Origin of the sequence: Streptomyces sp. NPDC093544 (genome assembly GCF_040683495.1) — a bacterium.
In the GTDB taxonomy this organism is placed as follows: Bacteria; Actinomycetota; Actinomycetes; order Streptomycetales; family Streptomycetaceae; genus Streptomyces.
The window spans coordinates 186,921-283,480 of the sequence record NZ_JBFBEA010000013.1 but is presented as its reverse complement, the minus strand read 5'-3'; the positions used below and the strand labels follow the sequence as shown (position 1 = coordinate 283,480).

84 protein-coding genes and 1 pseudogene are annotated in these 96,560 nt (G+C 69.9%); 42 read left to right on the top strand and 43 right to left on the bottom strand.

Annotation, left to right across the window (positions count from 1 at the left end; genetic code table 11):
• Nucleotides 1-46: 46 nt before the first annotated feature.
• The 5 genes from AB0N66_RS21905 to AB0N66_RS21885 form a co-directional block, all read right to left on the bottom strand.
• Nucleotides 47-1,720 (bottom strand): DEAD/DEAH box helicase, encoded by a 1,674-nt coding sequence (locus AB0N66_RS21905; RefSeq protein ID WP_365437495.1) that lies wholly within the window; start codon nt 1,718-1,720, stop codon nt 47-49.
• Nucleotides 1,721-1,832: 112 nt separating this feature from the next.
• A complete protein-coding gene (locus AB0N66_RS21900; protein ID WP_266455269.1) occupies nt 1,833-2,036 on the bottom strand; it encodes a cold-shock protein in 204 nt (67 codons plus the stop codon).
• Between the two features lie 257 nt (nt 2,037-2,293).
• Nucleotides 2,294-3,832 (bottom strand): histidine ammonia-lyase, encoded by a 1,539-nt coding sequence (gene hutH / locus AB0N66_RS21895; protein ID WP_365437554.1) that lies wholly within the window; start codon nt 3,830-3,832, stop codon nt 2,294-2,296.
• A 64-nt stretch (nt 3,833-3,896) separates the two neighbouring features.
• The gene (locus AB0N66_RS21890) at nt 3,897-5,066 is read right to left on the bottom strand and encodes a sensor domain-containing diguanylate cyclase (protein ID WP_365437492.1); all 1,170 of its coding nucleotides are present in this window, start codon (nt 5,064-5,066) and stop codon (nt 3,897-3,899) included.
• A gap of 220 nt (nt 5,067-5,286) precedes the next feature.
• The gene (locus AB0N66_RS21885; RefSeq protein WP_365437489.1) at nt 5,287-6,099 is read right to left on the bottom strand and encodes an enoyl-CoA hydratase-related protein; all 813 of its coding nucleotides are present in this window, start codon (nt 6,097-6,099) and stop codon (nt 5,287-5,289) included.
• A 203-nt stretch (nt 6,100-6,302) separates the two neighbouring features.
• Between AB0N66_RS21885 and AB0N66_RS21880 the strand changes: the two genes are divergently transcribed.
• A complete protein-coding gene (locus AB0N66_RS21880; RefSeq protein WP_365437486.1) occupies nt 6,303-6,875 on the top strand; it encodes a hypothetical protein in 573 nt (190 codons plus the stop codon).
• Here the strand turns inward: AB0N66_RS21880 and AB0N66_RS21875 are convergent.
• Nucleotides 6,872-8,056, bottom strand: coding sequence for an adenylate/guanylate cyclase domain-containing protein (locus tag AB0N66_RS21875; protein ID WP_365437483.1), 1,185 nt, complete (start codon nt 8,054-8,056; stop codon nt 6,872-6,874). The genes AB0N66_RS21880 and AB0N66_RS21875 overlap by 4 nt on opposite strands.
• Nucleotides 8,057-8,296: 240 nt before the next feature.
• The gene (locus AB0N66_RS21870) at nt 8,297-9,163 is read right to left on the bottom strand and encodes a biotin--[acetyl-CoA-carboxylase] ligase (protein WP_365437480.1); all 867 of its coding nucleotides are present in this window, start codon (nt 9,161-9,163) and stop codon (nt 8,297-8,299) included.
• A 156-nt stretch (nt 9,164-9,319) separates the two neighbouring features.
• On the opposite strand from AB0N66_RS21870, the gene AB0N66_RS21865 reads away from it, so the two are divergent.
• Complete coding sequence (locus tag AB0N66_RS21865) at nt 9,320-10,912, top strand: acyl-CoA carboxylase subunit beta (RefSeq protein ID WP_365437477.1); 1,593 nt, start codon at nt 9,320-9,322, stop codon at nt 10,910-10,912.
• A gap of 18 nt (nt 10,913-10,930) precedes the next feature.
• On the top strand, nt 10,931-11,140 hold the full coding sequence (locus tag AB0N66_RS21860; RefSeq protein WP_365437474.1) for an acyl-CoA carboxylase epsilon subunit: 210 nt from the start codon (nt 10,931-10,933) through the stop codon (nt 11,138-11,140).
• Nucleotides 11,141-11,170: 30 nt separating this feature from the next.
• Here the strand turns inward: AB0N66_RS21860 and AB0N66_RS21855 are convergent, their stop codons facing one another.
• A complete protein-coding gene (locus AB0N66_RS21855; protein ID WP_365437471.1) occupies nt 11,171-12,301 on the bottom strand; it encodes an SGNH/GDSL hydrolase family protein in 1,131 nt (376 codons plus the stop codon).
• A gap of 164 nt (nt 12,302-12,465) precedes the next feature.
• Between AB0N66_RS21855 and AB0N66_RS21850 the strand changes: the two genes are divergently transcribed.
• Both AB0N66_RS21850 and AB0N66_RS21845 read left to right on the top strand, forming a co-directional pair.
• Nucleotides 12,466-12,594 (top strand): hypothetical protein, encoded by a 129-nt coding sequence (locus AB0N66_RS21850; protein WP_365437468.1) that lies wholly within the window; start codon nt 12,466-12,468, stop codon nt 12,592-12,594.
• Nucleotides 12,595-12,616: 22 nt separating this feature from the next.
• Nucleotides 12,617-13,237 (top strand): nucleoside triphosphate pyrophosphatase, encoded by a 621-nt coding sequence (locus AB0N66_RS21845; RefSeq protein WP_365437465.1) that lies wholly within the window; start codon nt 12,617-12,619, stop codon nt 13,235-13,237.
• On the opposite strand, the gene AB0N66_RS21840 is transcribed toward AB0N66_RS21845, so the two are convergent.
• Complete coding sequence (locus AB0N66_RS21840) at nt 13,238-13,729, bottom strand: hypothetical protein (protein ID WP_365437463.1); 492 nt, start codon at nt 13,727-13,729, stop codon at nt 13,238-13,240. It lies immediately after the preceding gene.
• Between the two features lie 356 nt (nt 13,730-14,085).
• Here AB0N66_RS21840 and AB0N66_RS21835 point away from each other — a divergent pair, with 356 nt between their 5' ends.
• Complete coding sequence (locus tag AB0N66_RS21835) at nt 14,086-15,858, top strand: biotin carboxylase N-terminal domain-containing protein (protein ID WP_365437460.1); 1,773 nt, start codon at nt 14,086-14,088, stop codon at nt 15,856-15,858.
• Between the two features lie 146 nt (nt 15,859-16,004).
• On the opposite strand, the gene AB0N66_RS21830 is transcribed toward AB0N66_RS21835, so the two are convergent.
• Nucleotides 16,005-16,970, bottom strand: coding sequence for a DeoR/GlpR family DNA-binding transcription regulator (locus AB0N66_RS21830; protein ID WP_365437457.1), 966 nt, complete (start codon nt 16,968-16,970; stop codon nt 16,005-16,007).
• Between the two features lie 166 nt (nt 16,971-17,136).
• Entirely contained in the window at nt 17,137-18,585 is a 1,449-nt protein-coding gene (locus AB0N66_RS21825; protein ID WP_365437454.1) for an NAD(P)H-quinone dehydrogenase, read from the bottom strand.
• A gap of 130 nt (nt 18,586-18,715) precedes the next feature.
• Between AB0N66_RS21825 and AB0N66_RS21820 the strand changes: the two genes are divergently transcribed.
• From AB0N66_RS21820 to AB0N66_RS21810, 3 genes are all read left to right on the top strand, one after another.
• Nucleotides 18,716-19,153: a gamma-glutamylcyclotransferase gene (locus tag AB0N66_RS21820; protein WP_266455309.1), complete on the top strand. Its 438-nt coding sequence runs from the start codon at nt 18,716-18,718 to the stop codon at nt 19,151-19,153.
• A gap of 159 nt (nt 19,154-19,312) precedes the next feature.
• Nucleotides 19,313-20,137, top strand: a complete 825-nt coding sequence (locus AB0N66_RS21815; protein ID WP_365437450.1) for a purine-nucleoside phosphorylase — start codon at nt 19,313-19,315, stop codon at nt 20,135-20,137.
• Between the two features lie 215 nt (nt 20,138-20,352).
• Nucleotides 20,353-21,984, top strand: coding sequence for a phospho-sugar mutase (locus AB0N66_RS21810; RefSeq protein ID WP_365437447.1), 1,632 nt, complete (start codon nt 20,353-20,355; stop codon nt 21,982-21,984).
• 110 nt (nt 21,985-22,094) lie between these two features.
• On the opposite strand, the gene AB0N66_RS21805 is transcribed toward AB0N66_RS21810, so the two are convergent.
• Nucleotides 22,095-22,736, bottom strand: a complete 642-nt coding sequence (locus tag AB0N66_RS21805; protein ID WP_365437444.1) for a PH domain-containing protein — start codon at nt 22,734-22,736, stop codon at nt 22,095-22,097.
• An 808-nt stretch (nt 22,737-23,544) separates the two neighbouring features.
• Between AB0N66_RS21805 and deoC the strand changes: the two genes are divergently transcribed.
• Genes deoC through AB0N66_RS21790 form a run of 3 tightly spaced genes read left to right on the top strand, consistent with a single transcriptional unit; the run spans nt 23,545 to nt 26,892 of the window.
• On the top strand, nt 23,545-24,507 hold the full coding sequence (gene deoC / locus AB0N66_RS21800) for a deoxyribose-phosphate aldolase (protein WP_365437441.1): 963 nt from the start codon (nt 23,545-23,547) through the stop codon (nt 24,505-24,507).
• 5 nt (nt 24,508-24,512) lie between these two features.
• On the top strand, nt 24,513-25,964 hold the full coding sequence (locus AB0N66_RS21795) for an aldehyde dehydrogenase family protein (protein WP_365437438.1): 1,452 nt from the start codon (nt 24,513-24,515) through the stop codon (nt 25,962-25,964).
• The gene (locus tag AB0N66_RS21790) at nt 25,957-26,892 is read left to right on the top strand and encodes an aldehyde dehydrogenase family protein (protein WP_365437435.1); all 936 of its coding nucleotides are present in this window, start codon (nt 25,957-25,959) and stop codon (nt 26,890-26,892) included. The genes AB0N66_RS21795 and AB0N66_RS21790 overlap by 8 nt, the downstream gene beginning before the upstream one ends.
• A 222-nt stretch (nt 26,893-27,114) precedes the next feature.
• Here the strand turns inward: AB0N66_RS21790 and AB0N66_RS21785 are convergent, their stop codons facing one another.
• From AB0N66_RS21785 to AB0N66_RS21735, 11 genes are all read right to left on the bottom strand, one after another.
• Nucleotides 27,115-27,522 (bottom strand): hypothetical protein, encoded by a 408-nt coding sequence (locus tag AB0N66_RS21785; protein WP_365437432.1) that lies wholly within the window; start codon nt 27,520-27,522, stop codon nt 27,115-27,117.
• Nucleotides 27,523-27,709: 187 nt separating this feature from the next.
• Nucleotides 27,710-28,579 carry an FAH family protein gene (locus tag AB0N66_RS21780; protein WP_365437429.1) on the bottom strand — a complete coding sequence of 290 codons (870 nt, stop codon included), beginning with the start codon at nt 28,577-28,579 and terminating at the stop codon, nt 27,710-27,712.
• On the bottom strand, nt 28,579-29,766 hold the full coding sequence (locus AB0N66_RS21775; RefSeq protein WP_365437426.1) for an enolase C-terminal domain-like protein: 1,188 nt from the start codon (nt 29,764-29,766) through the stop codon (nt 28,579-28,581). The genes AB0N66_RS21780 and AB0N66_RS21775 overlap by 1 nt, the downstream gene beginning before the upstream one ends.
• Entirely contained in the window at nt 29,759-30,712 is a 954-nt protein-coding gene (locus AB0N66_RS21770; protein ID WP_365437423.1) for an alpha/beta fold hydrolase, read from the bottom strand. Before AB0N66_RS21770 ends, AB0N66_RS21775 begins: the two co-directional genes overlap by 8 nt.
• Nucleotides 30,709-32,457 (bottom strand): GH3 auxin-responsive promoter family protein, encoded by a 1,749-nt coding sequence (locus AB0N66_RS21765; protein ID WP_365437420.1) that lies wholly within the window; start codon nt 32,455-32,457, stop codon nt 30,709-30,711. The genes AB0N66_RS21770 and AB0N66_RS21765 overlap by 4 nt, the downstream gene beginning before the upstream one ends.
• 175 nt (nt 32,458-32,632) lie before the next feature.
• Nucleotides 32,633-33,166, bottom strand: a complete 534-nt coding sequence (locus tag AB0N66_RS21760; RefSeq protein WP_365437417.1) for a flavin reductase family protein — start codon at nt 33,164-33,166, stop codon at nt 32,633-32,635.
• 130 nt (nt 33,167-33,296) lie between these two features.
• Nucleotides 33,297-34,406: an LLM class flavin-dependent oxidoreductase gene (locus AB0N66_RS21755; RefSeq protein WP_365437414.1), complete on the bottom strand. Its 1,110-nt coding sequence runs from the start codon at nt 34,404-34,406 to the stop codon at nt 33,297-33,299.
• 57 nt (nt 34,407-34,463) lie between these two features.
• The gene (locus AB0N66_RS21750) at nt 34,464-35,729 is read right to left on the bottom strand and encodes an ATP-grasp domain-containing protein (RefSeq protein WP_365437411.1); all 1,266 of its coding nucleotides are present in this window, start codon (nt 35,727-35,729) and stop codon (nt 34,464-34,466) included.
• Nucleotides 35,726-37,045: a PLP-dependent aminotransferase family protein gene (locus AB0N66_RS21745; protein ID WP_365437408.1), complete on the bottom strand. Its 1,320-nt coding sequence runs from the start codon at nt 37,043-37,045 to the stop codon at nt 35,726-35,728. The genes AB0N66_RS21750 and AB0N66_RS21745 overlap by 4 nt, the downstream gene beginning before the upstream one ends.
• 2 nt (nt 37,046-37,047) lie before the next feature.
• The gene (locus AB0N66_RS21740; RefSeq protein WP_365437405.1) at nt 37,048-37,395 is read right to left on the bottom strand and encodes a YciI family protein; all 348 of its coding nucleotides are present in this window, start codon (nt 37,393-37,395) and stop codon (nt 37,048-37,050) included.
• Between the two features lie 143 nt (nt 37,396-37,538).
• Nucleotides 37,539-38,285: an SDR family oxidoreductase gene (locus AB0N66_RS21735; protein ID WP_365437402.1), complete on the bottom strand. Its 747-nt coding sequence runs from the start codon at nt 38,283-38,285 to the stop codon at nt 37,539-37,541.
• Between the two features lie 828 nt (nt 38,286-39,113).
• Here AB0N66_RS21735 and AB0N66_RS21730 point away from each other — a divergent pair.
• From AB0N66_RS21730 to AB0N66_RS21700, 7 genes are all read left to right on the top strand, one after another.
• Nucleotides 39,114-40,391 carry an MFS transporter gene (locus tag AB0N66_RS21730; RefSeq protein ID WP_365437399.1) on the top strand — a complete coding sequence of 426 codons (1,278 nt, stop codon included), beginning with the start codon at nt 39,114-39,116 and terminating at the stop codon, nt 40,389-40,391.
• Between the two features lie 306 nt (nt 40,392-40,697).
• Nucleotides 40,698-41,912, top strand: coding sequence for a fatty acid desaturase (locus tag AB0N66_RS21725; protein WP_365437396.1), 1,215 nt, complete (start codon nt 40,698-40,700; stop codon nt 41,910-41,912).
• Nucleotides 41,913-41,951: 39 nt separating this feature from the next.
• A complete protein-coding gene (locus AB0N66_RS21720) occupies nt 41,952-42,425 on the top strand; it encodes a cobalamin-dependent protein (RefSeq protein WP_365437393.1) in 474 nt (157 codons plus the stop codon).
• Entirely contained in the window at nt 42,422-43,795 is a 1,374-nt protein-coding gene (locus AB0N66_RS21715) for a methylaspartate mutase (protein ID WP_365437390.1), read from the top strand. The genes AB0N66_RS21720 and AB0N66_RS21715 overlap by 4 nt, the downstream gene beginning before the upstream one ends.
• A gap of 53 nt (nt 43,796-43,848) precedes the next feature.
• Nucleotides 43,849-44,811, top strand: a complete 963-nt coding sequence (locus AB0N66_RS21710) for a quinone oxidoreductase (RefSeq protein WP_365437387.1) — start codon at nt 43,849-43,851, stop codon at nt 44,809-44,811.
• A 43-nt stretch (nt 44,812-44,854) separates the two neighbouring features.
• Entirely contained in the window at nt 44,855-46,105 is a 1,251-nt protein-coding gene (locus AB0N66_RS21705; RefSeq protein WP_365437384.1) for an ATP-grasp domain-containing protein, read from the top strand.
• 108 nt (nt 46,106-46,213) lie between these two features.
• Nucleotides 46,214-46,852 carry a uridine kinase gene (locus AB0N66_RS21700; RefSeq protein ID WP_365437381.1) on the top strand — a complete coding sequence of 213 codons (639 nt, stop codon included), beginning with the start codon at nt 46,214-46,216 and terminating at the stop codon, nt 46,850-46,852.
• Nucleotides 46,853-47,062: 210 nt separating this feature from the next.
• Here AB0N66_RS21700 and AB0N66_RS21695 read toward each other — a convergent pair whose 3' ends face one another.
• Nucleotides 47,063-47,806 (bottom strand): SigE family RNA polymerase sigma factor, encoded by a 744-nt coding sequence (locus AB0N66_RS21695; RefSeq protein WP_365437378.1) that lies wholly within the window; start codon nt 47,804-47,806, stop codon nt 47,063-47,065.
• Between the two features lie 297 nt (nt 47,807-48,103).
• Between AB0N66_RS21695 and afsQ1 the strand changes: the two genes are divergently transcribed.
• From afsQ1 to AB0N66_RS21670, 5 genes are all read left to right on the top strand, one after another.
• A complete protein-coding gene (afsQ1, locus tag AB0N66_RS21690; protein WP_037625670.1) occupies nt 48,104-48,781 on the top strand; it encodes a two-component system response regulator AfsQ1 in 678 nt (225 codons plus the stop codon).
• Complete coding sequence (locus AB0N66_RS21685) at nt 48,778-50,355, top strand: HAMP domain-containing sensor histidine kinase (protein WP_365437375.1); 1,578 nt, start codon at nt 48,778-48,780, stop codon at nt 50,353-50,355. The genes afsQ1 and AB0N66_RS21685 overlap by 4 nt, the downstream gene beginning before the upstream one ends.
• Entirely contained in the window at nt 50,352-51,050 is a 699-nt protein-coding gene (locus tag AB0N66_RS21680) for a hypothetical protein (RefSeq protein ID WP_365437372.1), read from the top strand. Before AB0N66_RS21685 ends, AB0N66_RS21680 begins: the two co-directional genes overlap by 4 nt.
• 193 nt (nt 51,051-51,243) lie before the next feature.
• Nucleotides 51,244-51,795 (top strand): VanZ family protein, encoded by a 552-nt coding sequence (locus AB0N66_RS21675; protein WP_365437551.1) that lies wholly within the window; start codon nt 51,244-51,246, stop codon nt 51,793-51,795.
• Nucleotides 51,796-51,910: 115 nt separating this feature from the next.
• A complete protein-coding gene (locus AB0N66_RS21670) occupies nt 51,911-52,114 on the top strand; it encodes a PspC domain-containing protein (protein ID WP_365437369.1) in 204 nt (67 codons plus the stop codon).
• 101 nt (nt 52,115-52,215) lie between these two features.
• Here the strand turns inward: AB0N66_RS21670 and AB0N66_RS21665 are convergent, their stop codons facing one another.
• The gene (locus AB0N66_RS21665; protein WP_365437366.1) at nt 52,216-52,569 is read right to left on the bottom strand and encodes an ATP-binding protein; all 354 of its coding nucleotides are present in this window, start codon (nt 52,567-52,569) and stop codon (nt 52,216-52,218) included.
• Nucleotides 52,570-52,711: 142 nt separating this feature from the next.
• On the bottom strand, nt 52,712-53,866 hold the full coding sequence (locus AB0N66_RS21660) for an adenosine deaminase (protein WP_365437363.1): 1,155 nt from the start codon (nt 53,864-53,866) through the stop codon (nt 52,712-52,714).
• Nucleotides 53,867-53,979: 113 nt separating this feature from the next.
• On the opposite strand from AB0N66_RS21660, the gene AB0N66_RS21655 reads away from it, so the two are divergent.
• The 7 genes from AB0N66_RS21655 to AB0N66_RS21625 all read left to right on the top strand — a co-directional run bounded on the left by AB0N66_RS21655 (nt 53,980) and on the right by AB0N66_RS21625 (nt 61,701).
• Nucleotides 53,980-54,741 (top strand): alpha/beta hydrolase, encoded by a 762-nt coding sequence (locus tag AB0N66_RS21655; RefSeq protein ID WP_365437360.1) that lies wholly within the window; start codon nt 53,980-53,982, stop codon nt 54,739-54,741.
• A gap of 173 nt (nt 54,742-54,914) precedes the next feature.
• Nucleotides 54,915-55,565, top strand: coding sequence for a choice-of-anchor M domain-containing protein (locus AB0N66_RS21650; RefSeq protein WP_365437357.1), 651 nt, complete (start codon nt 54,915-54,917; stop codon nt 55,563-55,565).
• Between the two features lie 20 nt (nt 55,566-55,585).
• Entirely contained in the window at nt 55,586-57,205 is a 1,620-nt protein-coding gene (locus AB0N66_RS21645; RefSeq protein ID WP_365437354.1) for a choice-of-anchor M domain-containing protein, read from the top strand.
• Nucleotides 57,206-57,231: 26 nt separating this feature from the next.
• On the top strand, nt 57,232-58,719 hold the full coding sequence (locus AB0N66_RS21640; protein WP_365437351.1) for an anchored repeat ABC transporter, substrate-binding protein: 1,488 nt from the start codon (nt 57,232-57,234) through the stop codon (nt 58,717-58,719).
• Nucleotides 58,719-60,095, top strand: a complete 1,377-nt coding sequence (locus tag AB0N66_RS21635) for a TIGR03773 family transporter-associated surface protein (RefSeq protein WP_365437348.1) — start codon at nt 58,719-58,721, stop codon at nt 60,093-60,095. Before AB0N66_RS21640 ends, AB0N66_RS21635 begins: the two co-directional genes overlap by 1 nt.
• On the top strand, nt 60,092-60,817 hold the full coding sequence (locus tag AB0N66_RS21630; RefSeq protein WP_365437345.1) for an anchored repeat-type ABC transporter ATP-binding subunit: 726 nt from the start codon (nt 60,092-60,094) through the stop codon (nt 60,815-60,817). The genes AB0N66_RS21635 and AB0N66_RS21630 overlap by 4 nt, the downstream gene beginning before the upstream one ends.
• A complete protein-coding gene (locus tag AB0N66_RS21625; protein ID WP_365437342.1) occupies nt 60,814-61,701 on the top strand; it encodes an anchored repeat-type ABC transporter permease subunit in 888 nt (295 codons plus the stop codon). Before AB0N66_RS21630 ends, AB0N66_RS21625 begins: the two co-directional genes overlap by 4 nt.
• Here the strand turns inward: AB0N66_RS21625 and AB0N66_RS21620 are convergent.
• Entirely contained in the window at nt 61,655-62,608 is a 954-nt protein-coding gene (locus AB0N66_RS21620; protein WP_365437339.1) for a LysR substrate-binding domain-containing protein, read from the bottom strand. The two genes, AB0N66_RS21625 and AB0N66_RS21620, sit on opposite strands and share 47 nt — an antisense overlap.
• A 62-nt stretch (nt 62,609-62,670) precedes the next feature.
• Here AB0N66_RS21620 and AB0N66_RS21615 point away from each other — a divergent pair, with 62 nt between their 5' ends.
• Both AB0N66_RS21615 and AB0N66_RS21610 read left to right on the top strand, forming a co-directional pair.
• The gene (locus AB0N66_RS21615; protein ID WP_365437336.1) at nt 62,671-63,981 is read left to right on the top strand and encodes an MFS transporter; all 1,311 of its coding nucleotides are present in this window, start codon (nt 62,671-62,673) and stop codon (nt 63,979-63,981) included.
• 280 nt (nt 63,982-64,261) lie between these two features.
• A complete protein-coding gene (locus tag AB0N66_RS21610) occupies nt 64,262-65,341 on the top strand; it encodes a sigma-70 family RNA polymerase sigma factor (RefSeq protein WP_365437333.1) in 1,080 nt (359 codons plus the stop codon).
• 39 nt (nt 65,342-65,380) lie between these two features.
• Here the strand turns inward: AB0N66_RS21610 and AB0N66_RS21605 are convergent.
• The 9 genes and pseudogenes from AB0N66_RS21605 to AB0N66_RS21565 all read right to left on the bottom strand — a co-directional run.
• Nucleotides 65,381-65,620, bottom strand: a pseudogene (locus tag AB0N66_RS21605) (hypothetical protein); the annotation flags it as partial.
• A gap of 80 nt (nt 65,621-65,700) precedes the next feature.
• Nucleotides 65,701-66,984: a thymidine phosphorylase gene (locus AB0N66_RS21600; protein WP_365437548.1), complete on the bottom strand. Its 1,284-nt coding sequence runs from the start codon at nt 66,982-66,984 to the stop codon at nt 65,701-65,703.
• A gap of 89 nt (nt 66,985-67,073) precedes the next feature.
• Nucleotides 67,074-67,487, bottom strand: a complete 414-nt coding sequence (locus tag AB0N66_RS21595; RefSeq protein ID WP_365437331.1) for a cytidine deaminase — start codon at nt 67,485-67,487, stop codon at nt 67,074-67,076.
• Entirely contained in the window at nt 67,484-68,749 is a 1,266-nt protein-coding gene (locus AB0N66_RS21590; RefSeq protein ID WP_365437328.1) for an ABC transporter permease, read from the bottom strand. The genes AB0N66_RS21595 and AB0N66_RS21590 overlap by 4 nt, the downstream gene beginning before the upstream one ends.
• A complete protein-coding gene (locus AB0N66_RS21585; RefSeq protein WP_365437325.1) occupies nt 68,746-69,876 on the bottom strand; it encodes an ABC transporter permease in 1,131 nt (376 codons plus the stop codon). The genes AB0N66_RS21590 and AB0N66_RS21585 overlap by 4 nt, the downstream gene beginning before the upstream one ends.
• Complete coding sequence (locus AB0N66_RS21580; RefSeq protein ID WP_365437322.1) at nt 69,876-71,561, bottom strand: ABC transporter ATP-binding protein; 1,686 nt, start codon at nt 71,559-71,561, stop codon at nt 69,876-69,878. Before AB0N66_RS21580 ends, AB0N66_RS21585 begins: the two co-directional genes overlap by 1 nt.
• 271 nt (nt 71,562-71,832) lie before the next feature.
• Entirely contained in the window at nt 71,833-72,882 is a 1,050-nt protein-coding gene (locus AB0N66_RS21575; protein WP_365437319.1) for a BMP family ABC transporter substrate-binding protein, read from the bottom strand.
• A 296-nt stretch (nt 72,883-73,178) separates the two neighbouring features.
• A complete protein-coding gene (locus AB0N66_RS21570; protein ID WP_365437316.1) occupies nt 73,179-74,234 on the bottom strand; it encodes a BMP family ABC transporter substrate-binding protein in 1,056 nt (351 codons plus the stop codon).
• Nucleotides 74,235-74,573: 339 nt separating this feature from the next.
• Complete coding sequence (locus AB0N66_RS21565) at nt 74,574-75,842, bottom strand: amidohydrolase (protein ID WP_365437313.1); 1,269 nt, start codon at nt 75,840-75,842, stop codon at nt 74,574-74,576.
• A 360-nt stretch (nt 75,843-76,202) separates the two neighbouring features.
• On the opposite strand from AB0N66_RS21565, the gene AB0N66_RS21560 reads away from it, so the two are divergent.
• Complete coding sequence (locus tag AB0N66_RS21560; protein WP_365437310.1) at nt 76,203-76,745, top strand: SigE family RNA polymerase sigma factor; 543 nt, start codon at nt 76,203-76,205, stop codon at nt 76,743-76,745.
• Nucleotides 76,742-77,812: a hypothetical protein gene (locus AB0N66_RS21555; protein ID WP_365437307.1), complete on the top strand. Its 1,071-nt coding sequence runs from the start codon at nt 76,742-76,744 to the stop codon at nt 77,810-77,812. The genes AB0N66_RS21560 and AB0N66_RS21555 overlap by 4 nt, the downstream gene beginning before the upstream one ends.
• Nucleotides 77,813-77,834: 22 nt before the next feature.
• On the opposite strand, the gene AB0N66_RS21550 is transcribed toward AB0N66_RS21555, so the two are convergent.
• Genes AB0N66_RS21550 through AB0N66_RS21535 form a run of 4 tightly spaced genes read right to left on the bottom strand, consistent with a single transcriptional unit; the run spans nt 77,835 to nt 82,676 of the window.
• Entirely contained in the window at nt 77,835-78,971 is a 1,137-nt protein-coding gene (locus AB0N66_RS21550) for a hypothetical protein (protein WP_365437304.1), read from the bottom strand.
• Between the two features lie 29 nt (nt 78,972-79,000).
• Nucleotides 79,001-79,936: an N-acetylneuraminate synthase family protein gene (locus AB0N66_RS21545; protein ID WP_365437301.1), complete on the bottom strand. Its 936-nt coding sequence runs from the start codon at nt 79,934-79,936 to the stop codon at nt 79,001-79,003.
• Nucleotides 79,937-79,950: 14 nt separating this feature from the next.
• Nucleotides 79,951-81,261, bottom strand: a complete 1,311-nt coding sequence (locus tag AB0N66_RS21540; RefSeq protein ID WP_365437298.1) for an N-acylneuraminate cytidylyltransferase — start codon at nt 81,259-81,261, stop codon at nt 79,951-79,953.
• 41 nt (nt 81,262-81,302) lie between these two features.
• Nucleotides 81,303-82,676 (bottom strand): DUF6716 putative glycosyltransferase, encoded by a 1,374-nt coding sequence (locus AB0N66_RS21535; RefSeq protein WP_365437295.1) that lies wholly within the window; start codon nt 82,674-82,676, stop codon nt 81,303-81,305.
• Between the two features lie 177 nt (nt 82,677-82,853).
• Between AB0N66_RS21535 and AB0N66_RS21530 the strand changes: the two genes are divergently transcribed.
• From AB0N66_RS21530 to AB0N66_RS21510, 5 genes are all read left to right on the top strand, one after another.
• Nucleotides 82,854-83,840: a glycosyltransferase family 2 protein gene (locus tag AB0N66_RS21530; RefSeq protein ID WP_365437292.1), complete on the top strand. Its 987-nt coding sequence runs from the start codon at nt 82,854-82,856 to the stop codon at nt 83,838-83,840.
• Nucleotide 83,841: 1 nt separating this feature from the next.
• The gene (locus AB0N66_RS21525; protein WP_365437289.1) at nt 83,842-85,173 is read left to right on the top strand and encodes an alpha-2,8-polysialyltransferase family protein; all 1,332 of its coding nucleotides are present in this window, start codon (nt 83,842-83,844) and stop codon (nt 85,171-85,173) included.
• Nucleotides 85,174-85,430: 257 nt separating this feature from the next.
• A complete protein-coding gene (locus AB0N66_RS21520; RefSeq protein ID WP_365437287.1) occupies nt 85,431-86,516 on the top strand; it encodes a glycosyltransferase family 2 protein in 1,086 nt (361 codons plus the stop codon).
• A complete protein-coding gene (locus tag AB0N66_RS21515; RefSeq protein ID WP_365437284.1) occupies nt 86,506-86,946 on the top strand; it encodes a GtrA family protein in 441 nt (146 codons plus the stop codon). Before AB0N66_RS21520 ends, AB0N66_RS21515 begins: the two co-directional genes overlap by 11 nt.
• Complete coding sequence (locus AB0N66_RS21510) at nt 86,943-88,211, top strand: NAD(P)/FAD-dependent oxidoreductase (RefSeq protein WP_365437281.1); 1,269 nt, start codon at nt 86,943-86,945, stop codon at nt 88,209-88,211. Before AB0N66_RS21515 ends, AB0N66_RS21510 begins: the two co-directional genes overlap by 4 nt.
• Nucleotides 88,212-88,290: 79 nt before the next feature.
• Here the strand turns inward: AB0N66_RS21510 and AB0N66_RS21505 are convergent, their stop codons facing one another.
• Genes AB0N66_RS21505 through AB0N66_RS21495 form a run of 3 tightly spaced genes read right to left on the bottom strand, consistent with a single transcriptional unit; the run spans nt 88,291 to nt 93,863 of the window.
• A complete protein-coding gene (locus AB0N66_RS21505; RefSeq protein ID WP_365437278.1) occupies nt 88,291-90,048 on the bottom strand; it encodes a hypothetical protein in 1,758 nt (585 codons plus the stop codon).
• Nucleotides 90,049-90,051: 3 nt separating this feature from the next.
• Nucleotides 90,052-92,391: a glycosyltransferase gene (locus tag AB0N66_RS21500; protein WP_365437275.1), complete on the bottom strand. Its 2,340-nt coding sequence runs from the start codon at nt 92,389-92,391 to the stop codon at nt 90,052-90,054.
• Entirely contained in the window at nt 92,388-93,863 is a 1,476-nt protein-coding gene (locus AB0N66_RS21495; RefSeq protein WP_365437272.1) for a glycosyltransferase family 29 protein, read from the bottom strand. The genes AB0N66_RS21500 and AB0N66_RS21495 overlap by 4 nt, the downstream gene beginning before the upstream one ends.
• 256 nt (nt 93,864-94,119) lie before the next feature.
• Here AB0N66_RS21495 and AB0N66_RS21490 point away from each other — a divergent pair, with 256 nt between their 5' ends.
• Entirely contained in the window at nt 94,120-95,232 is a 1,113-nt protein-coding gene (locus AB0N66_RS21490; RefSeq protein WP_365437545.1) for an acyltransferase, read from the top strand.
• Nucleotides 95,233-95,419: 187 nt separating this feature from the next.
• The gene (locus AB0N66_RS21485; protein WP_365437269.1) at nt 95,420-96,403 is read left to right on the top strand and encodes a class I SAM-dependent methyltransferase; all 984 of its coding nucleotides are present in this window, start codon (nt 95,420-95,422) and stop codon (nt 96,401-96,403) included.
• The last annotated feature ends 157 nt before the right edge of the window (nt 96,404-96,560 follow it).

The following is a 96,560-nucleotide window of genomic DNA, read 5'->3' as shown; positions in this document are numbered from 1 at the left end:
GGCCGGTCGGCCCGCACGACACCCCCTCAGCCGTACGCCTGCTTGCTTACGCCGCCCGGCGGCCTCCGCCGCCCTCGCCGCCGCGTTCCGTGCGGCGCTGCGGGGCGCGGCCACGGCCGCCCGTGCGGCTGGCGCCCGCGGCGCCGCCGTTCTCGGTGCGGCGGCCACCGGAGCGCTGGGGCTGACGGCCCTGCGACTCGGCACCGGTACCCGAGCCCCCGCTCTGCGTGCGGGTACCCGAACCCCCGCTCTGCGCGCGCGTACCCGTGCCCTGGGGACGACGGGCTCCGCCGCCCACCCGGGGGCGGGACTTGGGCCGCTTCGGCTGTTCGGCGACCTGGGGCACCTCGACGACCACCGGGACACCGGAGGGCTCACGGGCACCGGTGATACGGGCCAGCTCCTCGTCGCCGGACTTGACCCGGGCGATGCGCGGGTTGATGCCGGCGTCCGCCATCAGGCGGGTCATCTCGCGCTTCTGCTCGGGAAGCACCAGCGTGACGACGCTGCCGGACTCACCGGCACGTGCGGTACGGCCGCCGCGGTGCAGGTAGTCCTTGTGGTCGGCGGGCGGGTCGACGTTGACCACGAGGTCGAGGTCGTCGATGTGGATACCGCGGGCGGCCACGTTCGTGGCGACCAGCACGGTGACCTGGCCGGTCTTGAACTGGTCGAGGGTGCGGTTGCGCTGCGGCTGGCTGCGACCGCCGTGCAGCGCGGACGCCCGGACACCGTTGGCCAGCAGCCGCTTGGTGAACCGGTCGGCGCCCCGCTTGGTGTCCACGAAGAGGATCACCCGGCCCTCGCGCGCCGCGATCCGCATCGCCACGGCCTTCTTGTCGGTCTCGTCGGCGACATGCAGCACGTGGTGCTCCATGGTGGTCACCGTGCCGGCCGACGGGTCCACGGAGTGGACGACGGGGTCGGTGAGGAACATCTTGACCAGTCGGTCGATGTTCTTGTCGAGCGTCGCCGAGAAGAGCAGCCGCTGGCCGCCCGGCTCGACCTGCTTGAGCAGCGCCGTGACCTGCGGCATGAAGCCCATGTCGGCCATCTGGTCGGCCTCGTCGAGGACGGTGATGGCGACCTGGCCGAGCGTGCAGTCGCCCCGCTCGATGAGGTCCTTGAGCCGCCCGGGGGTGGCCACAAGCACCTCGGCACCGCGCCGCAGCGTCCCGGACTGGCGGCCGATCGACATACCGCCGACGGCCGTCGCGATACGGAGGTTCACCGCGGTCGCGTACGGCGTCAGCGCGTCGTTGACCTGCTGCGCGAGCTCACGGGTGGGGACGAGCACCAGCGCGAGCGGCGCCTTGCTCTCGGCCCGGCGGCCCGCGGTGCGCGCCAGCAGGGCGAGACCGAAGGCGAGCGTCTTGCCGGAGCCGGTGCGGCCGCGGCCGAGCACGTCGCGCCCGGCAAGGGCGTTGGGCAGGGTGGCGCCCTGGATCGGGAAGGGCTCGGTGACACCCTGGGCCGTCAGGGTCTTGGTCAGCGCGGCCGGCATGTCCAGTGCGTCGAAGGACTCGACGGCGGGCAGCGCGGGCGTGATGCTCTCGGGCAGCGAGAACTCCTGCGGCGGCGGTGCGGCCTTACGGGCCCCGCCCTTGTTGGCGGTGCCCCGGCCCGCGTTCCTCGCGGGGGCGGAGGCACTGCCACTCTGGGGCTGGGTACCGCGTGCGTTCGCCGGCCTCTTACGGACGGGACGTTCGGATCGAGTCATGCTGGATCTGGATTTCCTTCCTGGGCCACACGGACAGCACACGCGCACAGCGCGAGCCGGGGCCCGCACCCGAAGGTGCGGGGCCCCGGCTCTGGAAAAGCGCTCCCCTGATTTAGGCGGGGACGATGTTCTCCGCCTGCAGGCCCTTCTGGCCCTGCGCGACGTCGAACGAGACCTTCTGGCCCTCCAGCAGCTCACGGAAGCCGGAGCTGGCGATGTTGGAGTAGTGAGCGAAGACGTCGGGGCCGCCGCCGTCCTGCTCGATGAAGCCGAAGCCCTTTTCCGCGTTGAACCACTTCACGGTGCCTGTTGCCATGTTTCTCTCCTGAATAGGTAGGGGCCCCAATCCGGAGATGCACCGGGAAAAGCCGGAGATGCCGGTAAAACAAAACGCGCCTGCGGAAGATTCCGATCAGGCGCACAAAGTAAATGGGTACCAAAAACGTATCAATGTGACAGTAGCACACCTCTGATCACTCCCCGGCCCCGAAAGACCCGGACGTGACGAAGACCACCGTACAGCCGTCGGCGGCCCCCGCCACGTACAACACCCGCGTGACATACGGGTGACTGCTAGGCGAGCGGGCCCGTCACCGGCTCCACGGCCGCGACCACCTGTCCGGCGCGCACGAACGCGTCCGCCGCCGCCAGGTCCGGGGCGAGGAAGCGGTCGGGACCGGGGCCCTGGACGCCGGCCGCGCGGACGGCCTCGATGACCGCCTGCGACGCCGGAGCCGGGGTGAGGCCCTCGCGGAGTTCGATCGCGCGCGTGGCGGCGTACAGCTCGATCGCGACGATGCGGGTGAGGTTGTCCACGGCGGTGCGCAGCTTGCGCGCGGCGGACCAACCCATCGACACGTGGTCCTCCTGCATCGCGGAGGACGGGATGGAGTCCGCGGAGGCCGGTACGGCGAGCCGCTTCATCTCGCTCACCAGCGCCGCCTGCGTGTACTGGGCGATCATCAGGCCCGAGTCGACGCCGGCGTCGTCCGCGAGGAACGGCGGCAGGCCGTGCGAGCGGTTCTTGTCGAGCAGCCGGTCGGTGCGGCGCTCGGCGATGGAGCCGAGGTCGGCGGCGGCGATGGCGAGGAAGTCGAGGACGTACGCGACGGGGGCGCCGTGGAAGTTGCCGTTCGACTCCACGCGGCCGTCGGGGAGTACGACGGGGTTGTCGACGGCGGAGGCCAGCTCGCGCTCGGCGACCGTGCGGGCGTGGGCGAGGGTGTCGCGTCCGGCGCCGGCGACCTGCGGGGCGCAGCGCACGGAGTAGGCGTCCTGGACGCGCGGGGCGCCGTCCTGGTGGTGCCCGGTGAGCTCCGAACCCTTGAGCACGGCCAGCATGTTGGCGGCCGCGGCGCTCTGCCCGGGGTGCGGACGGATGGCGTGCAGCTCGGGGGCGAGGACCTTGTCGGTACCGAGCAGGGCTTCCAGCGACAAGGCGGCCGTCACGTCGGCGGACTTGTACAGGGTCTCCAGGTCGGCGAGGGCCATGACCAGCATGCCGAGCATGCCGTCGGTGCCGTTGAGGAGGGCGAGGCCTTCCTTCTCGCGCAGCTCGACGGGGGTGATGCCGGCCTCGGCGAGCAGCTCGCCCGCGGGCCGTACGGCACCGTCCGGACCCTCCGCGTCACCCTCGCCCATGAGGGTCAGGGCGCAGTGGGACAGCGGGGCCAGGTCGCCGGAGCAGCCGAGCGAGCCGTACTCGTGGACGACCGGGGTGATACCGGCGTTCAGGATGTCGGCCATGGTCTGCGCGACCTCGGGCCGCACCCCCGTGTGCCCCGAGCAGACGGTCTTGAGCCGCAGGAACATCAGCGCCCTGACGACCTCGCGCTCGACGCGCGGGCCCATCCCGGCGGCGTGCGAGCGGACGATGTTGCGCTGCAGCTGGGCGCGGAGTTCCGGGCTGATGTGCCGGCTCGCGAGGGCACCGAAACCGGTGGAGACGCCGTAGACGGGCTCCGGCTTGGCGGCCAGCGCCTCCACGATCTTGCGGGCCGCGGCGAGGGCCGCCACCGCCTCGCCGGAGAGCTCGATCCGGGCGCCGGCACGCGCCACGGCGAGAACGTCGGACGCGGTCACCCCGGACGTCCCCACCACCACAGTGTGCATATCCATATTCAGGAGCGTACGCAGTGAATTCGATGATGTCACTAGTGGGTGGCGGGTCGACCCCTTACTTGGACCCGGCGCTTCGCGGCCCCGGGCGCCCCCGGAATCGGCGGCGCTCCCCAGCCCCCTCCTGGGGCGGCGCGTCGGCCAGGCGTACGACCGGGTCGTCGGGGCCCTCGCGCCCGGCGACCACGGGTCTCGCGGCGCGTACGGCCTTCGCGCGGTACTGGGCGGCGTCGGCCAGCCGGAACAGCCGCCGGGCCGAGCGCACCGGCCCGATCGGATCGGCGGTCGAGGCAACTCCGCAGGCCACACCCTCGCCGAGCTCCAGCTCGGCGGCGCGGCGGCAGAGTTCGTCGGCTACGCGGACGACCTCGTCGGCGGCCGGGCCGACCGCGAGCAGGCAGAACTCGTCGCCGCCGAGCCGGGCCGTGAGGGTGCCCGGGAGCATCGCGCCGCACAGGGAGAGCACGGACCCGAACCGTTCGAGGAGCCGGTCGCCGACCGCGTGCCCCCGGGTGTCGTTGACCCGCTTGAGCCCGTTGAGATCACAGACGACGAGGCTGACCACGACCGACTCGTCCTCCTTGTGACGGTCGATGGCCTCGTCGAGCCGTACGTCGACGGCGCGGCGGTTGGCGAGACCGGTGAGGGCGTCCGTGAACGCCAGCCGCCTGGCCTCCTCCAGCCGCTCGGTCTGTGCGATCCCGGCCGCGACGACCGAGGCCAGTACGGTCGCGAAGTCGGCGTCGGCCCGGTCGAAGACCGGGGCTCCCGCCGGGCGGGCCACATACAGCTCGCCCCAGGCTCGGCCGTGCAGCACGATCGGGGCGACGACGCAGCAGCCTCGGCCTCGGCGGCGCAGGGCGGCGACGCGCTGGTGGCAGTAACCGGCGTGGCCCCCGGCCGGGCCCTCCGCGGTCTCGACCCAGGCGTCGGGCTCGCCGCCGCCGGCCCACCGCTCGTGCAGGAACTCGGTGATCTCCGGGAACTGGTGCACCGGATAGGCCTCCTCGTCCGGGAACTCCTCCTCGCCCTCCGCCCGCTCCCCCACGTTCACCAGAACCCGCAGCCGGCCGAGCTCCCTCTCCCATACCGAGAGCGCCGCGAAGCTCCCGGAGAGCGCGTGACAGACCCCGACGGCCGCCGCCCGCCAGGACTCGCTCGGGGTGTGCGCCGCCGCCATCCCCTGCGCCAGCTCCACCACGGCCCTCAGCCGTCTGTCCTCACCCATCACTCCAGGCTAGGTAAAATCACATCATTTAGGGACATTGATGCGGCGAACAGGGGGCCGAGGGGGGTGGGGGCCGGAGGGGGCGAATCCCTCACCGGCCGACGCTAGAGATTTTCAGCCCGTCCGGCGTTTGAGGACGAGGCCGTCCAGGCCGAAAGCGGGGGTCTGGGGGCGGCAGCCCCCAGGAACGGGACGGGTAGGGGCGGAGGGGGCGTGAAAACTACTCCCCGGGCCACTCCGGCGCGCGCTTCTCGTTGAACGCCGCCACACCCTCAGCACGGTCCCCCGAGAACGCGACGGACCGCCACGCGGCGTCCTCGACCTCCAGCCCGGCCCGGAGATCGAGCCCGTGGCCGACACGAAGCGCCCGCTTGGCCGCCCGCAACCCCACGGGAGAGTTCGCCGCGATACGAGACGCCAGAGCGAGGGCCTCCTCGCGATCCCGGCCCGCGTCGACCAGCACGTCGACAAGCCCCAACTCCCGCGCCTCCCCCGCCTCCACCCGCCGCGCCGAGAAGATCAGCTCGGCCGCGCGAGCGGAACCCACCCGGCGCGGCAGCAACTGCGTGCCGCCCCCACCGGGAATCACCCCGACCGACACCTCGGGCAGCCCGACGACCGCCGTACGGTCGGCCACGATCAGGTCGCAGGACAGCGCCAGCTCGAACCCGCCGCCCAGCGCGAACCCGTGCACAGCGGCAACGGTCGGCATCGGCAGCTCAAGGACCCCGGTGTACGCGGCCCGCGCGACCGGCCGCTGGCGCACCAGCTCGGCGTCGGTGAGCGAGTTCCGTTCCTTCAGGTCGGCGCCGACGCAGAAGGCCCGCTCATGGGTCGAGGTCAGCACGGTCACCCGTACGTCCCGGTCCGCGGCGAGCGCCTCGCAGGCGGCGGCGATGGAACGGGCCATGTCCGTGGACACCGCGTTCATGGCCTTCGGCCGGTCGAGGACGAGCTCCGCGACGTACCCGTGCCGCCGTACGACGACGAAGTCCCCGAACCGCCGCTCGTCCCCATGCTCCAGCTCCGCCATGACACCCTCCCGGTTAACGTGGGTTAACTACTGACCCCCCGATCATCGCAGCAGCCACCGTCCACCGGAACACGCCCCCTCACCCACCACCTCCCCGTTCGAGTGACACCTGTCCGAACGCCCCGCCTCGCCCTCACCCGCCGCATAACGTGCGCACCGCCGCGGCGCATCGGGGAGCGCGGGCACCTTGGGGAGGGATGAGCATGACGAACCGGGAGACGGCACGTGGGCGGCATCGCAGGCCGCGACCGCGGCGGGTGTTGGTCGCCGCGGGAGGACTGGCCCTGGCGGCAGGGGCGTTGAGCCTCGTACGGCTGGCGCCGGAGTCGGTGATCTGGGGCATGGGGGTCCCGGACGGCGAGCCGACGAAGGGCACTGTCACCGACACGGCCGGCAATGCCGCCGCGACCGTCGAGGCCGTGCCCTCGGCGCGTCCGGTGGCCGCCACGACGCCCGCCGTGATGGGCGGGGAGAAGGTGCTGCCGACGCCTGGCGTGAGCGTCGCGCCCACACCGGCACCGACGCCGACACGATTCGTTGCGGCCCCGTCGACACCTGTCACCGTCCCCGTGGGCCGTACGCCGGACACGACCGGCATTCCCACCGGTCAGGCTCCCGCTCCCGTGGCACCGCAGCCACCGGCCGCGACCACCGCCGCGCCCGTCCCGAGCGCGACGACACCCACGGCGCACCCGAAACCCAAGCCTCCCGGCCTGTGCGTACCGATCATCGGGCTCTGTGTGAACGGTCTGAAGCAGCCGCTCGGCGGGCGTTAGGAGTCGGTTTCGCGGCGGGCGAGCAGCCATGGCTCGACCACGCCGAGGCCGCGCACCGGACGCTGCCACATCGGCTGGAGGGCGAAGCGGTAGGAGGGCGGTTCCTCGCCCTCCTTCTCCGCGGCGGCCGCGGCCTCGGCGGCGTCCGCCTCGGAGGCGGGCGCGTCGGCGGTACGGATCAGTTCCTCCGCCAAGGCCCCGTCCACCAGGACGGCGTCCCGTGGCGCTATCGAGGTGAGGCGGCTCGCGAGGTTCACCGTCGTACCGAACACGTCACCCATGCGGGTCGTCACCGTGCCGAAGGCGATGCCGACGCGGAGTTCCGGCATGGTCTCGTCGTTCGCCATCGTCTCGATGAGGCGCAGCGCGATCTCGGCGGCGACCCCGGCGTCGTCGGCCGCGTACAGGACCTCGTCGCCCAGCGTCTTGATGAGCCGGCCACCGTGCGCGGCCACCAGGTCCGCGGCCGTGGTCTCGAAGGCCTCGACCAGTTCGCCGAGTTCCTCCTCCTCCATGCGGCGCGTCAGCCGGGTGAAGCCGACGAGGTCCGCGAAACCGACGGCGAGACGGCGGTCGACCATCTCCTCGTCGTCCGCCGCCTGCACGACCCGGCCTGTCGCGGCCGCGAGTTGGCGGCGCCAGACGTAGACGATGAACTCCTCCAGCTCGGGCAGGAGCAGCTCGATCAGGGGGTACGTCACCTCGGTGCGGGTCATCCCGGGTTCCGGGGGCTCGGTCAGGCCCTCCAGGAACGAGTCGATCTGCCACTCGGCGAGGCGGGCGGTGGTCTGGCCGGTGGAACGGGCCACCTGGACCGCCATCGCCTCGCTCAGCAGGCCCGCCTCGACGAGGCCCGCGAGGCGGCGCAGGGCGAGGACGTCGGCTTCCGTGAGCGCCTTGGCCTGGCCGATGTCGGCGAAGCCCATGGCTCGCCAGAAACGGGAGGCCAGTTCCATGGAGACGCCCGCGCTGCGGGCCGCCTGGAAGGGGGTGTAGCGGCGCTCGGCGCCGAGGATCAGCTGCTCCAGGCGTAGCGCCAGTGGGTCCTCGCCGGAGTCATGGTCGTCCGGTGCGTCCACCCGTGCGGAGGACGTGTGGCTGACCGACCCGGCGGTACGGCCCGGCTCGGCGTCGGGGGCGGGGTCTGCACCCGTACCGGAACCGGTGTCGTCGACGGTCACGCCTGCTGCCCTTCCGATCTGCCACGGTCAGGTATCGACCGCGCTCAACTCTACGACAGGTGTGGGCTGGCTCACTCCTGACCACGGCGGCCACATGGGGCTGGGAGTGGGGGTTTTCGCCCCCTCCGCCCCTTCCCGTCCCGTATCTGGGGGCTGCCGCCCCCAGACCCCCGCTTTCGGCCTGGACGGCCTCGTCCTCAAACGCCGGACGGGCTGAAGCGGGCGTAGCCAAACCCGACCTCACCCCGCCCGCAGATGCACGATGTCCCCCGCCCCCACCGGCTCCTGCACCCCGTCCTCCGTAGCCAGTACCAACCGCCCGTCCCCGTCCACGGCCACCGCCTCCCCGCTGATCGACCGCCCTCCGGGCAGTTCGGCCCGCACCACCCGGCCGAGCGTCGCGCACCCGGCGGCGTACGTCTCCTGGAGCCCGGAGGCGACGGGGTCGCCGCCCGCCCCGCTCCAGCGCTCGTACCACTGCTCCAGGGACCGCAGGACGGCGCGCAGTACGGTGTCACGGTCCGTGGTCGTCGCGCCCGCGAGAGCGAGGGAGCCCGCTCCGGGCACGGGCAGCTCGTCCTCGCGCAGGGTGACGTTGATACCGATGCCGACGACGACCGCGTCCGCCCCGGCGCGCTCGGCGAGGATGCCGCCGGTCTTGCGTTCCGCGCCGTCCACAGTCACCAGCAGGTCATTGGGCCACTTGAGTGCCGTATCGACGCCGGCGGCCCGCGACAGTCCCGTCGCCACCGCGACCCCGGTGAGCAGCGGCAGCCATCCCCAGCGTTCGACGGGGATCCCGGCGGGCTTCAGCAGGACGGAGAAGAAGAGGCCGGAGCGGGCCGGTGCCGTCCACTGCCGGTCCAGGCGTCCGCGCCCGGCGTTCTGCTCCTCGGCGACGAGCACCGTGCCTTCGGCGGCCTTCCCCTCGGTGGCGAGGGCGACGAGGTCGGAGTTGGTCGACCCGGTGCGGGCGACCACCTCGATCCCGGACCAGAGGCTGCCGTCCCGCACCAGCGCCTTGCGCAGGGCAGTCGCGTTGAGCGGCGGACGGTCCAGGTCGGACCACCGGTTGTCGTTGGCGTCTGATGCATCTCGCGGCGTCATGCAACCCACCCTAGATGTGGTAAACGCCGCACTGCCGAACCGTATCGGCGCCACTACCCTACGACTCAGTAGCAAACCCCTGAGCAGCACACCTGAGCAGCACCCTTGAGCACGTACCCCGCACGTCCCACTGAGCAGGCAGGGAGCCGCATCCCGATGTCCGAGCCGGAAGAGCTGCAACACCCCGACATCCACACCACCGCCGGCAAAATCGCGGACCTGCAGCGCCGCATCGAGGAGGCGACGCACGCCGGCTCGGCCCGCGCCGTCGAAAAGCAGCACGCCAAGGGCAAGTTGACGGCCCGTGAGCGGATCGAGCTGCTCCTCGACGAGACCTCCTTCGTCGAGTTCGACGAGTTCGCGCAGCATCGGTCCACGGACTTCGGCCTGGCGAACAACCGCCCCTACGGCGACGGTGTCGTCACCGGGTACGGCACGGTCGACGGCCGCCCCGTCGCCGTGTTCTCGCAGGACTTCACCGTCTTCGGCGGCGCCCTCGGCGAGGTTTTCGGCCAGAAGATCATGAAGGTGATGGACTTCGCGCTGAAGACCGGCTGTCCGGTCATCGGTATCAACGACTCGGGCGGCGCCCGCATCCAGGAGGGTGTCAGCGCGCTGGGCATGTACGGCGAGATCTTCCGCCGGAACACCCACGCGTCCGGGGTCATTCCGCAGATCTCGCTCGTCGTCGGCCCCTGCGCGGGCGGCGCGGTCTACTCCCCGGCGATCACCGACTTCACGATCATGGTCGACCAGACCTCGCACATGTTCATCACAGGGCCCGATGTCATCAAGACGGTGACAGGCGAGGACGTCGGTTTCGAGGAACTGGGCGGCGCCCGGACTCACAACTCGGTGTCAGGCGTGGCCCACCACATGGCGGGCGACGAGAAGGACGCCATCGAGTACGTCAAGCAACTGCTGTCGTACCTGCCGTCGAACAACCTCAGCGAGCCCCCGGTCTTCCCGGAGGAGGCGGACCTCACCGTCACCGACGAGGACCGCGAGCTGGACGTACTCGTGCCGGACAGCGCCAACCAGCCGTACGACATGCACACGGTGATCGAACACATCCTGGACGACGCGGAGTTCTTCGAGACGCAGCCGCTGTTCGCGCCGAACATCCTCACCGGGTTCGGGCGGGTGGAGGGCCGCCCCGTCGGCATCGTCGCCAACCAGCCGATGCAGTTCGCGGGTTGCCTCGACATCGACGCGAGCGAGAAGGCCGCGCGGTTCGTCCGGACGTGCGACGCGTTCAACGTTCCCGTCATCACCTTCGTGGACGTGCCCGGCTTCCTCCCCGGCGTCGACCAGGAGCACACCGGCATCATCCGCCGCGGCGCCAAGCTGATCTACGCCTACGCCGAGGCGACCGTCCCGCTCATCACGGTCATCACCCGCAAGGCCTTCGGCGGCGCGTACGACGTCATGGGCTCCAAGCACCTGGGCGCCGACCTCAACCTCGCCTGGCCCACCGCCCAGATCGCGGTGATGGGCGCGCAGGGCGCGGTCAACATCCTGCACAAGCGCACCATCGCGGCCGCCGAAGACCAAGAGGCGACCCGGGCCCGGCTGATCCAGGAGTACGAGGACACGCTCCTCAACCCCTACACGGCGGCCGAGCGCGGCTACATCGACGGCGTGATCATGCCGTCGGACACCCGCGCCCACGTCGTACGAGGGCTGCGTCAGCTGCGTACGAAGCGGGCATCACTGCCTCCGAAGAAGCACGGCAACATCCCCCTCTAGGCCCCCCTGGGAGCGGTTATGACGATCAAGGTCGTACGGGGCAATCCGACCCCGGAGGAGCTGGCTGCCGCACTGGCGGTGGTCCGGGTGCGCGCCGCGGCGGCGGCTTCGGCCCCGTCCGGCGCGACCGGGGCCGGTGACGCGTGGGCCGACCCGGCCCGTATCGCCACGCGCCGACTGCCCCAGCCGGGCCCGACGGCGTGGGGCCGCACGTACTGGCCCGGTTAGAACTGGAACGGCCCCGCTAAAACGGTTCCGCTAGAGCAGTTCCGCGAGAGCTTCGGCCATCACCGCGTACCCCTTGTCGTTGGGGTGCAGGTGGTCGCCGAAGTCGTACGCCGGGTGCAGCCGGTCCGGGGCGCCGGGATCGGCCAGTACGCGGTTCAGGTCCAGCGCCGCGTCCCACTCGCCCGCGCCGCGGATCCACTCGTTCACCTCGCGGCTCACCTTCGCCGCGTGCTCGCCCCAGTGGTCGGAGCCGCCGAAGGGGAGCAGGGTGGAGCCGATCACCCGTAGCCCCCTCGCGCGCGCCTGTCGTATCAACTCCCGGTAGCCGTCGATGAGTTCGTCCACCTCGACGATCGGCGCGGGCTTGTACGTGGGCTGTTCGTCGGTCTCGCTGAAGCCGATGTCGTTGAGCCCCTGGAGCACGACGAGGGTGTCCACGCCCTGGTGGTCCAGGACGTCGCGGCCGAGCCGGTGGACGCCCTTCTCGCCGTACCAGGCCGAGTCGTTGAGCAGCAGGTTTCCGCCGATGCCCGCGTTGAGGACGGGTCGCCCGGTGCGTTCGGCGAGCGCGTCGGACCAGCGGCGGTTCGCGCCCGGGGTCGAGCCGAAGCCGTCCGTGATGGAGTCCCCGAAGAGCGCGACGGCGTTCCTGCGGCCGGAGTCGACCTCGACGGCCGACAGGAAGTACCAGGACTCGGAAGAGGTGTCGAAGGCCTTGCCTCGCACGTCCTCCAGACGGTCGCCGGCGGCCCGGTGACTGGTCGCGAAGGCCTGTGCGTGGAAGGTCGCGGGGCCGGTGACGGCATCGAGGTGGAGGGTGATGGTCACTGATTCCAGTGATTCCAGGGTGAGTTCGGCCGGGTCGCTGACGGCGAGGCCGTGCGCCGGGATCTCGGCCGAGGTGGCGCCGCCGAAGGTGAGCCGCCGTACCGAACCGGGCTCGACGGCGGCCCCTTCGCCCGCGCGGGCCACCGTGGCGCCCGCGATCCGCAGCGGCGAGGTGCCGTACGCGTTGGAGAGCCGGATACGGACCCGGGCGCCGCCGGCGGTGAGGCGGACGGCCTGGCGCAGCGACTGGCGCCAGAAGCCCTCCTGCGACCAGTTGGGGGTGAAGCCCTCGGCGGGGAGCTGGGGCGACGCGGTCCAGGCGGTGGTGAACACGGCAGCTGCCTCCATTAAATGGGACCATGGTTCCTTTAGTGAACCTCATGACCGTAACAGGCGATGGCGCACTAAAGAAACCCCAGACCCATTTGCGCGAGCCGGGTACAAGTTGAGTACGCATACTCAGGCGCCCGGCCCTCCGCCGTCGCACGATCGAAGACATGCTGTGGTCCGACCCCGAGAACGAGCCACCCAAGGAACTCCGCGACACTCAGGCCATGTTGCGGCGCCTGGGGGTTCTGATGGCGTTGGCCATGGTGCTCGCGATGGTGGTGCTCGGCATCATGTGAGGCGCGCCGATACCCTGATCACATGACTGATCAGCCGCGCCGCCGTCTCGTGCTCGCCTCGCAGTCCCCCGCCCGGCTCAATCTGCTGCGGCAGGCCGGACTCGACCCCGAGGTGATCGTGAGCGGGTTCGACGAGGACGCCCTCAGCGCACCGACCCCCGCCGAACTCGCCCTCGCACTGGCCGAGGCGAAGGCCTCCGTCGTGTCGGCGAAGCCCGAGGTGCAGGGCGCCCTGGTGATCGGCTGCGACTCGGTCCTCGACCTGGACGGCGAGGCGTACGGCAAGCCCGCCGACGCCGAGGAGGCCACCGCTCGCTGGAAGTCGATGCGCGGCCGCGCCGGGACCCTCCAGACCGGCCACTGCGTCTACGACACGGCGGCCAAGCGCTACGTATCGGCGACCGCGTCCACGGTGGTCCACTTCGGCGATCCGAGCGACGCCGAGATCGCCGCGTACGTCGCCTCGGGTGAACCCCTCTATGTGGCCGGGGCGTTCACCCTCGACGGCCGCTCGGCACCGTTCATCGACCGCATCGACGGCAACCACGGCAACGTGATCGGGATCTCGCTGCCGCTGGTGCGCCGCCTGCTGGCCGAACTGGGCGTCGGCATCACTCAGTTGTGGACGCCGCGGGAGAAGTGATCAGGAGGCCGAGGGGACCGGAGGGGCCGCGGGGCCCGTCACCGGCGCTCCTCCGTTGTCGCCGTTCCCGCTCGCCCCGGGCACGGCGTCGGACGGACCCTCCTGGCGGTCGAACGCCAGGAGCGTGAACACGATCAGCGCGAGCCCCACCATCAGGAAGGCGAACGCGCTCCAGCCCACCAGACCCACCGTGAGCGCACCCAGCAGGCCGTGCACCACCGCGGCACTGATGAGCAGGATGCGCCCGAAGAGGCCGGGGGCCCGGGCCCGCACGCCGACGAGCAGGGCAATGAGGCCGCACAGCGCGAAGTAGAGGCCGAAGACCACACCCCCGACCTTCGACGAGAGGGACATCATGTCCGAGTCGAGCCCGGCCAGGGACATGTCCTGGTTGTCGACGACCGTGCCGAGCAACCAGTTCAACAGCGCGATGCCGATCGCCTCCACGAAGAGCACGATCGCCGCCACCCACGCCACCGGTCTGCGCACCACCGGTCCCCACCCGCTTCCGTGTGCTGTTACCCCTAGTACGTTCGAGTACATCCTGAACGCTACTAACGGGTAAACCTCGGGACAAGGGTTCTGTCGAGGGCAAAGAATCATTGGGCCATTCGTAGGGTCTCGACAAAGAAACCCTGTGGCACGCAGCACTGACGCACAGAGACCTTGACCACAGAGGAGGGCTAGGGTTCAGACAAGGGATCCCGTGTGCCGTGGCGCGACAAGGGATTTCGCGGGTCGAGCGCGCCTCGAATCACGCTCCGTGTGGGCAAGCTCACCATTGGGGACGGGTCGAAAGGTCGTGTCGGCAGTCCCTAAACTCGGCTTGTTTCAAGGAGGGAGCCATCGTGCGCAAGGTGCTCATCGCCAACCGTGGCGAAATCGCTGTCCGCGTGGCCCGAGCGTGCCGGGATGCCGGCATCGCGAGCGTTGCCGTCTATGCGGAACCGGACCGGGACGCTTCGCATGTCCGTGCGGCGGACGAAGCGTTCGCATTGGGCGGTGACACCCCGGCCACCAGCTACCTGGACGTCGCCAAGGTGCTCCAGGCCGCCAAGGATTCGGGGGCGGACGCCATCCACCCCGGTTACGGCTTCCTTTCCGAGAACGCGGAATTCGCGCAGGCGGTGCTCGACGCCGGCCTGGTGTGGATCGGCCCGCCGCCGCAGGCGATCCGCGATCTTGGTGACAAGGTCGCCGCCCGTCACATCGCGCAGCGCGCCGGGGCGCCTCTGGTGGCCGGCACCCCTGACCCGGTGTCCGGCTCCGACGAGGTCGTCGCGTTCGCCGAGGAGCACGGACTGCCGATCGCGATCAAGGCCGCCTTCGGTGGCGGCGGTCGCGGTCTGAAGGTCGCCCGCACCCTCGAAGAGGTGCCCGAGCTGTACGACTCCGCCGTACGTGAGGCGGTCGCCGCCTTCGGACGCGGCGAGTGCTTCGTGGAGCGCTACCTGGACAAGCCCCGGCACGTGGAGACGCAGTGCCTGGCCGACTCCCACGGCAACGTGGTCGTCGTGTCGACGCGTGACTGCTCCCTCCAGCGCCGCCACCAGAAGCTGGTCGAGGAGGCCCCCGCGCCCTTCCTTTCCGACGCCCAGGTCGAGGAGCTGTACGCCTCCTCCAAGGCGATCCTGAAGGAAGCCGGCTATGTCGGCGCGGGCACCGTGGAGTTCCTGGTCGGCACGGACGGCACGATCTCCTTCCTGGAGGTCAACACCCGTCTCCAGGTCGAGCACCCGGTCACCGAAGAAGTCGCCGGCATCGACCTGGTACGCGAGATGTTCCGCATCGCCGACGGCGAGGAACTGGGCTACGGCGACCCCGAACTGCGCGGCCACTCCTTCGAGTTCCGCATCAACGGCGAGGACCCGGGGCGAGGCTTCCTCCCGGCCCCCGGCACGGTCACCGTGTTCGACCCGCCGTCCGGCCCGGGCGTCCGCCTGGACGCCGGCGTCGAGTCCGGCAGCGTCATCGGCCCCGCCTGGGACTCCCTCCTGGCCAAGCTGATCGTCACCGGCGCCACCCGCGAGCAGGCGCTCCAGCGCGCCGCGCGCGCCCTCGGGGAGTTCACCGTCGAGGGCATGGCCACCGCCATCCCCTTCCACCGCGCGGTCGTCAAGGACCCGGCGTTCGCCCCCGAACTGACCGGGTCCACCGAGCCGTTCACGGTCCACACCCGGTGGATCGAGACCGAGTTCGTCAACGAGATCCCCGCCTTCACCGCCTCCGCCGACACCGAGACCGAGGACGAGGCGGACCGCGAGACGATCGTCGTCGAGGTCGGCGGCAAGCGTCTTGAGGTCTCGCTGCCCTACTCGCTCGGCATGTCGCTGGCCCGCACCGGTCTCGCGGCGGGCGCCAAGCCCAAGCGCCGGGCGGCCAAGAAGTCCGGGCCGGTGGCCTCGGGCGACACCCTCGCCTCCCCCATGCAGGGCACCATCGTCAAAGTGGCCGTCGAGGAGGGCCAGGAGGTCAAGGAAGGCGACCTCATCGTCGTCCTGGAGGCCATGAAGATGGAGCAGCCCCTCAACGCCCACCGCTCCGGCACCATCAAGGGCCTCAGCGCCGAGGTCGGCGCCTCCCTCACCTCCGGCGCCGCGATCTGCGAGATCAAGGACTGACGGCCCTTAAGGTCCCACCCGTACGAGACGGTCGTACGACATCCCGAAGCGCCTGTCGGACTGGAGCAGTCAGTCCGCCGGGCGCTTCGGCTTTCCCCGTCCGGCGTCCACGGCTCGGTACTCCGCTTGCGCCCCGCCGGAGACGGTCAGCGGCGGCGCAGGTCCGCCACCCTCGCTCGCTCCCCGGGGGGCTGCTCGCCGAGGACCGTGGCCGAGCGCAACTGGGGCGCCGTGCCGGGGACCTGGCCGCGGCGCGGTCCCGGGAGCGGCATGTCCCGGCGTGGCGGGCGCCCCGCCGGGACGGGATCACCTCCCGCGCCGCCGCCCGCTGATGACCCGGCGACCGCGATCTGTACGCCCTGGTCGGCCAGGGCCTGCAGTTCGGTGAGGGCGCGGTCGTCGTGGGCGGGGGGCTCGTCGGTGACCAGGCGGGTGATCAGATCGGTCGGGACCGTCTGGAACATCGTGTCCGTACCGAGCTTGGTGTGGTCGGCGAGGACGACGACCTCCGCTGCGGCCTGGACGAGCGCCCGGTCGACCGAGGCCGACAGCATGTTGGACGTGGACAGGCCGCGCTCGGCGGTCAGTCCGCTTCCGGAGAGGAAGGCCCGGGAGACCCGCAGCCCCTGGAGGGACTGCTCGGCCCCTGACCCGACCAGGGCGTAGTTGGAACCGCGCAGGGTGCCGCCGGTCATCACGACTTCCACCCGGTTGGCGTGGGCCAACGCCTGGGCCACCAGCAGGGAGTTGGTGACGACGGTCAGCCCGGGTACCCGCGCGAGCCGGCGAGCCAGCTCCTGCGTGGTGGTCCCCGCGCCCACCACGATGGCCTCGCCCTCTTCGACAAGACCTGCGGCGAGATCGGCGATGGCCGTCTTCTCGGCGGTCGCGAGATGTGATTTCTGCGGAAAGCCGGATTCTCGCGTGAACCCGCCCGGCAATACCGCACCGCCATGCCGGCGGTCGAGGAGTCCTTCTGCCTCCAGTGCGCGCACGTCCCGCCGTACGGTCACTTCGGAGGTCTGGACGACGCGGGCGAGCTCACGGAGCGACACGGCCCCGTTCGCTCGCACCATTTCGAGGATCAATTGGCGACGTTCTGCAGCGAACACGAAACTGACAGTAACCCCAACGACCGTCTGCTTTCAGCAGTTTGCGCCGAATAACAGAAGTTGTTCGCATGGCAGGGCGCGGAGTGGTATACGCGCCTACTCGCGCCGCCTATGCCGTACGAATGGGCGACAACTCCCCGTGACCAGCGGAGAGTCGCCGTAGGCCTCAGCTGCCGCCCTCGGTCTTCCGCGTGTGCAACTGCCGTGCCACTTCGGCGATGGAGCCCGACAGTGACGGATACACGGTGAACGCGTTCGCGATCTGTTCGACCGTCAGATTGTTGTCGACCGCGATCGAGATGGGGTGGATCAGTTCCGAGGCGTGCGGGGACACGACCACGCCGCCCACCACGATTCCGGTACCCGGGCGGCAGAAGATCTTGACGAAGCCGTCCCGGATGCCCTGCATCTTGGCGCGCGGGTTGCGCAGGAGCGGCAGCTTGACGACGCGGGCGTCGATCTTGCCCCCGTCGACGTCGGCCTGCGAGTAGCCGACGGTGGCGATCTCCGGGTCGGTGAAGACGTTCGAGGAGACGGTCTTCAGGTTCAGCGGGGCCACCGCGTCGCCGAGGAAGTGGTACATGGCGATGCGGCCCTGCATGGCGGCGACGGACGCGAGGGCGAAGACGCCGGTCACGTCACCGGCGGCGTACACACCGGGAGCGGAGGTCCGTGAGACCTTGTCGGTCCAGATGTGCCCGGAGTCCCTGACCCTGACGCCGGCCTCCTCCAGGCCCATCCCGCTGCTGTTCGGGATGGCGCCGACGGCCATCAGGCAGTGCGAGCCGCTGATGACCCGGCCGTCGGAGAGGGTGACCTCGACCCGGTCGCCGACCCGCTTGGCGGACTCGGCGCGGGAGCGCGCCATGACGTTCATGCCACGGCGGCGGAAGACGTCCTCCAGGACGGCGGCGGCGTCCGGGTCCTCGCCGGGCAGCACGCGGTCGCGGCTGGATACCAGCGTGACGCGTGAGCCGAGTGCCTGGTAGGCGCCGGCGAACTCGGCGCCGGTGACACCGGAGCCGACCACGATGAGCTCGTCCGGGAGTTCGTCGAGGTCGTACACCTGGGTCCAGTTCAGGATCCGCTCGCCGTCGGGCTGTGCGTCGGGCAGCTCGCGCGGGTGTGCGCCGGTGGCGATGAGCACGGCGTCGGCGGTGAGGGTCTCCTCGGTGCCGTCCGCGGACCGCACGATCACCTTGCGCGAGCCGTCCAGTGACTGCATGCCCGCGAGGCGTCCGCGACCGCGCAGGACACGGGCGCCGGCCCGCGTCACGGAGGCCGTGATGTCGTGCGACTGCGCGAGCGCCAGGCGCTTCACCCGGCGGTTGACCTTGCCGAGGTCGACGCCGACGACCCGCGCGGGTGCGTCGATGGGTGGAGTGTCGTCGGCGACGATGATGCCGAGTTCCTCGTACGACGAGTCGAAGGTGGTCATCACCTCGGCCGTCGCGATGAGGGTCTTCGACGGGACGCAGTCGGTGAGCACCGACGCCCCGCCCAGACCGTCGCAGTCGACGACGGTCACCTCCGCGCCGAGCTGGGCGGCCACGAGGGCCGCCTCGTATCCGCCGGGTCCGCCACCAATGATCACGATCCGAGTCACGTACTCCATTGTCCCGCACGCCTCAAGGTGCTTCCGCCGCGGGGCCCGGGGTCTGCGTCATTCGAGCTCCTTCTGTTACGCGGGAGCCCCCGGCTGTTACGCGAGAGACCCACGTGATTGCTGCCGTACTCTCGACCCCATGTCGCTCTACGCCGCATACGCCGGCAATCTCGACCCGCGGCTCATGACGCGCCGCGCACCGCACTCGCCGCTGCGCGCCACCGGCTGGCTGAACGACTGGCGGCTGACGTTCGGGGGCGAGCACATGGGCTGGGAAGGCGCGCTGGCGACGATCGTCGAGGCACCGCGGTCCCAGGTCTTCGTGACGCTGTACGACATCGCGCCCCTGGACGAGGACTCCATGGACCGGTGGGAGGGCGTGGGGCTCGACATCTACCGCCGGATGCGGGTACGGGTGCACACGCTGGAGGGCGAGGAAGCCGCGTGGGTGTACGTACTCAACGGATACGAGGGGGGACTCCCCTCGGCGCGGTACCTGGGAGAGCTCGCCGACGCCGCCGAATCGGCCGGGGCACCCCATGACTACGTGATGGAGCTGCGCAAACGCCCCTGCTGAGCCGGGCACGAACCCCACCCGGCCCCTTATCTGCCTATTTATCCGCCCCTTTGTGGGAAACGCTCCTGCGGCGCTTGTTGGAAACGACAAGACAACGATCGCAAGACCGTGAGCTCTGTCATCTACGCGCGTAGGCCTGGACCAGCTACCCTCATGCGCGTGAACGCATCTCTCCTTCCGGACGACATCCAGGGCGACCCCCACGCCGCCGCCGACGCCGCCGCCACGCGCCTGCGTGAGCTCACGGGCGCCGAGACCCACGACGTCGCCCTCGTGATGGGCTCCGGCTGGGCGCCGGCCGTGGACGCGCTCGGCACACCCGAGGCCGAGTTCCCGGTCACCGCGCTGCCCGGGTTCCCCCCGCCGGCTGTCGAGGGCCACGGCGGCCAGGTCCGCTCGTACAAGATCGGCGACAAGAGGGCGCTGGTCTTCCTGGGCCGCACCCACTACTACGAAGGCCGCGGTGTCGCCGCCGTCGCGCACGGCGTCCGTACCGCCGTCGCCGCCGGCTGCAAGACCATCGTGCTCACCAACGGCTGCGGCGGGCTGCGCGAGGGCATGCGCCCCGGACAGCCGGTCCTGATCAGCGACCACATCAACCTGACGGCCACCTCGCCGATCATCGGCGCGAACTTCGTCGACCTCACCGATCTGTACTCGCCCCGGCTGCGCGCCCTGTGCAAGGAGATCGACGCCAGCCTGGAGGAGGGCGTGTACGCGCAGTTCCCCGGGCCGCACTACGAGACGCCGGCCGAGATCCGGATGGCCCGGGTGATCGGAGCCGACCTGGTGGGCATGTCGACGACGCTGGAGGCCATCGCCGCCCGCGAGGCCGGCGCCGAGGTGCTCGGCATCTCGCTCGTCACCAACCTCGCCGCCGGGATGACGGGCGAGCCGTTGAACCACGAGGAGGTTCTCCAGGCGGGGCGCGACTCGGCGACCCGCATGGGGGAGCTTCTCACCAAGGTGCTGGACCGGCTGTAGTTCGCTCGCCCCGTCCGCCCCTACCCGTCCCGTACCTGGGGGCTCCGCCCCCAGACCCCCGTATCGCGCTGAACGCGCTCGTCCACAAACGCCGGACGGGCTGAAACGGGGCGTAGCCCCGGAAGTACGGGACAGGTAGGGGCGGAGGGGGCGAAAAAACCGGGTACACAGCAGCAACGTACATACGTACGAACGAACAGAGAGGCGCACCCCACGTGCAGGACGAACTCATCGCGCGGGCCAAGGCGTGGCTGGCGGAGGACCCCGACGCGGAGACCCGTGAGGAGCTCGCGAAGCTCATCGACACCGGGGACACGGCGGAGCTCACCGCACGGTTCAGCGGCACTCTCCAGTTCGGCACGGCGGGCCTGCGCGGCGAACTCGGCGCGGGCCCGATGCGAATGAACCGCGCCGTGGTGATCCGGGCGGCCGCCGGCCTCGCGGCGTACCTCAAGGGCAAGGGACAGACCGACGGCCTGGTCGTCATCGGCTACGACGCCCGCCACAAGTCCGAGGACTTCGCCCGGGACACGGCCGCCGTCATGACGGGCGCGGGCCTCCGCGCCGCCGTACTCCCCCACCCCCTCCCCACCCCCGTCCTCGCGTACGCCATAAGGCACCTCGGCGCGGTGGCGGGCGTGGAGGTCACCGCCAGCCACAACCCGCCCCGCGACAACGGCTACAAGGTGTACCTGGGCGACGGTTCGCAGATCGTCCCGCCGGCCGACGCCGAGATCGCCGCCGAGATCGACGCGGTCCACGCGCTCGCCGACGTCCCCCGCCCGCACAGCGGCTGGGAAATCCTCGACGACGGTGTCCTGGAGGCCTACCTGGCCCGCACGGACGCCGTACTCGCCGCGGGCTCCCCCCGCACGGCCCGCACCGTCTATACGGCGATGCACGGCGTCGGCAAGGACACCCTCCTCGCGGCGTTCGCGCGGGCCGGCTTCCCGGAGCCCGTCCTCGTCGCCGAACAGGCGGAACCGGACCCGGACTTCCCGACGGTCGCGTTCCCGAACCCGGAAGAGCCCGGCGCGATGGACCTCGCCTTCGCCAAGGCCCGCGAGACCGAGCCGGATCTGATCATCGCGAACGACCCGGACGCGGACCGCTGCGCCGTGGCCGTCAGGGACGGCGCCGGCTGGCGGATGCTGCGTGGTGACGAGGTGGGCGCGCTGCTCGCCCAGCACCTGGTGAAGCGCGGGGCACAGGGCACGTTCGCCGAGTCGATCGTCTCCTCCTCACTCCTGGGCCGGATCGCCGAGAAGGCGGGGCTGCCGTACGAGGAGACCCTCACCGGCTTCAAGTGGATCGCCCGCGTCGACGGCCTTCGGTACGGGTACGAGGAGGCGCTCGGCTACTGCGTCGACCCCGACGGCGTACGCGACAAGGACGGCATCACGGCGGCCCTGCTGATCACGGAACTCGCCTCCGAACTCAAGTCCCAGAACCGCACGCTCCTCGACCTCCTCGACGACATCGCCGTCGAGTACGGCCTGCACGCCACCGACCAGCTCTCGGTCCGCGTCGAGGACCTCTCGCTGATCACGAACGCCATGCGGCGCCTGCGCGAGCAGCCGCCCACGCGGCTCGCGGGCCTGGCGATCACCAAGGCCGAGGACCTGACGAAGGGCACGGACACCCTCCCGCCCACGGACGGGCTGCGCTACACCCTGGAGGGCGCACGCGTCATCGTCCGGCCCAGCGGGACCGAGCCGAAACTGAAGTGCTACTTGGAGGTCGTGGTGCCGGTGGGCACCCGGGACAAGCTCCCGTCCGCCCACGCCAAGGCACGGGATCTGCTGACGAAGATCAAGCAGGACCTGTCTGCCGCGGCAGGCATCTGACGACGAACGCGGGCCCACCGCACAGGTGGGCCTTCCGCGTCCCTGTCACTCACTCAAACCTCAGTGCTGTCCTGACCCGTTAGGACGCGACGAGGGTCAGGCCCGCCCGGTCAGCCCATAGCCAGCAGCACCGCGAGCAGCACCGCTCCGGCGACCACGGGCGCGATCACCTCGTACGCCCACCGCACGCTCACCTCGCCCTGCGAGCCCTCGGCGGCACCCCTGGCCCGGGCCAGTTCGCGCAGGTCGCCCATGATCTGGTCGGTCTGCGCGGGGGTGGGCTCCTGCACGGCGGTGTGCGTACGGCCTCTGCCGCCCGGGGCGGTGGACCGCGCCTGCTGCCTTGCCACCTTCTTGCGGCCGCGCAGCGAGACGGGCACCGCCCACAGCTGGTACTTGGCGCCGGTCGTGTCGACGGCCTCGTTCGAGTATCCCGACTTCAGGGAGGCGACCTTGGCCCAGGGCAGCACGATGACGCGCCACGGGTTGCGGATGCGCAGCCGGTCCTCGTTCGCGTAGACCGCGGGGCGCAGGGTGAAGGCGCTCACCAGCGGGATGATCAGGATCATCCCGGCGAGCGCCAGCCATGGGACGCGGTCGTTCCCCGACACCAGCGCGTCGATGCCGAGCCAGCCCACGAGGGCCAGCACCAGGGCGCCGCCCGCCATGCCGGCGGGCGACCGGTAGATCCGGTCCTTCGACTCGGGTCGCGAGGCGTCCGGCGTGGGTGACTGGTGATCCGGGGTCGTCATGCCCCCGATTCTGCCCGACGCGTCTTCCGTCCCCCTGCCGGGTGCCTCTCCCCTCCCTTCCCCGGCCCTACTCCCCCGGGCACCCGGCGCGGGTGTGCGAGCAGAACGCTTCTTTTCGCCCCCTCCGCCCCTACCCGTCCCGTACCTGGGGGCTCCGCCCCCAGACCCCCCGTTCGCCCGAAGGGCTCGTCCTCAAACGCCGGACGGGCTGAAACTTCCTGGCCAGGGCTGGAGAGTGCAGCCCCCACGGGTGGGTGGGGAACGCGGGCGGGTCGACCGCGGGTGGGTGGGCCGCGGGTCGGCGGTGGGCGGGTCAGCGGTGGGCGGGTCACAGGTGGATGGGTCCCGGGTGGGCGCGTCACGGGTGGGTGGGTCGGGGATCGGTGCGTCGGGGATCGGGACGGCACCACCCCACCCTCAAACGCCGCACAGGCCGCGCAGGCCGGGGCCGGGGCCGGGGCCGGGGCTGGGGCTGGGGCTGGGGCTGGGGCTGGGGCTGGGGCTGGGGCTGGGGCTGGAAAGCGTTGATGCCACCCGCACCCGATTGACCACGGAAGGGGCCGGGGGCCGGTACATCACATGCCCGTCGCTTACGTTCGCGTCACCGGACCCCTCGCCTCCCGCCCAACGCCTGATCCGGCGGCGACGGGCGGATGTACCGGCCCCCGGCCCCGACCCACCCACCGGACCCCAGGCACCCGACCCCAGGCACCCACCCGCAGGCACCCACCCAGCGCACCCACCCAGCGTCAGACAACCCCCAGGGCTGTACAGCCGCTACGCGCGTAGATATGCTCGGCTAGTGACCATGCCCACCACTGCACCCGCTGCTGCACACGCACTCGGCGACGTAACCGCGTCCGACAGCACGCTGCGCCGCTTCCTCCACGGGCTCCCCGGCGTAGACGCGGTCGGCCTGGAGGCGCGCGCCGCCTCGCTCGGCACCCGTTCCATCAAGACCACGGCCAAGGCGTACGCCATCGACCTCGCCATCTCGATGGTCGACCTGACGACGCTGGAAGGCGCGGACACCCCGGGCAAGGTCCGGGCGCTCGGCGCCAAGGCGGTCCGCCCGGACCCGACCGACCGTACGGCCCCCGCCGCGGCCGCGGTCTGCGTCTATCCCGACATGGTGGCCACCGCCAAGGAAGCCGTCGCCGGCTCCGGCGTGAAGGTCGCCTCCGTCGCCACCGCCTTCCCCGCCGGCCGAGCCGCCCTCGACGTCAAGCTGGCCGACGTACGGGACGCCATCGCCGCGGGCGCCGACGAGATCGACATGGTCATCGACCGCGGAGCGTTCCTCGCGGGCAAGTACCTGAAGGTGTACGACGAGATCACCGCCGTGAAGGAGACCTGCGGGACCAGCGCCCGCCTCAAGGTCATCTTCGAGACGGGCGAGCTGTCGACGTACGACAACATCCGCCGCGCCAGCTGGCTCGGCATGCTGGCCGGCGCCGACTTCATCAAGACCTCCACCGGCAAGGTGGCCGTGAACGCAACCCCGGCGAACACGCTGCTCATGCTGGAAGCCGTACGCGACTTCCGCGCCCAGACCGGCGTCCAGATCGGCGTGAAGCCGGCCGGCGGCATCCGTACGACCAAGGACGCGATCAAGTTCCTCGTCCTGGTCAACGAGACCGCGGGCGAGGACTGGCTGGACAACCACTGGTTCCGCTTCGGCGCGTCCTCGCTCCTGAACGACCTGCTGATGCAGCGTCAGAAGCTGGCCACCGGCCGCTACTCCGGCCCCGACTACGTGACGGTGGACTGATCACCATGACCATGGACAAGCGGTCATCCGCATTCGAGTACGCACCCGCGCCCGAGTCCCGCTCCGTCGTCGACATCGCGCCCTCGTACGGCCTGTTCATCGACGGCGAGTTCACCGAGGCCGCCGACGGCAAGGTCTTCAAGACGGTCAGCCCGTCCACCGAAGAGGTCCTCGCCGAGATCGCCCAGGCGGGCGAGGCGGACGTCGACCGCGCCGTCAAGGCGGCCCGCAGGGCGTTCGAGAAGTGGTCGGCACTGCCCGGCTCCGAGCGCGCCAAGTACCTGTTCCGCATCGCCCGGATCATCCAGGAGCGCTCCCGCGAGCTCGCCGTCCTCGAAACCCTCGACAACGGCAAGCCCATCAAGGAGACGAGGGACGCCGACCTCCCCCTCGTAGCCGCGCACTTCTTCTACTACGCGGGCTGGGCCGACAAGCTCGACCACGCGGGCTTCGGCGCGAACCCGCGACCCCTCGGCGTCGCGGGCCAGGTCATCCCCTGGAACTTCCCCCTCCTGATGCTGGCGTGGAAGATCGCCCCCGCGCTCGCCACCGGCAACACCGTGGTCCTCAAGCCAGCCGAGACAACCCCCCTCTCCGCCCTCTTCTTCGCGGACATCTGCCGCCAGGCGGGCCTGCCCAAGGGCGTCGTCAACATCCTTCCGGGATACGGCGACACGGGCGCCGCACTCGTCGCGCACCCCGACGTGAACAAGGTGGCCTTCACCGGCTCCACCGCCGTCGGCAAGGCGATCGCCCGCCAGGTGGCCGGCACGACCAAGAAGGTCACGCTCGAACTCGGCGGCAAGGGCGCGAACATCGTCTTCGACGACGCCCCCATCGACCAGGCCGTCGAGGGCATCGTCACCGGCATCTTCTTCAACCAGGGCCAGGTCTGCTGCGCGGGCAGCCGCCTCCTCGTACAGGAGTCGATCCAGGACGAGTTGCTGGACTCTCTCAAGCGCCGCCTCGCAACTCTCCGCCTCGGCGACCCCCTCGACAAGAACACGGACATCGGCGCGATCAACTCCGCCGAGCAGCTGTCCCGCATCACCACGCTCGTCGAGCAGGGCGAGGCGGAGGGCGCCGAGCGCTGGTCCGCGCCCTGCGAACTCCCCTCGTCCGGCTACTGGTTCGCCCCGACGCTCTTCACGAACGTCACCCAGGCGCACACCGTCGCCCGCGACGAGATCTTCGGCCCGGTCCTGTCCGTCCTCAGCTTCCGCACCCCGGACGAGGCTGTGGCCAAGGCCAACAACTCCCAGTACGGCCTCTCCGCCGGCATCTGGACGGAGAAGGGCTCCCGGATTCTCGCGGTCGCGGGCAAGCTCCGCGCGGGCGTCATCTGGTCCAACACGTTCAACAAGTTCGACCCCACCTCGCCGTTCGGCGGTTACAAGGAGTCGGGCTTCGGCCGCGAGGGCGGTCGCCACGGCCTGGAGGCGTACCTCGATGTCTGAAAAGCCCGAGAAGACTGTGAAGCCCGAGAAGCCCGAGAAGTCGGAACAGACCCGTCTGAGCGTCTTCAAGACCTACAAGCTGTACGTCGGGGGCAAGTTCCCTCGCAGCGAGAGCGGCCGGGTGTACGAGGTGACCGACTCCAAAGGCAAGTGGCTGGCCAACGCCCCCCTCTCGTCCCGCAAGGACGCCCGCGACGCGGTGGTGGCCGCCCGCAAGGCGTTCGGCGGCTGGTCCGGGGCCACGGCGTACAACCGCGGCCAGATCCTCTACCGCATCGCGGAGATGCTGGAGGGCCGCAAGGACCAGTTCGTAGGTGAGGTCGCGGACGCGGAGGGGCTATCGAAGTCCAAGGCCGCGGCTGTCGTCGACGCGGCCATCGACCGCTGGGTCTGGTACGCGGGCTGGACCGACAAGATCGCCCAGGTGGTCGGCGGCGCCAACCCGGTCGCGGGCCCGTACTTCAACCTCTCCACCCCGGAGCCGACAGGCGTGGTCACCGTCCTGGCCCCCCAGGAGTCCTCGTTCCTGGGCCTGATCTCGGTGATCGCCCCGGTGATCGCGACCGGCAACACGGTGATCGTGATCGCGAGCGAGAAGTCCCCGCTGCCGGCGCTGTCGCTGGGCGAGGTCCTGGCGACCTCCGACCTCCCCGGCGGTGTCGTCAACGTCCTCTCCGGCAGGACGGCGGAGATCGCGGCCCCGCTGGCCGCGCACCAGGACGTCAACGCGATCGACCTGACCGGCGCCGACGCCGTACTCGCGAAGGAACTGGAGATCGCGGCGGCGGACAACCTGAAGCGAGTCCTCCGTCCACAGGCTGTGGATTACTCCGAGACGCCGGGCACCGAGCGCCTCACCGCCTTCCTGGAAACGAAGACGGTCTGGCACCCGACGGGCGCACTGGGCGCCTCCGGATCGTCGTACTGAGCCCAGGGGCCCGCGTCCCGAGTCCCAGACCCGAGACCCGAGACCTGAGTCCCAGGACCCGAAGCCCGGGACCCCGATCCGTGTCCCCGGGGTCCCGTTCACGAGAGAGCCGCGCTTCCCTCCGTCCAGGGAAAGCGCGGCTCTCTTGTGTTCCGGCGCCACATGCCCGGCGCCACATGCCCGGCGCCGCACACTCAGCGCAGCTCGCCCGGCACCGCACACTCAGCGCAACAGCCCCGCGACCTGCCCGACCACCGGAATGCTCCCCACCGAGGGCGCCTGCGCCAGCGGCCGCGTCAGGGCCTGCGACGACAGCGGCTTGAAGTCGGCCAGCTGGGTGGCGACTCCGTTGTCGAGGGGGTCGACCCCGGTGCCCGCCAGCGGGTTGGGCTTCAGGCCCGCGACGGGACCGGTGACGTACCCCACCGTGCCGGTCAGGACCGCAAGACCCGCCTGCGGGTCGATCTTGCCGAGCGAGGTCGGCCGGGTGCGCACGACGTCCACGACGGGGTCCGTGTCAGCGACGGCCGGGGCGGCGCCGGCCGCACCGGCAGCGACCACGCCGACCGCGGCGGCGATGCGCGCGGTCGTGCGGGCCAGGTTGGTCTGCTGGGCTGCGTGTCGCACCATCAGGTTTCCTCTTCGGGAGCGGAGAGCAACTGTATTTGCACGCAGAGTAGTTGACCCGATGGCTCCTGTGGGCGGCCGGGACAAGGGATTCCCCTGTGCGGCCCAACAGGCATATCACCGCCAGTCAGTCCATCCACCGCGCCAGCACCGGTCCATCCACCACCTCAGCGCCGCTCCGCCCCGCGCGTCAGCGCCAGTCCACCGTGTGCGTCAGCGTCACCCCGTGCGTGGCGAAGTGGATCTCGATCCGGTCCTGGTCGGCGATGGTGAACCCGTCGTGGAAGCTGGCGCGGTCGGCGCCGATGTAGACGTAGTGCACCCGGCCGGGGTGGCTGAGACCCTCGTACGAGAACAGCTCGGACATCATGTCCCGCAGGCCGTAGTGAAGGGCTTTCGTCCCGGTGGTGAAGGTGCCGCGCCAGACCTCCTCCGCACCCCGCTCGATGGCGACCTGCCCGGTCACCTGGCTCGGCGGCGTGCCCAGGAAGAGCCACGGCGCCACGCCCGCGTCGCACAGCTTCGCGTACGAGAGGTGCCCGGCGTGGCGCTTGAAGCGGCCGATGTCGGTGAGGTCGTTGCCGAAGGTGTAGCCGGCGTACTGCGGGGTGCCACCCTCGTCGGTGACGTACACGAGGACGATCTCCGCCTCCTCCGTCAGTGCCACGGCGCCACGCGGTGCGCGCAGCCGCTCGCCGGAGAGCTTGAGGGTGTCGCCGAGTCCCTTGAAGAACCAGTTGGGCTGGGACTGGGTGGATGCGTCGACCTTGACGTTGTGGGTCTGCATGAAGCCGCTGACCAGCGCGTCGCCGATGGCGTCCGGCAGCAGCGGGGGGCGGAAGGAGACCTCGTCCGCCGGTATGCTGCGCGGCTCGCGGCCCGCCGCCAGGGCCGCCGTCAGCGCGGCACTGTCGCCGTCCGCGGCCAGGACCTCGGCCCGCAGATCGAGGTCACCCAGCGGATACAGCGTGAGCGTGGCGCCCTCGGCCGTGGCGTCCTCGGGCGTGCCGAAGCCGACGTACCGCTCGCCGTCGTGGGTTCCTTCGTACAGAACCGTCATCAGGGAGTCTCCTCGGGGGTCGTGGGGTGCCAGTCGGCATGCGTCCAGCTGAGAAAGGCCCAGCGCTCCGCCGCGTCGTTGAGGCGCAGGGCGAAGCCGGGTCCCTCGGCCGGTGCGATGGTGTTGGCCGTGCGGTCGACGGCCGGGCGGGGCGAGACGATCGTCTCGGCCTCGGGGAAGAAGCGGTCGGACTGGCCGCCCTCGACGGCCAGGGCGTCCGGGGCGCGCAGGGCGAGCGCCCGGCTCGCGTTGATCAGCGGGCCGGTCTCGGCGACCTGGACGCCGATCTGGAAGCCGATCCCTGCCGAGCGTGCGTACTCGATCAGCCGTGCCGAGCGCAGCAGGCCGCCGTTCTTGGCGACCCGGACGTTCACGGCGTCGCACGCCTCGTGGGCGACGGCGGCGCGGGCGTCGTCGAGCGTGCAGACCGACTCGTCGAGGAGGACGCGGATTCCGGTCGCGCGGCGCAGGGTGCGCAGGTCCTCCCAGGAGCGGCGGGGCAGCGGTTCCTCGACCAGCGTCACCCCGGCGGCGTGGAGTCTCCGCGCGTAGGTCACGGCGGTGGCGGGTGTCCAGCTCATGTTGGCGTCCACCATCACGGGCACCGCGGGCCCGAGCCGTTCCCGGATCGCGGTCACCGTGCGGACATCCCGGTCGATGTCGTCGGACGCCTTGACCTTCACGAAGTGGAAGGGCCCGCGCGTGTCCAGGAACTCATCGGTTCCGATACTCAGGTCCAGCACCTGGGAGATGGCGACCTTGTCGGCCACGGGCGTTCCCGGCCACGCCGACTCGCCTGCGGACAGGCCGAGCTGATGTCCGATCAGGTCGAGTACGGCCGTCTCCAGGAGGCAGATGAGATTGTTGCCGCCGCTCACGCCGAAGGTCGACTCGAAGCCTTCCTCGCGTAGTTGATCGAGGAGTTGCCGGGCCGGCGTGGTGCGCAGTTGGGCGAACACCTTGTCGAGAGGGACGTGCCGCAGGGCCTCGGTCACGCTGCCGCTCGTCTCGCCGGTGACGTACGCCCGGGGTGCGCACTCCCCGATGCCCGTCACGCCGTCGAGCGTGAGGCGGAGCACCAGGCTGTCGCTGGTGGTGCGGCGGGCCGCCGGGTGGTCGAAGCCGACACTCATCGGCAGCGCCACCCGGTAAAGCCGCGCCGCGGATCCCGTGGCGGGGTCAGGCATCGCGGTTCACGCCCTGGAGCAGCGTGTAGGTCGAGGCCCAGTCGACGACCTCGTCGCGGACGTCGGTGTAGAAGAGGTAGTGCCGGTCGGTGGGGAACTGGACGGCCACGCCCCGGCAGGGGACCAGCTCATGGAAGACCTGGCGGGTGGCGTCCAGGTCGACGATGGGGTCGGTGAGGCCGGACACGAACGCGGCGGGCACGTCGGGGAGTTGGCGCCCCGGGTCGAGGTAGAGGCGTTCGAGGGCGAGCAGGGTGGCTCGGGAGCGACGCGTCAACTGCCGTACGGCCAGGTCGTCGTGGTCGATGAAGTGCTGGTAGGCGGGGTCGGAGGTGAAGTCCGTGGCTTTCAGGCCTGCGTCCCACGGCTCCTGGCTGCGCTCGGCCGCCAGCGCCGTCCGCTCCTCCTCTCCCAGCACGGCGTGCAGCCGGCCCAGCCATGTCGAGCAGAAGATCGCGGCGTCGTAGCGGACGGTGAAGCTGGGGTGGTGCATGAGCGCCGCCAGGAAGGAGCCGCCCAGGCAGTGCCCGAAGAGGGAGAGCGGGGCGTCGTCGCCGAGCCAGTTCCGTACGTACTCAAGGGCGTTGACGTAGTCCGCGATGATCGTCTCGACGTCGGGGATGTCACTGCGCTCGCCGCCGCTGATGCCGCTGCCGCGCCGGTCGAGGACGAAGAAGGCGATGTCGTTGTCGGCGAACCGGGGGCCCACCTCCCACAGCCAGCCGGCATGACTCTGCAGGCCGTGGAAGTAGAAGACGGCGCCCTTGCTCTCGCCGCGCGGCCGCCACAGGTGCAGCGCCAGGTCGGTGCCTCCGCCGCTCTCGGTGCCTCCGCCGGTCCCGGTGCCGCCGCCGGTCCCGGTGCCGCCGCCGGTCCCGGTGTCGCCGGAGGAGAGGGTGATGATCTCGCGGCGGATGTTCTGTGGCGGCCTCTTGGTCTCGATCATCGGTGGGCTCCCGCCGTTTCGGTCGTCGGTGTGCTCCCGGACCGACCGCCGACCAGGTCGGCGACGAAGTCGGTGTCCTGCTGGAAGGGTTTGTACTTGTACTGGGTGGCGTTGCCCTGCTGGCGCCGGCCCTCCGCGTAGGCCGCGATGGAGTCGTGCGGGACGGTGTGGACTTCGAGCGGGCCAAGGCGTCCGCTGTCCCGCTTGGAGGCGTACTCGATGTTGATGGTCTTCAGCTCGCGGTCGATGGCTTCGGCGAGGGACCGGTCCAACTCACCTCCCGGCTCCGGCACTTCACTCACCACCACGTAGTGCGGCGGCTCACCCCACTGCGGTCCGCACAGATACAGACCACCCGCCAGGCCACCCTCCGCCATGGCCTGGCCGATGGCCTGGGTGACCTGGGCCTCGGTGATCTTCTCGCCGGTGAAGGAGTGGAAGATGCCGTCCCGGTGGACGAAGTGCACCCACGGGGTGCCGTCCACGATCCGGTCGACGTGGTAGATGTCGCCGCTCCACAGCCGGTAGAGGCCGTTGCCCTGGGTCATGATCAGGTGGTAGTCCCGGCCCGGCTCGATCTCGTCGAGCAGCAGGGTGTCGACCCGCTCGCCCGCGTCGACGAGCGCGCCCAGCTCCACCTCGGCCGGCACGAACTCGAAGTACGCCTGGTTGACCGCGAGCGGCTGGCTGTCCAGGGAGCCGTCGACCGGGATGGTCGTCACGCCCTCGGTACCGCAGCTCATGAACGGCATGGCGCGCACGCCGGGCAGCAGCGCGTCCAGCTTGGACTGGTAGAGCCCCGCGGAGGAGGAGAGCCAGCAGCTGTAGAGGGTGAGCGAGGGCCAGACGTCCTTGAGGCTGAACTCCCCCTGGTCCAGCACGGATTGCAGGTGCGCTGCGGCCGCCGGGTCCGGATCGCCGTACGGCTTGCCTTCGAGCGTGCCGGCGCGCAGGTCCCCTACGAGTTCCGGGCCGTGTTCGGCGATGAGATCCCGCAGTGAGACGAGCGTGCTCGGGTTGATCGCCGAGACGAAGTGCAGCCGCTCGCCCACGAGATGGCGGATGCGGTGGTACATGCGACCGGCGTGCGAGGAGGGCGCCTCGGTGCCGAACCAGGGAGCGGCGGACCACGGCGGGTTCCAGTCGCGGCTGTTGATCCGCGGGTGGCGGTTGCTGATCGCCTGGTACTGGACGCCGTTGAGGTAGTCGTCGACGCGCTCGTGGACGGTCTGGGTGTCGAGGGTGGCGTGTGGGTGGGCGAGGATCTCCGGGTGGTGTTCGACGTACGTTCCCCACATGGCCTGCATCGCGGGGATCCGGTAGGTCAGCAGCCAGTGCAGCGTGTACGGGACCCGCTTGGGCGTGCCCGTGGTGCCGCTCGTCTTGAGCCAGCGCAGGACCGGACTGCAGGACAGGACACCGCCCTTGGTGCGGGTCTCCCGGTCGATCTCGGCGGCGAAGTCGGTGTAGCGCATGACGGGCAGGACGGACCGGAAGAGGCCGCCCGGGTCCGCCGTCACGGCGTCGTAGCCGCGCTCCTTCCAGTGCAGCGAGTCGGCGCACAGGGCGACGATGTCCTCAAGTACCCGTTCCTGGGCGGACTGTGGGTCCTTGAGGTCGGCCAGCAGCGCCGTACGGGCACGTTGGCACTCCTGCTCGAAGGGGATCCGGCGGGCGTTCCAGTGCGCCTGCCACTGCTCTTGCCAGAGCTCGGGCGAGTGCTCGGTCAAGTGCTGCTCGGTCAAGTGCTCAGGCAAATGCTCTTGCGTGTCCGGGTGCTCGTGCGGGTGCGTAGTGCCCACGGCTTCAGCTTCTCCCTAGCTTTTTCGCTGCCTGTGGCGCCAAGGCGGATGACGGCGTTCGCAAGGCGGATTTCGTTGACCGGCGCGACTGCGCGGTGCGGGTGCGGGGCCGGCGCATTCAGGCCGCCAGCCCGCGGAAGCGCCCGGCGTGGAAGACGAGGGGGTCCACCGTGTCCGTCAAGGCACCCTCGTCGGCCGAGGCGATGACCAGTTCGTGGTCGCCCGCCGGATGGATCACGGAGATCCGACACTCAAGCCAGGCGAGGCCGTCCGCCGGGAGCGGGTGCCCCGACGTGCTCCGCGCCCAGTCGCGACCGGCGAAACGATCCGCCCCGTGCTCACTGAACAGGCGGCACAGATCGGCGTGTTGGCCACCGAGGATGGTGACCGCGAAGCTGCCCGTGGCGCGGATGGCGGGCCAGGTCGTGGAGGTGTGAGCGGCGCAGAGAGCGACCAGCGGGGGGTCGAGCGATACGGAGGTGAAGGAGTTGACGGCCATTCCGGCGGGGCCGCCGGGGGTCTGGGCGGTGACGAGGACGACGCCGGTGGCGTAGCGCCCGAGGATGCCTCTCAACTCGCGCTGGTTCAGGGTGCGTCGGTGCAGCGCCTGACTGTCCGGCACGTCTTGGTGCAGCAGTTGCGGTGCTTCCACTCGGATCTCCGAAAGGGAAGGGCGGCGACCGTCCGGGGTCACCGGACGGCCGACGCGGCTGCTCCCGGGGTCGCCGGGCGTTGGATGACAGGGCCTGCCCGGGTTCTCCGGGCCGCCTGTCCCGCGGGAGTTACTGGCCCCGGGCGGCGATCGCCCAGTCGACGGCCTCCTGTGGGCGGGCGGCGGAGCCGGTGATCCTCGGGGCGACCTGGCGGGCAAGGAGTTCCAGGCTGCGGTTGGTGTTCTCGTACGAGGTCCAGTCGGCGACGTACACCAGGAGCGTGCCGAAGCCGCCGGTCGCCTCCTGGAGGCGGAGGATGCCGGAGACCACCTCGTCGACCGAGCCGACGAGCGCGCCGCCGGCCTCCACGCGGGCCTCCAGCGCACGTTCCCGGGACGCTCCGGGCGCCAGGACGTTACGGCCCGCCGCCTTCTTGAAGTACTCGAAGAGCCACCGGTCGTAGCCGTCGCGGACCTCGGCGAAGGCCTGCTCGCTGGTCTCGGCGACATGGACCGGGAGGGCGATGCGCCAGGCGTCGCGGCTGATGGTCTGCCCGTACTCGGCGGCCGCCTCCTCCGCGTGCTTCCACTGCTGGGCCAGACCGATGTGCTCCTGGGCGCCCGGGGTGAGCAGCGCGAAGGGCAGCGCGAACGACGTCATGCTCAGCCCGTACCGGCCGATCAGCCGGGGGCTGGTCACCGAGGTGCCGGAGGTGGCCACGGCGACCTCGATCGGGCGGGGCCCGAAGCGCGGCAACTGGAGCTTGGCGTCGTTGAGTTCGTACCAGTCGGTCTTCTGGGTGACCCGCTCGTCGCCGTTGACCAGTTCGAGGACGGTCGGCAGCGCCTCGTCCAGCCGTTTGCGCTGCTCCTTGCCGTCCAATCCGAACAGCCCGGCTTCGAACGGCACTCCAGGGCCGACGCCCAGGATGTACCGGCCCCGGCTGAGGTGGTCCAGGTGGACCGCCCGGCTCGCCACATGAAAGGGGTGATGCCCGGAGAGCGGCACCACACCGTGGGCGAGGCGGATCTGCCGGGTGCGCTGGGACGCCGCGGCGATCAGCGTCTCCGGTGCGCCGACAAGTCCCCAGCCCAGCGTGTGATGTTCCCCGAACCACGCCTCGTCGAAGTTGAGGCGGTCGGCGTACTCCACCAGATCGAGATTCCGGTGGATGGCCAGATGCGGGTCCTGGCCCGTCTCGTGAACGGGCGAGAGAAAGAGGCCGATACGGCTGTGCACGGGTGTCCTCCAGCAAGACGGTTCAGGCGAAAGGGAGTTCGGTGCTCTGATCGCTTTTCAGTGCGCGGACTCCTCCAGCCGGTACACCCCGTCCTTGAGCCTGCGCGCCTCCTCGTAATCGGCGGCGAGAACCTCGTCGTCGGCGGAGGTCAGATAGATCCGCACAGCCGCCGACAGCAGATCAGTGGTCGGCCGGATCCGGGCCCCCGGCCGGTACTTGACGCTGGTGAGGAAGACGCTCGGCAGCGCGTTGATCGCCGAGACGACCTCCTCGTCCACCGCCTCCACGACCCCGTCGAGCGTGGTCGGGGTGTTGTAGCTGTACGCGGACCGCAGCTTGCGGTAGACGCGCCCGCCGTACGAGCGGGCGAAGCCGTCCGGATCCGTGTACGCCCGCGCGGTCAGCCCTGCCTGGTCGTGACCGAGGCACAGCTCCTGGAAGCCGGGGTTCAGCTGTCCGTTGAGCCGGGTGGCGATCTCCACCAGGACCGGTCCCCGGTCGGTGACGATCACCTCGGCGTGCGCCGGACCCCACCGCACCTCAAGGGCGTCGAGCACCTCACGCACGTAGGGGATGAGCGCCGGCACGGGCTCCTCGTCCGGTGAGATGAGGATGTCCCGGTTGTAGATGTTCTGGCCCGACGGCAGCAGCGTCTTCTCGTACACCCACACGCCGCTCGCGAACCGGAGCCCGTCACTGCTGACCGTGTCGACGACGTACTCGGTGCCCTTGAGGTACTCCTGTACGAGCACCTCCGCATTGGCCCTGCCGAAGATGTCGCGGGAGGCGAGCACCCGCTCGGCGGCGTCGCGCACCTGGTCGGCGGCGTCGCAGATGAACACGCCGTCCGAGGCCGCCGAACTCAGCGGCTTGACGACGACCGGCCAACTCCCGCGGTCCTCGGCCCACTTGACGACCGCCGCGGCGTCGTCGCTCTTGAACTGGTCCGCGCAGCGCACCCCGGCACGGCGCAGCGCCTCGATCATCTCGTACTTGTCGCGGCGGGCCGCCGACAGCGCGGTCCCGTTGGACTTCACGCCGAGCGCCTCGCTGAGCCGGTCCGCGAGCTGGACGGCGGACTCCTGGCCGGGGATGACAGCGACGGGGTCGTACGGGCGCAGCAGCTCGACGAGTTCGGCCTCGTCGGCGCTGATGATGTTCTCCGCGTACGCCGTGAGGTCGGGCGCGAGCATCGTGGGGATCAGTTCCGGGGTGCTCTGTACGTGGATGACGCGGGCGCCGGCCGCGGTGAAGGCGGCGGGGTAGAAGTTTCCGGCCGAGTAGCCGTCCACGACGACGGCGGTGGGTGTGGGGGTGCTCATGCCTGTCCTTCGGATACGTCAGGTATGTCCTGGGAGGTCGCCTTGATGAAGCGGGCGAGGCGGGCGATCCCCTCACGGATCGCCTCGGGCGCGAGGTTGCTGAAGCCGAGCCGGATCTCCCGGTCGCCGCCGCCTTCGAGGTAGAACATGCTCATCGGCGCCCAGCTGACCCCGTACTCCCGCGCGGACCGCTCCATCGCGGCGAGGTCGGCGGTGAAGGGGACGCTCAGGGTGAGGAAGAAGCCGCCGCGCGGGGTGTTCCAGGTGACGCCGTGGTCCGATCCGGCTGGGAAGTGCTCGCCGAGCGCGGCCAGCGTCGCGGCCAGGCGCTCCTGATAAACGGTGGCCAACTCCCGTGTGGCGGACCGCAGATCGTGGTCGTGCTCGACGAGATAGCCGCCGATCACCGCCTGCGAGAGGGTGGAGGAGCCGACCGTGAACATCGCCTTGGCCTTGGAGAGGGTCTGGGCGAGCGTGCGGACGGTGCCCGCGGCGTCGGTGACCTCCTGTTCGGCGACCAGATAGCCGAGACGGGCGCCGGGGAAGGCGGACTTGGCGAACGAGCCGAGATAGACGACCCGGCCCCCGGTGTCCAGGGCCTTCAGGGTGGGCTGCGACTCGCCGTCGCGGGCGAAGAGCCCGTACGGGTTGTCCTCCAGGATCACGAAGTCCTCCTCGGCGGCGACTTCGAGAAGCCGTTCGCGGGCCGCGCGGGGCAGCACCGTCCCGGAGGGGTTGTTGAAGTCGGGCACCAGGTACAGCGCCGCCGGCCGCCTTCCCTCGGCCTTCACCGCGCGCGCCGCCTGCGCCACGGCCTCCGGGTCGAGGCCGTCCGGGCCTTCCAGGATTCCGCGTACGGGGATGTCGAGCATGCGGGCCGCGCCGCGGATGCCGACGTAGGCGGGCGAGACCGCGAGGAGCACGTCGTCGGGTGAGGCGAACAGGCCGCGCAGGGCGATCAGCGCCGCCTCCTGGAACCCGTGCGTGATCATGATGGCCTCGGCCGGGACGTCGATCTCCTCGTCCCGCTTCAGCATCAGGGCGACCTCGTCCTGGATGAGGCCGTTGACGGGTCCGTACTGGAAGAGCAGCCGGGTGATGCGCTGTTCGGGGACGCCCCGGTCGCGCAGATGCTTGATGTAGCGGTCTATGTAGAAGGTGAGTACGGAAAGGTCGTGGTTCCCGTCGTACGGGGCCCCCGACGAGAAGGACAGGGCGTCCGGGAACCGCAGTGCCGTCTCGCTGAGGATCCGCATGGAATCCATCTCGGGATCGTCAATTCCCGCGTGCAACGAGGCCTGTTCGAACGAGAGCATATTCAGTGGGCTCCTTCCGTGCCGGTACCGGCTGCGGTGCTGGAGAGTTCCGGCGAACCACTGTTCAGCGCGGTCACCCAACTCCCCTTTCCTGGATTCCATTCCTGGATCCGGGTACGGGCGACGACTCCGCCCGTGACATAGGGCTCCTCGTCCAGAATCCGCTGGAGTTCCGCACGGCTTTCCGCCTCGTAGACAAGCAGCCCGGCATTCTCGCCGACGAGGGGGCCGCCCAGCAGCAGTACGCCGCTGTCGGCGAGCCGGTAGAGATTCTCCGCGTGCGCCGGGTGCAGGCCCTGGCGGCCGGCCCGGTCGACGTTGTACTCGAATTCGACGACAAACTTCGCCACACCAAGCTCCTTGTGCTGTGTCTTCCCGGCGCCCGGCGCCACGCCGTCCGGAGACGGGGCCCGGGGACGGGCGTCGGGGAATTGCGCGCACCACGGACCGGCCGCACCGCCTTTCGGCTTCACGCGGCGGGGTCGGGCGTGGATCACATGTAGAGGCCGCCGTTGATGTCGATGACGGAGCCCGTGGAGTAGCCGGCGCTCTCGGAACACAGGTGCAGCACACTGCCGACGGCCTCGGCGACCGTGCCGTAACGACCCATCGGCAGCGCGCCGAGCACGGCCTTCTTCGCCGCCTCGTCGCGACGCTCGAAGGCGCCCGCCACCCGGGCGGTCGCGATGGGTCCGTGGGCGACCACATTGGCCACCACTCCGGTGCCGGCGAGCTCGTGGCCCAGTTGCTTGGTCATGCCGATGACGGCCGCCTTCGCGCCGACGTACGCGGCGTTGTTGAAGTGGCTGTACGTGCGGCCACCTGCGGAGGCGAAGTTGACGATGCGCCCGTAGCCGTCCTCCACCATGCGCGGCGCACAGACCTTGACCGCGATCCAGGTGCTGATCACGTTCTCCAGATGGGTCTGCTCGAAGTGGTCCCGGGTGAGGTCCGCGTACCCGATGACCCGGGTGTCCCCGCCGACACCGTTGACCAGAACGGAGGGCGCGTGGCGCTCGACGATGTCCGTCAGCTGCCGCTCGGCGGCGGGGATGTCGGTGATGTCTCCGACGACGGACTCGACCTTGGTCAGCTCGGCGAGTTCGTCCGCGAGACGGGAGACCGTCTCCTCGTTCCTGTCGAAGAGGACGAGCGGGTGCCCCTCCTCCGCGAGCTTTCGGGCCACCTCCGAGAGAATTCCACCGGCGGCACCGATCAAGAGCGCAGTACGTGCGGTCACTTTGCTATTCCTTGGCTTTTCCGGTTTGGTGACCCTGAACGAGCAGGGCCCTTGTGGGGGTAGCTCGGTAAAGCGACATGCCAAAATAAGCCGACTGGTTTTCGGCCACGACGCAACAGGAGTGGTTCACACGTAAGAGGAATGATCCCCCACAAGAGGAATGGCTCTCTCGCAAGAGGAATCCTTCCCTCGACTTCTCCCGTACGCCGAAAACGCACCAAGGGGAGAGTCTGGCACCCCCCGGCTCCACCTAGACGATCACGCAACTCTTGGCCCGTGTCAACGAGTTACGGACAACCGTTCGTCCGTTGTTCGCAATCGCGCCGGAGCGACACGCCCTCGGTCCGCATCACTTGCCTAACTGCCCGGATATCGTTGATCCTTGCCGACGGACGTATCCGGCCGGGATCGATAACCGGCCGATCCGGCCATCGGCAGTATGGGACACCGTCCGCCGAAGCAGTGTGAACACGGCATGAAATGACTCCGGACCACCTGGTCCGAAGTCACCGCTATTCTGGAGAATTGGACATCTCGGGCGACGCCCGAGGCCTGGAGCAGGGGGAGGAAACACCGGTGGTCGACTCAATGCCGGATAACATTCCGGCCAGTATGTCGCCGGAATCGGCCATTCTCGCCGACGGACTCTGTCGCCTGCCGTCCTCCCTCGCCGCGCGCACCGCGGCAGTGCCCGCAGACCGGTAACAGCCTGCATCGACGCAGGTCTCCGCGCCCGAAGGGTCCACCGACCCTGCCCGGCCGCGGCTCCCCCACCCCACTGGCCGCCACACAACGGCGCCCGCGGACCGACGACCGGATGAACGGACCATGCAGCCCAACTCCCCTTGGCGGATACCCGACTTCCGCACCCTGTTCACCGCCTCCGCCCTCAGTCAGCTCGGCGCCAACATCAGCTATGTCGCCATCCCGCTCGTCGCCGTCACCGCACTGGACGCCAGTCCCGGCCAGGTCGGCGCGCTCGCCACGCTGAGCACGATCGCCTTCCTGGTCATCGGCCTGCCGGCCGGTGCCTGGGTGGACCGGCTGAGCCACCGCCGGGTGCTGATCGTCGCCGACCTGGTCCGCGCCTTGCTCCAGCTGACCGTGCCGGTGGCCTGGTGGCTGGACTCCCTCACGCTCGGCCAGCTGTACGCGGTCGTCCTGCTGAACGGCTGTGCCACGGTGTTCTTCGACGTGGGTTCGCAGAGCGTGCTGCCCCAACTGGTCGGCCGGGACAGTCTTGTTCGGGCCAACGCCGACATCAACACACTGATCGCCGCCGGGAACGTGGGCGGGCGCAGCGCGGGCGGCGGGCTTGTCTCGCTGCTCACGGCGCCCGCGGCCGTGCTCTTCAGCGCGGGCACGCATCTGGCCTCCGGCCTCACGCTGATCTTCCTGCGGCACACCCCGGCTCCGGTCGCGCCGCCCGCCGGCAAAGGCCCCCGGCTGCGGGCACAGATCGCGGAGGGGGTGCGGCATGTCCTGGGCAACAAGGAACTGCGGGCCCTCGCGCTCACCGCAGCCCTCGGCAATCTCGGCTCGTCCGTGATCAACACCATGCTGCCGATCTGGTTCGTGCGTGAACTGGGGCTTTCGGGCGGCGCGTTGGGCCTGTTCTGGGCGGCCGGCGGGGCCGGTCTGCTGATCGGCGCCCGCAGCGCCCGGCCGGTCGCCGCCCGCCTGGGCTACGGCCGCACCCTCGGCATCGCCGGGCTGTGTCTGGCGCCCTCGGGGCTGCTGGTGCCGATGGTGGACCGGGGGTTCTGGCTGGTGATCGCCGGGGCCGGCTGGTTCCTCGCCATGTTCAAGGTGGGCATGGACAACGTGCTCGGCGTCAGCCTGCGCCAGCGGATGACCGCCGACTCACTGCTCGGTCGTATGAACGCCACCTTCCGGTTCCTGCTCACCGGGGCGCTCGCCATCGGCGCCGCGATCTCCGGTGTGCTGGGCGAGTTGATCGGCGTACACGCCACGCTCTGGGTGGGCGGGGTGTTCATCTCGACGGCCTTCATCCCGGTGTTCCTCTCCCCGGTGCGCACCCGGCGCGAACTGCCGGAGCAGCAGCGGACGGTCGGCGCCGAGAAGGCCCCCGCGTCGGAGTCCTGAACACACCTGATCAGTACTGCCTTGCACAACAGATCGCCCGCGACCAACCCACCGACAAACCAACAGTCCGAGTCCGGCAGGACATGAGCCTCTTCGGCATGCCCTTCGACATGCCTTTCGGAACGCTCAATACCGTTTATCCCGAAGCGATTTCACGTGGATTTCACAGTTCCCCGGACGCAATGATGAACGCGTTCAGTTCACGATTGAAAAAGGTTGACCTTACCGGCGAGTGCCTGCCAGGATCATCGGCGCACCCATACCGATCTCAGGCACTCACAAAACTCCCTGACCTCAAGGAGTGCGATGGCAGCCATCGACAGTGGCTTCCGGACCGAAGGCATTGCGGATTACTTGGATCCTCGCGAAACGATGCGCGCTCTGCCCCGGTTCACCCAGTACCCTCTCACCCTCTTTACCGGAAAGGCTCTCGCCGAGCAGAAACCGCTGTCCTGGTGGACACCCGGATTTCATCTCGCGACGGCTGTCGTCTCCATGGCTCTCGGTGTCGCGATCAGCTGCACCGCGCTGATCCTCGGCACCTTCTGGCTGCTGCTTCTGCTGCCGGGCTGGGCCGTCACCCTGCACGGCATGCGGAACCTGCGCATGATGATCTACCACCAGTGCTCGCACCGGAACATGTACCGCAAGCGGCGCCTGGACACGGTGGTCGGCCGGGCCACCTCAAGCCTGCTGATCATCCAGAACTTCGCCCGCTACAGCCGAGAGCACGTCAGCGACCACCACGCCGCCCACCACATGACGCTCCGCGACCCCACGGTGCAGGCGTTCCTGGTCAGCCTGAACCTGCACCCCGGGATGACCCGCCGGCAGATGTGGCGCCGGGTCCTGGGCAAGCTGGTCTCGCCGTGGTTCCACCTCAACTTCACGGTGGCGCGCGCCCGTTCGTTCTGGCACGGGTCGGCTCCCGCGGAGAAGACGATCAGCCTCACGTTGTACGGGGGCGTGGTGGCCGCCACCGTGGCCACCGGCACCTGGCAGGCGCTGCTGATCGTCTGGTTCGTCCCGCTGCTCGTGCTGTTCCAGGTGAGCAACACCCTGCGGCTGTGTGTGAAGCACACCTTCCCCGAGCCGCATCTCGAAGTGCGTCGCGGCAAGGAGTATTTCGGCAGTCTCACCAACGCGATATTCATCGGCGAGCCGGCGCCTTCTCCTGATCTGCCGGTCCTGAAGCGCACGGCGGCCTGGTTCGGCTGGACCACGCGCATGCTTTTCGTGCACGCGCCCGCACGTTATCTGGTTCTCACCGGGGACACCGTCGTCCACGACTTCCACCACCGTTATCCGTCCACTCCGAAATGGGCGAACTACATCTTCGAGCGGCAGGCGGACGCAGACAAGGGAAGTCCGGGATGGGGTCCGTACAAGCATGCCTGGGGTCTTGTCCCCGCGATCAATCTGGTCTTCGACTCCCTCTCCGCCGCGGACCCCGAAGAATTCGACATCGCACGTCTGCGTGAGGTCAGCAAGCGGGAATTGTTCGCGGCATTCGACGACTAGTCACTGCGCCATCCGCCCATAGTCCACCGGGGGTTATCCATGCGGCACGAAGACGCACCACTGACTGAAGACGCACCACTGGCAACCGAGACCCGCACCGTCATCCTCGGCGTCGCCGCCAGCGACAGCCACGTCGTGGCCAATCACCTCATCGCCCACGGCCTGCGCGCCCAGGGCTTCCACGTCGTCAACCTCGGCACCTGCACCCCGGTCGCCGAGTTCGCCGCGGCCCTCGTCGAACACCCCGAGGCCGAGGCCGTGATCATCGGCAGCCTCAACGGGCATGCGTACGAGGATCTCCAGGAACTGCCCGAGGCCCGCGCCCAGGGCCTGCTGGACTGCCCCGTCATCCTCGGCGGCAACCTCTCCGTGGGCAGCCACAAGGAGAGCGCCGACACCGAGCGGCTGCGGCAGCTCGGTGTCGATGTCATCCTGTCCGACCCCGAGCTGCTGTCGGCCACCCTGGACGAGCTGCGCGCACGCGCCCTGGTCCGCCCCAGCGTCGCCTCATGACCGACCCCGTCGTCCCGCCCGAACCCCCTGAGCTGCCCACCCTGGACGAATCTCTCGCATACGTACGGGAGTTGGGAAAGCCGACCGCCGCCGAGGTGCTGCGCACCGCACGCGCCGAGGGGCGCGTCGCGCTGCAACCGCGCTGCGGTGTCGGCTCGCACGTCCAGATGACGACGCTGCTCCAGGACCTGGAGCGGCATGCCGCGCCGGACATCCTCACGCTCACCATCGACTCCCACACCCGGCTGAAGCGGTTCGACAACGCCAGGGCCGCGCTGCTGCGCAACCCCGCGGACCTCAACGGCTACCCCCTGGTCACCCACGGGTGGGTCAGGGGGCGCCAGTTGAACGAGGCGGTGCGGGCGCCGCTGGAAGTCCGGCACGGCTCGCCCGACGCGCGGCTGCTGTTCCGCACCTCGGTGGCGTCCGGGATCACCTCGTTCGAGGGCGGCGGGATCTCGTACAACCTGCCCTACTCCAAGGCCGTCCCGCTGAGCGAGTCGCTGGCCGCCTGGCAGGAGGTCGACGCGCTCTGCGGGGAGCTCGCGGAGCGCGGACTCGTCGTCGACCGGGAGCTGTTCGGCACCCTGACCGCGGTCCTGGTGCCACCGTCGATCTCCCTCGCCATCAGCGTCCTGGAGGCGGTGGCGGCGGCCCGCGAGGGCGTGAAGTGCATCTCGGTGGCCTATCCGCAGGGCGGGCACTTCGAGCAGGACGTCGCCGCGCTGCGAGCGGTCTCCGCGCTCGCGGCCCGCTATCTGCCCGAGGACGTCGAAGTCCACGCCGTGCTGCACGAGTTCATGGGGGTCTTCCCCCGCGAGCGGTCCCACGCCGAGGACCTCATCCTGTACGGCGCCCTGGTCGCCCGGCTCGGCGGCGCCACCAAGCTGATCACCAAGACGTATCTGGAGGCGTACGGGATCCCCGACACCCGCGCCAACATCGACGGACTACTGCTCGCCTCCCGCGCCAACTCCCGGCTCCTGGACTTCATCCAGCTGGACGAGGAACGAATAGAGCGGGAAAGAGAGTTGATCCTGCGCGAGGTGGCCGAGATCGTGGAACCCGTACTCGCGGCCGGCGACCTCTACAAGTCCATCGCCACCGCCTTCGAGGAGGGACGGCTCGACATCCCGTTCAGCGCCAGCCGCTATGCGCGCTCCGAGGTCATTCCGCGCCGGGCACCCGACGGTGCCATACGCTATTTCGCCAGTGGATCACTGCCGTTCTCCGGCCACACCCGTCGCCTCAACGAGCGGAGCCTCGAAGCGGGTGACGGAAAGCGGATCGGCGACATGGTGAAGGGCCTGACCTCGGACATCAACCACTTCCTGAACGTCTTCGGCGAAAGTCCGACCGTCCCGACCTGAGCCTCCACAGAACATCACAGCACCCGCGCACAACCCAGGAGTTGGCAGAGAACATGCAGTCCATTCGCGTGACCAAGCCCGGCGACGCCTCCGAACTCCGCTCGGAGGAAGTCGAGTTGCCCGTGCCCGGCAGCGGCCAGGTGCTGGTCCGCAACACGGCCGCCGGTGTCAACTTCATCGACGTCTACTACCGCAACGGCACCTATCCCGCCGAGGCCCCCTTCACCCCGGGCCAGGAGGGCGCCGGAGTGGTCGAGTCCGTGGGCGAGGGCGTGACGGCTTTCGCCCCGGGCGCCCGTGTCGCGTACGCCACCCAACTGGGCGCGTACGCCGAGTACACCGTGGTCCCCGAGGACAAGCTGATCCCCGTACCCGACGGCGTCGCCCTTGCCGACGCCGCCGCCGTCACCCTCCAGGGGATCGCCGCGTACTACCTGACCCACCAGACGCACCCCGTCGCCGAGGGCGAGACCGTGGTGGTGCTGGCCGCGGCTGGCGGCCTCGGCCGACTCCTGGTCCAGCTGGCCGCGGCCCACGGAGCGACCGTCATCGCCGTCACCTCCAGCCCCGAGAAGGAGCGGATCGCCCGCGAGGCAGGTGCCCAGCACACCGTCGGCTACGAGAAGTTCGACGAGGCCGTGCGCGAACTGACCGGCGGGAAGGGCGCCCAGGTCGTCTACGACTCGGTGGGCGCCGCCACCTACCTCACCAGCCTGCGCAGCCTCGGCCGCCGGGGCACGCTCGCGCTCTGCGGCCTGTCCAGCGGTGCGGTGCCGCCGCTGGACGTCGAACTGCTGCGCGGCGGCGGCTCCTTGTTCCTGACCCGGCCGACCATGAAGGACCACGTCTACGACGTCGAGACCCTGCGCGCGGCGGGCGGCGCCGTCTTCGCGTACGTCGCCGACGGCGTCCTCAAGCCCCACATCCACGCCTCCCTCCCGCTGGGCGAGGCCGCCGAGGCCCACCGCCTCCTGGAGAGCCGCGCCACCACCGGCAAGCTGCTGCTGACGCCCTGACCCCATCCCCCAGACTTCTCAACTCACCACCACAGGAGCCCAGATGGCCGAGCCGACCAGCCCACACCTTCTCTTCGTCGGCGGTGCGGGGGACGCCACCCTCGCCGTGGACGTCGTGACGGACGCCCTCACCCAGGCACGCGAGCGCGGCCTGCGTATCCACGTGACCAACCAGGAAGCCACCCTCGCCGCCACCCCCACCATCACCGCGCTGGCCGACGCGGTGTCCGCCGTTGACTTCGCGGAGCGCGGCGCCAGTGCCGCCTGGGCGCGGGAACAGGTCGCGGCCGGGGAGAAGTTCGACATCGTCTTCGGCGTACGCGAGATGGCGCAGGAAGCGGTCGCCGAGGTCGCCGACGCGCTCGGCGTCACCGGCAACGCACCGGAAGCGGTCCACCGGATCCGTACCAAGGACGAGGCCCGCGCGGCCCTGTCCGCCGCCGGATTCCGTCAGCCTCAGTTCCGGGTCTGCGCGGACCAGGCCCAGGCGGCCGACTTCCTCACGCACTCCACCGGGCCATGGGTGGTCAAACCGCGTGACGCGATGGGCAGCGAGGGTGTGACCCGCGTCGACAGCGCGGCCGAGCTGCCGGCCGCGCTCGACTTCCTGACGGACAAGGCCTCCTTCATCGTCGAGGAGTTCATCGAGGGCCCCGAGTACAGCGCCGAAGGCCTCTTCATCGACGGGGTGCCGCACACCCTCGCCGTCACCTCGAAGGAGCTGCTGCCGCCGCCGAACTTCTTCGAGATCGAGTACGTCATCCCGGCGATCGTGCCGGACGCGCAGCGCGTGGAGATCGAACAGCAGGTCTCCGCCGCCCTCACCACCCTGGAACTGCGCTACGGCCAGTTCCACGTCGAGCTGTGGTGGACCGAGAACGGCGTCGTCCTCGGCGAGATCCACATCCGCAACGCCGGTGGCTGGATCCACCGCATGCTGACCCATGTCATCCCCGGCCTGGAGTGGTTCGGCCTCGTCTACGACGACGTACTGGGCCGTCCCATCGACAGGAGCGCCCTCAAGCCGGTGCGCGGCTCGGCGATCCGCTTCCTGACCCCGCCCCCGGGACGCCTCACCGCGATCGAGGGCTGGGACGAGGTCGTCGCGCATCCCTCCGTGATCCACTCCGAGCTGGCGGTCGCCGTGGGCGACGTCATCGAGCCGCACCGCTCGGTCGGCAACCGCGTGGCCCTGATCGCGGTCGGCGCGGACACGCCCGAGGAGGCGCAGGCACTGGCCCGGAAGCTGGACGCTTCGGTGCGTTTCGTGACGGAGCCCGCCTCCGGGTCGTGACGGAGACCTCGTCGCACTGACCGGAGCGGGGGTCCCGGGGCAGGGATAATGTCCAGGACGTTGCCGGCAGGCAGCGAGGCCAGGTCGAGTCACAGAAGGTACGGAGAATTGGGTTCCCATCCCCCGATACCCACCCGCGTGGTGCTGCTCTGCGGCCCCTCCGGCTCAGGAAAGTCCCTTCTCGCGGCCGACTCCGGCCTCCCCGTGCTCCGCCTCGACGACTTCTACAAGGAGGGCACGGATCCGACGCTGCCCCAGGTGGAGGGCAGCGCGGACATCGACTGGGACCACCCGCTGTCCTGGGACGCGAGCGCCGCGGTCACCGCGATCGAGGAGCTGTGCCGCACGGGTCGTACGACCATCCCCGTGTACGACATCTCGCTGAGCGCCCGTACCGGCACGGAGGCGCTGCACATCGAGCGGACTCCGCTGTTCATCGCGGAGGGCATCTTCGCCGCCGAGATCGTCGGGCGCTGCCGGGAACTGGGTGTGCTGGCAGACGCGCTGTGCCTGTCCCGCGGCCCGGTGACGACGTTCCGCCGCCGCTTCCTGCGGGACCTCAAGGAGGGCCGCAAGTCGGTCCCCTTCCTGCTGCGCCGCGGCTGGCGGCTGATGCGCGCCGAGCGCTCCATCGTGGCCCGCCAGACCGCCCTGGGCGCGCACCCCTGCGACAAGGACGAGGCGCTGGGCCGGCTGACCGCGGCGGCTGCCGGCCGCTGCGCGACCCCGCGCCCGGCGACGGCGTAAGCCGAACGGAAGCAAAAGACAGCAGAGGACAGCAGAAGACACACGAAAAGAGGCCCAGGCGGACCCCCCAGTCCGCCTGGACCTTTCTCGTTTCCCCCGTGCTACCACGTGGTCCCCTGACCCCGTGGTTCCCCGCCCCCATTGGTTCCCCCCGGAACCGCTCCCCCGTACTACCCCCTCTTACCTTTTTCCTTGCTTCCCCCCAGACCTTCAGGCGACAAGCTCGCCGAAGGACTCCTCCTCGTCACGTCCGAAGCTGAGGACCTCGTCCTCACGCATCCGGCGGAGCGACCGCCAGATGCTGGACTTCACCGTGCCGACACTGATGTCGAGGATCTCCGCGATCTCCGGGTCCGTGCGGCCCTCGTAGTAACGAAGGACCAGCATGGTGCGCTGGAGTTCGGGCAGCCGGGCGAGCGCCTGCCACAGCACGGCGCGCAGCTCGGTGCCGCGCATCGCGTCCGTGTCACCGGCGGTCTCCGGCAGTTCCTCGGTCGGGTACTCGTTCAGCTTGCGGCGGCGCCACGCGCTGATGTGCAGATTGGTCATGGTGCGGCGGAGGTAGCCCCCGACCGCGGCCTTGTCACTGATGCGGTCCCAGGCCCGGTACGTCGAGAACAGCGCGCTCTGCAGCAGGTCCTCGGCCTCGAAGCGGTCACCGGTCAGGTGGTAGGCGGTTGCGTAGAGGGAGGCGCGGCGCTCCTGGACGTAAGCGGTGAACTCCGCTTCCGACACCGAGCGCCGCTCCCCCGTGCCCTCCCCGTACGCGGCTCCCCCGTGAGCCTGTCCCCCCGCGTCAACCACCGTCATGTACGACCCGGTGTGCTGACGCCCGGCGCCGCGAGCGCACCCCCGCCCGCTCACGGCGCCGGACTTCTCCGTGTTCCGGGCAACAGTGACGTCGTGCAGACGCGTGACAACTGCGCTAGTGCTGGTGCTGTGCAGCGTGTTCATCTCGCGCCCCCCGTCGTGGAGTCCCGGTTCTTCGGTTCGTTCCGCCGTGCTTTCTTGCTTGTGTCGAGAAGCTTGCCCGGGCCACTTCATGGCGGTGTCCGCCGACTGTCACAGACCTGTCACAGGGGCCGCCCGCAGGCGCGTCACGGTGAGGACACAGCACGATCACAGAGAAGAGCGGTAGCACTACGCAGATGACCGATCCGGGGCCTGCTCGAGGACTCCCTGTGTGCAGGAGATGGATGGGAGCGCTCCAACGGTCGATACACCACCGCCCGATGGGCCAGAATGACGTCCGTGCCTTCCCTGTTGCTGATCGAAGACGACGACGCCATTCGCACGGCCCTGGAGCTGTCGCTGACGCGCCAGGGGCACCGTGTGGCCACGGCTGCCACCGGCGAGGACGGGCTGAAGCTGCTGCGTGAGCAACGGCCGGATCTGATCGTGCTGGATGTGATGCTGCCCGGCATCGACGGATTCGAGGTGTGCCGGCGCATCCGGCGCACCGACCAGCTGCCGATCATCCTGCTGACCGCGCGCAGCGACGACATCGACGTCGTGGTGGGCCTGGAGTCCGGCGCCGACGACTATGTCGTCAAGCCCGTGCAGGGCCGGGTGCTCGACGCCCGGATCCGTGCCGTGCTGCGGCGCGGTGAGCGCGAGGCGAACGACTCCGCGTCCTTCGGCTCCCTCGTCATCGACCGTGCCGCCATGACAGTCACCAAGAACGGCGAGGATCTGCAGCTGACGCCCACCGAGCTGCGGCTGCTCCTTGAGCTGAGCCGCAGGCCCGGACAGGCGCTGTCCCGCCAGCAGTTGCTGCGCCTGGTCTGGGAGCACGACTACCTCGGCGACTCGCGTCTCGTCGACGCGTGCGTCCAGCGGCTGCGCGCCAAGGTCGAGGACGTGCCCTCCTCCCCCACGCTCATCCGTACCGTCCGGGGAGTCGGCTACCGGCTGGACAATCCTCAGTGACCAAACCGCAGGACAAGCTCCGCGGCTGGGCCGCGGCGCGCAAGGCGATCCTGTCCGGGCTGCGCTTCACCAGTCTGCGGCTGCGGCTGGTGGTGGTGTTCGGACTCGTCGCGCTCACGGCCGCCGTATCGGCGTCGGGTATCGCGTACTGGCTCAACCGCGAGTCCGTCCTGACGCGCACGCAGGACGCGGTGCTGCGCGACTTCCAGCAGGAGATGAACAACCGCGCGAGCATTCTGCCGGTGAACCCGGCGCAGGACGAACTCCAGCGTACGGCGGGCCAGATGTCGGCCAGCAGCCAGCGCTTCAGCGTGCTCCTGGTCGCCGAGGCCACGGACGGCAAGCAGATCACCGGCAACTCCGCGCTGGACACCTTCACGCTGGAGGACGTACCCAAGTCCCTCCAGAACGCGGTGAACAAGGAGCAGCGGCTCTCCTCGAACAACAAGTCCGCCTACCACCTGTACTGGCAGCGCATCTCCGACGACGACACGCCGTATCTCATCGGCGGCGCGAAGGTGATCGGCGGCACCACGACCGGCTACATGCTCAAGTCCCTCGAACCCGAGGCGAAGGATCTCAACTCCCTCGCCTGGTCCCTGGGTATCGCGACCGGCCTGGCCCTGATCGGCTCGGCGCTGCTGGCCCAGGCCGCCGCCACGACGGTCCTCAAGCCGGTCCACCGGCTGGGCATCGCGGCCCGCCGCCTGGGCGAGGGCAAACTCGACACCCGCCTGCGGGTCTCCGGCACGGACGAACTCGCCGACCTCTCCCGCACGTTCAACCACACGGCGCAGGCCCTGGAGAAACGCGTCGCCGACATGAGCGCCCGCGACGAGGCCTCCCGCCGCTTCGTGGCGGACATGTCCCATGAACTCCGTACGCCCCTCACCGCGATCACCGCCGTGACGGAGATCCTGGAAGAGGAACTGGACGCGGAGACCGGCAGCGTCGACCCGATGATCGAACCGGCCGTACGGCTCGTCGTCAGTGAGACCCGCCGGCTGAACGACCTCGTCGAGAACCTCATGGAGGTCACCCGCTTCGACGCGGGCACGGCCCGGCTGGTCCTGGACGACGTGGACATCGCCGACCAGATCACCGCGTGCATCGACGCGCGCGCCTGGCTGGACGCGGTGGACCTGGACGCCGAGCGGGGCGTCATGGTGCGCCTGGACCCGCGCCGCCTGGACGTGATCCTGGCGAACCTGATCGGCAACGCGCTCAAGCACGGCGGCTCGCCGGTACGGGTCTCGGTGCGCAAGGAGGCCGACGCCCTGCTGATCGAGGTCCGGGACCACGGTCCGGGCATCCCCGAGGACGTACTCCCGCACGTCTTCGACCGCTTCTACAAGGCGAGCGCGTCCCGCCCCCGCTCGGAGGGCAGCGGCCTTGGCCTGTCCATCGCTCTGGAGAACGCGCACATCCACGGCGGCGACATCACCGCGGCGAACACGCCCAAGGGCGGCGCGGTCTTCACGCTCCGCCTCCCGCAGGACGCGCCGGTGCTGCTCGCCGACGACCCACGCGACGAGGACGAGACCGGGAACGGCACGGAGGCGACCACCGGATGACGACCGTACGACGCCGGTCCGCTCGCCCCTGGGCGATCCTCGGCCTGCCGGCCGCGCTGCTCCACGGAAGCGAGCGCCGGACGACCACCCCACGACGCAGGTCCGTCCGCCCCTGGGCGATCCTCGGCCTGCTGACCGCGCTGCTCACCGGCTGCGGCATCCGCTCCACCCAGGTGCCCACGGACTTCGGCCCCGCGCCCTCCCGGGCCCCCTGTGCCCTGTCGGGCGACATCTCCACGCAGACCTCCGGGGGCGTCCCGGTCCAGGTCTTCCTGCTCTGCTCCGCGCAGCTCGTCACCGTCGACCGGTCCGTCAGCATCCCCGCCGACACGACGGAGAGCGCGCGGCGCGTCCTGGTCGCCCAGGGGCTGCTCGACGAACTCGCCGAGACCCCGTCCACGGCGGAGCGGCAGGCCGGCTACGCCACGGACGTACGCGGCGGCATGATGGTGAGCGGTCCCCAGGACAAGGACCCCGAGGACACCCTCCGTCTGAGCACCGCACCGGACGACCTCACCCGCTTCTCCCTCGCCCAGATCGTCTGCACCTTCGCCAACTCCGCAGCCGCCGAGGACGACGGCTCAGTGATCCTCGGCGGCCCGAACACCGACCCCCTCAACCGCTACGAATGCACCCCCGAGGTCCGCGCCAGCCCGGGCACGGAGACCCCGCCTTCGACGAGCGCTGGTTCTTAGCCCGTCCGGCGTTTGAGGACGAGGCCGTTCAGGCCGAAGCGTGTTCCTGGGGGCGGCAGCCCCCAGGAACAAGGGACGGGAAGGGGCGGAGGGGGCGAAAAAACCGCCCCAGCCACACATGTGGCGTACGCCTCAGCCCCAACCTCCCCACCAACCCGGAACCGATCGCGCCGAACCCCGCGTCTTGGCCAACGTGCAGCGTGAAGGCTCAGGCGGCGGCAGTGCCGCGATCCGCATCCGTGTGGCAGGAGGTGTCCTCCTCCTCGCGCACCTCGCCCTCGTCGCCTGGATCACCCTGCGCCCCCTGGACGTCCCCTGGGTGAGCGCCGCGAATCTGCGGCCCTTCGCCGGAATCAGGGCGGATCTCGCGCTGGGCCCCCGGGAAGCGGCCCGCCGCATCGGCGAGGGCCTGATCCTGCTGGCCCCGCTGGGCGTCCTGCTCCCGACAGCGGGCGGCAAGCTCGCCGTCTCCCCGCTCGGCTCCCTCGTCCGTACGATCGCCGCCGGCGCCCTGCTCTCCCTGGGCATCGAACTCCTGCAGACCGGCGTCCCGGGCCAGGTGGTGGACGTCGACTCCCTGCTGCTTAACACGGTCGGTGTCGCCCTGGCGCACCTCGCGATCGTGCCCGCCGCCCGGTCCGGGCTACGCCGCCGGGCGGAGAAACAACGACGCGCGGCCCTTCGGCGGGAGGACACGGCTCAGGGTCGGACCCCGACGATTCCCAGGGTCGGGATCGCACCGTAGAGCGACGCTTCGCCCGCTTGGTCTCCGTAGCTTTGAAGGCACAGAGTCGCTGAGACACAGCCACCACCGGCACGGCGAACAAGTCGCCCGACCCACGGTTCGCGAAGGAGCCCCGATGAGCGCCATTGCCCGCCCCACCAACGGCCGCATGATCGGCGGAGTGTGCGCAGCGCTGGCACAGCGCTTCGGCACCTCCGCGACCACCATGCGCGTGATCTTCGTCCTGTCGTGCCTGCTCCCGGGCCCGCAGTTCCTGCTCTACATAGTGCTGTGGTTCCTGTTCCCCTCGGAGAACAAGGCCCGCGCCACGAGCTGGTAGACAGCCGCCAAGAGCTGTTGGACAGCCGCCGCATCACGAAACGCCGGTGGGGCGCACCCGATCAAGGTGCGCCCCACCGGCGTTTCGTCCGTCAAGCAACCTCAGCCGAGCGGCAGCCCGTTCACCGGCAGCCCGTGCGTGGGCAGGCCCTGCACCGGCAGACCGCCGAGCAGCCCGGCCACCGGCGCGGTCGGCCCGTCGGCGAGGACGCGCGCGACGGCCGGCTGCGCGGCGGCCACACCCGCACCGAGCGCGCCCTGCCCCTGGGCGATCGCCTCGCCCGCACCGGGGAGCGCCTTGGACGCGCTCTCCGCGGGCAGCGTCGAGGTGACGGTGTCCAGCGCCGAGGAGACGTCCGGCACAGCGGGCGCGGCATTCGCGGCACCGGCGCCCGCGGCGGCGAAGGCGGCACCGAGAGCGGCGACACCGAGGGTCTTGGCAGCAGACTGCTTCATTTTGAATGCGTCCTTGGATCCGTGAGACGGGGATGTGAGCGGTCCAAGACCGTAAACACCTCAAGCGGCCTTCCGCAAACATCGAAAAGCGGCCGAGTCATGGAGAAAAAGTGAAGACCCGGCCGCTTACCACCTCGTCCGATCAGCCCTCATCCTCCACAGAACCGCTGGTGGAAGCGGTCTGCTGGAACAGCCAGGCGGACTTCAGCTCGGCGTAACCAGGCTTGATCACGTCATTGATCATGGCCAGTCGTTCATCGAAAGGAATGAATGCTGACTTCATAGCATTGACGGAGAACCATTGCATGTCGTCGAGCGAATAACCGAACGCCTCGACAAGGTGCTCGAATTCCAGGCTCATACTGGTACCGGACATGAGCCGATTATCAGTATTCACCGTGGCACGGAAATGCAGCCGCCGCAGCAGCCCGATCGGATGGGCGGCGTACGAGTCGGCGGCACCGGTCTGGAGATTGGAGCTGGGGCACAGCTCGAGGGGGATGCGCTTGTCGCGTACGTACGAGGCGAGCCGTCCGAGCTGTACGGAGCCGTCCTCGTGGACCTTGATGTCGTCGATGATCCGCACCCCGTGCCCGAGCCGGTCGGCGCCGCACCACTGCAGTGCCTGCCAGATCGAGGGCAGCCCGAAGGCCTCGCCGGCGTGGATGGTGAAGTGGTTGTTCTCGCGCTTGAGGTACTCGAAGGCGTCGAGGTGCCGGGTGGGCGGGAATCCGGCCTCGGCGCCGGCGATGTCGAAGCCGACGACACCCAGGTCGCGGTACCGGTTGGCGAGTTCGGCGATCTCCAGGGCGCGCGCGGCGTGCCGCATGGCGGTGAGGAGGGCGCCGACGCGGATGCGGTGGCCGTTCTCGCGGGCCAGCCGCTCGCCCTCCCTGAAGCCCTCGTTGACCGCCTCGACGACCTCTTCGAGGCTGAGCCCGCCCTCCAGGTGCTGCTCGGGTGCGTAACGCACCTCGGCGTACACGACGCCGTCCTCGGCGAGGTCCTCGGCGCACTCGGCCGCGACCCGGACGAGCGCCTCACGGGTCTGCATGACGGCGCAGGTATGGGCGAAGGTCTCCAGGTACCGCTCCAGGGAACCGGAGTCGGCGGCCTCGCGGAACCAGATGCCGAGCTTGTCGGGGTCGGTCTCGGGCAGACCTGAATAGCCCGAATCACGGGCGAGTTCGACGATCGTCCCGGGGCGCAGGCCCCCGTCGAGATGATCGTGCAGCAGGACCTTGGGCGCCCGGCGGATCTGCTCCGAGCTCGGGGTGTTCCGGATCTGGCTCGTCATTACCGCACTCTAGCCCCTACGCGCGTAGATCTCCTGCCGGGCGGATCCGTCGATACGTAACGGTGACCCCGCGGACGGGTGGCGTACACCGTCGCTTCTGAGACTGTTCTGTCATGGCACACCAAGCGACGCCGGTTCGTATGGCCCGGCTGGGGAGGGCGCTCGGCTCGGAGCCGACGTCGGTCAGCGGGGTCGTCCTGCTGCTCCCGGGCGGCGAGGAGACCTCCGCCCGCAGACCGTCCTCGATGCTGGCGACCGCCTCCGTCCACACACTGGGGCGCCGTCTGACGCGCGCGGGACGAACGGAGGGCCTGGTCACGCATGTCGTGCACTACCGGGTCCGGGGCTGGAACGGCAGCGAGGCGGAGCTGGCGGCCGACGCGTCCTGGGCCGCCGACGAGGTCGTACGCCGGTACGGAGATGTCCCGGTGTGCCTCGTCGGCGTCGACATGGGCGGCCGGGCGGCACTGCACGCGGGCGGCCACACCGCCGTCAACTCCGTGCTCGCGCTGGCCCCTTGGCTGCCCGAGGAGGATGTGGCGGCACCACCCGAACCGGTGAAACAGCTCGCCGGACGGCGCGTGCTGATCGTGCACGGCACGAACGACGAGCGCACCGACCCGGAGTTGTCCTTCCGTCTCGCGGCACGCGCGAAGAAGGCCAACCGTGACATCTGCCGCTTCGAGGTCCACTCCGACGGGCACGCGCTGCAACAGCACCGGACCGAAGTCCTGGCCCTGGCAGAGGACTTCGTCCTGGGCGCACTCTTCGGCCGCTCTTTCTCCCGACCGGTCGAGGACGCCTTCGCCGCACCACCTCCACTGGGTCTGCGGATGCCGCTCGCGGCGGGCTTCGGACAGTCGCTGCGCCGATAACGGCCCACGCAGGGCACGCAGAGCACGTGCTCCACGTGGGGCACGTACAAGACACACCACGCGCGAAGACCGCGGCACCCCCGTCACAGGACCCCCTTGCGCATCTTTACTGAAAATGATTATCGTCTTTATGTGCCCATGGAGGGCATGTACATGACTCAGGGGGGTCCATTTTGCGTACCCGCAAGCGCCTGCTGACCGTTTCCGGCATCGCCGCCGCCGCTCTCGCCGCAGCCGGTCTCAACACGTCCGCCTTCGCCGCGACAACGCTGTCGTCCGGGCACGTCGACGTACTCGACTCGGAGTGGGACGGCAGCGCGCTGCACCTGCACGTGCACGACGAGGTGACCGACACCGAGTACGAGCCGGCCGATGTGACCCTGGCCGTGCCAGCGGGGGCGAAGGTCACCAACCCGGGCTACGGCTTCCTCGGCACCGGCAGCCAGGTGTGGCTGCTGCCCGACACGGAGGCCGAGGCCACCGCGGTCGGCGTGCTCTTCGCCGGCGTCTCCACCGAGCACCTCACCACCGGCACCTTCACCGGCAACACCGTCACCTACACGCTGGTGGACGCGACCCGCAACGGCGCGACCACCGAGGACTTCAGCGTCTACAGCGACGCCTCCGGCTCGGTGAATCGCTACTTCGACAGCGGCAGCAGCGCAAACAGCTCCGAGTCGTTCACCGTCGGCGCCCACAACCACCCCAACTGGGCCTTCGAGGAAGCGGGCACCTACCAGGTCACCTTCACCGTGAGCGGCACGGTCGACGGCGGCACGGTCACTTCCGAGCGGGAAACCCTCACCTTCGTCGTGTCGGGCTGATTCGGGCTGCTGAGTAGCTGATGAGTACAAGACACACCTACGCCGCCGCGGTGATCACCGCGGCGGCGGTACTCACCGGCGCGGTGGGTCTCGTGGCGGGCGGCAGCCCGCCCGCCCGGGCCGCGTCCGGCGCCGTCGTACTCGACGAGGGAGCGGTCGACCTCACGCCCCGGCTGGTCGACGGCGAGCTCCAGCTCCAGGTCGACGACCGGACGACGGGCACCGAGGTGGTCCGTGAGCCCTCAGAGGTCGTCTGGCACGTCGTACCCGAGGCGAAGTCGTTCGTCGAAGGCCCGCTCCAGGGGCCGTTGGGCAGCCTGCTGGACGCCTGGTACCTCAACGGCTGGGAGGCGGACCAGATCTTCGCCCTCGAACCCGGCTGGAACGGCACGGAGGCCGGTGCCGACACCGAGGTGACGCTCTCCGGCTTCGAGGGCCCGGGCGGCTTCGCCCTCTACGACTGGCTGGAGGACGACTCCTACAACGACATCCCGCCGGACGTCCACCTCGCCTCCGATCCCGCCGCGAACACCTCCTACACACTGGGCAAGGACACCGAACACGCCGTCCCCACCTGGGGGTTCGGCGCCGAAGGTGTCTACCGGCTCACCCTCAGGGCAAGCACGACCCTCGCCGACGGCACCGTCTCCAGCGACACCGAGACCCTCGCGGTCGCGGTCGGGAACGCGGACCCGACGGCCGTACTGCCCGGCGACGGATCGACGCCGACAACCAGCCCCAGCCCTGCGGAGACCGTCACACCCACCGGCTCCGGCGCCCACGTCATCGACGACGGGCACCTGGACCTCGCCGCCCGGCCCGTCGACGGCGGGTTGCGGTTCCAGATCAAGGAGGGCACGGCGTACGACTACGAGTGGTACGAGCCCGACGAGGTCGTGCTGCACGTCGTCCCGGCGGCGAAGAAGAAGATCACGAGCGACACGGCCTTCCTCGGCGCCGAGGGCGACCCGGTCTGGTGGCTGCCGCTCGCCCAGGTCTCGGGCATCCTGTGGCCCGGCTGGAACACCGAGGAGTGGGAACCGGCCGCGCTCGACGGCAAGGTCACCTACCAGGTGGACTCGTTGCAGGGCCCGGGCACCATGGCCATCTTCTCGGGCGGCTCGCTCAGCGGCTGGGACCTCTGGATCAACAGCGGCGACGGCCTGCCCGACAGCTTCCACCACAGCGTCGACGCACACTCCCACTCGTACTGGGCCTTCACCCAAGAGGGCGTCTACCGCACGAAGTTCACCGTGAGCGCGACCCTCGCCGACGGGACGAAGGTCAGCGACACGGAGACCATCGCCTGGGTCGTGGGCGGTGACGTCGACCCGTCGACGGTCAAGCCCGGGGCGGGGGAAGAGGCCACGGCGACACCGACGGCCAGTGCGTCGGGCTCCACGTCGCCGTCAGAGACCGCGAGTACGAGCCCGAGTGCGGAGGCGTCCGCGTCCGCGTCACCGTCAGAGTCCGCGTCCACCCCGGCAGCCGACCCGAACGGCGGCACGCCCACCACGGCCACCGGCGCTCTCGCCTCCACCGGCTCCGGTGTCCTCGCACCGCTCGGCGCGTCCGTCGCCGCGCTGATCGTCGGAGGCTGCGCCGTGTGGGCCGTACGGAGAAAGCGAGCTCAGCAGTGAGAAGGCATACGCAAGGCGCCACCGGGATGGCTCTCGCGGCGGCGCTCCTGGCCGGATGCGCCGGGGCCACATCAGGCTCGGACAACGGCGAGTTGAAGGTGTCGACGACCACCGCGATCATCGCCGACCTGGTACGCCAGGTAGGCGGTGACCGCGTCGACGTCACCTCGATCGTGCCGCAGCACGGCGACCCGCACTCCTACGAACCGAGCCCCGGCGACGCGGCTACGGTCTCGCGGGCCGACCTGGTCCTCAGCAACGGCCTGCTGCTCGAAGAGCCCGGGATCACCAAGATGGTCCACAGCAACGCCCGCGAGGACGCGCCCAAGGTCGAGATCAGCGAGAAGCTGGAGGAGTACGGCGGCACGGTCATCAAGCTGGAGGAGGACCTCGGGCTCGACGTGCTGTGGCTGGGGTGGGCCGTCGAAGGGGACCTCGGCGGCGCCGGCGCCCAAATGCGGATCACCGCAACGGACTTGGAGGGTCCGGGAGACCTGCACGTCTATCTCACCGACACCCTCGGCAACCCCCAGAGCTACGTCGACTCCACGGACGGCTTCGACGAGGACGACTCCTTCGAGTTGCCCGCCGAGGCGCACACCCACGTCAACTGGGCCTTCACCGAGCCGGGTACGTACCGACTGACCGTCGAGGGCTCCGGCGCCGGGAGCGGCACGCTGACCTTCTCGGTCGGCGGCGCGGCCTCCAAGGGCGGTGGTGCGGTGCTCGACGACGGTGGTGCGGTACTTGACGGCGGACACGCGGACGTCGCCTTCGACGCGGAACATCACCAGGTGTCCGTACGTTCCGACGATCCTGCCACCGGGAAGCGGACCTACCACTCCGCCGACGACGTCACACTCAACGTGCCGGACCGGGCGAAGGAGGAAGTGCCCGAGGAGGGCGCGTACGGCTTCATGGGCGCACCCGGCGCCGACCTGTGGGTGTTGCCGCAGGCCGTCATCGGCAAGCACGTGCACGGCGACCTGGACCCGCACGCGTGGGAGGACGTCGCCAACGCGGAGGCGTATGTGCGGCGTATCGAGGCCGAGTTGATCGCAGCGGATCCGGCCGGGAAGGCGGCGTACGAGAAGAACGCCTCCGCCTACCTCAAAACGCTCGGCGCACTCGACCAGGAGGTCGCGGACACCCTCGCGACGATCCCGGAGGAGAACCGCAGGCTCATCACCACGCACGACGCGTTCGGTTATCTCGCGAAGGCGTACGGCATGGAGGTCGCGGGCTTCGTCGTACCCGTGCCGAACCAGGAGCCGAGCGCCGCCGAGGTCGAGGAGCTCGGCAGCACCATCCGGGAGAAGAACGTCCCGGCGGTCTTCCTCGAACCGAACCTCGCCGCCCGCGCAGACGTGCTGCGCCGGGTCGCCGAGGACGAGGACGTGCGCGTCTGCACGATCTACGGCGACTCGTTCGACGACAAGGTCCACGACTACGTGGCGATGATGCGGCACAACGCGACTGAGCTCGCGAAATGCCTTGAGGGACGGGCCAGTTGATGCGCAGCAGGGTTTGTACGGTGGTGGCGCTGGCCGCCTCGTTGACGGTGGGCGGGAGCGTCGCCTTCGCGGCGGACGGCAAGGCGGACAGCAACGCGGTGCCGGTGGTGAAGGTGGACGACACCCATCGAGTGGTCGTGCCCCGGGGTGGCGAGGACTTCGCGGGCTCGCGGCTGTGGGAGGTGACGGCGGACGAGACAGGCTGGGGCCGGGACGGGTGGTCGCTGAGCGGGGCCGACGGGCCGGGGGCGGTCGCCTTCGAGGGCCAAGAGGGCGACGCCCGTTGGGTGTTCGCGACCGCGGGGGCGTACGAGCTGCTCTTCCGTACGGGCGAGGCGACCGAGGCGCGGTATCAGGTGCTCGTCGGGGACACGGCCATCGCGGAGGCGGAGGAGAAGGCCGAGGAGGAAGAGCCGGATACAGCGGCTTCGCTCGCACCTCCGGCAGCCGCCGGGGCTCCCGTCACCAAGGGGACCGAGGCGCCCACCGTCTCGGCCTTCGTCGCCCAGAACGCCCGGAAGGTCACCGAACTCGCCGCCGAGGAAAGCCAGTCCGCCGCCGAGGACGACGTGACCGTCGTCTCCACCAGGACAACCCTCGACGAGGGGCACATCGACATCGCCGCCCGCGTCGTGGACGGCCGGATGCAGATCCACGTCAAGGACGGAACCGTCGCCGGGAAGACCACCTGGCGCGAGCCCTCGTCCCTCGTACTGCACGTCAAGCCGGGCGCCAAGAAGACCATCCCGGACAACGACGACTTCGCGTTTCTCGGCAAGGCGGGCGACCCGGTGTTCCTGCTCGACCAGATACAGCAGGACGGGCTGCTGTGGCCCGGCTGGTCGACCGAGAACATCGCGTCGGGGGCGGCCAAGGGCGAGGTGAAGTTCTCGCTCGACAAGGCTGACGGGCCGGGCGACTTCGCGCTCTACACGTACGACGGACTGTCGGGCGCCGACGTCCTCTTCAACAGCGCGGACGGCGTGCCGGACTCCTTCGATGTCGCCCAGAACACCCACGCGCACGGCGGCTGGGCCTTCCGGAAGGAGGGGACGTACCGGCTGACGTTCACCATGTCGGGGCAGTTGGCGGACGGGACGAAGGTGAGCGACACCGAGACGCTGGCCTTCGTGGTCGGGGACGACACCGATCCGTCGCAGGTGAGCGGCGGGGAGGGCACGTCGGAGACCGCCAAAGACTCCGGGAATCCGAAGACGTCCGACAGCTCCACCGCGATTGCCGCCCCTTCCGGTTCCATGGCCCACACCGGCGCGGACAACCCCGTCCTCCTCGGGTCCGTGGCCGCCGGTCTCGCGGTGGCCGGCACGGGTGCCGTCTGGGCCGTACGACGCCGCCGTACAGGTGACGCGGCATGAGCGGCACTCTGCTCACGGTCGACTCGACGTCCGTCGTCCTGGGCGGGCGCCCGGCCCTGCGGGAGGCGTCGCTGAGCGTCGACAGGGGCGAGCTGGTGGGGCTCATCGGGCCCAACGGGGCGGGAAAGACGACCCTGTTGAGGGCGGTCCTCGGCCTTGTCCCGCTCGCCTCGGGGACGGTGCGCACCGAGTCGTCGCCCATCGGGTACGTGCCCCAACGCCACGAGTTCGCCTGGGACTTCCCCATCGACATCGCGGGGGCCGTACTGACGGGCCGTACCCGGTCCATCGGCTGGCTGCGGGTGCCGCGCGCCGCCGACCGGGCGGCTGTCGACCGGGCCCTGGAACTCACCGGACTCACCGCGCTCCGCCGCCGGCCCATCGGAGAGCTGTCGGGCGGGCAACGGCAGCGCGTGCTCGTGGCGCGCGCTCTCGCCGCTGAGCCCGAACTCCTGCTGCTGGACGAGCCGTTCACCGGAGTCGACGTACCCACGCAGCACCTGCTCAACGACCTCTTCGGACAACTCACCCGCGAACAGGGCAAGGCACTGCTGATGACGACCCACGACCTGGCGGCCGCCGCCCGCACCTGCGACCGGGTGGTGCTGATCAACGGGACGGTCGTCGCGGAGGGCGGCCCGGAACTGCTCGCGGACCCGGAACAGATGCTGCGGGCGTTCGGCCTCGACCGCGCGATGGGACCGACAGGGGCTTCGGCATGATCGACTTTCTACTCGACCCCTGGGAACTGCCCTTCATGCAGCGGGCGTTCACCGTCGCGGCCGTCGTCGGACTCGTCTGCGGAGTCGTCGGGGTGTACGTCGTACTGCGCGGGATGGCGTTCATCGGGGACGCGGTGGCGCACTCGGCGTTCCCCGGCGTGGCGCTGGCCTACACCCTCGAGGGGAACCTGCTGATCGGCGGGGCGGCCGCCGGAATCACCACCGCCGTACTGATCGCGTTCGTGTCGCAGAACCGGCGGTTGAAGGAGGACACCGTCATCGGGGTGTTCTTCGCCTTCGCGTTCGGGCTCGGGATCGTCCTCGTATCGACGCGCGACAGCTGGACGACCGACCTGTCGTCGTTCCTGTTCGGGCAGGTGCTCGCCGTGTCGGCGTCCGACGTATGGACGGTGGCCGGGATCGGGACGGTGCTGGTCACCGTCGTCCTCGCGCTCCGCAAGGAACTGGTGGCCGTCAGCCTGGACCGGGAGACCGCCCGCGCGGCCGGGCTGCCGGTCTTCCGCCTCGATCTGACGCTGTACGTCGTCGTCACCGCGACGATCGTGATGTCACTGGAGGCCGTCGGCAACATCCTCGTCCTGGCACTGCTCATCACGCCCGCGGCGACGGCCCGCATGCTGACGGACCGGTTGTGGGCGATGACCGCGCTCGCGTCCGGCATCGGGTGCGCGGGCAGTGTGGCCGGGCTCTATGTGTCGTACGCATACGACCTCGCCGCCGGTGGTTCGGTGGTCGTCGTACTGACCGGCGTCTTCATCATCACCTGGTGTCTGGCGCCGCGGCACGGGCTGCTGACGCGGGCCCCGCGGCAGCGAGTCACTCCGGCAGCAAGTGCCCCCGCCGTAACAGCAGGAACTTCTTGAAGGCCGCTACGGGCGGGGTGTCCGGGTGACCGTCGAGCCAGGCGACGCCGATCTCGCGCACCGCGCGCGGGGCGGTGACCGTCAGCTCGACAACTCCCGGGCGGGCGAAGGCCGGTGGCGGGAGCAGGGCCACCCCGAGACCGGCGGCGACGAGACCTCGTAGCGTCTCCGCCTCCTCACCCTCGAAGGCGACCCTCGGCTTGAAGCCCGCCTCCCGGCAGACGGCGTCGGTGATACGGCGCAGGCCGTAGCCGGGTTCCAGGGTCACGAAGGTCTCGTCGGCGGCCTCGGCGAGGCGGATGCGTTTGCGGCCGGCCAGCCGGTGGTCGGCGGGGACGACGAGCCGGAGCTTCTGCTCGTCGAGGCGGCGGGCCACCAGGTCGGGCGCGTCCGGCACGGGCGAGGTGAGGCACAGGTCCAGCTCTCCGGAGCGCAGCCGTTCCAGCATCGCCTCGCCGTAGGTCTGGACGAGGCTGAAGCGGACGCGGGGGTGGTCGGCGCGGAAGGCACGGATGAGCCCGGGGACCGTTTCCGACCCCATGGTGTGCAGAAAACCGAAGGCGACCTTGCCGGTGGCCGGGTCGGCGTCCGCGCGCACCTCCTCGGCGGCGCGCTCGATCTCCGCCAGGGCCCTTTCGACGGAACCGAGGAACGTACGGCCTGCCGGGGTGAGCGAGACCGTCCGTCCCCTTCTCGCGAACAGGTCGACGCCCAGGTCCTGTTCGAGCCGGACCATGGCCCGCGACAGGGTCGACTGCGGCACCCCCATCTCCTGGGCGGCCCGCGTGACGTGCTCGGTGCGGGCCACTCCCGCGAAGTGGGCGAGGCGCGGGGCGAGGATGGCGACGATGTCTTGTGTGTCACTGGACGGTGACAGGTGCGCTTCTGACCTCTGCTCATGCATCACAGGAACGATTATGGCGTTTCCGTGCATTGGACGGATGAGCGGCGGGTCTTTAGCTTCGAAGCATGCCTTCTGCCAGTACCGGGGCGTCCACAACCGTGGACGCCGCGACCACCGCCACCACTGCCACCGCCTCCGCCTCAGCTCCTGCCGTCCCAACCGACTCCCGTATGGCCCCGGGCGGGCCCGGTTACCGCCGGATGAGCCTCGCCCTCTTCCTCGCGGGCGTCGCGACCTTCGCGCTCCTCTACTCCACTCAGGCGCTCCTCCCTCTCATCTCGCACGACTTCGCTGTCAGCGCGAGTGACGCGAGCTGGACGGTGTCGGCCGCGACGGGCGCGCTGGCGCTGTTCGTCCTCCCCATGAGTGCGCTGTCGGAGCGGTTCGGGCGGCGTACGTTGATGACGGCGTCGCTGGTGGTGGCTGTGACCGTCGGCCTGCTGGTCCCGTTCGCCCCGTCGATCGGCGCCCTGATCGCGCTGCGGGCCGTGCAGGGCGCGGCGCTCGCGGGGCTGCCGGCGTCGGCGACCGCGTATCTGGCCGAGGAGGTCCGGCCGAAGGCGCTGATCACCGCGATCGGTCTGTTCGTCGCGGGCAACAGCGTCGGTGGCATGAGCGGGCGGGTCATCACCGGCTGGGTCGCGCAGGAGTGGGGCTGGCGGGTCGCCGTCGGCGTGATCGGCCTGATCGCGGTGGCGTGCGCGGTGGCGTTCCGGATGCTGATTCCCGCCCCTCAGCACTTCGTGGCCGGGTCGCTGCGGCCGCGTGTGCTGGTCCGCACGGTCCGTGACCACCTCTCGAACCCGCTGCTGTGCCGGCTGTACGCGATCGGTGCGCTGTTCATGACGGTGTTCGGCGGGGTGTACACGGTGATCGGCTACCGCCTCACCGAGGCGCCCTTCTCGCTCCCTCAGGGCATCATCGGCTCGATCTTCCTGGTGTATCTGGTGGGTACGGTGTCGGCGTCGACGGCGGGGAAGCTGGTCGCCCGCCTGGGTCGGCGGGGCTCCCTGTATCTGGCGGGCGGCACGACGACCGCGGGTCTGTTGGTATCCCTGGCCGACTCGCTACCGCTCATCCTGCTCGGGCTGGTGCTGATCACCGCGGGGTTCTTCGCGGGGCACGCGGTGGCGTCGTCGTCGGTGAGTCACACGGCGACGCGGGGGCGGGCGCAGGCGTCCGCGCTCTATCAGTCCGCGTACTACGTCGGGTCCAGCGTCGGCAGCACGCTCGGGGCCGTCGCGTTCCACTCGGGTGGCTGGGCGGGGACGGTCTCCCTCGGCCTCCTCGCCGTGCTCGGCGTCGTCGCCATCACGGTGTTCGGGTCCCACGCGGCGCGGGTGGAGGCCCGGCGGAGGCCGGTTCTGGCGCACTGAAGTTTTTCGCCCCCTCCGCCCCTACCCGTCCCTTGCTCCTGGGGGCTGCCGCCCCCAGACCCCCGCTGTCGCGCTGAACGCGCTCGTCCTCAAACGCCGGACTGGCTGAAACGGGGCGGAGCCCCGGAGGTACGGGACGGGAAGGGGCGGCGGGGGCGAGAAACCAACCACCCCTGACCTGCGGCTTTCCCCACTCCCCAGGCCATTGTCAGTGGGCTGCGGTAGCTTCCGAAGTACGTCGCGAAGGCGCGGCGGAAACGGCCACAGGGGTGGGTTGGCTATGAGCGACGGCACGGCGACGACGACAGACCTGGACGTCCGGCTGGAGAAACACCGGGTCGAGCTGACCGGGTACTGCTACCGGATGCTCGGCTCCTCCTTCGAGGCCGAGGACGCGGTGCAGGACACGATGGTCCGCGCCTGGCGCAGTTACGACAAGTTCGAGGGCCGCTCCTCGATGCGTTCCTGGCTGTACCGGATCGCGACGAACGTATGCCTGGACATGTTGAACGCGGGCAACAAGAGGGCGCGTCCGATGGATCTGACGGCACCCTCACCGCTGGCCCAGGCAGCACTGAACCCACGTCCGGACCACACCTGGCTGGAGCCGATGCCCACCGCCCGCGTCCTGCCCGAGGTCACCGACCCGGCCGAGGCCGCGGTGGCGAAGGAGTCGGTGCGCCTCGCCTTCATGGCCGCCCTGCAGCAGCTGCCGCCCAAGCAGCGCGCGGTGCTGATCCTGCGCGAGGTCCTCGCGTGGAAGGCCTCCGAAGTCGCCGAACTGCTCGGCACGACGGTCGCGTCGGTCAACAGCGCGCTCCAGCGAGCCCGCTCGACCCTCGCGGAGAGCGAGGGAGCCGGTGCGGACGCCGCCACCTCCGACCCGCTCGACGAGGAGCAGCAGAAGCTTCTGGAGCGCTATGTCGCCGCCTTCGAGGGGTACGACATGACGGCGCTGACGGCGCTGCTCCACGAGGACGCGATCATGACGATGCCGCCGTTCGACCTGTGGCTGGTCGGCACGGAGGACATCACCGGCTTCATGACGACGCTGGGCGCGGGCTGCGCGAACTCGCGCCTGGTGCCGGTCGAGGTCAATGGCCTGCCGGGCTTCGCCCACTACAAGCCGGATCCGGAGGAGGGCGGCTTCTCGCCCTGGGCCGTACAGGTGCTGGAGATCTCAAAGGGCCGGATCACCGGGTTCCACTGCTTCCTGGACACCGCCCGCTGGTTCCCGCTCTTCGGACTGCCCCTCCGGCTCGAAGGTCCCGACGGGGTCCGAGGAGCCGAAGGAGTCCGCGCCGTCGAAAGGGTCGAAGGCATCCACGGCATCGAAGCGGAGTCCGACCAGGTCGAGTAGGGCGCGCAGGGCCGGGGACGGGTTCCGCAGGCGTATCCGTCCCCCCGCCCGCCGCGCGGCGAGCTCCAGCCTGGCGAGCAGGTCGACGGTGCCGAGCCCGGGCGGCCCGAGCCCCGCGACATCGCACACCACGACCCCGCTGCCGGTTGTCTCCAGCCTCGCCCGCACGTCGTCACAGAGCCGGGGCACCTCGTCCTTGGCGACGGGCCCTGGCAGCACGAGTACGGCGGGTGTCGTGGCATCCACACCCAGTAGACCGACGGGGAGCGGAGAACTCATCGCGGCGCCCGAAGTCTTCACCGGACGGGCGGTACCCCCGCAGGAGGTACCGCCCGCCGCCGGAGCGATGAAATACCAGGTCAGGCGATACGCTCCAGCACCACAGGGGCAGCCTTGAAGTCGGTGCCCGCGGCAGCGATGTCGTACGAGCCCTCGACCGACTGAAGGGCGTACTCGAAGCGCTCCGGGGTGTCCGTGTGGAGGGTGAGCAGGGGCTGGCCCGCGGTCACCGTGTCGCCGGGCTTTGCGTGCAGCTCGACGCCCGCTCCCGCCTGCACCGGGTCCTCCTTGCGGGCGCGTCCGGCGCCCAGCCGCCAGGCGGCGATGCCGATGTCGTACGCGTCGAGGCGGGTGAGCACGCCCGACTCGGGCGCCGTGACGACATGCTGCTCGCGCGCGACGGGCAGCGGGGCGTCCGGATCGCCGCCCTGCGCGGCGATCATGCGACGCCAGACGTCCATCGCGGAGCCGTCGGCGAGCGCCCTCGCCGGGTCGGCGCTCTTCACACCGGCCGCGTCGAGCATCTCGCGGGCCAGGGCGATGGTGAGGTCGACGACGTCCGAGGGGCCGCCGCCCGCGAGAACCTCCACCGACTCGCGGACCTCAAGGGCGTTGCCCGCCGTCAGACCCAGCGGCGTCGACATGTCCGTGAGGAGCGCGACCGTCTTCACCCCGTGGTCCGTGCCCAACCCGACCATCGTGGAGGCGAGTTCACGCGCGTCCTCGATGGTCTTCATGAAGGCGCCGGTGCCGACCTTCACGTCCAGGACCAGCGAGCCCGTCCCCTCGGCGATCTTCTTCGACATGATGGACGAGGCGATCAGCGGGATCGCCTCCACCGTGCCGGTGACGTCGCGAAGCGCGTACAGCTTCTTGTCCGCGGGGGCGAGACCGTCGCCCGCCGCGCAGATCACCGCGCCGACGCCGTCCAGTACGGAGAGCATCTCCTCGTTCGACAGCAGCGCGCGCCAGCCGGGGATCGACTCCAGCTTGTCGAGGGTGCCGCCGGTGTGGCCGAGGCCTCGGCCGGACAGCTGCGGGACGGCCGCGCCGCAGGCCGCCACCAGGGGCGCCAGCGGAAGCGTGATCTTGTCGCCCACGCCGCCCGTGGAGTGCTTGTCGGCGGTCGGGCGGGACAGCGACGAGAAGTCCATGCGCTCGCCGGAGGCGATCATCGCGGCGGTCCAGCGGGCGATCTCCCGGCGGTCCATGCCGTTGAGCAGGATCGCCATGTTGAGGGCGGCCATCTGGTAGTCGGCGACCTCGCCGCGGGTGTACGCGTCGATGACCCAGTCGATCTGCTCGTCACTGAGCTCACCGCGGTCCCGCTTGGTGCGGATGACAGAGACGGCATCCATCGACAACACAGCCATGGCTTTCCTTCCAAAAGGTGAGCGGCCCCCACATGACCGGTCGATCGGTCGATCGCTCGATCAGGAGGGGCCGCACGGAATTACTTGTTGAGATACTCCGGCCCGAAGGCCTGCGGCAGCATCTCGGAGAGCGGCAGGATCCCGGCCGGGGTCTCCAGGATCAGCCCCGGCCCGCCGAACTCATGCAGCAGCTGGCGGCAGCGCCCGCACGGGACGAGGACCTCGCCCCGCCCGTCGACGCAGGTGAAGTGCGTCAGCCGGCCGCCCCCGGTGTTCTGCAGCTCGGAGACCAGACCGCACTCGGCGCACAGCCCGACCCCGTAGGAGGCGTTCTCGACGTTGCAGCCGGAGATGGTCCGGCCGTCGTCGACGAGGGCGGCGACACCGACCGGGTAGCCCGAGTACGGGGCGTACGCACGGGACATGGCCGCGCGGGCCACCTCCCGCAGCGCGTCCCAGTCCACGGCAGCGGGACCCTCGTCGGCGGAGGTCACTTGCCCTGCCCCTTCCGGTACGGCAGACCGTCCGCCTTCGGCATCCGCAGTCGCTGCGCCGACAGCGCGAGGACGAGCAGCGTGATGACGTACGGCGTGGCGGAGACGACCTGGTTCGGGACCTCGTTGGTGGTGGCGTACCAGAGGAACACCAGCACGCCGATGACCAGGGTGATCCCTGCGGGCACGTACCTCTTCCTGATCACCAGCCAGACCGCGCCGATGAGCAGCAGGATGGCGGCGAGGAGGAGCAGCGCGTGGACGTTCTCGGAGCCGCCGCGCAGGTTGAGGCTGTCGGTGTAGCCGAACAGGCCCGCGCCGATGGCGAGTCCGCCCGGCATCCAGTTGCCGAAGATCATCGCGGCGAGACCGATGTAGCCGCGTCCGCTGGTCTGGCCCTCCAGATAGAAGGGGTTGGCCACGATGGAGAGGAAGACGCCGCCGAGGCCGGCCAGACCGCCGGAGATGATCACGGCGATGTACTTGTACTTGTAGACGTTGACGCCGAGCGACTCGGCCGCGATCGGGTTCTCGCCGCAGGACCGCAGGCGCAGGCCGAAGGGGGTGCGCCAGAGGATCCACCAGGTGGCGGGGATCAGCGCGATGGCGATCAGGGTCAGCCAGGACACATCGGTGACGAGCCCGCCGAGCAGGCCCGCGATGTCCGAGATAAAGAACCAGCCCTTCTCGTTGAGCGTGCTGAGCCCGTCGGAGAGTCCTGGCACCGTGAAGCTGCCGAGCGAGTCGACCGGCGGGGACTGCTTGGCCGAGCCGCCCTGGACGCCCTCGAAGGCGAGCGGGGCGAGGTAGCGGGTGGCGCCGAGGGCCAGGATGTTGATGGCCACACCGGAGACGATGTGGTTGACGTTGAAGGTGATCGTGACGATCGCGTGCAGCAGACCGCCGATGCAGCCGCCGATGATGCCGACGAGGACGCCGGTCCACGGGCCCCACTGGTAGCCGGCCCAGGCACCGAACCAGGTGCCGAGGATCATCATGCCTTCGAGGCCGATGTTGACGACGCCCGCCCGCTCGGCCCACAGACCGCCGAGACCGGCGAGGCCGATCGGGACGGCGAGCTGGAGCGCGGTGGACATCTGGCTGACGTTGGTGATGCCGTCGGCGCCGGTGATGATGCGGACGATCGAGGTCAGCGCCAGGCCGCCCGCGATGACCAGCAGAAGGACGGGGAGCGACAGCCGGCGGCCGGCGGGGGCCTCGGTCTTCAGCGAGGGCTGGTTGACGTCGGTTGCGGTGGTCATCGGCCCGCCACCTCCTTCTGGGTGTTGTTGTCGGAGGAGGCGCCGAGGACGTGGCCCGCGGCAAGCTCCGCGCCGACGCGACGCTGCTGGCGGCGCAGACCCCACTCACGTACGGCCTCGTAGCTGACGACGACGGAGAGCACGATCAGGCCCTGCATGATGACCGCGATCTCCTTGTCGTAGCCGTTGTAGTCGAGCTCGGGCGAGGCCTTGTCCAGCCAGGCCCACAGCAGGGCCGCGAAGGCGATGCCGGTGGGGCTGTTGCGACCGAGGAGGGCGATGCCGATGCCCAGGAAGCCGATGCCGGTCGGGAAGTTCAGGCTGTACGTGTGTGAGTCGCCGAGCAGGATCGGCAGGCCCGCGAGGCCGGCCAGACCGCCGGAGACGAGCATGGCGGTGAGCACCATGCGCTTGGGGTTCACACCGCTGGCCGCGGCGGCGGTCTCCGAGGCGCCCGAGGCGCGCAGGTCGAAGCCGAAGCGGGTCCGGTTGAGCACGACCCAGTAGCCGATGCCGAGCAGCGCCGCGAGGACGACGAGGCCGTAGATCTCGCCGGCGTCACCCATGTTGAACCCGGGCACCCAGCCGGACTTGTGCATCTCGCCGGTGGTGTTGTTGTTGCCGACCTTGACGCCGAAGACGCTGGGCAGCCACAGGTAGGCGATGACGGAGGTCGCGATCGCGTTCAGCATGATCGTCGCGACGACCTCGCTGACCCCGCGGGTGACTTTGAGGACACCCGCGATGCCGGACCAGAACGCGCCGGTACAGACCGCGGTCAGGATCAGCAGCGGGACCTGGAGGACGGCCGGCAGCGCGACATGTGCGCCGACGACCGCGGCCATCATGGCGGCGAGCTGGTACTGCCCGTCGACGCCGATGTTGAACAGGTTCATCCGGAAGCCGATGGCCACCGCGAGGGCCGCGATGTAGTACATCGAGGCCTGGTTGATGATCAGGACCTGGATGTCGGAGTACCCGGCCTGCTCGAACATGAGCGTGTACGGCTCGATCGGGTTCTTCCCCGAGGCGATCAGCACGACCGAGGTCAGCGCCACGGCCACGACGAGCGCGATGACCGGTCCGGCCACCGCGAGGAGCAGGCGCTCCTTGTCGAACTTCTTCATCAGCGGGCCTCGTCTTCCGGGGCGTCCGGGGTGTCTGCCGTGGTCTCGGCTTGTTCGGGCTCGGCCTGTTCCGGCTCAGCCTGTTCGGCTTGGTCAGCGGCTTGCTCTTCGAGCTCCACCTGTTCGGCTTGGTCAGCGGCTTGCTCTTCGAGCTCCACCTGTTCGGCGAGCTCCTCGTTCTCCAGGTGTCCGGTGGCGGCGCCGGTCATGGCCGTGCCGAGCTCCTCCGGGGTGATGGTGGCGGGATTGGCGTCCGCGACCAGCTTGCCGTTGTAGATCACCCGGAGGGTGTCGGAAAGACCGATCAACTCGTCCAGGTCCGCGGAGATCAGCAGTACGGCGAGACCCTCGCGGCGGGCCTCCCTGATCTGGTCCCAGATCTGGGCCTGCGCGCCGACGTCCACACCGCGGGTGGGATGGGCGGCGATCAGGAAGCGCGGCTTGGCGCTCATCTCACGGCCGACGATCAGCTTCTGCTGGTTGCCACCGGAGAGGGAGGCCGCGGTGACGTCGATGCCGGGCGTGCGGACGTCGTACTCCTCGACGATCCGGCGGGTGTCTGCCTGGGCGCCCTTGATGTCCAGCCAGACGCCCTTCGCGTTGGGCTTCTCGGTGACGTGGCCGAGGATGCGGTTCTCCCAGAGGGGGGCCTCCAGGAGCAGGCCGTGACGGTGGCGGTCCTCGGGGATGTAGCCGATGCCCTGCTCGCGGCGCTTGCGGGTGGCCCAGGAGGTGATCTCCTCCTCGGCCAGCGTGATGATGCCGGAGTCGGCACCCTTGAGGCCGATCAACGCGTCGATCAGCTCGGTCTGGCCGTTGCCCTCAACGCCGGCGAGGCCGAGCACCTCACCGGCGTGGATCGTGAAGGTGATGTCGTCGAGCAGGGCCTTGCCGCCGGGGGCGACCAGACGCAGGTCGGTGACGGTCAGGACCGGCCGGTCGGTGACCGTGGACTCGGCGGTCTCCGGAGTCGGCAGCTCGCTGCCCACCATCAGTTCGGCGAGCTGACGCGAGGTGGTCTCGGAGGGGACGGCGGTACCGACCGTGGTCCCGCGGCGGATGACCGTGATGTCGTCGGCGACGGAGAGGACCTCTCCCAGCTTGTGCGAGATGAAGATGACCGACAGGCCCTCGGACTTGAGCTCGCGCAGGTTGGCGAAGAGCCCCTCGACCTCCTGCGGGACGAGGACCGCTGTGGGCTCGTCCAGGATCAGGATGCGGGCACCGCGGTAGAGGACCTTGAGGATCTCCACGCGCTGCCGCTCGGCGACACCGAGCTCCTCGACCAGGACGTCGGGGCGCACACCGAGGCCGTACCGCTTGGAGAGGTCCAGGATCTTGCGGCGGGCCTTGGCTCCGATGCCGTAGAGCTTCTCGCTGCCCAGGACGACGTTCTCCAGGACGGTGAAGTTGTCGGCGAGCATGAAGTGCTGGTGGACCATGCCGATGCCGCGCGCGATGGCGTCGGCGGGCGACGAGAAGGTGACCTGCTCGCCTTCGACGGCGATGGTGCCCTCGTCCGGCTTCTGCATGCCGTAGAGGATCTTCATCAGCGTCGACTTGCCGGCGCCGTTCTCACCGACGAGGGCGTGGACCGTGCCCTTGCGGACGCTGAGGTGAATGTCGTGGTTGGCCACGACGCCCGGGAATCGCTTGGTGATCCCGGCGAGTTCGACTGCGGTCACCTGGCCGTTGACCGCGCCGGCCGGAGGGCTGCTGGACGCGTTGATGGCGCATCTCCTGAGGGAAAGGGGGTCGTCTACGCGCGTAGCGCCCCTACGGCAACTTAAGGGGCGGCGCGCCGCGAGAACGGGATACGGAGAGCCAGACTCCCCGCATCCCGTTGAGCGGACGTAACCCCGCGGTTACCAAGCGGCTCCGGGGAAGAGCGGGCGGCCCGAGAGAGCCTTCCTGAACTTCCCCGGAGCCGCTCGGCTGCTCCTGAGATCTTGCTCGTCAGCTGGTCTTGACCTTGATCTCGCCGCTGATGATCTTCTCCTTGGCTGCCGCTACGGCGTCCTGGATAGCGGTGTCGTCCTTGAAAACCGGGTTGGAGTCGGCGAGGCCGACCTCACCGGACTTCAGGTCGCCCCGAACGATACCGGTCTCCGGCTTACCGTCCTCGACCGACTTCGCGAGGTTGTAGACCGCCTTGGCGACGTCCTTGGTCGCGGACGTCAGGATGGACGCCTTGTACTTGCTCAGCGCTTCCTGCTTGTACTGGTCGGAGTCGACACCGATCGCCCACACCTTGTTGGCGGAGGCGGCCTCGATGACACCCTGACCGGACAGACCGGCCGCCGCGTAGACGACGTCGGCCTTCTTCTCGATCTGGCCCTCGGCGGCCGTCTTGCCCTTGTCGGGGCTGGAGAAGCCACCCTCCTCGGCGGTCTGTGTCAGGTACTGCGACAGGACGGTGACCTTGGGGTTCGTGTCCTTGACGCCCTGCTCGAAGCCCGCGCCGAACTTGTGGATCAGCGGCACGTCCACGCCGCCCACGAAGCCGACGGTGTTGGTCTTGGTGGCCTTGGCGGCGGCCACACCGGCGAGGTAGGAGGCCTCCTGCTCGGAGAAGACCAGGTCCGCGACGTTCGCCGTCTCGACCGTGGAGTCGTCGACGATGCCGAAGGTGGTGTCGGGGTACTTCGCCGCGGCTTCCTTGATGGCCGGCGCGTAGGCGTAGCCGATGCCGATGACGGGGTTGTAGCCCTGCTTGGCCAGCGAGACCAGGCGCTGCGTCTTGTCGGCGTCCGTCTCTCCGTCGGTGGGCTCGACGTCGGCGGTCTTGTAGCCGAACTCCTTCTGCGCCTCCTCCAGGCCCGCGTACGCGGCGTCGTTGAAGGACTGGTCACCCTTGCCGCCGACGTCGTACGCGATGGCGAGACCGAGGTCGCCCTTCGACTCCGACGAGCTGGACGAGGTCGAGGTGCCGCCACAGGCGGACAGAACGAGGGCGAGAGACGCGGTCGCGGCGCCTGCGATGGCGATGCGGGGAACCCGGCGCATGAGTTGTGCTCCTGTCGTACAAGCGCCTGACGGAACGACTTCGGCGCTGGCTTCGCCGCAGATTAACGCGCGTAGACCAACTAGAAAACCCCTTCTGTCCACCTTGTTATCCGGCTGTGCCCGACGGCGCTCATTTGTGGGGGCAAGCCTTGCCGACCGCAAAGGGGTGGTGGCGGTGAGTGACCTGCGGTGCGGCACGGCAGCGGGCGCGGTGCGGATACGGCGGCGGGCGGGCACCTTTCGGCGCCCGCCCGCTTTTTGTGACTTTGTTCGCGTTCGCCCGTACAGGCGGGTCGCTACTCGGTCTTGACCTTGATCGTGCCGTCGATGATGCCCGCCTTGGCCTTGGCCACGGCGTCGGTGAGACCGGAGATCTCCGCCATCTTCGGGTTGCTGTCGGCGAGGCCGACGCCGTCCACCTTCAGGTCGAAGGTCTGCGTACCGGTCAGCGGCTTGCCGTCCTTGACCGACTTGGCGAGCGAGTACACCGCGCCACCGACGTCCTTGAGCGCGGAGGTCAGGATGTAGTCCTTGTACGTGGCGAGGGCCGCCTGGTTGTACTGGTCGGAGTCAACGCCGATCGCCCACTTCTTCTCCTTGGCGGCGGCCTCGATCACACCCTGGCCGGAGAGGCCGGCGGCCTGGTAGATGACGTCCGCGTTCTTCTCCAGCTGACCCTCGGCGGCCGCCTTGCCCTTGTCGGGGCTGGAGAAGCCACCCTCCTCGGCGGTCTGCGTCAGGTACTGCGACAGGACGGTGACCTTGGGGTTGGTGTCCTCGACGCCCTGCTTGTAGCCCGCCTCGAACTTGTGGATGAGCGGGATGTCCACACCGCCCACGAAGCCGACGGTGTTGGTCTTGGTGGCCTTGGCGGCGGCGACACCGGCGAGGTAGGAGGACTCCTGCTCGGCGAAGACGAGGGACGCCACGTTGGCACCCTCGACGACCGAGTCCACGATGCCGAAGGTGGTGTCCGGGTACTTGCTCGCGACAGCCGTCAACGCGGGGCCGTAGGCGAACCCGATGCCGATGACCGGGTTGTAGCCCTGCTTGGCCAGCGAGGCGAGCCGCTGCTCCTTGTCGGCGTCGGTCTCACCGTCGGTGGGCTCGATGTCCTGGGTGTCGTACTTGAACTCGGCCTTCGCCTTCTCCAGGCCCGCGTACGCCGCGTCGTTGAAGGACTGGTCGCCCTTGCCACCGATGTCGTAGGCGATGGCGAGACCCTTGCCACCGCTGCTCTCGCTACTGCTGCTGTCGCCTGCATCATTGCTGGTGCCGCCACAGGCCGTGGCCGCGAGTGCGAGCGACGCGACCCCCACCGCGACACGGGTCAGGCTGGATATCCGACGCATCTGAAGGTTCCCCATTCTCCAAAGCCCCGCAGTGGGTGCTGAGTTCGGCGCACATTAACGCGCGTAGACAGTTCAGGGAACGGTGTTTCGCCTGGCCGTTATCCATTCGTGCCGATGGCCGGTTACGTCCCTGTGAACTATGGGGTCGAAAGGTGCACTTGGGGACAGAGCACCTGCTGTGCCGGTGACGATCCGTGTGCGGGTTGCGCGGCATGTGTGACTGGGCAAGCGGTTGCGCTTGTGCGGTCACCACGCTACGACGGAGGGGTTCGGGGCGCTACCGGAAGCGACCGGAACAGGGGCACGACCCTGGAGGCGAACAGGGGTCGCGCCCCTCCCTCACACCCCGGTGTCGAGGAGGAGCCCCACCTCGAGCAGGGGCTCCCCGTCGAGCAGGGCCGCCGCGGTGAAGAGCTCCACGCCCACCGTGATCGCCGACTCGTCGGCGTCGAAGTCACCCTGGTGCAGATCGCGGGGGACGCGCTCGCCGGGCGTGCGCACACCGAGCCGGGCCATCGCGCCGGGCACGTGCTCCAGGTACCAGGAGAAGTCCTCGCCGCCCAGGCTCTGCTCGGTGTCCTCGATGGAGTGCACACCCCGCCGGGCGGTCATGGCGGCACGCAGCAGGTCGGTGACGGCCGGGTCGTTGACGACCGGCGGAACACCTCGGATGTAGTTGATCTCGGACTTCGCCCGGTAGAGGTTCGCGATCTCGTCGATCGCCGCGTGCACCAGGTCGGGCGCGGCCCGCCAGGCGGCAAGGTCAAGGCAGCGCACGGTCCCGGAGAGCTCGGCGTGGTTCGGGATCACATTGCAGGCGTGCCCGGATTCGATACGCCCCCAGGTCACGGCGAGCCCGCTGCGTGCGTCGGTGCGGCGGGCGACCAGGGTGGGGACGTCGGTGGCGACGCGTGCGGCGGCGGTGACGAGGTCGGTGGTGAGGTGGGGGCGCGCGGTGTGACCGCCGGCGCCGTCGAGTGCGACCTCGAGCCGGTCGCACGCGGAGGTGATGGCGCCGTGCCGCAGCCCGATGCGCCCCGCGTCGACCCTGGGGTCGCAGTGCACGCCGATGATCCGCCCGACGCCTTCGAGGACGCCCGACTCGATCGCGTCCGGGGCGCCGCCGGGCAGCACCTCCTCGGCGGGCTGGAAGATCAGCCGCACCGGCCGCGGCAGCCGCCCCTCCCGGTGCAGCTCCGCGAGTACGAGACCGGCGCCGAGCACGACGGACGTGTGCACGTCGTGTCCGCAGGCATGGGCGCGATCGGGCACGGTCGACCGGTAGGCGCAGTCGGCCTTCGTGTCCGGGATGGGCAGCGCGTCGATGTCGGCACGCAGGGCGAGCATGGGGCGTACGCCGTCCCAGTCGCCGATGTCACAGATGAGTCCGGTACCGGTGTCGAGCACGCGCGGTTCAAGACCCGCCAGCTCCAGGCGCGCCTTGAGCGCCGCGGTGGTGCGGAACTCCTGGTTGCCGAGCTCGGGGTGCATGTGCAAGTCGCGGCGGAACGCGACAAGTTCGGCGCGCAGTGCCTCGGGCAGCGCGCCGGGTAGCACGGCTTCCCCGGGGAGATCGGCCTCGGACTCTCGGGACGTCACTTGGTTCACCCTCTGAAGGGTAGGGCGATCGGGCGGCCAACTGACCCACGATCAACAAAAGTTCAACCTGTTAGGGGAAGAAAATCTGGCCGCACGCCGCATAGGTATTGGTGAGGATGGGTAAACTCGCCCGGCTTTCCGAACGATTGGATCTTGAGCCGCCCGCCGGGGATAACCCGCGGACTTCCCCAGCGGAAACGCCCGAGATACCCGAGCCCATTCCCGTACTCCTTCCCCACGGTCTCACAGCCGGCCCGGTGATCCCGGAACCGTTACCGCCACGCGGCGGTACCGACACGGACCGTGACTGCCGGTGTCCGGGCAACCAAATTCCCCGAAGCGGTGGTCTGGGAGGCGAGGGGGTGCTGAATGCATGCCGATGAAGATGCCCAGTTTCAGGGCTTCGTGAGAGCACGGTGGGCCCATCTGGTGCGGACCGCGTATCTGTTGACAGGTGATCGGCACGACGCCGAGGACCTGACCCAGACCGCGTTGGCCAAGGCGTACCGGTCGTGGCGGAGGGTGCGGCGCGCGGACAGTCCGGAGGCGTACGTGCGGCGCATGTTGGTCAGCTGCAACAGCGACCGCTTCCGCAAGCGTCGGGTCGCCGAGCGGCTCACCGCGGCGCCGCCGGAGGTGGCGGGAGGGGACGACGCCGTCTCGCGCGCCGACGAGCGGAGTGTGCTGATGGCCGCGCTGGCGGGGCTGCCGCCGCGGCAGCGGGCGGTGGTCGTCATGCGGTACTGGGAGGACCTCTCCGAGGCGGAGACCGCCGAGGTTCTGGGCTGTTCGCCGGGCACCGTCAAGAGCCAGGCATCCAAGGGTCTGGCGAAGTTGCGTGAGTATCCGGGGCTGGCGCAGGTCATGGACGCGCCCGGCCCCATGTCGTTCGAGCGGGGAGGCAGCCGGTGAACCGGGACGAGAATGAGAGCGGGAACGAGCGCGGGCGCGAGGTCGCGTACGAGGGCCTGGACCCTTCCTGGGGGTCCTCGAAGGGCTCGAAGCCGGGCGGTGGAACACCCTCCGGGCCCGGTTTCGGCTCCGGCTCCGGCTCCCACACCGACCCCGTGCCGGGCAGCTTCGAGGCGCAGCTACGGGAGTTGCTCGCCGAGGACGCCTACGCCATCGCGCCATCGCCCGCGCCCTGCGCCACCATCCAGCGCCAGGCACTCGCGAGCACGCGGCGCCGTGCCGCGGCCACCGGGGTGGTTCTGGTGACCCTGGCCGCGGTACCCGCCGGGGCGTACGTCTTCGGGCGGGCGGACGGTTCGCGGCCCGCGGAAACGGTGGTGGGGACGGCCACCTCCCCGCCCAGCGCCCTCCCCGCGCCGGCGGCGCTGTCCCCGTCCGCTTCCGCTTCGCTGATCGCTCCCGCCGGCCCCTTCACCCCCGGCCAGCTCGCCGACGGCATCACCCTGCCCCAGGCCGCGAACGGACTGGCCGCGTGCCTCGCCGACGACGCCGGCCGGGGCTCGGGGGCGGATCTGGGTGTCGTGGCCGACTACCGCATCCTGCTCGCCATGAACAGCACGGGGGACGACAACGCCCCCGGCGACGGCATCTTCGTCGTGGCGGTCAAGGAGAAGCCGAAGCAGACCCGGATCATCTGCAACGTGAAGGACGGCCAGGCGAGCGGCATCAACACCAGCGTCGGCTCGGACGCCTACCCGGGCGCCGGGCTCGTCATCCCCGACATGAACGGCGGCAAGCTCTACCAGCAGTCGATCATCAACAGCAGCGGCTGGAAGCTGCCGTTCCGCTGGGGCAGCATCGGCACCGTCGACTCCTCGGTGGCCAAGGTGACGGTCACCTTCGGCGCCGCCACGAGCGAGGCCGCCCTGGACCACGGCTGGTTCGCCGCCACCGGAATCCTCGAACAGCAGGTCACCGCGGCCCCTCGCATCAAGGGATACGACACCGACGGCAAGCTCGTCTACGACTCCGACCAGGACAATTCGTACGAGAAGACGCTGCCGTAGGAACCGTAAAGCCGGGACCGGCTCAGACCGGTGTCACGGTCACCGCCGACAACCGGGTCACGTCCCTCGCCGTCCCCGTCACCCCCGACAGGAACCCGTGCGCTCGGGGCGACGCGCTCTCCGTGAGCCACGCCGGGTCGATGTCGCACACCGCGACCCGCACCTCGGTGCCGGCCAGCGCCAGCGGCAGGGTGTGCACGACCGTCGACGGGAAGCTGAGGATCGTACGGCCGATGGGGCCCCTGCGGGCGATCAGTTCGAGGGGGAGGTCCGGGCGGACCACTTCGAGGCCCGTCTCGACGGCCAGACGATGCAGCTTCTCCGTGCTTTCGCGGCGGTGGGCGAAGTAGCGGGTGGCGCCGTGGGCCTTGGTGAGGGTGCGGACCGCTTCCAGGTAGTGCTCCTGGTCGACCACCCCGGTTTCGACCAGGGACGTACCGACCAGGTCGGCGCCCTTGGTGATACGGGGCGGGCCGAAGCGGGCGCGGGTCCAGGAGAAGTCGTTCGAGGTGAGGAGGACGCCCTCCGGGGCCGAGTCGATCGGCATCGAGGAGAAGACCTCCACCGAGCGTCTCTCGGTCGGGGTGAGGCGGCGGCGGGCCGAGGACGAGACCGGCGCGAAGAGCAGGTCCCGCGGGCCGGGACGGCCGCCGCGCCGGTGCCAGCGCACCAGGCGTTCACCGCGGGCCAGTTGGGCGACGAACTCCATCGTCGCCGTACCGTCGTCCACCACCACCAGATCGCGGGCCCGGGTGATGGTCAGCAGGAGTTGTACATAGCGGGAGAACGGATCTCCCATGACGATGCGGCGGGCCTTGCGCAGCAGCGGGGCGAGGCCGCCGATCGTCTGGAAAGGGGCCGCGGTGCCGCTGCGTGCCTCCTCCCAGCGGACCTCGTAGCCCTCGTCACGGGCCAGGTCCGCCATGCGGCGCAGCTGGCCGCGGGTCATCGGATCGTTCGGCGAGAGGACGACGAGGGTGAGCCCCGCGCCGGGCGGACCGGCAACTCCCCCGGCCGGCGCCCTACCGGGCGCCGGGACACGGGCCCGTTCGGGCCGAAGGGCGTGGGTATGCGCCCACTCCAGCACATTCAGGAGCTGTACCGGACTCTCGACGAAGGCGAGAGTGTGGGGGCCGGCGGATCCGGCGCGGGGGCTCATCGACGTACGACCGTCCCGTCTTAAGGAGTTCAGACCGAGACCGGCTCACCGGCGGCGTCGGCGATCTCCGCCTCCGCGACGACGCCTGTGACGCGGCGCAGCTTCTTCATCGGGCCGAGCTCCGACTCGTAGACCTTCTTGACGCCGTCACCGAGGGAGGCCTCGATGGTGCGGATGTCGCGGACAAGGCGGACAAGGCCCTGCGGTTCGACGGAGGCGGCCTGGTCGGAGCCCCACATCGCGCGGTCCAGGGTGATGTGGCGCTCGACGAAGGTAGCACCAAGGGCGACCGCCGCGAGGGTGGTCTGCAGGCCCGTCTCGTGACCGGAGTAACCGATCGGGACGTTCGGGAACTCGGCCTGGAGGGTGTTGATGACGCGGAGGTTGAGCTCCTCGGCCTTCGCCGGGTACGTCGACGTGGCGTGGCAGAGCAGGATGTTGTCCGAGCCGAGGACCTCCACCGCGTGGCGGATCTGCTTCGGGGTGGACATGCCGGTGGACAGGATGACCGTGCGGCCGGTGGTGCGGAGCGAGCGGAGCAGCTCGTCGTCCGTGAGGGAGGCCGAGGCGACCTTGTGGGCGGGTACGTCGAACTTCTCCAGGAAGGCGACGGCCTCGGTGTCCCACGGGGAGGCGAACCAGTCGATTTCGCGGCTCTTGGCGTACGCGTCGATCTGGCGGTAGTCGTCCTCGCCGAACTCCACCCGGTGGCGGTAGTCGATGTAGGTCATGCGACCCCAGGGGGTGTCACGCTCGATGTCCCACTGGTCGCGCGGGGTGCAGATCTCCGGGGTGCGCTTCTGGAACTTGACGGCGTCACAGCCGGCCTCGGCAGCGGCGTCGATCAGCTTGAACGCGTTCTCCAGCTCGCCGTTGTGGTTGATGCCGATTTCGCCGACGACGTAGACCGGGTGGCCGGGTCCTGCGGTCTTCGAACCGAAGCTGCGCAGACGGGAGTTGCTCATGGGGGTGTGGTTCCTTACTTGTCGAGGGAGTCGAGAGAGGGGCCGAGGATCCAGCTGGCGATCTCTCGGATCGCGCCGTCACCGCCGGGAACGGTGGTGACCGCGCGTGCGGCGCCGCGCACGACGTCATGGGCGCTCGCGACCGCCACGGGCCAGCCCACGAGGGCGAAGCACGGGAGGTCGTTGACGTCGTTGCCGACGTAGAGCACGCGCTCCGGCGCGATGCCCTGCTCCTCGCACCACTGCTTCAGTGCGAGGTCTTTCCGGTCGATGCCGTGGAGCACCGGAATCTGCAGTTTCCGGGCCCGGGCGGCGACGACCGGGTTCTGTTCCGTGGACAGGATCAGCATCGAGAGCCCGCTCTTGCGGAGGGCCGCGATGCCGAGGCCGTCGCCGCGGTGCACGGAGACGACCTCCCGTCCGTCGGAATCGATCAGCACCCTGTCATCGGTCTGGGTGCCGTCGAAGTCGAGGACGACCGCGTCGATGTCGGAGGCGGTCGGGAGTGTGCCGGGGCGGTTGGCGTCGAAGAGGGGCGCCAACGCCCGTGCGCGGGCGAGGTCGTGCGGGTCGTCGATCTCCAGCACCCGCGCGGGGTCGGTGCGGACGAGCTCCGTACGCCCGAAGAAGCGGTGCTGGTGCTCGCGGAAGCCGGTCGCGTCCATCGCGTACGCGGCGCCGGTCTCCAGGAGGTCCTGGGGGCGGTCCTGGCGGCGCGGGCGGAAGGCCTTGTCGTGGTTGACGCCGTAACCGCCACTCGTCGCCGTCCTGGTGGCGACGGTCACCGACGATCCGCCCACGGACGCGGCGGACGTGGTGTCGACGGCCGTGGCCTCGTCGTCGGCGTCGCGCCAGATGAAGCCGTGGAAGGCGGCCACGGTCACGGCGGTGTCCGCGCCGTTCTCCACGACGGCGGCCGAGACCCCGTCGATGTCCTCGCGGATGATGAACGGGCTGGTGGCCTGGACGAGCAGGACCACGTCGACCGGCGAGCCGTGCAGGGCCTCGTGGGCGTCCATGGCGTGCAGGACGGCGGCCTCCGAGGTGGCGGTGTCACCGGCGATGGCGGCGGGGCGCAGGACCACCTCGGCGCCGGCCTGGCGGGCGGCGGCGGCGATCGCCTGGTCGTCGGTGGAGACGACGACGTCCGTGACGAGGCGCGCGGCGCGGCACTCGCGCACGGCGCGGGCCACCAGCGGCACACCTCCGACCGGGAGGAGGTTCTTCGCGGGGACGCCCTTGGAGCCGCCGCGCGCGGGAATCACCGCGAGTACGCGGCGCACCGGCGACGCCTGGCCCGCTTGACCGGCTTCCGAGTTGGACATTCGCTGTTCTCCTTGACGAGGGACGCGTGGGATGTGGGCGCTCACAGCTCACCCATCCGCCGGATGACCGGCGCCACGCGCTGGACACCGTGGCGGTAGGCGCCACGGGCGGCTCGGCGGACTATCTGCCGTACGGGACTGGGTTCCCGGTCCGCCGCGGGGGCGCCGGGCAGCGGGGTGCCGTCCGGGCCGAGGTGGTGGCGGGCGAGGATGCCGGGGAGGTAGCCGGGGGCGGTGACGGGCGTGTAGTACGGGGCGAGGGGCGGAAGTTCGGCGGCTTCCAGCAGCTCGGTGATGCGGAACCGGGCGACGTCGAAGGCCGTTTCGTACGAGCCGTCGGCGGCGACGCCCTGCCGGGACACCCAGGCCGCGTCGGGCGAGGGCTGGTACCCGTCGTCGAGCTGGTCCCAGGATGCCAGGCATCCCGAGCCCACGAAGTGGTGGTTGCCGAGCGCCTCGCGCACCCCGAGGTCGCTGAGGACGACGGTGGGGATACGGCGGTGCAGGGACTCCAGGGCGGCCGTGGAGCTGATGGTGATCAGCAGGTCGGTGCGGTCTAGGACCTCGCCCATGTGCCCGTAGACGAGACGGAAGTTGGCCGGCGGGTCCAGCTTCTCGACCAGCTTCTGGTAGGGCAACTCCTCGATGTGTGTGGTGTGTTCGCCCGGCTTGGAGCGCAGCTTGAGCAGCACCTCGCGGTCCGGGTGCAGCTTTGCGTGCTGGATCAGCCGGTTGAGCAGGTAGGTACGGTCCTTGCGGTTCTCCGGTACGGAGGGCTGGGCGGCGAAAACGACCGTGTACGGGTCGTTCCCCTTCTGGTAGGTGGCTCCGCCGAGGAAGGGCAGCGCGACCTCGGTGACCGCCGAGGCGTCGGCGCCTACTCCCTCGTACACAGCTCGGAAACGGTCCGCGTCCTGGCGGGAGTTGGCGAGGACGAGGTCCGCACCGTGCCGCAGCAGCAGTCCGTCGGCGAGCTTCTCGTACACGACGCCGACGTAGCCGGTGACGATCACGGGCCGCTCGGCCCGCCCGTCCCAGATCCGCCGCAGGCCGTGCAGCATCGCCTGAACGGCGCCGCCGACCAGGGCGAGGACGACGACGTCGTACGACTCCTGCTCCATGGTGCGCAGGAACTCTACGGCGGTGACCTCCCGGATGGAATCGGCGCGGACCCCCACCTCCGCCAGCTGGCGCGGGGTGGGCGTGGCCCGGCCGCGCAGCAGGAATCCGCTCAGGGCAGGACCGACTTGCGCGTCGGCGCGCGGTCCCGCTTCCATGGACGGACCCGGAGCGATGCGGTCCGCGGTCAGCGCACCCCATTTCCAGCGGGTGTCGGAGTCCGCGAGTACCGCGATCCGTAGGGACTTCGTTGTACTCGTTGCACTAGGTGGCACACCTACGACGCTAGGAACCATTTCTTAGGTATAACCCAACCTCAACTCAACAAAGAGTTAACAGAACACTTCCGAGAGCCCAACTGGCCCGCTGATGACCGGGAAGTACACGGAATGCACAGTCCCGCCACATCGAGTTCACCGACCGTACCCGTAACGGAAAGATCCGCATCCGGGCAGCCTCGTAGGCTTCCTGGCGTGCCAAAGCTCTCCGTCATCGTGCCGTTCTACAACGTCCAGCAGTACGCCCCGGACACACTCAGAAGCCTTCGCCTGAACGCCCGGGAAGACTTCGAGTTCGTGCTGGTGGACGACCATTCGAAGGATGAAACCCCGGCAATCCTGGAACGGGCGGCCGAAGAACTCTCAGATGTCGCCCAAGTCCGTTATGTCCGGCATGAGAAGAACGGCGGGCTCGCCACCGCCCGCAACACCGGCCTCGACGCCTCGCACGGCGAGTACCTGACCTTCCTGGACGGGGACGACTGGCTCGCACCGGGCTACCTCGGTGAACTCGTCTCGGCCATCGAGGGCCTGGGCTGCGACTTCATCCGCACCGACCACGTACAGGCCACCAACCGCGGCCGTACGGTGCACCGGGTCCCGCACGGGCGGCGCGACGAGGTGATGAACCCGCGCAAGGCGATCCTTCCCGTGGACCGGACGACCTCGGTGGACTACGCGTACGCCTGGGCCGGCGCCTACCACCGCCGGCTGCTCGACCAGGGGGTGCTGCACTTCACGGACGGGCTGCGCACGGCGGAGGACCGGCCGTGGATCTGGAAGCTGCACCGCGAGGCGGAATCGTTCGCCGTGGTGAGTCTGCTGGGCGTCTTCTACCGGCGCGGAGTCGCCTCCTCACTCACTCAAATCGGTGACGTTCGTCAACTCGACTTCATCCGGGCCTTCGACCAGGTGATCGAGGAGACCGCCGCCGATCCGGACGCCGACCGACTGCTGCCCAAGGCGATGCGGACGTACTGCGCGATCATCGCCCACCACCTCTCGGAGATCGAGAAGTTCGAGCCGGCCGTCGCCAAGCAGCTGCGGTCGATGAGCGCGGCGGCCATAAAGCGGATGCCCCAGGACGCGCTCGGCGACGTGCTCGACACCATGGACCTGAGCCGTTCCTCGAAACTGCGGCGGCTGCGGCGCCGGATCACGACTGCTAAGGCGGCCGCCTGACATGCCCCGTACCACCCAGATCTTCTGTGCCTCGACGCTGTACGGCGCCGCCACCCTGGCCGCCGCGATCGAGTCCGACCAGTTCACGGCGGCCGACCGCCGCCTGCTTCTGGTGTTCAACAACTCCGCGACGCCGGAGACCACCCCCGCCGTCGACGAGATGCCGGGGTTCGCGTCGCTGAGTGACCACTTCGACGGCGTGCTGTCCTGGAACGAGGCCATCCGGCCGTTCCACCCCGGGGCGTGGTCGCCGCGGCCCGACGACATCCCGCTGTTCGAGCGCTATCTGCGGCTGCTGTGGGACCTGGGCGAGGACCGGGTGGAGCTGGTCCTGGAGTCCATCCAGGTCAGCCCGGCCTTCACGGTGGCACAGTTGTTCACCGGGGCACCCATCGACGTCTACGCCGACGGTCTGATGAGCTACGGCCCCACTCGCAACAAGCTCGACCCGCTGGTCGGCACCCGGGTGCGGCGGCTGCTGCACCTGGACCTGGTGCCCGGCCTGACGCCGCTGCTGCTGACCGAGTTCGACGTGCCCGCGGAGGTCGTACCGGCGGACGCGTTCCTGAAGGTGCTGAGCGGGCTCGGCGGCGCCGTACCGGAGCTGCCCGCGCTGCCCGACAACGCGGCGCTGCTGCTCGGCCAGTACCTGTCCGCGCTGAACATCCTCACTCCGCAGGAGGAGGAGGACCTGCACGTGCGGATGATGCGCGGCGCCGTCGACCGCGGGCACCGCACCATCGTCTTCAAGCCGCACCCGACCGCGCCGGCCCGCTACAGCCGCGCCCTGGAGACCGAGGCCGCCAAGCTCGGCGTCGAGCTCACCGTCCTGGACACGCCGGTGCTCGCCGAGGTGCTGTTCGAGAAGACCCGGCCCGGACTCGTCGTCGGCTGCTTCTCGACCGCGCTGTTCACGGCCTCCGCGTTCTACGACCTGCCGGTCGCCCGGATCGGTACCGCCCCGATACTGGATCGCCTCACGCCCTACCAGAACAGCAACCGCGTGCCCGTCGCACTGGCCGACGCACTGCTGCCGGACCTGGAGGGCAAGAAGGGGAACGACACCATCCCCGCCGACGAGCTGAACGGTCTCGTCATCGCACTCGGGTTCACCATGCAGCCGCAGATCCACCCGAGCCTGCGCCCGGCCACCGAACGCTATCTGTCCCAGCACTTCGGCCCACGCACCCAGCGCTACTTCAAGCGCCGCCGGCTCACCTCGCTCGGCCTCCCCGGCGGCATCCCGGAGCGCCTGGCGTTCGTACCCCGCAACTCCACCGCACGCCGAGTGGTGCGGCAGGCCCGCGCACTGCGCAAGGCGGTACGCCGCTGAGGGCGGACGCCTGAGTTCAGTGCACGGAGGGCGGGCGGATCACGACGATCCGCCCGCCCTCCGTGCGTGGCCTGCTTCCCTCAACGCGTTCAAGCGGTCGGCCCGGCCCGCAAGGGGCGAAGAGGGACGAAGGGAGACAGGGAAGACAACTTCCGGACCCAGTGTGTTCATTCGGGCTTAATCAAGCCTCCATAGCTTCCTCCAATGCAGCAAACAGCTTTCTCCATAAGCCTGTTCGAGCTTGCGGGCAGGCGGAGATGACTCAGCAGGACATACGTCCGTCCGCCCCCGCTCCGGCCCCCGTCGCGCTCACGCCGGTGGAGCCGGCCCCGGAGCCGGCCAAGAGGCCGCTGATCTCCTACGTCCTGCCGGTCTACAACGAGCAGGACGGCATCGCCGCCTTCCACACCGAGCTGATCGCCGTGATCGAAGGCCGCCCGGAGCTCGACTTCGAGCTGCTGTACGTCAACGACGGTTCCTCGGACCGCTCGCTGGCCATCCTCAAGGCCCTCTCGAAGAACGACGGGCGCGTCCAGGTGGTCGACTTCGCACGCAACTTCGGGCACCAGGTCGCCATCACCGCGGGACTCGACCTCGCTCAGGGCGACGCGGTGATCGTCATGGACACCGACCTCCAGGACCCGCCGCGGGTCAGCCTCGAACTGGTCGACGCCTGGCGCGAGGGCGCCGAGATCGTGCACGCGCGCCGTCGCAGCCGTCAGGACACCGCCTTCAAGCGGGCCACCGCACACCTGTACTACCGCGTCCTGCGCTCCAGCACCGAGGTGGACATCCCCTTGGACACCGGCGACTTCCGGCTGCTCGACCGGCGGGTCGCCGACGAGCTGCGCCGGTACCGAGAGCGCAGCCGCTTCGTGCGCGGCATCGTCGCCTCGATGGGCTACCGGCAGACCACGGTGGCCTTCGACCGCGACGAGCGGTTCGCGGGCGAGACGAAGTACCCGCTGCGCAAGATGGCCCGCCTGGCGGTCGACGGGATGACCAGCTTCTCCACGACACCGCTGAAGATGATCACCCGCCTTGGCTTTGTGGTGCTCGTGCTGTCACTGATCGGCATCCTCTACACGCTGGCCATGAAGTTCTTCCGGCCCGAGATCACCGTCTCCGGCTGGACGATGCTGATGGTCGTCGTGCTGTTCCTGGGCGGCACCCAGATGCTGTCCCTGGGCGTGCTGGGCAGCTATATAGGGCGTATCTACAGCGAGGCCCAGGGACGGCCGCTGTACCTGGTGCGCGAGGTGATCGGGGGGCGTACGGAGGAGCGGGACGGTCCCTGTGCCTGTGGCCGCGCCGACGAGCGGGACGGTCGCCGTGGCCTCTGACACCACCTCCACGGCCACGCCCCAGGCGACCGTGAACGAGGCCCCCCGAGGTCGCGCGGCCACCCTGCGCCAGCTGCTGCGCTACACCCTCATCGGCGGCAGCGGCCTCACGCTCGACCTCGTGGTCTTCATGCTGCTGCACAACCTCGCGGGGATGGACGAGCAGTTCGCCAACGCGATCAGCACCACCCTCGGCATCGCCAACAACTTCGTCCTCAACGCGCTGTTCACCTTCGAGCGGCGCGACCGGATCGTCCTGCGCTTCCTGCGCTTCTACGCCGTCGGGCTGACCGGGATCGCCCTGACGAACCTGCTCTTCCTCGTCTTCACCGACGCACTGGGGATCGACGCCAACCTCGTCAAGGTCGGATCGCTCCCGCTGGTCCTGGCGCTTCAGTTCGCGCTCAACAAAAAGTGGAGCTTCGCATGAACCTCGGCATCATCGGCGCGGGTGCCAGCGGCCTCACCGCCGCCTGGGACGCCGTACGCGCCGGCCACCAGGTCACCGTCCTGGAATCGGCCGGTGAAATCGGCGGTCTCGCCGCGTCGTTGGAGGTGGGCGGCGTCCCGCTGGAGCGGTACTACCACCACATCTTCCGTAGCGACAAGGCCATGATCGCCCTGATCGAGGAGCTGGGCCTCGGTGAGGCGCTGCGCTTCCACAAGCCGACCACGGCCATCTTCCGCGGCGGCAGGCTGATCAACTTCACCAGCCCGGTCGACATGCTGCGCTTCCCGGAGTTCTCCCCGCTGGACGCGGTACGGTTCGCCGCTTCGTCGGCGCTGCTGAAGGCGGTGCGCGGCGGTGAGCGGTTCAACGACCTGACCGCGCTGGCCTGGCTGCGCCGCTGGGCGGGCCGCAGGGCGACCGCGTCGATCTGGGAACCGCTGCTGCGCGGCAAGTTCGGCGACCGCGCCGAGCAGGTGTCGATGGCCTGGCTGTGGGCCCGTATCCACTGCCGTACCTTCGAACTGGGTTATGTGGACGGCGGGTTCGAGCGTGTCTACGCGGCGCTGCGGGACGGCGTCGAGGAGCGCGGCGGCAAGGTCGAGTTCGGCAAGGCGGTCGAGACGATCCGGCAGGACGGCCACGACGCACCCGCGGTGGTGACGTGCGCGGATGGTTCGACGTACGAGTTCGAGCAGCTGATCGTCACCACTCCGCAGCCCGTGTTCGCGAAGGCGGCCGGACTGCCCGCCGACGACGCCCTTTGGAAGAACCAGTACCTCGGCGCGACCTGCTTCGTCCTTGAGCTGGACCGCAGTGTGATCCCGTACTACTGGCTCAACATCAACGAGCCGGACTTCCCGTTCCTGGCGGTGGTCGAGCACACCCGGATGATCGACCCGTCGGTCTACGGCGGCCGGCACATCCTCTACGTGGGCAACTACGTGGAGCGCGAGGACTGGCGGTTCACGACGGAGCCGGGCGAGTTGCTGAAGGCGTTCCTGCCCCATCTGCGGCGAATCAACCCGGACTTCGACGAGTCCTGGATCAAGGACTGGCACTTCTCGAAGGCCGGGTTCGCCCAGCCGGTGGTGACTCCCGAGTACCGCTCACTGATCCCGTCGCACGACACGCCGATGAGCCGGGTCAAGCTGGTGACGATGGCTCAGATATACCCGCAGGACCGGGGACAGAGCTACTCGGTTGAGCTGACCCGCAAGGTCACGGCCTCGCTCGGACTGCGCTGAGCGGACGCGCCCGCCAGGAACTGACGGGGCCCCGGCCGGAATTCCGGCCGGGGCCCCGCTCCATGTGCCTGACGTCCCGTCATGTGCCGTTCCTGCGTGGGCACAGAACAAGTTGCGCGTCGCCGCTCTCCTTCAGGGTCGGGCAGTCGTACACGGCGGAGATGCGCCGCGCCAGGGCCGGGTCGACCTTGCCCGGCCTGAACCAGCCCCGGTCCAGGACCGCGTACGGGGCGGGGTCGTGATCGACGCAGTCGGCGTTCTCCTGGAACGACTTCAGCTCGGTGACATCCGCGATGAAGCGGGTGCGCTGGAGGAAGGTGGCGATCGGGTAGCGGCACTGGGCAGGGTGGTCGACGAAATACGCCGCGTCGCCGAAGGCGAGGTAGAGCACCGGGGTGTCGGCGGGCAGCTCGGCCCGGATCCGGTCCGCCGCCTCCTCGGAAGCCTCCAGGGACTTCAGGTACCCGGTGTTCGTCATCAGGACCTTGCCGTACTGCACCAAGTGCGGTGAGCCTGGCCAGCTGCTCGCGGCCAGGCACACCACGCCGGCCAGGGCGGCCAGCACGGCCGGCCACAACCCGCGCGCGACCCTCGGCCGTGCCGTGCGCCCGGCCGCCAACCGCGCACGGGCCTCCAGCCAGGCGTCCAAACCGGCCGCGAGCAGGGCGACCAAGCCCGCCGCCCAGAGGACGCAGGGCCGTTGGAAGCCTCTCGGCAAGTCGGCGTACAGCACCGGCAGCGCGCCGTACAGCAGCGATACGGCGCCGAAGAACCAGGGCGGGGAGCGACGGGCGCCGCCCACGGCGAGGCCCCACATCGCGGCGGCGATCACGGGCATCTGGGCCCCGTGGTACATGAACCAGTTGCCCTGCACGGCCACGACCGCCTGGGCGCCGAAGCCGATGGTCACGGCCACCAGGATCAGTTCGGTACGGCGGCGGCGCCCGCGTACCCGGCACAGCACCAGCAGCAGCGCCCCGGGCAGGAGCAGCAGCACCGGGCTCTCCACGGCGCGGTCGGCGAGGAAGTCCACGGAGCGTTCGAGGATGAACCGCGGGTGGATGCCGGTGCGGCCGATCGCCGACTGGTTGAGCTGCGGCATGTCCTCGGTCCACTGCCACTCGTGGGATCCGGCGAGGACACTCAGCGCGAAGAGGGCCACCGCGCCGGGCACCGCGACCAGGGCGAGCCGTACGGCCCGGCCCCGGTCGACGGCGTACACGAAGAGCACGCCGATCGCGGCCGAGGCGGCGGTGGAGTACTTCATCATCACCGCGAGCGCCAGGGGCAGCGCGGCGAGCAGCGCCGCCGACCACGGTTTCGCGGGGCCCACCCCCGCGGCGACGGCCAGCACGGTCAGCACGACCGCCGCCCACTCCGGCTGAAGGAAGTCGTTACGGGGGGCCAGGGTCAGCGCGAGGCCGATGGCACCCGCTGTGAGGGCGGCCTCCCGGCCGGTGAGGTGGCGCAGGAGCGCCACGTACAGGGCGTAGGCGGCCGCGGCCGCGAGCAGTGCGCCCGCGGCGCCCATCAGCGCCTCGCGCACCATCGTGCTGCCGAAGGCGAGCTTGTCGAGGACCGCGATGAACCACCGGTAGAAGTACGGCCGGTGGGTGAAGATCTCCGACGGCGAGTAGCCGGCCTTCTCGCCGGTCCGCAGAGCGCCGAGCACGTACTCCAGGTCACCGGTCAGCCGCCGGGTCACCACAACGTACGCCACGGCCACCGCGGCCGGCAGCGCGACCACCGGCCACCACAGAGGTGACCGGCGGACGCGCTGCTGCGGCTGTGCTGCTGGTGGGGCGCCGTCGAGGTTGTCGGCCAGGGCGGTCGCCACCGGTCAGCCGCCCAGGATGACGCGCAGGTCCGCGGCGTTCGCCTCGGTGATCTTCCACAGTTCCTGCTGGCGGCCGTGGACGTCGGCGACGGTCGCGGCGTGGTCGGCGAGCAGGTCCTGGGAGCGCTCCACGAGCTTGGCGGCGAGCTGCCTGTCGTGCACGGACACGCCCCACTCGGGACGCTCGATGTCGCTCAGGAAGTACGCCATCTTCGGATGCGAGATCAGGCTGATGATGGGCGTGCCGCAGCCGAACGGGATCATGCCCGCGTGCCCGCGCATGCCGATGACCAGCTTGGTGCGGGCGTACAGGTCGCGGATCTCGTCGTTCTCGAAGTTGTACATCGGGATGACGGGCATCGAGATGCCGTGCTCGCGGCGCAGGTCGAAGGCGATCTTCTCGTCGTCCAACGAGTGGGCGGCGCACTGGACTTCGGCAAGCTTGCCGAGGCCCCGTACCGCTTCGGCCATCTGTGCGAGGAAGTACGCGTAGTCGTGCCCGAAGCGCAGTCCCGCACGGTCGTAGGCCGCGTTGATGAGGATGGTGTCCTCGCGCTTGGCCGGGTCCTGCCAGCCTGCGACGAGCTGGCGCGTGACCGTGGTGGGACAGGGCTGGAAACGCACCTTGTCGTGCAGGTGGTCGGGGAGCATGGCCCGCACCTTCGCGATGGAGCCGTGGTTGCGCAGCCCGAAGAAGGAGGAACGCTCGACGAGTTGGCGCAGCGAGGAGCGGAACCGTCCGGCGCGGTAGGACTGTCCGTCGAAGGCGTTGAAGCCCACGGCGAAGACCGCGATCGGCACGTCGATCCGGTTGAGGAGGTCGTCCGGGACGTTCCACTGCCAGGCGCTGTTGCCGTTCGGCATGGTGTCCGGGATGAACAGGCCACCGCCGCCGATGACCAGGCCGCGGCGGGCGTTGACGCGCTCCAGGGCCGCCTCGTCGAACAGCCGGTGGGCGTGCACGGGGTGCCAGCGGCGGGAGCCGGTGTCGGGCCCGAAGGCGAGCCGGACGCTCTCGGGAAGCAGCTTGTCGCCCGCGTTGCCCTGACGGTCCATGTAGAAGGCGACGTGCGCCAGTTGGTCCTCGGCGGTGCCGAGCTCCTGGGTGGGCACGGTGGCCGCGCGGGTGACCCACATGCGGCTGGCGCGGTGGGTGGGGTCGACGCTGATGCCGGCCGTGGCGTACTTCAGGGCCCCGGCGTTGTCACCGTGCACCCAGGCCATCTGGGCGAGGCGGGAGTAGGCGGTGGCGGCCCGGTTGGGGGCGGCGGTGGCGAGCAGCAGTTCCGCCTTGGCCTCCTCGTAGCGGGAGACGCTCATCAGGGCGTGGCCGAGCGTCTCGTGCGCCCAGGCCTCGTCGAGCGGGACACGCACGCTGTCGAGCACGTCGACGGCGTTCTGGTAGTCGCCGGCGGCGATGTGGGCCGCGGCGAGCTTGCGGGCGAGTTCCGGGTCCCCGGTGCGGGCGACGTGCGGGGTGCCGAAGTGGACCAGCAGATCGTGGTGGAGACCGCCGGAGCTCTCCAGGTAGGCGGTGTGGAACTCGGCGTCGGACAGCTCGAACTCGCGCCAGCGCGCCTCCGCCTGGCTGTACCCGGACTCGCCGCCCTGCCAGGGCTTGTGACGCCCGGTGAAGTGCAGGATGGAGACGTCCTCGGGCACCGGCAGGTCGCCGGACAGCCGCCGCTTGACGTAGTTGTAGCGGGCGTCGAGGTGGACGAAGTCGCCGTCGAGAACGGCGTTGAGGATGCCCTGGTCGTGCTTGTCGAGCTCGTAGTCGCCGGAGCGGCCGGTGGCGTCGATCTTCGCGCAGAACTCGTCGCTCAGGTACTCGCGCTGGATGACAAGCAGCCCGGAGTTGAGCTTGTGCTGCCCGTAGAAGAACTGCGGCACGGCCGCGAGTCCCTCGCGCAGCTTCAGCAGTTCGCCCAGGTCACCGAGGACGACCATGTCGGTGTCGAGCGTGATGATCGTGTCGTACTCGCGCAGCCGGAAGATGTCGAGGATGAAGTACGCCTTGCGGACCAGGTAGTTGTCCTGGTCACCCTTGGCGTACGAGTCGTAGTGCTCGGCGTTGACGCGGCGCAGCACGATGCGCGGGTGCAGGTCGCGGATCTTGGCGATCGAGCCGGGGCGCAGGTCGTCGTACAGGACGACGAAGTCCTCGCACACGCTCGGGTTCGACAGGGCGAGGCTGCGGAGCAGGACGAGGAAGCCCGGCAGGTAGTTCTCGTCGACGAAGCTCGCGAACGCGATGCGGCGCTTGCCGGTGATGTCACTCGCCGAAGCGGTGGCGGCCGGGACCGCGGCTGCGGCGGTGCCGGTCAGGGAGGTCGTGGTCATCGCAGGGATATCCTCATGTCGGTCACGCTCTGAGCCCGCTGCATGACCCATTCCTTCTCGCTGGTGTATTCGTGCACGGATGTGATGGCCAGCTTCATGGCTTCCGGGACGCGGTAGGCGCCGCTCTCGTAGAAGTCGAAGCCGATCAGGTCGAGGGTCGGGCTGACGTCCAGGAAGTCCAGCAGCCACAGCATGTTGAAGCCGGTCGTCGGAATGCCCGACCACCGGTCGGCGCCGATCTGGCCGATGTTCCGCAGGGGCCAGCGCAGTGTCTCGTCGCCGAGGTACTGCTGTGCCCCGGGCACCAGACGGTTGCGCAGCGAGTACTTCCAGTCGCCGGAGATGCCGCCGAAGACGAGCCGGGTCGTCACCGGCTTGTCCCAGTTGAAGCCGTGCTTGTGGATCGTGGTGTGGATGTCGGTGCGGCTGCCGGTGTTCTTCGCGTCGATCTTGTACGAGTTGAAGCGCACCACCAGGTCGTACGCGTCGATCTCGGCGCCCATCGAACTCGCGCCGACCCGGCCTGAGTTGGCGATCAGACAGATGGACTTGCCGGCGATCTGGTTGCGGAACTCACCCAGGGTGAGCCACTGCACGCCGCCGATGGTGGGGTCGACGACCGGGCCGCGCGCCCGGATCCGGCGCTGTTCGGCGTAGAGCGCGAGCACTTCGGTGAGCGCGGGGAGTGCGGCGAGGTCTCCGTGGGAGACGCCGGTGCGCAGGTCCAGGTACTGGCTGAGCAGATCCTGCCGGTCGCCCACCGGGGCGTCGTCGGCGGCCAGCGTGAGCAGTGCGCCGACCAGTCTCGGCTCGGCACCGGCCCAGTCGCCGGCCGCGTGCCGGGCGAGGCCCTCGGCCCATACCTCGGTGACGGGGCCCCGGGCGAACTCCTGGGCGCGCGGGACCTGGCGCTTGAGGAGCTCGAGGAGTTCCCCCTCGCGCCGGGCCGCGGCCTTCATTCCGCCGATGCGGGCGGCCACGCCGAAGCCGTCGTCGGTGGTGAGCGAGAGGTAGCGCTCGTACGCCTCCAGCGCCTCGGTCTCCTCGCCGAGGGCCTCGAGGAGCCGGGCGCGCAGCCGCCAGCCGGCGCGCGAGTTCTTGCGCTCGGCGAGGACGGTGTCGCTGATCACCAGGGCAAGGTTCAGCTCGTCGTCGTAGCCGCACTCCATCGCCTTGTTCGCGACCGCGAGCAGGGCGTCGAGGAGGGCGTTGTCGATCCCCGTGGAAGGGGTCGCCGCGCCCTTGACGGCACGCTTGAGCAGGGCGGTGGCGCCGCCCGCCGGGGCGGGCGCGGGGGCGCTGGTGGCGGACATTCCCCATGCCACGAGCAGCTTCCTCAGCTGCTCGGCAAGCTCGACACGGCGGCGGTCGATGCTGCCGACGAGTTTCCCGCTGTGCGCCGCGCAGGCGCGCAGGCAGTCGTCCAGCTCCCCTCCGCGCGCACGTGCCCGTCTGTTCTGGACCCTCGTCATGGCACTCCTGATTTTTTGCAAAGCAAATGCTGTGTTCACTGCTGCCCACCGGCCGGTGGCACGATCCTGCACACGTTTACATGCGCGTGGGGTGATGATGAGAAAAATTAGAAAGCTAAAACGACTTCCAGGTGAACTCATCGGAACTGACAGGAAAATCGTTAGCCTGTCAACCAGGCCAAGTCTGTGATTCGGACTAACGTGCTGGGACAACCCACCCGACAGGACCACCCGCGAGGGGATTTTCGTGACCAGCATGACCGTCCGGCCGGTGACCGACACACCCAGGCCGCCGGAGCGGGCGAGGCCCCGGGAAACTCGGCTGCGTGCCCTGGACGGACTGCGACTGGTCGCCGCCCTGATGGTAGCCGCGTACCACTACGGCGGTCGGGGCGGTGATGTCACCAAGGCCTGGGGGAGTTCCGCACAGCGGCAGTTCCCCACCCTTCACGAGTACTTCGCGTACGGCTGCCTCGGCGTCCAGGTCTTCTTCGTGATCAGCGGGTTCGTCATCTGCATGAGCGGCTGGGGCCGGCCCCTGAAGTCGTTCTTCGCGTCCCGCGCCTCGCGACTGCTGCCGGCCTATTGGGCGGCGGTCGTGCTCGTGACGCTGGTGTTCGCGCTGCCGGTGGTCACCTACCACGCGGTGTCGCCGAGCGACGCACTTGTCAACATGACGATGCTTCAGCAACCCCTGGGTGTGGACCGGGTGTTGGGCGTCTGCTGGACCCTGTGGGCGGAGATCCGGTTCTACGCGCTGTTCGCACTGTTCGTGGTGCTGCCCGGGGCCACCAGGCAGCGGGTGATCTTCTTCTGCGCGGGCTGGACGCTGGCGTACGCGATCGCGCAGGGCGCGCAGATGCCCCTGCTGGACATCGTGCTGATGCCCGAGTACGCGCCGTTCTTCATCGGCGGCGTCGGCCTCTACCTCGTCCACCGCGACCGGAGTGACGTCTACGCCTGGGGCATCGTGGTCGTCAGCTTCCTGATCGGACAGCACTACGCGGTGCGCTCGCTGTGGAACGCGGCGGACCCGAACGCCTTCGCCCACCGCACCACGTTCGGCATCGTCCTCGTCGTCGCCTTCGGCTTCGTGGCGGTCGCGGCGATCGCGCTCGGCTGGCTGAACTGGGCGAACTGGCGCTGGCTGACGGTCGCCGGCGCCCTGACGTACCCGTTCTACCTGGTCCACGAGCACCTGGGCTGGGTGGCCATCAAGGCCTACCACCAGACCCTGCACATCCCGTCGTACGGCACCTTCCTGCTCACGGTCGCGACCATGCTGCTGCTGGCCTGGCTGATGAACCGGTACGTGGAGAAGCAGTTGACGCCACGTCTGCGCTCCGCGCTGGCCGAGCCGCGGCCCTGACGGCTCCGCTGGGCGACAAAACCCGACAGGGCCTGACAGAGCCCGACAGGGCCCATATTGACCGCAGGTTTACCTTTCCACGAGTTTGGTTTTCTCTCTCCGGGCAGGCGCCGAGACAGTTCTCGCCCGACCCATAGGCTTCTCACAAGTTGCCGGGACTGCCGCACAAGGGAGTGCTTCTCTCCTCATGACTGCCACACAAGGCGCCATCCGCCCGCCGCACCGGCTCGACGACGTTCCCGGCTGGTTCCCCGTGCTCGACCAGATGCTCTTCGACTGGTACCTGGACCGGCAGGAGAGCGCAGGGCTGCGGGGCGACCTGCTCGAAGTCGGTGTGTACATGGGCAAGAGCGCGATCTTCCTGGGACGCCACCTCCAGGAGGGCGAGCGGTACACGGTCTGCGACCTCTTCGAGGGAGACGCCCCGGACAACGCCAATCAGGCGGAGTCGACGAAGTCGTACGCCGCGCTCACCCGGCGGGCCTTCGAGGAGAACTACCTCTCCTTCCACGACGAACTGCCCCGCGTCCTACAGGGCCCCAGCTCGCTGGTGCCGACCGAAGTCCGGCCCCGCTCCTGCCGGTTCGTCCACATCGATGCCTCGCACCTGTACGAGCATGTGTACGGGGACATCGAAGCGGCCCGCGAAGCGCTGCTGCCCGGCGGCATGGTCGTGCTGGACGACTTCCGCTCGGAGCACACGCCTGGCGTCGCCGTGGCCGTCTGGGAGGCCGTGCTCAGCAGGGGCCTGCACCCGGTCTGTCTGAGCGGCCAGAAGCTGTACGGGACCTGGGACGACCCCGAGTCCGTCCAGGAGGAGCTGCTCGCCATGGCCCGGGAGCGGACGGACTGCCACCTCAGCGTTCAGCAGGCCGCCGGACACCGCATCATCCGCCTCAAGTCCAAGGGCATGCGGGCCCCGGCCTTCCCGCCCTCCCGGCACCACGTCGAGAGCCCCGAACCGGTCGCCGCCGAGATCCCGGCGCAACCGGGACCCGCGGCGGCGAGCCCGGCCGCCGCCGCCCAGCCGTCCCGCCAGGCCTCGCAGGGCCGCCGCACACCTGCCCCGGTTCGCAGCGGCGCCCGCGGCATCGCCCTGGACCTGCTGCCGCCGATCGTCACCCGGGCGATCCGCCGGGCCCGCGCCGCCAGACGGTCGGCGGGGCGCTGACGGACCGGCTTTCCGCGCCGCCAGGCGCTCGGCAAGGGCGCTGACCGACCAGCTGTCCCCACCGCCAGGCGCTCGGCAAGGGCGCTGACCGACCAGCTGTCCCCACCGCCAGGCGCTCGGCAAGGGCGCTGACCGACCGGCTGTCCCCACCGCCAGG

Bases quoted from the DNA above. Each gene is read 5' to 3' on its own strand.
- AB0N66_RS21660 (WP_365437363.1), bottom strand. From the start codon at position 53,866: ATGACGAGCCAGATCCGGAACACCCCGAGCTCGGAGCAGATCCGCCGG.
- AB0N66_RS21890 (WP_365437492.1), bottom strand. From the start codon at position 5,066: ATGGGTGAGGACAGACGGCTGAGGGCCGTGGTGGAGCTGGCGCAGGGG.
- AB0N66_RS21540 (WP_365437298.1), bottom strand. From the start codon at position 81,261: ATGTCCAACTCGGAAGCCGGTCAAGCGGGCCAGGCGTCGCCGGTGCGC.
- AB0N66_RS21785 (WP_365437432.1), bottom strand. From the start codon at position 27,522: ATGGTGCGACACGCAGCCCAGCAGACCAACCTGGCCCGCACGACCGCG.
- AB0N66_RS21665 (WP_365437366.1), bottom strand. From the start codon at position 52,569: ATGAAGCAGTCTGCTGCCAAGACCCTCGGTGTCGCCGCTCTCGGTGCC.
- AB0N66_RS21880 (WP_365437486.1), top strand. From the start codon at position 6,303: ATGACGAACCGGGAGACGGCACGTGGGCGGCATCGCAGGCCGCGACCG.
- AB0N66_RS21695 (WP_365437378.1), bottom strand. From the start codon at position 47,806: ATGAACACGCTGCACAGCACCAGCACTAGCGCAGTTGTCACGCGTCTG.
- AB0N66_RS21780 (WP_365437429.1), bottom strand. From the start codon at position 28,579: ATGACGGTTCTGTACGAAGGAACCCACGACGGCGAGCGGTACGTCGGC.
- AB0N66_RS21905 (WP_365437495.1), bottom strand. From the start codon at position 1,720: ATGACTCGATCCGAACGTCCCGTCCGTAAGAGGCCGGCGAACGCACGC.
- AB0N66_RS21820 (WP_266455309.1), top strand. From the start codon at position 18,716: ATGTCGCTCTACGCCGCATACGCCGGCAATCTCGACCCGCGGCTCATG.
- AB0N66_RS21550 (WP_365437304.1), bottom strand. From the start codon at position 78,971: ATGAGCCCCCGCGCCGGATCCGCCGGCCCCCACACTCTCGCCTTCGTC.
- AB0N66_RS21680 (WP_365437372.1), top strand. From the start codon at position 50,352: ATGACGACCGTACGACGCCGGTCCGCTCGCCCCTGGGCGATCCTCGGC.
- AB0N66_RS21825 (WP_365437454.1), bottom strand. From the start codon at position 18,585: ATGGAGTACGTGACTCGGATCGTGATCATTGGTGGCGGACCCGGCGGA.
- deoC (WP_365437441.1), top strand. From the start codon at position 23,545: ATGCCCACCACTGCACCCGCTGCTGCACACGCACTCGGCGACGTAACC.
- AB0N66_RS21500 (WP_365437275.1), bottom strand. From the start codon at position 92,391: ATGACCACGACCTCCCTGACCGGCACCGCCGCAGCCGCGGTCCCGGCC.
- AB0N66_RS21655 (WP_365437360.1), top strand. From the start codon at position 53,980: ATGGCACACCAAGCGACGCCGGTTCGTATGGCCCGGCTGGGGAGGGCG.
- AB0N66_RS21610 (WP_365437333.1), top strand. From the start codon at position 64,262: ATGAGCGACGGCACGGCGACGACGACAGACCTGGACGTCCGGCTGGAG.
- AB0N66_RS21725 (WP_365437396.1), top strand. From the start codon at position 40,698: ATGGCAGCCATCGACAGTGGCTTCCGGACCGAAGGCATTGCGGATTAC.
- AB0N66_RS21560 (WP_365437310.1), top strand. From the start codon at position 76,203: ATGCATGCCGATGAAGATGCCCAGTTTCAGGGCTTCGTGAGAGCACGG.
- AB0N66_RS21870 (WP_365437480.1), bottom strand. From the start codon at position 9,163: ATGACGCCGCGAGATGCATCAGACGCCAACGACAACCGGTGGTCCGAC.
- AB0N66_RS21900 (WP_266455269.1), bottom strand. From the start codon at position 2,036: ATGGCAACAGGCACCGTGAAGTGGTTCAACGCGGAAAAGGGCTTCGGC.
- AB0N66_RS21750 (WP_365437411.1), bottom strand. From the start codon at position 35,729: ATGAGCACCCCCACACCCACCGCCGTCGTCGTGGACGGCTACTCGGCC.
- AB0N66_RS21495 (WP_365437272.1), bottom strand. From the start codon at position 93,863: ATGACGAGGGTCCAGAACAGACGGGCACGTGCGCGCGGAGGGGAGCTG.
- AB0N66_RS21590 (WP_365437328.1), bottom strand. From the start codon at position 68,749: ATGACCACCGCAACCGACGTCAACCAGCCCTCGCTGAAGACCGAGGCC.
- AB0N66_RS21805 (WP_365437444.1), bottom strand. From the start codon at position 22,736: ATGACGACCCCGGATCACCAGTCACCCACGCCGGACGCCTCGCGACCC.
- AB0N66_RS21575 (WP_365437319.1), bottom strand. From the start codon at position 72,882: ATGCGCCGGGTTCCCCGCATCGCCATCGCAGGCGCCGCGACCGCGTCT.
- AB0N66_RS21705 (WP_365437384.1), top strand. From the start codon at position 44,855: ATGGCCGAGCCGACCAGCCCACACCTTCTCTTCGTCGGCGGTGCGGGG.
- AB0N66_RS21535 (WP_365437295.1), bottom strand. From the start codon at position 82,676: ATGGTTCCTAGCGTCGTAGGTGTGCCACCTAGTGCAACGAGTACAACG.
- AB0N66_RS21710 (WP_365437387.1), top strand. From the start codon at position 43,849: ATGCAGTCCATTCGCGTGACCAAGCCCGGCGACGCCTCCGAACTCCGC.
- AB0N66_RS21635 (WP_365437348.1), top strand. From the start codon at position 58,719: ATGCGCAGCAGGGTTTGTACGGTGGTGGCGCTGGCCGCCTCGTTGACG.
- AB0N66_RS21485 (WP_365437269.1), top strand. From the start codon at position 95,420: ATGACTGCCACACAAGGCGCCATCCGCCCGCCGCACCGGCTCGACGAC.
- AB0N66_RS21545 (WP_365437301.1), bottom strand. From the start codon at position 79,936: ATGAGCAACTCCCGTCTGCGCAGCTTCGGTTCGAAGACCGCAGGACCC.
- AB0N66_RS21640 (WP_365437351.1), top strand. From the start codon at position 57,232: ATGGCTCTCGCGGCGGCGCTCCTGGCCGGATGCGCCGGGGCCACATCA.
- AB0N66_RS21525 (WP_365437289.1), top strand. From the start codon at position 83,842: ATGCCCCGTACCACCCAGATCTTCTGTGCCTCGACGCTGTACGGCGCC.
- AB0N66_RS21585 (WP_365437325.1), bottom strand. From the start codon at position 69,876: ATGAAGAAGTTCGACAAGGAGCGCCTGCTCCTCGCGGTGGCCGGACCG.
- AB0N66_RS21670 (WP_365437369.1), top strand. From the start codon at position 51,911: ATGAGCGCCATTGCCCGCCCCACCAACGGCCGCATGATCGGCGGAGTG.
- AB0N66_RS21860 (WP_365437474.1), top strand. From the start codon at position 10,931: ATGACGATCAAGGTCGTACGGGGCAATCCGACCCCGGAGGAGCTGGCT.
- AB0N66_RS21570 (WP_365437316.1), bottom strand. From the start codon at position 74,234: ATGCGTCGGATATCCAGCCTGACCCGTGTCGCGGTGGGGGTCGCGTCG.
- AB0N66_RS21775 (WP_365437426.1), bottom strand. From the start codon at position 29,766: ATGCCTGACCCCGCCACGGGATCCGCGGCGCGGCTTTACCGGGTGGCG.
- AB0N66_RS21490 (WP_365437545.1), top strand. From the start codon at position 94,120: ATGACCGTCCGGCCGGTGACCGACACACCCAGGCCGCCGGAGCGGGCG.
- AB0N66_RS21795 (WP_365437438.1), top strand. From the start codon at position 24,513: ATGACCATGGACAAGCGGTCATCCGCATTCGAGTACGCACCCGCGCCC.
- AB0N66_RS21885 (WP_365437489.1), bottom strand. From the start codon at position 6,099: ATGGCGGAGCTGGAGCATGGGGACGAGCGGCGGTTCGGGGACTTCGTC.
- AB0N66_RS21845 (WP_365437465.1), top strand. From the start codon at position 12,617: ATGACTGATCAGCCGCGCCGCCGTCTCGTGCTCGCCTCGCAGTCCCCC.
- AB0N66_RS21520 (WP_365437287.1), top strand. From the start codon at position 85,431: ATGACTCAGCAGGACATACGTCCGTCCGCCCCCGCTCCGGCCCCCGTC.
- AB0N66_RS21625 (WP_365437342.1), top strand. From the start codon at position 60,814: ATGATCGACTTTCTACTCGACCCCTGGGAACTGCCCTTCATGCAGCGG.
- AB0N66_RS21790 (WP_365437435.1), top strand. From the start codon at position 25,957: ATGTCTGAAAAGCCCGAGAAGACTGTGAAGCCCGAGAAGCCCGAGAAG.
- hutH (WP_365437554.1), bottom strand. From the start codon at position 3,832: ATGCACACTGTGGTGGTGGGGACGTCCGGGGTGACCGCGTCCGACGTT.
- AB0N66_RS21730 (WP_365437399.1), top strand. From the start codon at position 39,114: ATGCAGCCCAACTCCCCTTGGCGGATACCCGACTTCCGCACCCTGTTC.
- AB0N66_RS21770 (WP_365437423.1), bottom strand. From the start codon at position 30,712: ATGATCGAGACCAAGAGGCCGCCACAGAACATCCGCCGCGAGATCATC.
- AB0N66_RS21645 (WP_365437354.1), top strand. From the start codon at position 55,586: ATGAGTACAAGACACACCTACGCCGCCGCGGTGATCACCGCGGCGGCG.
- AB0N66_RS21850 (WP_365437468.1), top strand. From the start codon at position 12,466: ATGCTGTGGTCCGACCCCGAGAACGAGCCACCCAAGGAACTCCGCGAC.
- AB0N66_RS21715 (WP_365437390.1), top strand. From the start codon at position 42,422: ATGACCGACCCCGTCGTCCCGCCCGAACCCCCTGAGCTGCCCACCCTG.
- AB0N66_RS21720 (WP_365437393.1), top strand. From the start codon at position 41,952: ATGCGGCACGAAGACGCACCACTGACTGAAGACGCACCACTGGCAACC.
- AB0N66_RS21865 (WP_365437477.1), top strand. From the start codon at position 9,320: ATGTCCGAGCCGGAAGAGCTGCAACACCCCGACATCCACACCACCGCC.
- AB0N66_RS21745 (WP_365437408.1), bottom strand. From the start codon at position 37,045: ATGCTCTCGTTCGAACAGGCCTCGTTGCACGCGGGAATTGACGATCCC.
- AB0N66_RS21615 (WP_365437336.1), top strand. From the start codon at position 62,671: ATGCCTTCTGCCAGTACCGGGGCGTCCACAACCGTGGACGCCGCGACC.
- AB0N66_RS21630 (WP_365437345.1), top strand. From the start codon at position 60,092: ATGAGCGGCACTCTGCTCACGGTCGACTCGACGTCCGTCGTCCTGGGC.
- AB0N66_RS21510 (WP_365437281.1), top strand. From the start codon at position 86,943: ATGAACCTCGGCATCATCGGCGCGGGTGCCAGCGGCCTCACCGCCGCC.